Source organism: Rathayibacter sp. AY1B4 (assembly GCF_002932815.1).
GTDB lineage: Bacteria > Actinomycetota > Actinomycetes > Actinomycetales > Microbacteriaceae > Rathayibacter.
This window is the reverse complement of sequence record NZ_PSWN01000008.1, coordinates 54,387-161,860: the sequence shown is the minus strand read 5'-3', so window position 1 is coordinate 161,860 and position 107,474 is coordinate 54,387. Positions and strand designations below refer to the sequence as shown.

Sequence of the window (107,474 nt, the reverse complement as noted above, 5' to 3'; positions counted from 1 at the left end):
GGCGGGCTCCGCGGAAGCGTCAGGAGGCGGCGGGGGCCGGGCCGGTGCTCTCGCGGACGATGAGGCGGGTCGGCACGAGCGAGACGCCGGTGCGCTCGCCCGACTCGAGCTCGCGCAGGAGGATGTCGACCGAGCGGCGGCCCGTGTCCCCGAAGAACTGGCGCACCGTCGTGAGAGGCGGCCAGAAGCTCGCCGACTCCTGCATGTCGTCGAAGCCCGCGACGCTCACCTCGCCGGGCACGGCGCGTCCGGCCTCGTGCAGGGCGCGCAGCACGCCGAGCGCCATCTGGTCGTTGGCGGCGAAGATCGCGGTGACCTCCGGATCGGCGGCGAGCCGCTTGCCGAGGCGGTAGCCGGAGTCGGTGGACCAGTCGCCGACCAGCACCTCCGGCACCGGGGCGCCGCGCTCGATCAGGGTCGACTCCCACGCCTCGTGGCGGCGCTCGGCGGAGTAGGAGCGGTCGGGACCGGCGATGTGGTGCACGGTGCGGTGGCCGAGTCCGAGCAGGTGCTCGACGGCCTGGCGGGCGCCCGACATCTGGTCGGTGTCGACCACCGGGTACTTCTCGCCGCCGGCGGAGTCGACGACCACCACGGGCAGGTCCGGCGGGAGGACGATGTCGGCCTCGTCGAGCAGGTGCGCCTCGACGATGATGATGACGCCGTCGACCGCCTCCTCGCTCAGCCGGTGGAACGCGACCGACACCTCGCCCTGGGTGGGGTGGGAGACGGGGATGAGGGTGATCGAGTAGCCCGCGTCGGCGGCCGCGATCGCGATGGCGTCGAGGGTGCGCATGTTGCCGAACGAGGACAGCGTGAACATGATCACGCCGATGCTGTGGAAGCGGCCCGTCCGCAGGGCCCGCGCCGCGCTGTTGGGTCGGTAGCCGAGGGCCCGCATCGCCTCGAGGACCCGCTCGCGCGTCTCGCCGTCGACGTTCTGCTTGCCGTTCGACACCCGCGAGACCGTCTGGCCCGAGACGTTCGCGCGCCGGGCCACGTCGGCCATCGAGACGCCGCGTCGCGGCCGGGTGGACGGGGACGGGCGGTCGGTCTCGAGTGACATGGGCTTCCCTTTATAGCGCGCCGCCCGTCAGCCGTGGTGCATCGTGCGCCGAACCGTGACGCAGGAACAGTCGCGGGTGGCGACGTGGACATGCTACGGTGACGCTCTGCCATGTTGACGTGAACATGGCGGGCCCGCACTACTCCCCGAACGGAATCCCATGACGACGACGTCTCCCCCCGTCCCGCTGAGCGAGGTCGCCCCTCCGGCGTCCCCCCTCGCGGCCCCGAAGTCGCGGGCGAAGAGCGAGTGGAAGGGCCTGGCGTTCGTCGCCCCCTTCCTCGTCGTCTTCCTCCTGGTCTTCATCGCCCCGGTCGTCTACTCGATCTACCTCAGCCTCTTCCGCGAGCAGCTGGTGGGCGGCAACTCCTTCGTCGGCTTCGCGAACTACGCCGCGATCTTCACCGACCCGAACTTCTGGGAGGGCTTCGGCCGCGTCCTGCTGTTCCTGGTCGTGCAGGTCCCCGTGATGCTCGTGCTGGCCCTCGTCGCGGCCCTCGCGATCGACAGCGGGCGCCTCCACGGCACCGGCTTCTTCCGCATCGTGGTCTTCCTCCCCTACGCCGTCCCCGCGGTCGTCGCGGTGCTGATGTGGGGCTTCATCTACGGCGACAACTTCGGCCTGGCCGCGAACGTCAACGACCTGCTCGGCTCCGACGTCGTCCAGCCCTTCTCGCGCGACTGGATCCTCGCCTCGATCGGCAACATCGTCACGTGGGAGTTCGTGGGCTACAACATGCTCATCTTCTACTCCGCGCTGAAGACGATCCCCGCCGAGCTCTACGAGGCGGCCGAGATCGACGGCGCCGGCCCGATGCGCGTCATCCGCTCGATCAAGCTTCCCGCCCTGCGCGGCGCGATCGTCATCGCCACGATCTTCTCGATCATCGGCAGCTTCCAGCTGTTCAACGAGCCGAACATCCTCCGGACGCTGGCGCCGAACATCATCACCACCTACTTCACCCCGAACATGTACGCCTACAACCTGTCCTTCGCCGGTCAGCAGTACAACGCGTCGGCCACGGTCGCCATCGTCATGGGCGTGATCACCGCGGTGATCGCCTACGTCGTGCAGCTCCGCGGCGCGCGGAAGGAGAACTGATGGCCCTCGCGACCGCTCCCCGGACGCCCGCCCGCGCCCCGAAGCGCCCGGCCGCCCGCCGCGGCTCCTCGGTGCAGCCCAAGAAGTCGATCGCCTTCACCCTGCTGATGTCGGTCTTCATCCTCTACAGCCTCGTGCCGCTGGCCTGGCTGGTCATCAACGCGACGAAGACGCAGGCCGGCCTGCTCTCGAGCTTCGGCCTCTGGTTCGACGGCGACTTCGTCTTCTTCCAGAACATCGCCGACACCCTCAGCTACCGCGACGGGATCTTCCTCCGCTGGCTCGGCAACACCCTGCTCTACGTCGTCGTCGGCGCCGGAGGAGCGACGCTCCTGGCCACGCTCGCCGGCTACGGCCTCGCGAAGTTCCGCTTCACGGGCCGCAAGGCGGTCTTCGCCGTGGTGCTCGGAGCGATCGCGGTGCCCGGCACGGCCCTCGCCGTCCCGACGTTCCTCATGTTCAGCCAGCTCGGCCTGACCAACACCCCGTGGGCGATCATCATCCCGTCGCTGATCAGCCCGTTCGGCCTGTACCTGGTGTGGGTCTACGCGGTGGAGTCGGTGCCCACCGAGCTGCTCGAAGCGGCGCGGATGGACGGGGCGGGCGAGTTCCGCACCTTCTTCACCATCTCCATCCGCCTCCTCGCCCCCGGCATCGTGACCGTGCTGCTGTTCTCGGTCGTCGCGACCTGGAACAACTACTTCCTCCCGCTGATCATGCTGAGCGACCCCACCTGGTACCCGCTCACCGTCGGCCTCAACCAGTGGAACGCGCAGGCCACCGGCGTCAGCGCGCAGCCGATCTACAACCTCGTGATCACGGGCTCGCTCCTCACGATCATCCCCATCGTCGTCGCCTTCCTCGGGCTCCAGCGCTTCTGGCAGTCCGGTCTGAGCGCCGGCAGCGTCAAGGGCTGAGCCCTCCCCCTACCCATCCCCCGGCCGGAGCGTCCTGCCCCGTCCACAGCACCCGCAGCACGAAGAAGTGAAGGGAAACACCACCATGAAGATCGCCCGTTCCGCCCTCAGGCGGACCCTGACCGTCGCGGCCGTCGCGGCCCTGGCCGCCGGCTCCCTCGCGGCCTGCTCGTCCACCTCCGGTGGCGGCACGACCACGAGCGCCGGCTCCGCCGCCGACCTCGACTCCGCTCTCGAGGCCGGTGGCAAGATCACGTACTGGAGCTGGACCCCCAGCGCCGAGGCGCAGGTCGCCGCGTTCGAGAAGGCCTACCCCAAGGTCGACGTCGAGCTCGTCAACGCCGGCACCAACAAGGACGAGTACACCAAGCTCGAGAACGCGATCAAGGCCGGCTCGGGCGCCCCCGACGTCGTCCAGATCGAGTACTACGCCATGCCGCAGTTCGCGCTGTCGGACTCGCTCCTCGACCTGTCGCAGTACGGCATGGGCGACCTCGAGGACAAGTACTCCGCCTCCACCTGGGGCAGCGTCAACATCGACGGCAAGCTCGTCGGCCTCCCGCAGGACTCGGGCCCCATGGCGCTGTTCTACAACAAGACCGTCTTCGACCAGTACGGCATCGCCGTCCCCGCCACCTGGGACGAGTACGTGGCCGCGGCCGAGAAGCTGCACACCGCCGACCCGTCGAAGTACATCACCGCCGACACCGGCGACGCCGGCTTCGCGACCAGCATGATCTGGCAGGCGGGCGGCGAGCCGTTCACCACCGACGGCACGGACGTGAAGATCGACCTCGCCGACGAGGGCACCGCCAAGTGGACCGGCGTCTGGAACCAGCTCGTCGAGAAGAAGCTGCTCTCGGACACCCCCGCCTGGGGCGACGAGTGGTACAAGGGTCTCGCCGACGGCTCCATCGCCTCGCTGGTGACCGGCGCCTGGATGCCCGGCGTGCTGGAGTCCAGCGTCCCCGACGCCTCCGGCGACTGGGCCGTCGCGCCGATCCCGACCTACGACGGCACCGCCGTCAGCGCCGAGAACGGCGGTGGCGGCCAGTCCGTCACCAAGCAGAGCGAGAACCCGGCGCTGGCCGCCGCGTTCCTGCGCTGGCTGAACAGCGACCAGGCCTCGGTCGACGTCTTCCTGCAGAGCGGCGGATTCCCGTCGACCACGGCCGACCTCGACAGCTCGGACTTCACCGGTCAGGAGTCGGAGTACTTCGGCGGCCAGAAGATCAACGAGGTGCTGACCCAGGCCTCGAAGGCCGTCCGCTCCGGCTGGTCGTACCTGCCCTACCAGGTCTACGCGAACAGCGTCTTCGGCGACACCGTCGGCCAGGCGTACGCCAACGGCACCAGCCTCGACCAGGGCCTCGCCGACTGGCAGAGCAAGCTCGTCCAGTACGGCAACGCGCAGGGCTTCACCGTCTCGGAGTAGCACCACTGCTCGACGCGGGGCCGGCCGGATCGCTCCGGTCGGCCCCGCGTCGTTCTCACGCTCGGACACACCGGGCACCGATCCTGAGGGGGATCCAGATGACCACCGCTCCCGAGAGCCGCTTCGCCATCGGCACCGTCGACTTCGAGCTCGACGGCCGCCCGCACCGCATCCTGTCGGGGGCGCTGCACTACTTCCGCATCCACCCGGACCTCTGGGCCGACCGGATCCGCAAGGCCCGCCTGATGGGCCTGAACACCATCGAGACCTACGTCGCCTGGAACGCGCACGAGCCGCGCCGCGGCGAGTGGCGCGAGGACGCCGGGCTCGACCTGGGCCGCTTCCTCGACCTGATCGCCGCCGAGGGCATGCACGCGATCGTGCGCCCCGGCCCCTACATCTGCGCGGAGTGGGACAACGGCGCCCTCCCGGCCTGGCTCTTCCGCGACCCCGAGGTGGGCGTGCGCCGCTCGGAGCCGAACTACCTCGCCGCGGTCAGCGACTACCTGCGCCGCGTGTACTCGATCGTGGCTCCGCGCCAGATCGATGCCGGCGGGCCCGTGGTCCTCGTGCAGATCGAGAACGAGTACGGCGCGTACGGCTCCGACAAGGAGTACCTGGCCGAGCTCGTGCGGGTGACCCGCGACTCCGGCATCACGGTCCCGCTGACCACCATCGACCAGCCCACTCCGCAGATGCTCGCCGACGGCAGCCTGCCGGGCCTGCACCTCACCGGCTCGTTCGGCTCGCGGACCACGGAGCGCCTCGCGACGCTGCGCGAGTTCCAGCCCACCGGCCCGCTGATGTGCATGGAGTTCTGGTGCGGCTGGTTCGACGACTGGGGCACCCAGCACCACACGACGGACGCCGACGCCTCCGCCCAGGAGCTCGACACGCTGCTCGCGGCCGGCGGCTCGGTCAACATCTACATGTTCCACGGCGGCACCAACTTCGGCCTGACCAGCGGCGCGAACGACAAGGGCCGCTACGCCGCGATCACGACGAGCTACGACTACGACGCCCCGCTCGACGAGGGCGGCGACCCGACCGCGAAGTTCTGGGCGTTCCGCGACGTCATCGCGCGCTACGCGCCGGTGCCGGAGGAGGTGCCCGCGGTGCGCCCGCCGGCCCCCGCCCTGACCGCTCCGCTCGTCCCCGGCCCGGCGCTGCTCGGCCTCGGCCAGGCGTTCGGACCGGCCGCGCACCTCGACGCGATGGCCAGCTTCGACGACCTCGGCCACGACGACGGCTTCGTGCTCTTCACGACGACGCTCGACGGCTCCTCCGCTCCGGCCCGCCTCGTGGTGGGCGAGGAGGTGCGCGACCGCGCCTGGGTGCTGCTGGACGGCGTGCCGGTGGGCGTGCTGGCGCGCGACCACCACGAGCGGGCGCTGACTCTGCCGAGCGGACGCGGCGAGCTCGCGATCCTGGTCGAGAACCAGGGCCGGGTAAATTACGGCACACGCATCGGCGAGCACAAGGGCCTGATCGGAGGCGTGACGCTCGACGGCGCCCCGCTGACCGGCTGGGCGGCGCGTGCCCTCGCGCTGGAGTGCCTCCCCGACCTGGCCGTCGCGGCGCCGGCGTTCTCGGCCGGACCGCAGCTCGCCTCCGGCTCGTTCGATCTCGACGAGCAGGCCGACCTCTACGTGGACACGCTGCACTGGGGCAAGGGACTGGTCTGGGTGAACGGCTTCCTCCTCGGGCGCTACTGGCGCCGCGGACCGCAGCGGACGCTGATCGTCCCCTCGCCGGTCACCCGCGCCGGCCGCAACCGCGTCGTTGTGCTGGAGCTGGAAGGCATCGCCGAGCCGGAGATCCGCCTGCTCGCGGGAGCCGAGCTCGGGCACACGGAGATCTGAGCGGCGGAGCGGAGGCGGCGGGAACGGCCGTCGGAGGCGGAGGTTCGCGGTTTCGCGCTCCGTTGCGCGGGTGGGGCCGGGCCGACTCCGATCCGCACGCGCTGCCGGACCGCCTCCGGTCTGCGGGTGCCACCGGGCCGCCTCAGTCCTGCGGGCGGCGCCGGGCCGCCTCCGGGACGCGAGGCTCTGCTAGCCTCAGGCGCCCCGGTGCGGCGCCGGCGGGCGAAGGGGGAGACATGATGTCCAAGACACTGCTGCGCACGACTCTGATGGGAGGCGTGCTGCTGCTCGCCCTCTCGGGCTGCGCGGGGACCGCGACGAGCGGATCGACCCTCCGCCCGTTCACCCCGACGCTCCCCTCGTCGTCGGCCGCCCCGTCCGCCACCGCGACGGCCGCCGCCCCTGCCGCCGACACCGCTCAGAAGACCGGCGAGCAGGTGGCCGCCGTGCTGACCGGCGTGCAGTTCGTGCCCGGCGAGTACGCGAGCATCCAGGAGATGCTCGACTCGATCTACCCCGGCCTCACCGCGACCGACGCCAGCTGCCTCTCGCCGTTCGGCCTGGGCTGGGACACCGCGCAGCCCGCCGCCGGACTCTCGTACGGCACCAGCGCCGACCGCTCCATGACCGCCGTCGTGTCGAGCACCGGCACCGCCGACGCGGCCGCCTCGCTCCTCGCGAGCGCCACCGACGCGACCACGCGCTGCGCCTCCGGCTCGACGCTCTTCGCCATGCAGGGTGTGCCGGTCGAGACGACCGTCGAGCGCACCGAGCAGACGCTGACCGGCGCCGACGAGACGCTCGGCTGGAAGGTGTCCGGAGCCGTGGGCGGCAAGCCGTTCTCGCTCGTGGGCATCACCGCGCGCGTCGGCGGCGACGCGGTCGCGCTCGTGGGCTGGGACCCGACGACGAACACCTCGTACGTCCCGCGCGCGACGCAGCTCGTGGTCGACGGGCTGTAGGGCGCTGGGGCGCTGGACGCTGGGCGCTGGGCGCTGGACGCTGGACGCTCTGAGCTCTGGCTCTGAGCTCTGAGTCCTGCGCTCGACCGTCCTCCCCTCCGCGAGAGTCCAGGAGTTGTCGCACTCGACGCCGAGTGCGACAACTCTTGAACAGTGGGCGCGGGTCGAGCGCCGGGACTCCGAGCTCTCGGCGCTGCATTTCGACCCCCTCTCCTTCGCGACTGTCCGGGAGTTGTCGCACTCGACGCTGAGTGCGACAACTCTTGAACAGTGGGCGGACGATCGGGCCGAGCGCCTGAGCTCAGAGCTCTGCGCGTTGAGCTTCGGGCTTCGGTGCTCGCTCCTCCGCGAGAGTCCAGGAGTCGTCGCAGTCGACGCCGAGTGCGACGACTTCTGAACAGCGGGCGGAGGAGCGGGGCGGAGCGGGCACCGGTCACCGGGCGCCGGGCACCTCCCGAGCTTCGGGCAGCCCGCACACAGCGCTGGAGCGCGGCTCAGGCCAGCCAGGAGAGGGTGCCGCCGTGGGCGGCCGCGCTCGCGAGCGGGACGCCGTCGGCGGCGAGCAGGAACGGCGTCGGCTCGGGAGCCGTGCGGTCCCCGCGCGCGGCGACGAGGTGCGGGAGCAGCGCCTCCGCCTCGAGCGTCACCAGGCTCGCGCCGCGATCGGCGACCGTCACCAGGACGCTCTCGCGCGCGGCCCACGGAAGGTAGACCAGGGTCCCGAGCGAGACGACCACCGTCCGCAGACCCGGCGGCACTGCGTCGAGCAGGGCGGGCAGCTCGGCGGCCGCATCGCCCGCGACGATCGTGGGCGGGTCGTCCTGCAGAGTCTCCACGGCCGAGCGGAGCCGCGCGGTCCGCTCCGGACGGTCGGGCGGGAGCAGCGCCTCCAGCCAGGCGACGTCCTCGGGCGAGCGGACGTCGAGCGGCGCCAGGTCGAGACCCCGGCGCCACGCGACGACCGGCAGCCGTGCCGGCGCCGCGCCTCCGCTCACCGCGCACCGCAGCAGAGGCGCGCCCGACCCGAGCCTCGCCTCGCCGTCGCTCGCCGTGAAGGCGTAGGAGTACCGCTCCGGCGCCAGGCAGAGCCCCGCGGAGGCGCCGATCTCGACGAGCGCCACCGGCTCGCCCGGCTTCGTGATCCGCTCCAGCGCCGCGACCAGGGGCGCGCACCGCAGCGCCTCGTTGGTCTGCGTCCTCCGCTCCGCCGCCACCGGCGCCACCCGCGCCCACTCGCTCCGGAGCCACGCGGCGAATCCGGCGCCGTCGACGTCGGGCACGCCGAGCAGCCGCGCGACCGAGAAGAGGAGGGACGGCCGCCGGTGCTGCGCGGGCAGCTCGTCGATCAGGGCGAGGAGGCGCGCGTCGTCCGCGACGGCGAGCGCCCACTCGACCTGCCGCTCGGAGGTCTGCGCGAGCTCGACGGCGGCGCGGCGGAAGCGGTCGGCGGAGGAGGGCATGCCTCCATCCTGAGGGAGCGGCGCCACGGTTCCTGCAGGAGGCCGCAGGATCCCAGCGGCGGGCGACGACCCCGTCCCCGCGGATGTCGGTGGTCGCCGGTAGAACGGACTCATGTCCGACACCGCTCTGAGCCCCGCGTCCGCGCCGGTCCGCGAGCGGCGCCTGCTCGACATCCGGCGGATCTACGCCGAGCCGGCCGCGCTCGAGCTGCCCCGCGGGCAGGAGGTCGTGGCGCGGTGGCCGGGCGCCGAGATCGTGCCCGTCGAGTCGCACTGGCTGATCCCGGAGGTGCACGGCGACGAGGCGAACGTCGCGCGCTGGGTGCGCATCAAGACGGAGGCTCTCGTGCTCGGGGTGAAGAAGTCGCTCGTCACGCGTCCGAACGGCCGCTCGGCCGACTTCATCGCCCCCTCCACCGCCAACGGCTGCGCCATGGCGTGCGTCTACTGCTACGTGCCGCGGAGGAAGGGCTACAGCAACCCGATCACGCTCTTCACGAACATCGAGCAGATCCAGCGCCACCTGGCCCGGCACATCGCCAAGCAGGGCCCCAAGGCCGAGGCGAACCAGTGCGACCCGGAGGCCTGGGTCTACGACATCGGCGAGAACAGCGACTGCTCCGTCGACGCACTGCTGAGCGAGAACGTCCGCGACCTCTGCGAGCTGTTCCGGATGTCGCCCACCGCCAAGGCGTCCTTCGCGACCAAGTACGTCAACCGCGAGCTCCTCGAGTGGGACCCGCTCGGGCGCACGCGCATCCGCTTCTCGCTGATGCCCGCCGAGACGGCGAAGGTCACCGACATCCGCACCTCGCCGATGGCCGAGCGGATCGCGGCGATCAACGACTTCGTCGACGCCGGCTACGAGGTGCACGTCAACTTCTCGCCCGTGATCCTCACCGAGACCTGGCAGCAGGACTGGACCGAGCTCTTCGACCAGCTGGACGCCGCCCTCCACCCGCGGGCGAAGGCGCAGCTCGCGGCCGAGGTGATCCTCCTCACCCACAACGAGGGCCTGCACGAGGTGAACCTCGGCTGGCACCCCAGGGCGGAGTCGCTGCTCTGGCAGCCGGGGCGCCAGGAGCAGAAGGTCTCCGAGAACGGCGCCGTCAACATCCGCTACCGACGCGACCTCAAGCGCGCCGCCCTCGACCGCTTCCGCGCCCTCCTCGCCGAGCGCCTCCCCTACTGCCGCGTCCGCTACGCCTTCTGAGCGTCGGCACCCCCGCCGGAGCGGCGGCGCGACGACTCGCGGAGGAGCGCACCCTCCTCCTCCCGCCGACTTGCCGAGACACCGCCAACCCGGCGAGACACCACCGCGGAAGGCGGCGCCTCTCACACGAGAGCAGCGTCTCGCCGCAGGAGCTCGCGCAGCGCGTACGCAGGGGGCCTTACTCCCGTCCGAGCACCCACCGACACCTGCCCCGCCCTGCCGAGACACTGCCGGCCCGCCCGGCACCTCACTGCCGAGGCGGTGTCTCGCGCACGAGCACGGTGTCTCGACGCAGCCGCCCCGCCCACCGGAGGCACCCCGCAACTGAGCCTCGGAGTCGCCCGGCTGGGAGTCCGCCCGGCGGCCGGGGCCACTGCTTCGCATTCCGGATAGCGGCACGTGCCCTCCGAACGAGGGGCGTACTTTCGGAGAACAGCCGGAGGGACGGCCCGACCGCCCGACTCCACGGGCCTGCAGAGCAGGCGTCAACGGGGATCGACGGCTCGGCGCGACGGCATCCGGGCTCGACATCCCGGAGCCCGGCACCCCCGGATCGACACTCCGGACACTCGACTCGGCGGCACAGCACACCCCGGGTCCTGCTCCCCACGAACACCCCCACCATCTCGCACTCCCCCTCCCGGCGGCACTCGCCGGGGCACCCCACCGTCGCGGCCGGCACCCGCGACACAGCACAGAACGGCGGCACGCACCATGGGCGCTCTCCTCTACGGCACTCCCCCCACCTCGCACGAGATCGACGACCGCGCGCTCGCGCACCTCCAGATCGTCATGATCAACAAGTTCCGCCGCGACGAGGCGTTCGCCTTCCAGCTCGACGCCTCGAGCGCGCACGGCACCGGACGCCAGACACTGTGGCTGCACCCGACCATCCCCCTCCAGTTCTCGTTCCACGGAAGCCGCATGCCGGCGATCAACGCCACCTGGGTGCGCGCACTGATGGAGGAGGCCAACAGCGGACGGGGCCTGCGGATCGTCACCGAGCCGGCGCAGCAGCCCGAGTCCTCCGGGCTCACGCACGCTGCCTGAGCGCGCCGTGTCCAGGCGCGACGACGACGAGCCGATGGAGGTCACCGACTTCGTCGAGCTCGCCGGTGCAGTGCACGACGACGCGGGCTTCGAGTGCTCCTCCACTGTCGACGGCGTGACGGGCGCGCTCTGCGTGCTGCCCGACTCCCTGGTGCTGCGGAGCGCCGGCACCGGAGACTCGACCCGCGTCGGCACCCGCGACATCCGCTCCTGGCGGGCCACTCCGGCCGGCGCCACCTTCTCGCTCGCCGTGGAAGCCGGAGCGCGGCACACCGTGGTGCTGCTCACGCAGTTCCAGGCGGCGACCGTCCAGGCCATGACCCGCGCCGCCGGACCCGCGACTGGTTTATCCGCTTAACGAATTCCCCGTTCGGGGCACGCGGTGAGGAGCGCTCCTCGTGCGACCCTGATCGGGATGAACGAGAAGGACGAGGTCATGCGCTCCGACATCGGCGGGCGTGACATCGAGCAGGCGCGGGCCCTCTTCGAGCAGTCGTACAACGGGCACCGCTTCGTCGTCGAGCCCGGCGAGGACTTCTCGTACCGCTACACCTCCGTCGGCGACGGCGATGTGACGCTCCGCGGCAGCCAGTTCGCCGGCTCCGTGCAGGGCTCGATCCAGACCGAGGGCGAGTACGTCGTCTCGTGGCTGACCGCCGGCGCGGGCGTCACCGATCTCGACGGCGACGCGGTGACCCTCGGATTCGGGCAGCCGGCGATCTTCGTCAACGACCGCCCCAGCCGGTTCGAGTTCCACGACTACCGCCAGAACCTCATCCACTTCGACGGCGCGTACCTCGAGGGCATCGCGGAGGAGGTCGAGGGCACCCGCGGCCCCCTCCTCTTCGACACCACCGCACGACCCGAGGGCGCGGCGCTGCGGCGCTGGTCGGCGACCGTCGCGACGGTCGCCCGGGTGATCTACGACGCCGACAGCTCGCCGCTGCTGCGCCGCGAGGCCGACCGCGCGGTCGCCGTCGCCCTGCTCGAGACCTTCCCGCACTCGACGCTGGACACTCCCGGCGACCTCGGAGTACCCCGCTCGGGGCGCCTCCGCCAGGCGATCGAGTACATGTACGAGCACGCCCACGAGCCGCTCCGGACCGAGCAGATCGCCGACGCGGCGGGCATCGGCCTGCGGACGCTGCAGACCGAGTTCCGGCGCGAGTTCGGCTTCACCGCGGTCGACTACCTGCGGCGGATCCGGCTGGACGGCGTGCAGAAGGAGCTGCGGGCGGGCGAGTCCGGAGTCGTCAGCGTCAGCGAGGTCGCACGGCGCTGGGGCTTCGCGCACCTCGGTCGGTTCTCGGCCTCGTACGCCCACCGCTTCGGCGAGCGCCCCAGCACCACGCTCGACACCTGAGGCGTCAGAGGTAGTCGGTCCCGCCGTCGTCCTCGCTGTCGTCGCCCTCGCCGCGCGGCTGCACGGTCGGCCGCGCGGGCTGAAGCCGTCGGGTCTTCTCGCGCATCGACTCCACCGCCTCCGGGTCATCGAGGTCGACGCCGCGGTCGAGCGCCGGGCTGGTGAAGAGCTGGCTGGCCGGTCCGACCAGGAGACGGGTCTCGCCTCGCAGCCCCTCGTCCGAGAGCGACGGCACCACGACCAGGTCCGACTTCCCCACGTTCGCCAGCGCCTGCGCGTACTCGACGACCGCCGAGCACACCTCGTCGCCCAGCAGCACGAATCCGCTCGCGTAGTACAGCTTCTGCATCTCGCCCTCCCCTGGATCCCGGACCGCCCCTCCGGTCGGCCCGTCCCCCGACGCTAGGACGGCGCCGACCGGGTGCCCCACCCCTTGACGGGGGTGGGGCGGAGCGATCAGAGTCCGCACGGAGGGGTCAGAGTCCGCGCGGAACGGGCAGTCGCAGCGCGGTCGCGAGCGCCTCGACGACGCGGGTCGCGCGCACGTCGCCGACCCCCTCCATCCGGTTGGTGAGGAACGCGAAGCCGACTCCCGCGTCCGGGTCGGCGAAGGCGACCTGTCCGCCCGCGCCGTCGTGCCCGAAGCCGCTCGGCGTGAGGTACCGGCGCGCGTCCGTGCCGAGCTGGAAGCCGCAGCCCCAGGCCGGCCACGGGCCCGGCACCGGCCACACCGGCGGGCCACTGCTGAGCGGAGCGGTGGCCCGCTCGATCGTCGCGTCCTCGAGCAGCCGCACGCCGTCCGTCTCGGTGAACGCCGCCGACCAGATCGCGGCGAGCGCCCGGGCCGAGCCGATGCCGCCCGCCCCGGGGATCTCGGCGGCCTGCAGCACGGGATCGTTGAAGCCCGTGCCCGGTCCGACGAGCTCGACGGGCAGCGCACCGCCGAGAGTCATCGCCCGCTCGCCCCAGTCGACGACTCCGGGGGTGCGCGCCGCGGCCTGCGCCGCCGTGAGCTCGGCGAGGGTGGGGCCGACGAGCATCGTCGCGACGCGGCCCTGCTCGGAGGCGGGCAGCCCGATCCACGCCTCCGCGCCGACCGGTCCGGCGATCCGCTCCTGGAACGCGGCGCCGACGCTCCGCCCGGTCACCCGGCGGATCACCTCGCCGATCAGCCAGCCGTGCGTGATCGGGTGGTAGGCGTAGCCCGTTCCCGGCTCCCACAGGGGCTCCTGCTCGGCGAGGCGCCCGGCGACGAGGTCCCAGTCGGCGAGGTCGGCGGTCGTGAGCGGGAGGCGGGGGGCCGAGAGCCCGGCCCGGTGGGCGAGCAGGTCCTGCACGCGCACGTCGGCCTTGCCCGCCGCGGCGAACTCGGGCCAGTAGTCGGCCACCCGGGCGTCGTAGTCGAGCAGCCCCTCCTGCACGAGACGTGCGGCGAGGAGGGAGACGAGGCCCTTCGTGCACGAGAAGACGACGCTGAGGGTGTCCTCCCGCCACGGCTCCTCCGCCCCCGCCTCTCCCGCCCAGAGGTCGACGACCGGCCGGCCGTGCAGCCGCACCGCGACCGCCGCTCCCGAGCCGGGCCGGACGGCCTCGGCGAAGGCGTCGCGGACCCCCTCGAACCCGGGCTCCACGACTCCGTGCACCGCGGTCACCCCTTCACCGCGCCCTGCAGCAGAGCGGTGATGAACTGCCGCTGGAAGATCACGAAGACCAGGATCGTCGGCACGATGATCAGCAGCGCGCCCGCGTTGAGCAGCGGGATGCTGTTGCTGTACTGCCCCTGGAAGAAGGTGAGCGCTCCGGCGACGGTGCGGTCCAGCGGATCGGAGACGAGCACCACCGGCAGGAGGAACTGGTTCCAGGTCCAGAGGAACAGCAGGATCGCGAGCGCCGACAGGGCCGGGCGCGCGAGCGGCAGCTGGATCCGGCGGAACTCCTGCCAGGTCGTCGCGCCGTCCACGCGCGCCGCCTCCGAGAGCTCGGACGGGATCCGGACGAAGTGCGCGCGCATCCACACGACGCTGAAGGGCATGTAGAGCCCGATCAGCGGCAGGATGATCGCCCACTGGGTGTTCAGCAGGCCCAGCGACTGGATCTCGTAGTACAGCGGGATGATCAGCGACTCGAACGGGATCGTGAGCCCGAGGATGAGGAACACGAAGACGAACCCGCCGCCGCGGATGCGCAGGTTGCCGAGCGCGTAGCCGGCGAGGGTCGCGAAGAGCAGGCTGATCGGGACGACGCCGAGCACGATCAGGGCGCTCGACCCCATCAGCTGCAGGACGTGCCCGGTCTCGAAGGCCTGGGCGAAGTTGCCCCACTGCGGGTCCGTCGGCCAGGTGAGGCCGGTCGGATTCACGTCCGCCGGCTGCAGCGCCGCCGAGAGCATGTTGACCAGCGGGATGACGGTCAGCACGAGCACGACGATCAGGACGACGCGGCCGATGACGACCTCGGACTTGGTGACGATCATCGGTCGCTCACTCTCGAGAGGCGCTGGAGGGGGAGGACGCAGGCGAGCACGAGCACCATCAGCACGATCCCGAAGGCGGAGGCGAGCCCCACGTCGCTCTGGGTGAAGCCGATCCGGTAGATCGAGATGCCGGGCACCAGGGTCGAGCGGCCGGGGCCGCCGAGCGTGGTCGTGTAGATGATGTCGAAGCTGCTCAGCGCTGCGATCACGGTGATCGTGGTGAGCACCGAGATCTCCTGGCGCAGGCCCGGGACCGTGATGGTGAAGAACTCCCGCAGCCACGTGCCGCCGTCGAGACGGATGGCCTCGTAGAGCGAGACGTCGATCTTGCCGATGCCGGTGAGGAAGAGGACCGTGCAGAGCCCGGTGAGCACCCACGAGCCGATCAATCCGACGGCGGGGAGGGCGGTCTGGAAGTCGCCCAGCCACGGCCGCGCGAGCGAGCCGAGCCCGACGGCCTGCAGGATCTGGTTGACCGCTCCGGTCTGCGAGTACATCCACGACCAGGCGATGCCGGCCGCGGCGAGCGGGATGATCTGCGGCAGGAACAGGATCGTCTGCGACACGCTCGAGAAGACGCCGGGGCGCATCGAGCGCAGCAGGCTCGCGAGGACCAGGCCCGCCGAGACCGGGATCACCGTGAAGTAGAGGATCAGCACGAAGGCGTTGCCGATCGAGCCGAGCAGGTCGGGATCGGTGAACACGCGGAGGTAGTTCGAGAAGCCCACCCACTCGGAGGGGCCGACGCCGTTCCACTTGTAGAACGAGTACTGCACCCCGGTGATCAGCGGGTAGATGACGAACGCGATGTAGACGAGCAGGGCCGGCACGACGAAGAGCCAGCCGACGAGGGTCGCCCGCCGCGCCGCAGTGCTCCTGCGGCGCGGCGTCCCGCTCCGGCCCCCGCGGTCGACGGCGCTCGAGACGAGAGGGCCGGCCGCGGTCATCCGGCGAGTTCCTTCGCGTAGAACTCCTGCACGGCCGTGACGAAGTCCTGGCCGGAGATCTGGCTGGTCACCAGCAGCTGCGACTCCGGGATGATCGCGCCCGCGTAGATGCCCGCGGTCGCGTTCGACATGAAGTCGACCTGGCCGTCCTCCGCGCCGATCTGCGCCGACATGGCGAGCGCCTGCTCGAGCAGCGAGCCCGACTCGACCTCGGGGAGCGCCTGGGCCGGGTCGCCGCCGGGAGCGGCACCGGTCACGTCGACGACGATCTGGCGCGCGGCCTCGTTCGTGTGGATCCAGTTGAGGAAGAAGACGATCTCGTTGAGGTGCGACGACTTCGCGGCGACCGAGAACGAGTTGGCGGCGCCCATGGCCACGTGGCTCCCGCCCTCCTCGGCCGGGGGCACCAGGAAGAAGTCGACGCCGTCGCCCATCTTGGTCTGCGTGTCGGCGGCCGCCCAGTTGCCGTTGAAGGCGAACAGGCCCTCGCCGCCCTGGAAGCGGCTGACGAAGGAGGAGTAGTCGATCGCGTTGATGTCCGAGGGGAAGTAGCCCGCGTCGGCCCAGGTGCGGACGAGCTCCGCGCCCTTCACGTTGCCGTCGGTCTCGTAGGTGGCGCCGGGGACCGTGAAGATCCAGTCGGCCATCTCCTGCTTGTCGGCGTACTGGTTCATCGCCGCCTGCACGACGAAGTTGACCACTCCGTCCTTGTCGCCGGCCATGATCGGCAGGACGCCGCCGGCCTTCGCCTTCGCGAGGTCCTCCTCGAACTCGGCGAGCGTGGTCGGCGGGGCGTCGATCCCGAGCTGCTTCGCGAGCTCCAGGTTCATGTAGATGCCGGTGACGCTGTAGCCCAGGCCCAGCTGGTAGAGCGAGCCCTTCCCGCGGACGCCGTCGGAGTCGACGCGGAGCGGGGCGAGCTGCGAGGCCGACCAGGCGTCCCAGCCGTAGGCGTCGAACCACGGGTCGAGGTCGGCGAGCAGGCCGTCCTTGACGGTGTCGCCGATGGTGGGCAGGCGGATGAGGTCCGGCGGAGTGTCGCTCGCGAGCAGCTTCGGCGAGTTGGCGGTGAGGTTCGCGAAGGTGTCGCGGTTGATGGTGAAGGTGACGTTCGGGAACTGCTTCGTGAACTCCTCCGTCAGCTTGTCGGTGACGGGGAAGCCGGTCTCGTCGGCGATGACGAGCTCGACGGTGTCGCTGGTGAGCTCGGTGCTCACGTCGACAGAGGAGCTCGCTGCCGGAGCGCTCGAGCCTCCGGGCGCGCAGGCGGCGAGGGTGAACAGGGCCGCGACCGAGCCGGCGCCGACCAGGACGGTCCTGCGGCCGATCGGCGTGCCGGGGGTGGGGAAAGACATGCGGTGACTCCTTCGTCGTGGGTGCAGGTGCTGCTGGTGCCCGGCCGCCCGGAGGGGCTCGAGCCGCGGCTCCGGACGGCCGCCTGAAACCTTTGAGCGGGGGACTAAAAGGTTTCAGGTGTGGATATAGTCTGTGCACACGGAAGACTTGTCAAGGGCGACGGCGGGAGGCGGCGGGCATGGCGAAGAAGCGCGTGACGCTCGCCGACGTGGCCCGCGAGGCCGGGCTGTCGATCTCGGCCGCGTCGATGATCCTCAACGGGAAGCCCGAGACCGGACTGTCGAAGGACGCCCACGAGCGGGTGTTCGCCGCCGCCGAGGCGCTGCACTACCGGCCCAACGTCGCCGCCCGTGGGCTCCGCACCGACAAGACCCGCACGATCGGCTTCATCTCGGACCAGATCGCGACCACGCGCTTCGCCGGCGGCCTGATCAAGGGCGCGCTCACGGCGGCCGAGGCGGCCCGGCACGTCGTCCTGCTCCTCGAGACCGGCGGCGATCCGGCGCGCGAGGCCGAGGCCGTCGACGCGGTGCTCGACCGCCAGGTCGACGGCATCATCTTCGCCTCGATGCGCTCCCGCGAGTTCTACGTGCCGGAGCTGCCCGCCTCCACCTCCGTGGTGATGCTCAACGCGACGAACTCGCAGCACCCGGCGTCGATCCTGCCCGACGAGTACGCGGGCGGACGTGCCGCGGTGGAGCTGCTGCACGCGCACGGCTACCGCGACGGGATCGCGCTGATCGGGCAGAACGACGAGGTCGAGCGCGACCGCTTCCGCTCGGCGACGGTGGCCGAGCGCGTCGCCGGCATCCGCGACGCCATGGCCGAGAAGGGGCTCGCGTTCGTCGCCGAGGAGTCGATCCCCGACTGGGAGCCCGAGCACGGCCACCGCGCGGTCGCCGACCTGCTGGCGCGGCGCGACGACATCCGCCTCCTGCTCTGCCTCAACGACCGGATGGCGTTCGGCGCCTACCAGGCGGTCGCGGAGGCGGGACTCTCGATCCCCGGCGACGTCGCCGTGGTGTCGTTCGACGACGACGAGCTGGCCGCCTACCTCCGCCCCGGGCTGACGACCGTGGCGCTGCCGCACGAGGAGATGGGCCGCCGGGCGGTCGAGCTGCTGCTGAGCGGCGCTCCGGGAGAGCGGGTGCTGGTGCCGATGCCGCTGGTGGAGCGGGCGTCGGCGCGGCGGGTCTGACGGGGCGGGGCCCGAGGAGCTGATCGGGGACGGCGAGCGGGCCCGGTGGAGTCGGGCCAGCCGCCTCAGCCGGCCGAGCGGATCCCTCCGGTCGGACCCCAGGCGACTCCGGTGCCGCCCGCGTCGCCCTGGTAGTCGTCGGGCGAGAGGGTCATGCCGCTCGCGACGAAGTCGGCGGTCGCCGCGCAGTCCGTGACGACGACGTCGCCGTCGGAGCGCGCGAGCCCGTAGAGGCAGACGGACTCGTCGGCGAGCTCCGCGGCCGAGAAGGAGTCGAGGCTGAGGGTGGCGAAGTAGTCGACTCCGGCGATGCTGCCCAGGTAGCGCGTCGGCCCCCAGTGGAAGACGCGGAGGCTCGCGAGGGTCGACAGCGGGCGCGTGGCGACGTCGTCGGGGACGGCCCAGGGCTCGGTGAAGACCTCCAGAGACGGGCGAGGGGCCAGCGCGACGGAGGCGGCCGTGCCGAGGGCGGCGAGCCCGAGCACGGCGACGAGGGCGGCGATCACCCCGAGGCGGCGGCGCGGGCGGGGCGTGGCGGAGGTGCGGGAGTCGGCGTCGTCGCCTCCGGTGGTCTCACTGCGCTCGCCCCAGCCGGGCGCCGCGTCCCGGCCGGTCTCGTCACGGCCGACCTCGTCCCGGCCGGTCTCGTCCCAGCCGGTCCGGTCACGGCGCGTCCCGCCCCGGCCGCTCGCCGTCCCGCGACCGATCCGGCCCTGGGCCACTGCGGGTCCGACGGACGCGGCCAGTCCCGCGACCGCGGCGTCGAGCGCCTCCTCCCGCTCGCGGCGCTGCGCCCGCATCAGTGCCAGCTCCTCGAGCGCCGCGGGGTCCGCCTCCGCGCTGAACGCCCGGCGCTCGAGCGCGGCCCGCTGCCTCCGCTCCTCCGGCGACGCCCCGTCGCGGCGCCGCTGCAGGGCGGCCCGGCCCCGACCGCGACCGCCCAGGGCCGCGTCGAGCGCCTCCTCCGTCGCGGGATCGAGGTCGTCGAGCAGCCTCGCCGCGCGCGCAGGCGTGACCGCGGTGCCGACGGACGCCGGCACGTCAGGCCCGGTCGCGGACGGCGCGCGCCAGCGACTCGAGGCGCTCCCGGTACTCCGGCCACCACTCCTCCGGCACCGGCGGGAGGTTGTCGCCGGGCGTCCGGAGCCCGACCCGCCCGTCGATCAGCTCGCGGACGATGTCGGCGTGGCCCGCGTGCCGGTGCGTCTCCGCGGTGATGTGGACGAGGATCCGGTGCAGCGTCACGTCGCGGTTCGTCCACCAGAGGACCTGCCCGGGAGCGTCGAGCGGAAGGGCCGCGACCGTCGCGTCGGAGTGGGCCCACACGCGGCGGTACAGCGCGACGACGTCGGCCGGGGACTCGTCGGCCGTCGCCCACATGTCCGAGTTCGGCTCCGACTCGTCCTCCATCCACGGCATCGGCTCCGGGAACGGCCGCCCGAACACGGCGCCGAGGTAGCCCGCCTCGGTGCCCGCCACGTGCTTCACCAGGCCGAGCAGGTTCGTGCCCGTCGCGACCAGCGGCCGCCGCACGTCGTACTCGTCGAGCCCGTCGAGCTTCTGCAGCAGGGCGTCGCGCCCCTCCTGCAGGTAGCGGAGGAGGGTCTGCTTCGCGTCGTCGCTCATCCCCCCAGCCTGCCGCGCCCGCCCGAGCCGCGCCAGAGCGGTGCCGGAGCCGCGTCGTGCTCACACCGCAGGAAGGATCGCCCCGCGGGCACCGGGATCCGCGGATCCACGGCCCGCCGGAGCAATCCTTCCAGCGTTGTGCACGGGGTCAGGCCGGGACGCCCGCTCCCGCCCGCTGGACCCGGGTGCCGACGAGGCGCTGCGACGAGGCGTCGATCGCGGCGGCCGGGCCGACCAGCTCGAGCGTCGCCTCCGTCTCGCGCGTCGCGCAGTCCGGGCCCACCCACAGCTCGACGCGGCCGGGCTCGACGATCCGCACGCCCTCGCGTCCGGTGAAGGCCAGGCGCGCGGCCGGGACCTCGAAGCGGACCTCCGCCTCCTCGCCGGGCTCGAGCGCGACCCGCGCGTAGCCGAGCAGCTGCGCCACCGGCCGGGTCACGCTCGCGAACACGTCGCGGGCGTACAGCTGCACCAGGTCGGTGCCCGCCCGCTCGCCCGTGTTGCGGACGCGCACGGTCGCCGTGAAGGATCCGTCCGTCGGGGCGGACTCCTCGACCGCCAGCTCCGTCCGGGCGAAGGTCGTGTACGAGAGGCCGTGGCCGAACGGGCGCACCGGCGTGCTGTCGGCGGAGGTCACGTCCGACGGCCCGCCGAGGATCGGGTGCAGGTACGAGAACGGCTGCGCTCCGGCGGAGCGCGGCAGCGAGACCGGCAGGTGGCCGGAGGGGTCGACCCGTCCCGAGACGACGCCAGCGATCGCGCCGGCGCCCTCCTCCCCCGGGAAGAACGCCTGCAGCACGGCGGCGGGAGCCGACGGCCCGTCGAGCGCCCAGCCCACGGCGTAGGGGCGGCCGGTCAGCAGCACGAGCACGACCGGGGTCCCCGTCGCCACGACGGCCTCGACCAGCTCGCGCTGGCGGCCCGGGAGCTCGAGGCTCTCGACGTCGTTGCCCTCGCCGACCGTGCCGCGGCCGAACAGGCCCGCCCGGTCGCCGACGACCATGATCGCCACATCGGAGTCGGCGGCCGCCCGGACCGCCTCGGCGATCCCGGAGACGTCGTCCCCCTCGACCGAGCAGCCCTCGGCGAGCAGCAGCTCCGCCGAGCCGAACTCGTCGGCCAGCGCGTCCGCGACCGTCGGGATCTCGAAGCCCAGCGGCACGCCCGGGTGGTGCGCCAGCACGTGGTTGGCGAAGGAGTAGCAGCCCATGAGCGCGGGCGCGCTGTCGGCGTTGGGGCCGATCAGCGCGAGGCGGCGCGGCGCAGCGAGCGGCAGGACGCCGTCGTTGGCGAGCAGCACCACCGACTCCTCGGCCAGGCGGCGGGCGATGTCGCGGTGGGCCGGCGAGTCGAGGTCGATCGACTCGGGGGCGTCGTCGAAGCGCGCGTCGAGCAGGCCGAGCCGCTCCTTCTGCGCGAGCACCCGCAGCACGGCCCGGTCGACGAGCGCCTCGTCGGCCTCCCCGGCCCGGATGCGCGCGGCCAGCGGCGCGAGGAACGCGTCGCCCGTGGGAAGCTCCACGTCGATCCCCGCGGCGAGCGCCAGCTCGGCCGCCTCGCCCAGATCGGCGGCGACCGCGTGCATGAGGTGGAGGAACGCGACCGAGAAGTAGTCGGCGACGACCACGCCGTCGAAGCCCCAGCGCTCGCGCAGCACGCCCGTGAGGTACGCGGGCGTCGCTCCGACCGGGTCCCCGTCGATCTCGGCGTAGGAGTTCATCACCGAGCGGGCGCCCCCGTCGCGGATCGCCATCTCGAACGGCGGCAGCAGCACGTCCGCGATCTCGCGCGGTCCGGCGTGCACCGGCGCGTGGTTGCGGCCGCCGCGGGAGGCGGAGTAGCCGATGAAGTGCTTCAGCGTCGCGTCGACGCCGGTGGACTGCAGCCCCTGCACGTACGCGGTGCCGATCGTGCCGACGACGTACGGGTCCTCGGCGATGCACTCGTCGACCCGGCCCCAGCGGGGGTCGCGGATCACGTCGAGCACGGGCGCCAGGCCCTGGTGGATCCCGAGCTCGCGCATCGAGCCGCCGATCACGGCGCCGAGCTCGGCCACGAGCTCCGGGTCGAAGGAGGCGCCCCAGGCGAGCGGAGTCGGGAACGTCGCGGCCTGCCAGGCGGCGAGCCCGGTCAGGCACTCCTCGTGGACGATCGCCGGGATGCCCAGCCGCGTCTCCTCGACGATGCGGCGCTGCTCCGCCCACAGCCACCGGGCGCGCTCGAGCGGATCGACGGGGCGCGTGCCGTAGACGCGGGTCAGCTGGCCGATCCCCTCGCGGGTCGCCTCGGCGTACCCGGTCGAGGTGGCCATCTCGCCGGCGAGCGGGGCGACGACCTCGCCGCCCTGGTCGACCCAGTAGCCGACCAGCTGGGAGAGCTTCTCCTCCAGCGTCATCCGGCCCAGCAGCTCGGTGGTGCGGGCGGACGGGGCCTGGGGGTCCTCTGGTGCGTGCGGTGCGGTCACGGTGCGACCCTCTCTGCGGGTGGGGCGACGGGTGCGGACGGGACGGGGGACGCGGCGGACGGGCGGAGCGATCCGCTCATCCCTTCACCGCCCCCGTCAGCCCGCCGACGATGCGGCGCTCGAAGACGCTGAAGAAGATCAGCGCCGGGATCATCGACAGCGACACGAAGGCCAGCACCTTCGCCGTGTCGACCGAGTACTGCGACGAGAACGCCTGGACTCCGAGCGGGAGCGTGAAGGTGGACTCGTTGTTGAGGATGAACAGGGGCAGCAGGTAGCTGTTCCAGCTCGCGATGAACGCGAGGATCCCCGTGGTGATCACGCCGGGCATCGCCAGGCGCACGACCATCCGGAAGAAGAAGCCGATCCGGCTGCAGCCGTCGATGAAGGCCGCCTCCTGGATCTCGTCCGGGATCGCGCGGAGGAACGGCACCAGGATGATGATCGTGGTCGGCAGGCCGAACGCGATCTGCGGCAGCACCACTCCGGCGAGCGAGTTCATCAGGCCGAGGCTCTTGATCACCAGGTAGAGAGGAGTGATCGCCACGGTCATCGGGAACATCAGGCCGGCGGCGAAGAGCGCGTAGAACACGCCGCGTCCGGTGAAGTCGTAGCGGGCCAGGACGTAGCTCGCCATCAGGCCGAGCACGACCACGCCGAGCGTCGTCGCGAGGCCGGCGATGGTGGAGTTGCCGACCTCCTGCCAGAAGACGCCGCCGGTGATCACGTCGAGGTAGTTCTGCACGTTCCACGGCGAGGGCAGGCCCGCCGGGTCGGTGGTGATCTGCGCGTTCGTGCGGAAGCCGCCGAGGATGATGTACGCCACCGGGGCGAGCATCAGCGCGATCACGACGATCGCCACGACATAGGCGATCGTGGTGCCGCGGCCCAGGGGCTGCCGGCGCCGCTTCACCGCGAGAGGCCGAGGGGTCTCCGGAGTGATCGGCGGGGCCGTCATCGTCGTGCCGGTCATCGCTTGTCTCCCGTCAGTGCGCCCGCCGTGTCGCGCCGGAGCACGAAGCGCTGGTAGAGCAGCGCCACCACGAGCGAGATCAGGAACAGGACCACCGCGACGGCGTTCCCGTACCCGTAGTTGCCGGCGTTGCGGCCGTTGGTGACCAGGTAGATCGCCATGGTCGAGGTGCCCGCGGTCGAGGACACGTACTGGCCCCAGATGATGTAGACGAGGTCGAACAGCTGCAGTGCGCCGATGATCGACAGGAACGCCCAGATCCGCAGGGTCGGCGCGAGCAGGGGCAGGGTGATCCGCCGCTGCACCTGCCAGTAGGAGGCGCCGTCGATGGCCGCGGCCTCGGACAGCTCCTCGGGGATGCCCTGCAGACCCGCGAGGAAGAGGATCACGGCGAAGCCGATGTACTTCCACGTGATGATCAGCATCAGCGTCCAGATCGCGATCGCCGGATCCGAGAGCCAGTCCTGCTTCAGCGCGCCGAGGCCGACCTTCTCGAGCAGGCCGTTGACCGCGCCGCTGGTCTGGAGCATCAGGCTCCAGCCGGTGCCGACGACGACCTCCGAGATCACGTACGGCACGAAGATCAGGACGCGGATGATCGACTGCCCGCGCAGCTTGCGGTTCAGCAGCAGCGCCAGGAGGATCGCGACCGGCCCCTGGAGCACGAGCGAGAGCACCACGATGATGCCGTTGTGCGCGAGGGCGTCGTGGAAGGTGGGGTCCTGCAGGATCGTCAGGTAGTTGCGGAAGCCGACGAAGTCCGTCGGCACTCCGTAGCCCTGCCAGCTGAAGAAGCCGTAGTAGGCCGCCATCACGACCGGGAAGATCACGAAGGCGAGGAAGACGATCAGCGCCGGGCCGACCAGGAGCGCGATCTCGAAGCGCCCCGCCCAGCCCACGCTGCGGCGGCGCCGGCGCACCGGAGGCGTCGAGGTGACGCCTCCGGTGCGCGCGGTCCCGCGGGGCTCATCCACTCCGAGGAGCGGGCTCTCGCGGAGTGCCATGGTGGCTAGGCCTTCGCCGCGGCGGCGTTGACGGCCTCGACCAGCTGCTCGGGGTCGCTCTTGCCGGCCAGCAGGTCGACGACTCCGACGTTCAGCGCGTTGCCGACGTTGAGGCCGTAGACGGTGTCGAGCCACTGCGAGACGTACGGGGCCGAGTTGTAGGCCTCGAGGATCTGCTGCAGGTACGGCTCGGTGACCGCCTCCTGCGCCACGGTGTTCACCGGGGGCGCGTTGAAGGCCGCGTAGTACTCCTTCTGCACGTCGGAGGTGGCCAGGTAGTTGAGGAAGTCGACGCACTCGTCGGGAGCGCCCGCGGAGCAGGAGTAGCCGTCGACACCGCCCATGATCGCGCCGGCCTCGCCGTCGCCGCCGTCGATCTCGGGGAACGGGAACCAGCCCAGGTCGGGCAGCGGCTTCTCGTCGGGGGTGAGGGAGGCGATCACGCCGGGGTTCCACGCGCCCATGAGCTCCATCGACGCCTGGTGGTTGGCGAGGAGTCCGGCCGAGCTGCCCGCGCCCTGCTGGGCGGCGGTGGTGAGGAAGCCCTCGTTGAACGGCTCGGTGGCCGAGAAGTCCTGCAGGTCCTCGCCCGCGCGGACCCAGCAGTCGTCCGAGAAGTCCTTGGTGTCGGCCGCCTCGGCCATGGTGTCGGCGCTGCACTCGCGGAGCGCGAAGAAGTAGTACCAGTGCGCGGCGGGCCAGGCGTCCTTCGCGCCGAGCGCGACGGCCTGGGCTCCGCTGCCCTTGATCTTCGTGATCGCCGAGTCGAGCTCGTCGATGGTCTTCGGCGTCTCGGTGACGCCCGCCGCCGTGAAGAGGTCCTGGCTGTAGAACAGGCCGCCCGGGAGGACGGCGACCGGCATCGCCCAGACCTTGTCGTCGAGCGTGTTCGCCGAGAACGAGCCCTCGGGGATCTCGCTGCGCGCCTGGTCCGAGATGCCGTCGGTGAGGTCCTTCAGCTGTCCGCCCGCGACCATGGCGGCGAGCTTGCCGCCTCCGCGCTGGAGGAAGACGTCGGGGGCGTCGCCCGAGTTGAGCGCCGTCTGGAGCTTGCCGTCGAGGTCCTCGTTCTGGATGGCCTGCGACTCGATGGTCACTCCGGGGTTCGCGGCCTCGAAGTCCGCGATCGTCTTGTCCCAGAACTCCTGGCCGGGGCCCGTGGTCGAGTTCTGCCAGAGGGTCATCGCGACGGTGCCGTCGCTCGATCCCGAGTCCTGGGCCGAGCAGCCGGTGAGGGCCGCGACCGTGCCGAGCAGGGCTGCTGTCGCCACTGCGATCTTCCTGAACTTCATCGTCCAACCGTTCTCTTCATCGAGGGCGCCGCCTGGTGCACCGGCGCCGTGGGGGGTTCCCGCCTTCGCGGGTGGAGTCAGTGTCCGCAGTGCTTGCGAAAGTGGTCAAACGTTTTCGAAATGGTTTTCGAAGCAGGGGTTACAGTCGGCCACATGACCACCCGACCGACCATCCACGACGTCGCCGCTGCCGCCGGAGTCTCGGTGGCGACGGTGTCCAAGGCCGTGAACGGCCGCTACGGCATCGCCCCCTCCACCGCCACCCGCGTGCTCGAGGTCGTGCGCGAGCTCGGCTACGAGTCGAGCCTCGTCGCGAGCAGCATGCGCTCCCGGCGCACGGGCGTGATCGGAGTGCTCGTCGCGGGGTTCGAGCCGTTCAGCGCCGAGATCCTGAAGGGCGTGGGGTCGGTGCTGGCGGAGTCGCGGTTCGACCTGCTCGCCTACTCCGGCTCCCACGAGGGCGAGCAGGAGGGCTGGGAGCGGCGCTCGCTCAGCCGGCTCAGCGGCACCCTCATCGACGGGGCGATCATGGTCACGCCGAGCGTGGTGAGCGCGCCCTCCGACATCCCGCTCGTCGCCGTGGACCCGCACACCGGCCGCGCCGACCTGCCGACCGTCGAGTCCGACAACTTCGGCGGCGCCCTGCTCGCCACCCGCCACCTCGTCGCCCTCGGGCACCGCCGCATCGGCTTCGTCGCAGGCCGCGGCGACCTGCGCTCGGCGAGGCTGCGCGAGGCCGGCTACCGGGCGGCGCTGGCGGAGGCCGGCATCGCCTTCGACGAGCGCCTGCTGCGGGTGGGCAACTACCACCGCGACACCGCCCGGCGGCCCGCCTCCTCGCTCCTGTCGCTGCCCGACCGGCCGACCGCGGTCTTCGCCGCCAACGACGTCTCGGCGCTGGCGATCATCGAGACCGCCGCGCACCTGGGCCTCGCCGTGCCCCACGACCTGTCGGTGATCGGCTTCGACGACGTGCCCGAGGCCGCTCGCTTCGATCCGCCGCTGACCACCGTCCGCCAGCCGATGCAGACGCTCGGAGCGACCGCCGCCGAGATGCTGATCGCCCTGATGGCCGGGCGCGAGCCGCGCTCGCTGCACGTGCAGCTGCCGACGCAGCTCGTCCGTCGCGCGACGACGGGACCGCCGGCATGAGCGATGACGGGGCAGGCGGCATGAGCGACGAGCTGGAGGACGACGGCCCGACCGCCGTGCACGCCGCCCTCTTCGACGCACTGGAGCTGGTGGACCTGCCCGCGCTCGAGGCGCTGCTCGACGAGCGCTTCGTGATCGAGCACCCGACCGGCCTGGTGCAGTCGCGGGAGGAGTGGCTCGCCGACATCGACGAGGCGCGCAAGGAGTACCACGAGATCGACCACGTCGAGAGCGCCCTCTCGGGCGGCGCCGCGCACCCGGTGCTCACCTCCCGCACCATCACCGAGGCGACCATCGGCCGCCTGCACGCGACCTGGCGGCTCCAGCTGACGAGCCGCCTCGTCCGCCGCGACGAGGGGTGGGTGATCACGCGGACCGTGGTGACGAGCTGGTGAGGCGGACGGACCGGCGCGTCCGCGGCCGGCCGCGGGCGCGGCGGGCAGGATCGACACCGTGCTCCTCCAGGTCGTGACCCGCTCCGCCCGCCCGGCCGCCGAGATGTTCGACCGGGCGCGCGACATCGACCTGCACACCGCCTCGCAGGCCGGCGCTCGCGAGCGCGCGGTGTCCGGGACGACCACCGGGCTGATCGGGCTCGGCGAGCACGTGACCTGGAGCGCCCGGCACTTCGGTGTCCCGCTCCGGCTGACCAGCACCGTCACCGCGTTCGACGCCCCGCACTCCTTCGTCGACGAGCAGACCCGCGGGCCCTTCGCGACCTTCCGGCACGAGCACCGCTTCGAGCCCGACGGCTCCGGCTCCGGCTCCGGCTCCGGCTCGGTGATGATCGACCGGCTCGAGTACTCCGCCCCTCTCGGCGTCCTCGGGCGGATCGCGGAGCGGCTGGTGCTCGACCGGCACCTGCGGCGGCTGCTGGAGGAGCGCGGCGCGTTCCTCGCCGGAGGCGACCGGTGAGCGTCGCGGTCCGGACCCTGCTGACGCTCGTCGCCGTCGCCGGGGTCCTCTCGCTCGCGACGACCTCGGTCCTGTTCGCGCTGTCCTCCCTCGACACCGGCCGGGACCCCGGCGAGCTGCTCCTCCCGCTGGCCCGAGCGCTTCTGGCGACCGCCGAGACGGCGGCCGTCGGCGGGCTCCCCTACTCCGCGGGACGGGGTCGCGCGCCCTGGCCGGTCCTCTGGACCGCTTCTGCGGTCTGCATCCTCGCGATCGCCTGGCTCGTGGTCTCGATCGCGGCGTGGACCGATGCGGGCGACGGGACGGACGCCGTCGTCGCGCTGCTGACCGTGGTGCCCGCCGCCTGCTGCTCGATCGCCGCGGTGCCGGTGACCGAGCTCGTCCTCCGGGTGGGAACGCGCAGGATCGGCGCCCGTTAGCGGATCCGTTCCCGCCGCTTGACGTTGACGCTGCGTCAACCCGTACCGTCGCTTCCATCGCCGCCGGAGTCCCCGGCGACGCGGAGACGGAGGGCACTGTGGAGCAGGAGTGGACCGTGCACGAGGTGGCGCGGCTGGCCGGCACGACCAGCCGGACGCTGCGGCACTACGGGGCCGAGGGACTGCTCCCGGCGAGCCGGGTGGGCGCGAACGGCTACCGCTACTACGACGCCGCCGCGCTCGTGACGCTGCAGCGGATCCTGCTGCTGCGCGACCTCGGTCTCGGACTGCCCGAGATCGGGCAGATCCTGCGACGCGACGCGGAGCCGGTGGCCGCTCTCGAGCGGCACCTCGACGTGCTCCAGGAGGAGCGCCGACGGCTCGACCGCCGCATCCGGGCGGTCGCCGGGACGATCACCACGATGAGAGAAGGGAACGGGCCGATGGCCGAGGAGATGTTCGACGGGTTCGACCACGCGGAGCACCGCGAGGAGGTGGAGCGCCGCTGGGGTGCCCCGGCGTACGCCGACGGCGACCGCTGGTGGAGCTCGATGAGCGCGGACGACCGCGAGCAGTGGCAGCGGAGGCAGGCGGACCTCGCCGACGCCTGGACCGCCGCGGCGGCGAGCGGGGCGGATCCGACCGGGGAGGAGGCGCTCGCGCTGGCCGAGCGGCACCGCGCCTGGCTCGCCGAGGTGCCGGGCACGCCCCGCGACGCGACCGGCGGCCCGAGCGACGAGTACCTGCTCGGGCTCGGCGAGATGTACGTCGACGACGAGCGGTTCTCGGCGCACTACGGCGGAGTCACCGGCGCCCGGTTGGTGCGCGACGCGCTGCGGGCGCTGGTCGAGCGGCGGGAGTGACGGGACGCCGGGGCGGGGCTGCGGACCTCGCGGCGCCGTCGGCGCTGGAGAACCGCGCGCGCACAGGGCGCCCGGGTGCCAGGATCGGTCCATGGGGATGAGCGGAGCACGGATCACGGTCGCGGTCACGGCGCTGGCGGGCGCGCTGCTGCTCTCCGGCTGCACCGGCGGTGAGCCGACCACCGGTCCGTCGGCACCCGCGGACGCCGCGCCGGCCACGTCGTCGGCGGCGCCCTCCTCCGAGGAGTCGTCGCTCAGCGCTTTCGAGCAGCAGCTCCCCCTCTCGGGAGACTTCGTCAGCCAGCAGACCGGGACGACCGGCTCGGTGCGGATCGAGCGCCGGACGGACGGATCGACGTGGGCGGTCCTCACCGGCTTCTCGACCGGCGACGCCTCCGACCTCCGGCTGTCCCTGAAGGAGGGTGCGCTCGAGCAGGACGAATCCGGCGACTGGGTCGACACCGCCGGCTACTCCTTCGAGATCGCCGCGCTGGATCCGGACCGTCCCGACCAGGAGATCCCGATCCCGGGCGCTGCGACGATGCCGGAGATCCGCACGCTCACCGTGATGGACTGCCAGGGGCCCGACTACCCGTCGCTCGGCTCCGTCGCCCTCGCGCCGTAGGCCGCAGCGGAACGGCAGGATCGCCTCATGGGACGCATCCGATTCAGCAGTCCGGGCTGGGACGAGGACACCGACCGGGGACCTGCGCCAAACCCCGACCGCGGCCGGTACTCCCGGGACGACGGGGCGAGGTTCACCGCGATCACGCTCACCTGCCTGTCGGTCCTCCCCGCGATCGTCCTCACGGCCGCGTTCCTCCTCGTGCGGCTCCCTCCCCTGGACCGCGACGACCAGCCCGACTGGACGGCGCCGAGTGCGGGAGTCCTGGCTCCGTGGCTGCTGCTGTTCCTGCTCCCGCCGCTGGTCACGGGGCTGCTCTGCCGCCTGGTCGGCGGGCGGGACTCCTTCCACGGGTTCCTGCCCTCCGCCGCGGTCTGCCTCGTGGTGATGGCGCCGTTCCTCGGCCTCTCGGCCCTGTCGCTCCTCGGCTAGGCGCCGCCTCTCACGCCTGCAGGACCACCGCGCCGTAGTGCGTGCCCGCGCCCGTGCCCACCAGCAGCACCGACTCCCCCGGCTGCACGCGCGAGCGGTGCAGGGCCAGCGGGATCGCGCTGCCGATCGTGTTGCCGACCTCGCCGAGCGTGATCGTCATCCGGTCGCGACCCCAGAGGCGGGCCATGCCCTCGAGCCCGGCCGCGCTGGTCTGGTGCGGGACCACCCGGTCGATGCCGGGGAGCCCGGTCGAGAGGCCGGGCCGCACCTCCTCGAGGAACGCCGGGAAGTGCCGCAGCGCGTCGACGAGCAGCGCCTTGCCCTGCATGTCGAAGCGGAAGTCGGCGAGCCGGTCTGGCGCCTCCTCGATCCGGATCCGCGAGCCGAAGCCGCGCAGCTCCGCGTGGCGCACACCGCTCGGGCGGGTGCGGAAGTGCGTGGTGACCAGGCCCTGGCCCGGAGTCTCGGCGCGGCCGATCATGACGGCGGCGGCCGCGTCGCCGAAGAGCAGGGCGCTCTCGGGCTGGCTCGGGTCGATGCCGCGGCTGCCGCAGTCGGTCGAGACGATGAGCACGGTGTCGGCGCGACCCGTGGCGAGGAGGAACCCCGCCTCCTGCAGAGCGAAGAGGAACGACAGGCAGGTGGCGCCGACGCTGTACGCCGAGACGTCGTCGAGGCCGAGTCCCGCCGCGAGCAGCGCGCCTCCGTCCGGGATCGCCTGCAGCTGCGTGCCCGAGGCGTTGAGCACCACGTCGACCGTGTCGAGCCCGGCCGCCGCGAGCGCCCGGCGGGCGGCGAGCAGACCGAGCTCCAGCGGGTCCTCGTCGTCGGCCACCCAGTGGCGGGTGCGCACGCCGGAGCGGCGCTCGGCCTCGTCGGCGGGCAGGCCGCAGAGCGCGGCGACCTCGGCGGTCGTGACGATCCGCTCGGGCAGCGCTTCGCCCGTGCCGAGGATGCGGAGCGGGAGGAGATCGGGCACGCGGGCCCCTTCCTGCCCCGGGACGTGCGGAGCGAATCCCTGTATAGCGCGCCTCTGTACCTCCGCGCGCACTGTTCGGCGCGGTTTGACGGCACGGGCGCCCGCCGACACCATGGTCCCGGAGCGGGGGACGGATGGACGCGCGCGGTTTCTGGGTGGTCGTGCCCTTCCTCGACGAGGAGAAGCTGCTCGGCGGCGCCCTCGACGCGCTCGCCCGCCAGACCGATCCGGACTTCACCCTCCTGCTCGTCGACAACGGCAGCACCGACGGCTCGCGCGCCGTGATCGAGGAGTTCCGCCGCCGACGCCCGGAGCGGCAGGTCGCCGTGATCGACGAGGCGCAGAAGGGCACCGGAGCCGCCTCCGACACCGGCTTCCGCCACGCGATCGCCGAGGGCGCGACGGCCGTCGCCCGCACCGACGCCGACTGCCTGCCGAGCGCCGACTGGGTGGCGCGCCTGAAGGCCGACCTCCGCGGCGGCGCCCGCTTCGTCGGCGGCCGCCTGTCCCCGCGGCGGGACGAAGCCGTCTACCGCTGGTACGACGGCGTGCTCGGCACCGCGCTGATCCGCCTGATGGAGCACGCGCCGGGCGTCTTCTACCGCCGCCCCGGCCAGCGGTACCGGATGTTCATGGCCGCCGGCTGCAACCTCGTGATCGACGCCGCGCTGTACCTCCAGGTGGACGGCTTCCCGCGCTCGAGCATCGACGACACCGACGAGGACCTGGAGCTGCACCTCAAGGTCTGCCAGGTGATCGGGCGGAGCGAGGCGCTGCTCGACAAGGACGCGGTCGTGCTGATGTCGATCCGGAAGGGCAAGGCGCTCGGGTACCTGGGGATCCTGCTCTGGTACTGGGGCCGCAAGCGCGGGCTGGAGGTCGTCGATGTCCGCTGAGCGCCGGCGCCGCGTGCTGATCACCGGGGCGACGGGCTTCCTCGGCGGCTACGCGGTGCGCGAGTTCCTGGCCGCGGGCGACGACGTGCTCGCCACCGGTCGCGCCCCCGAGGCGCTGGCGCGGCTGGAGGAGGAGGGCGCCACGGTCCTCCGCGCCGACCTCGCCGAGCTGGGCGCGACGACCGTCGAGGCCGACGTGCTCGTGCACGCCGCCGCTCTGTCGAGCCCGTGGGGAACGTGGAGCGAGTTCGAGCACGCGAACGTCACGGGGACCGAGGCGATGATCGCGCTGGCCGAGCGCTGCGGGATCCGCCGCTTCGTCTTCGTCTCCTCGCCGAGCATCTACTCCGCCCGCCGCCATCAGTACCTGGTGCGGGAGGAGGAGGTCGACACCGCCAGCCGGATGAGCCTCTACATCCGCAGCAAGATCGAGGCGGAGCGGCTGCTGCAGGAGGCGCACCGCGCCGGCCGGATCCCCGAGCTCGTGATCCTGCGCCCCCGCGGCCTGATCGGCGTCGGCGACCCCAGCCTCCTCCCCCGCTTCGTCGCCGCCAGTCGCCGCCGCGGCATCCCCCTCTTCGACGGCGGCCGGAACCCCGTCGACATCACCTGCGTCGAGAACGCCGCGCACGCGCTGGTCCTCGCGGCCGACGCTCCCGTGGCCGACGGCGGCGTCTACAACATCACCAACGGCGAGCCCGCTCCGCTCGGCGACCTCCTCGAGCACTTCTTCGCCGCGATGGGCGAGGAGCCGCGCTTCATCCGGGTGGACCTGCGCGTGCTGACCGCGCTCGCCGAGATCCTGGAGCGGGTCTACCGGCTGCTGCCCGGCCGCGAGCCGCCGTTCACCCGCTACACCGTGGCGACCCTCGCCTACGCGCAGACCCTCGACATCTCGCGGGCGCGGACCGAGCTCGGCTACGAGCCGACCGTGCCGCTGGCCGAGGGCATCCGCCGGGTCGGCGAGCACCTGAGGAGGACGCGTGGCTGAGTCGTCGCTGCAGGTGATGGCGTGCGGGAGCACCGTCTTCCCGCTGTCCCGGGTGTTCCGCGGGAAGGGGCTCCCCCGCCGCGTCTTCCCCTCGAACGTCTTCCTCTACACGCACGCGAGCGGCCGGCGGGTGCTCGTGGACACGGGCTACCCGCCGACGTTCCGCGGGACGGGCCTCGTCGGACGGCTGTACGAGCGGATCCTGCCCGCGACGGTGCCGGACGACCAGACCGTCGACCAGCGGCTGCTCGCCCTCGGCCTGACCCCGGCCGACGTGGAGTTCGTGGTGCTCACGCACCTGCACCCGGACCACGTGGGCGGCGTGCGCTGGTTCCCGGACGCGACGTTCGTGCTGTCGTCCGGCCAGGTCGCCTCCGTGCGGCGGAACCGCGTGCGCGAGGGGATCTTCCGCGCGCTGCTGCCGCCGTGGTTCGCGGCCGGGATCGTGACGGACGAGCAGCCCGTGACGACGATCAAGGGGCTGAGCGGATTCGACCTCTTCGGCGACGGATCGCTGCTCGTGGTGCCGCTCCCGGGGCATGCGCGCGGGCACCTGGGGGCGCTCGTCGAGGGTCGCGTGCTCGTGGCCGGAGACGCAGCATGGGGGCGGGAGTTCCTCGGCTGGTCCGGGCGCCTGCGCCGGCTGCCGCGGTTCATCAGCGACGACGCGCGGGCGCACGAGCGGACGTCCGAGGTGCTCGAGCGTGTGGAGGCGGCGGGGGTGCGGCTGCGCTTCTCGCACGACGCGTATCCGGAGGGGGACGTGCGGCTGGGTGGGGCGGCACCCGTCGGCAGGAAGTCGCCGACCTGACGGCGGGACGGCTCGCGTCGTACCCTCTCGTCCATGACGGACTACGCTCGACCGGCTGTCGCGGACCGCGTCTTCATCGGCGAGGACGGCCGACCCATCCCCTACGGCACTCGCTGGCAGGGTGAGTCGCCTCCGGACGAGAGCTACTCCGTCACGAGAGATCTCGAGCGTTTCCAGCCGCTGCACACCGTCGCGGACGCCCTGCTCGAGCACCTCGAGCGCACCTACGACGTCACGGTCGAGGACGACCCGGCCCCGGCCTCACGAGACGAAGCGGAGATCTCCTGGGCCGCCCGCGCCGTCCGCGTGACGCCGCGGTCGGTCGACGCCGCACCTCTGACGATCGTCTGGACCGTCTTCCCCGGCGTCCTCCTCCACGCCGGAGCACTGCACCGCTTCAACTACCCCGTCTGCGGCTGCGACGCCTGCGACGACGAGTGGACCGCCCTCGCGGACGACCTCGAGCGCACCGTCTTCGACGTCGTCGCGGGCCGCTACGAGGAGAGCATCGCCGCCGGCAAGGACGGCATCATCGTCGGCTACCGCATCGGGAGCGGCAGTGAGCTCGGCTGGTCGAGCGGCTACAGCAACGACGTCGGGGTGCGTCACAGAATCGGCCACGACGGGCAGCAGCTGACCGCGCCCTTCAGTCGAGTGTGGGAGGCCTGGCCGAAACGCTGACGCCGCGGCCGGCCGACCCTCGAGCGGTCATCGACCCTGTCCGAGGAGTGACGCGCCTGCCGCCTCGGGCCGCGAGATCTCGAGTTCCGATGCTCGACCAGCCGGCGGTCGTCAGCGGGGCAGGTGCTCGTAGGGGACGCGGCGGCTCAGCCAGGCGAGCAGCCCGGCGGCGAGCGCCGCGATCGCCGCCGGGATGAGCAGCAGCCAGAGGGCCGAGGTCACGGCGACGAGGACGAGCGCCGCCGCAGCGACGCCGGCGCCGATCGCGAAGTTCCAGCGCACGTCCGTCGCCACTCCGCCCTCCGGTCGCGCCCACAGCACGACGAGGGCCGTCGCGATCGGCCCGAGCAGCAGCCCCAGCACGAACCAGCGCCAGCGCGAGCGGCCCTTCTGCTCGGCGAGACCGGCGGTGACGATCGCGAGTCCGAACCAGATCCAACCGGAGTCCTGGGTGAGTGTCATGCGTGGAGCCTAGGGCGCGGGCAATATCACCCCGGCGAGGTCGCCGATCGGGCACGTGGGCCCGTCGCCCGCGTCTCCCGCCCAGCGGTCCACGGCACGGCCGCCGACCTGCACCGCTACCCGGGCACCACCGCGAAGGAGGCTCCGTCACTGGCAAGTGTTCCGGTGGTTCTGACGGGACACCGAGTGCCGAGCCCTGGTGCGCAGCAACGCGGCGGATCCGTCGAGCGGGCCGGTGTAAGGCCCCTCAAAGGACGAGCTCGGTGGCGAACGTCTGCAGCGCCTCCTCGATGATCGATTACAAGCTCAGCCAGAATCGCAAGTCGTGAGAGTGGCCGGCATCACCCTGGCGTCCTCCGGCGCGGTCGACAAAATGACAGCCCGAGTGCACCCTGGACCAACTCGCACCGGTCTTCAGGGATAGCGGAAGTAGCGTCGCAATCACCTTTGGAAAGCCCTTTGGAGACAGCGAGTCAACCGAGGTTTCGAAGGGAAAGCGCCGCCTAGGCCATCCCCTCGCCTCCGAGTAGCTGGCCGAAGTATCGCGCTCCGTTAAATTCGCACGCAGGCCCTCACCGCGCGGCGACGAAGACTCGCGCTCCGGATGACGTGTTCTCGATAACCCACGCGCCACCGGCGATCTCAGTCTCGGGGACACTGACGGGGACGTTCACGTTGACCACGTCTGTGCCCTCGTAGACATCACCGATGTCGTACGGCTTGTTCTCGATGTCGACGGTGTAGTCATCCATTGTGCTGTAGGACTTTCCAGCCGCGCTCACGAACGAGGCCTGAATGTTCGGCCAGAGCGCGAGAGGTCCGCCGGCCGCCTGCCCCTGGGCCGTGGCCTGCTTGTTCGAGTTCTCCCAGTCGATCTGCACGACGAGCGGGAGAACGGAGTACCCCGGGGCCACCTGCGTTTCGGCCGAGGCCCCGACCTTGAACGCCGAACCTTCGGCGAATGGCAACACCTGGCCGACAGGTACCGGATTCTGACGCGTTCCGATTGCTGCTTCGGTAGCAGCTTGGGTCGTCGGGGCGACCGAGGCCGTGGCGGGTGCCTCGGCTGCTTGCGTGGCCATAGGCTCGGCCTGCGGCGTCGAAGTGCATCCGGTTGCGATGAACGCTACGACGGAGAGCGTCAGGGCGCTCTTGAGCAGGCTTCTCTTCATTGTTCCCCCAGTGGTTCGGACGGCCTTCGATCGTCTCACACATCCTGACACGACTGATGTGTCTCCACTCACGCGCGAAGGACGGCGGACATTGCGAGGAGACAGTGCGATTCGGTCGTTTTGACCATTGCAAAGGTGCTGTTCTCGTGTCGCCCGACTACAGGTCCTCACTCCCAGCGGGCCCGGCGGGATCCTCTTACCCGACAGCCCTTGTGTTCACCGCTACTTGCTGGAGCCGCGTGCAGCGAATCGAGCGTCAGCCCCAGGCCCGAGCTGATCGCGCAGTAAGAGCCTTGCAGCCATGCTCCCATCGGGCATGTCACACGACTGCCGTCTTCCTCCACTACCCGGGCACCACCACGAAGGCGGCTCCGACGACGACGCCCAGCACGAGAGCCACCGAGCCGAACCCGATCAGGAGGGCGGACGTCAGCGGACGGGTCTCCCGGAAGCTCATCGTTCCGGGGATCAGCTCGTTGATCTCGGCGGGGCTGAGCGTCTTCTCCGGGGCGGGCGGCGCCTCGATCTCCCGCCGACGAGCGGCTCCGGTCAGGCGCGCCCACACGCTCCGGCTACCGGTGTGCACGCCACGCGCCGCCGGCAAGAGCGGCGTCGTCACGGCGGCGACGACGGCCCGCAGCTCCTCGAGCTCCCAGTCCGCCCCGCGGAGCCGCAGCGACCGGCTCCCGTCCGACAGGAACAGGATCAGCGACGGGGGGAGATTGATCCCCTCACTGTTGGGGCCGGCGGGCACCCACGCGAGCAGCGCCTTCACCGACGGGTCGGCGCGCTCGAAGGTCACGACCCTGCCTCGAGCGTCTGTGCACTTGATCGCCCGGTCCGAGATCCGGAGGGACGCGGTGGCGAGGAAGCGCCGGTTGCGGAGCGCCAGCACTCCGACGATCACCAGAGCCACCGCGGTGGCGAAGCCGAACAGCCCGAGGTAGACGGCCAGCGCGGCACCGCGGTCGTCGGCGATCACGACTCCCCAGACGCTCCCCGCCAGCAGGACCAGCGCGGGGAGGACGGCGACGGGCCTCAGCCGTCGCGACTCGTTCTTCTGCCGGGCCCTCGAGGGCCGGAACTCGCGAACCGGCTCCGAGCGGTCCGCCCGTCGCCGCTCCATCAGGCGGACGCGACGGACGGAGAGCCGGTGCGGACGCGGTTCCGAAGAGGGTCGTCGAGGCTGCGGCGCATGGCGTCAGGGTAGCGGTGGCTTTCACCAGCGCCGCCCTCGGCTTGGGGGCCTTGGATTCTTCGCGCGGCTGTAGCGCAGCGACCGCCGAAAGCGAGGACCACCGCTCCTTCTGCGCTCCCGGCGACGCCGATAGCCTTCGCCCGTGACCTCCTCGACTCGCGCACTGGACCTCGCTCGTGCACGCCTCCGGATCGGAGTGCTCGCGTTGGTCCACCTCGTGGTCGCCGTCAACCTGGTCCCGTTCGGACTGTTGAGCTACGCCTCCGAGAACTATCCGGCCGTCGATGAGTGGTCCGACCTGTCGACGCTCGGGCGGGCCGTCCAGTGGGCGGCCTTCGCTCCGTGGGTGCTCGTCGCCATCACTCCCGTCGTGTCGTTCATCGTCGTCCGTCGCCTCTCGGCCCCCCTGAGGAGCTTCTGGATCACGCCCGCCGCCGGCATCGCCGCCACCATTGCGATCCACTTCGTGTCCTACCTCTTCTTCGATGCCCCTCGCCCAGTCACCGGAGGGTGAGCGGACGCGGCGCGCCCGTCGGTCCGCGCGGGACGTCACCGCACGACAGGTCGACCTCTCCCGAGGTGCTGCCGCCGAGCACGATCATCCGAGCGAGGGCGCGTCCGGGTCGACAGACTGGGCTGGTGTCCTCACCGACGACGATCCGAGCAGTGCCGACCTCGGCCCGCCGTGAAGAGACGCGCCTCAGGTTCCGTCGCGCGGAGATCAGGGGAGCGCGAGGCCTGGCGGCCGTCCCCGGCGATCGGCCTCCTCAGGACGTCGCGTGCAGGACCGCGCACTCGACGCACGCGGGACGCCGGGCGCGGCGGCAGCCCGCCGGGGGCCGAGCGCCCTGACGCGACTCCCGCGCCGCCGGCGACACGACGCCCCCACTCGACGCCCCACGTACCCACTCAGACAGGACCTGCCATGACCTCCTCCCTCTCCCACCCGGCGAGCCGCTGGGCTCTCGACCACATGCCCCTCACCGCGCAGGCCGTCCGGGAGCTCGCTCCGGTGCTCTCCGGGAAGAAGCTGGCGATCTGCCTCCACGTCGAGCCCAAGACCGCCGCCCTCGTGTCGCTCCTCGTCGAGGCCGGAATGGACATCGCTCTGACGGGCTCGCCCGGAACCACGAAGGACGACATCGCCGACGACCTCCGCGCCCTCGGCGTGCACGTGCACACGAAGCAGAGCGACGGCGAGGCGGAGCACCTCCGCAACATCGAGGAGGTGCTCGAGCACGACCCCGACCTCACCCTCGACAACGGCGCCGACCTCACCCTCCGCCTGATCAATTCGGGCGTCCCGGACCACTACCTCGGCGGCACCGAGGAGACCACCACCGGCGGCATCCGCCTGCGGGAGAACAGCGCGACCCTCCCGCGACCGGTCGTCGTCATCAACGACTCCCCCCTCAAGCTGATCGTCGAGAACGAGTACGGGGTCGGCCAGAGCGTCGTCCAGGGCTTCATGAACGCCACGAACCTCATGATCCCCGGTACCCGCGCCGCGGTCATCGGCTACGGCCCGTGCGGACGCGGAGTCGCCGACACCCTCGCGCAGCTCGGAGCGCGGGTCTCCGTCGCCGACGTCGACCCGATCCGCTCGCTGCAGGCGATCCTCCGCGGCCACCGCGTCGGAGCCGTCGCCGACGTCCTCTCGGACGCGCAGTTCGTCTTCACCGCCACCGGCGCACCCGGCGTCATCGGCGCGGCGGAGATCGACGCGTTCGCCGACGGCGCCGTGATCGCCGGCGTCGGCCACTTCCCGTGGGAGATCGACGAGGACGCCCTCGCGGCCGCCACGGAGTCGACCACCGAGTTCGCCGACGGACAGCGCCGGCAGGGCATCCGCCTGAAGAACGGCAAGCAGATCGTCCGCCTCGAGAACGGCCGGATGATCAACCTCACCGCGGCCGGCGGGAATCCGATCCAGGCGATGGACCTCGGCCTGACCCTCCAGGCACGGAGCCTCGCCGCTGTCGTCACCGCGGACCTCGACGCCGCCGTGCAGCCCGTCCCGGCCGACGTCGAGCACCGCATCGCGACCGACCTCGTCGCCCTCCTCAGCCGCTGAGGGGCGAGCGGCGGGTCCTCGGCGGCGATCCGCGGGGCGGCGGCGGCGCACCTCAGAAGACGGCGATCGGATTGACCGGAACGCCGGTGAGCCCGAGCAGGCGCGGTGGGGCCACGCTGAGCAGGAACGACCAGCGGGACAGCTCGGCGCAGACCACGGCGAGCTGCTCCACGTCCGCACTGTCGATGAGGGGCATGCCCAGCCGTGCGAGCGCGACCATGTGCATCGGCATCGGCATCTCGGGATCGTGAGGGGGGAAGCTGTCGCCGACGTCCCCCGCGTAGAGCGCCACGCCCCGCTCGTGCATCCAGGTCACGGCGTCGACGGTCATGCCGGGGGCCTGCTCCTCCGAGTCCCAGGAGAAGCCCCACCCGCTGCGGACGACGAGCGCGTCGCCGGACTGCAGGGGGACGCCTCCCCGGTGCTCGGCCGCGTCGAGGTCGGCGGCGACGATCGCGTGCGCCGCCGGCAGCCTCCCCTGCGGCGCGAGGTCGAGGAGGACTCCGCGCGTGACGATGCCCTCGGCGAACGAGGAGGTGGATCCGTGCATCACTCCGCCGGCGGTGACGGCTTCGGCGAGAGGCCGGCCCGGGTAGACGACTCCGTCGTCGACGGGCAGGTGCGCGAACGCGTCCAGGTGGGTCATCGCCGGGTGGTGCGGAGTCACGATCAGCACCTCGGACATGCCCATCGGAGGGGTACCGGTGTAGAGGAGCGCCTGCTGCACCGGGGGCGACGGCGGAGCGGCGGGCGCGAAGGGGCCGCCCAGCATCGACGAGGGAGCCACGGGGAGGGCGAGCGAGACCCAGCGGCCGGTCCTCACCTCCTCCGCGGCACGTCGCCGTGCGGCGTCGTCGATGAGGGTGAGCGTGCCGAGCTCGTCCTCCGCGCCCCATCGGCCTCGGTCGTCGGGGAGCTGCGTGCCGGTCATGGGATGTCCTGTCGGATCGATGTGGTCCGGGGTGTGGTGCACACTCCAGGGAGGGGACTGCAGAAGCAGGTTCCTGCAAGCTACCTCGTGAAGCAGGTTCCTGTTTCTTCGAATCACCCGGGAGGGATGTCGGCGTGGACGACGACGAGGGACTCGAGGCCGTCCTCGGCTGGAACGCGGTCAAGGTCGCGCGGATCATCGGCGCGCGCATCACCGCCGGGCTCGCGGAGCACGACGTGAGCCTGGTGCAGTTCGGCGTCCTCTCCTGCCTCACCGGCGGAGCGCAGCTGACCTCGGCCGAGATCGCCCGCGCGGTCTTCGTCCGCCCGCAGACGATGTCCGAGGTCCTCGACGGCATGGAGCGGCGAGGGCTGATCACGCGCGTCGGAGTCCGCGGGAAGGGCCGACGCACCCCCGTCCGCACGACCGCCGACGGGGAGCGCGTCCTCACCGCGGCGCGCGCGGTCGCGCTCGCGACCAACGACCTCAGCGACGTCGGCCTGAGCGCCCCCGCCGCCCAGCAGCTGAACGACCTCCTGCTCACCGTCATCCGGAACGCCGAGGAGCCGACGGGAGCCGGGTTCGGGTCCTGACGAGGTCGAAGCCGGGCTTCGGAGCATCGCCGACGCAGGACCTCGTCCAGACGGTGTTCACAACGAACAAGGACGGATCTGCTCCAGGACCCCGCGATCCGCGCGGAACGGGCGCCGGAGCCTCATCCTTCCTCCGTCGTGAACAGGATCAGCCGAGCGGGGCCGACGAAGGACGTCCGCCCGGGCGCCCTCTTCCGGACGTGGCCGGAAGAGGGCGTTGCCCACGGCGCTCGCAGCTGTCACGGTCGCAGGGCGGCCGACGACGGCCGACCCGACCGGAAGAACCCATGCGCCTCCGAAGCCCTGTCCGCCCGCTCGCGCTCCTCACCGGCGCCCTCCTCCTCGGGACCGGCCTCGCCGCCCTCGACGGGCCGCTCACCGGCACCGCGGCCGTGGCTCACGCGGCCGACGCTCCTGTCGCGGGCGGGCGCGTCGTGGGCTGGGGATACGACGAGGACGGTCGGGCGAGCGCCCCCGAGGATCTGACCGACGCCGTCTCCATCGCGGCCGGCCAGTACTACGGCGTCGCGGCGAGGAGCGACGGCACAGTGGCCGTCTGGGGTGACAATCTCGAGGGCGGCCCCATCCCGGCGGACGACCTCCGCGGCGTCGCGGCCGTCTCCCCCGATCTGGCGCTTCTCGAGGACGGCACCGTCGCGCCGCTCTTCCCCCCGGAGGACCGGTACACCGAGCCGCCGGCGGGGCTGAGCGGCGTCACCGCGATCGACTCGAGCGGCACCCACAGCGTCGCGCTCCGCGACGACGGGACAGTGGCGATCTGGGGATACGACCAGGGGCGAGTGCTGGAGGCGCCTCCCGGTCTGGACGACGTCGTGGCGATCTCCGCCGCGTCCTTCCACACCCTCGCCGCCACGAGCGACGGCAGCGTCGTGAGCTGGGGCTACGACGGCCCCGACGACATCTTCGCGGGCTACTCCGACATCGTCGCGGTCGCGGCGGGACGGACCCACGACCTCGCCGTCCGCGCCGACGGCAGCGTCGTCGCCGAGGGGAGCGACAGGGACGGAGAGAGCGACGTCCCCGCCGGGCTGACCGGTGTCGTCGCGGTCGCCGCCGGGTACGGGCACAGCGTGGCGCTCCGCGAGGACGGCACCGTCGCCGCCTGGGGCGACGACGGTGCCGGCCAGTCCACGGTTCCCGCAGGACTGAAGGGGGTCACCTCGATCGACGCCGGCTACGGCTTCACCCTCGCCACCGGGACCCGTCCCGTCTTCACGGCTGCCGCGCCTCCCACGGCGACGGTCGGCACTCCGTTCTCCTTCGCCTTCGGAGGGGATGCGCGCCTCGCGGACCACACCCTCGCCAGCGGGACGCTCCCGCCCGGACTGACCCTGACTCCCGAGGGGTTCGTGACGGGCACGCCCGCAGAACCCGGAACCTCCGACTTCACCGTCACCGCGACCAACTCCTTCGGAACGACCACCACCGCCTCCCGGCGGATCACCGTCGAGGCCGCCCCGCCTGCACCCGTCACGCCGACGATCAGCGGAACCGTCGCAGCCGGCGTCGTCGACTCGGCCTACGACTTCACCTACGCGGTCGCGGGAACTCCGGCGCCCGTCGTGACCGTGTCGTCGGGCGCCCTTCCCCCGGGTCTCACCCTCGATCCGACGGGGCGCCTCACCGGCACTCCGACCAGGACCGGCGCCTACGTCTTCACCGTGCAGGCAGCCAGCACCGCCGGAACCGCGACCGCGCAGAGCACTCTCACCGTGTCCCCTGCGTCCGCTTCCGCGAAGGCCGACCTTCGCGTCGACGTCTCCGCTCCGACCACCGCGGTGAAGGGGAGGACGTTCACGTACACGCTCATCACGAGGAACGCCGGACCCTCCGCGTCGACGTCCGTCTACTCGAAGGTGATCCTCCCGCCGGGGGTGCGGTTCGTCTCCGCGACGGGGAAGTACACCCGCATCGGCAGCGTCGTGGTCTTCCAGCGCTCCAGCCTCGGCAACGGGCGGACATCCACCGAGAAGATCACCGTCACGGCCGTGAGCGCAGGCACGGGCACAGCGCTCGCAACCACCTTCTCCGTGAGGACTCCGGATCCGTCGATCCGCAGCAACGCCGACACCGCCGCCACCACCGTCCGCTGAGGAGGGTCGGGCGGGCGACGAGACCCTCCCGCCCGTCCTCGGGCATCACGCCGGGCGCAGCCAGTCCGTGATCGCGCTGACGACGCGGTCGAGGTGGGACTCGAGCAGGAAGTGCCCGCCGTCGACGAGCTCGATGCGCGCGTGGGGCGCGTCGCGGAGGAACGCCTGGGCGCCGGCGGGGGCGAAGATCTCGTCGTTCCGGCCCCAGACGGCGAGGACGGGGACTCCGGACTCGCGGATCCACGCCTGCACCGCGGGGTAGAGCTCGCGGTTGGTGGCGTAGTCGCGGAAGAGCGCCAGCTGCACGTCGTCCTGGCCGGGGCGGGCGAGGAGCGCGAGGTCGTGCTCCCAGGCGTCCGGGTCGACGGTGGTGGAGTCGGGGACACCGTGGGTGTACTGCCATTCGACGGCCTCCCGGCCGAGAGCCGGCCGGAGGGCGTCGCGCGTCCCGGCGGTCCGCTCGGCGGCGTCGGCCCAGATCGGGTCCCAGAAGCCGGGCACGAAGCCCTCCTCGTAGGCGTTGCCGTTCTGCGAGATCACGGCGACGACCGCGGACGGATCGGCGAGGGCGAGGCGCCAGCCGACGGGGGCGCCGTAGTCCTGGACGTAGATCGTGTACCGGGTCACCCCGATGGTCTCGAGGAAGCGGCCGGTCACCGCGGTCAGGGCGGCGAACGTGTAGTCGAAGTCCTCGACGGAGGGCGCGGACGAGCGTCCGAAGCCGATGTGGTCGGGGGCGATGACGCGGTAGTGGCCGGCGAGGGCGGGGAGGAGATGGCGGAACATGTGCGAGCTACTCGGGTACCCGTGCAGCAGCAGGAGGACGGGCGCGTCGACGGGCCCGGCCTCCCGCCAGAAGACGTCGAGTCCGTCGACGGACACGGTGCGGTGATGGACGACGACCATGGCTAACCCCTTACGGTAGATTTACTGGTTAGCCGGACGCTAGCATGGATCGAACGGGCCGCACGGCGGGAGGACGGGGAGCGATGGATCGGGACGAGGAGCTGCTCCTGGCGGTGCTGAACAGCGCGCCCGTGGTGGATGGACGGCCGACGGACGACCTCGGCGACGCGTCCGGTCGCGAGCTCGCCCGGCGGTGGGGCGGAGTCGGCACCGAGGACGAGCTCGAGCGGCTGCGCCGCGCCCGCGACGCGCTCCAGGCCGTCGTGCGCTCGGACGCGCCCGCGGCCGTCACGGAGCTCGCGGACCTGGTCGCGCGCGCCGTGCGCACCCCGCGCGTCACCGGTGAGGGCGTCGTGTGGGAGCTGAGCGCTCCCGAGCCGGATCGCCTCGCGGTGGAGTCGGTCCTCGCCTGGTCCGCCGTGAACGCCCGCTTCCCCGGGCGGCTCCGCGCCTGCGCGAACGACGAGTGCAACCTCTTCCTCCTCGACCGCAGCCGCCCCGGCACCGCCAAGTGGTGCTCGATGGCGACGTGCGGCAACCGGATGAAGGCACGCGCGCACGCGAGCCGGTCGCGGGACTGAGCGCGGCCGAGAGGCGGGGCACCCGCTGCCGTCTCCCGCGCGACATCCGGCGATGACAGCAGGCGTGCCCCTCTGCCAGGGTGGGCCCATGACCGCAGCCGAGCCCGCGCCGACGGACCTCCGCCCCGCGGGGCCCGCATGGCTTCCGGACCCCGAGCGCCCCGGTTTCGAGCGGTGGTGGGACGGATCGTCGTGGTCGACCGTCTCGGCGCGCGTCCCCTGGGGCAGTGCGATCCCCCTGCAGCAGGAGTGGACGCGTCTCGTCCGCCCCGCCCAGAACCGCCGAGCCGCCGCGGCGCTCGTGCTGACGCGGGTCGTGGGCGTCGGCATCGCGCTCCTCCTGCTCCTCCTGTTCCTCGGAGCGGGTGCGACCTGGGCCCGCTGGGGCGCGCTGCTGCTCGGAGTCGCCGTCGTCGGAGCAGCGATCGCCGGCCTGATCGTCGGAGTGCTGGCCGTGAGGCAGCCCGCCACGCTCGGGGGGCGCGGCGCCGCCTGGTTCGCGGTCGTCGACTGCGGCGCAGTCCTCCTCGCGATCCTCGGGCTCACCGCGATCGTCATCGGCGCGGCGCTCCTCTTCGGCTGACGGCCGGACACGGCAGCGCGGCGCCTCCCTGGGCGGGCCCGCTCGGCCGCACGCGGATCCGCTGAGTACGCTCGGGCCATGCAGCGCACGGTGGGCGGAGTCGTCATCGAGGTCGTCCACTCGAGGACCGGTGACGCGACCCGGACTCCCGACGGCCCGATCCAGCTGTGGAGGATCACCCTCTCCGGAGCAGGCATCGATCACACCGCGACGGTCGCCGTCGCCGGCACGTCGACGGAGCCGGACGACGACGTGCTCGCCACCGTCCTCGACGTGGCCGTCGTGGAGTACGTCTCCGCGTCCGAGGTTTCGAGCACGACTCCGGCGTTCCGCGAGTGGAAGCGGGACCACGCGTCCGAACTGCATCAGCTCGTGGCGGCGCTTCGAGCTGGCAGCTGACTCCTGCCGGGCGAGCAGCGGATGCTAGGCGCCGCGCAGCCGGGCCGTCGATGCGGACGCCCGCGCTCGAGCCCGTTGCAGGGCGTCCTCGCGTCCGGCCGCGTCGAGGCGGGCGGGACCGTAGGTGACCACCGGGGGCAGGACGTCGTACCCGACGAACTCGAGCATCCCGCGATGGATGTGGAAGAGGAACGACTGCAGGTCGCCGTAGCCGTCGGCGGCGCCGGGCGCGAAGGCCGCCTCGCCGCCGCCCGTCGTCAGCAGGAGCATCGCGCTCCTGCCGCGCAGGCCGCCCTCGGCGAAGACGCCGTGCTCGCCTCCGAACGTCGCGCCCATCACGAAGACGCGGTCGATCCAGCCCTTCATGATCGCCGGCATCGAGAACCACCACAGGGGGAACGAGAGCACCAGGAGATCCGCCTGCAGCAGCTCGTCGAGGTCGCTCGTGACGGGCTCCCCGAGCGTCTTCTCGAGGACCGCGGTCATCTGCTGCGCCTGCGGCTTGAAGTAGCCGGAGCCGGGCGCGAACTGGTCGCGGTGCAGCACCGGGTCCCGGCCCTCGGCGTACAGGTCGAGCCGGCGCACCTCCATGCCGTCGGCCCTCAGCTCCTCGAGGACCGCGTCCGCCTGCGCCGAGGAGAAGGACCGCTCCTCGGGATGGGCGTGGACGAGCAGAGCGCGGCGAGCAGGAGCGGCCTCGGAAGCATCGGTCATGCGGCCGATCATATCGACGATTCGCGATACGTCGCTAGATCGAGGCTCCGAGCCGCTTCAGGAGCCCGTCGACGTCGGCGTCGCTCCTCCGGTAGTGGGTGTACTTCCCCACGCGCGTCGAGCGGACGAGGCCCGCGCGCTCCAGGGATCCCATGTACGACGAGATGGTCGACTGCGCGAGACCGCTCTTCGCGGCGAGATGGGTGACGCAGACCCCGAACTCGGCGCGGTCAGCGATCGGCTCGAACTCGCTGAACGACGCCTCGGGAGAGCGGAGCCACTCCATGATCTGCAGTCGCGTGGGATTGCCCAGCGCCTTCAGCACCTCGACCAGTCCCGTGTCCACCGCGCCATTCTCCCCTGCTCGCCGCCCGGGCGCCTCCGCGCCGGAATCACCCTCCGCCCGGACGCACCCCGCTCATGGCAGCAGGATCACCTTGCCGTCGAGCGTCCGGGACTCGGCGAGCTCCATCGCCTCGACGATCCCGGTGAGCGGGAAGCGGGCGGCGATGTTGGCCGTCAGCGAGCCGTCGGCGAGGAGTCCGAGCACGCGGCCGAGGTCCTCCTCGAGCCGCGCACGGAAGCGCGCGGGGCGCAGCGAGTGGCCCGCCCAGAGGTCGTAGAAGGCCGCGCGCCGGCCGTTGGGGGCCAGCTGGTAGGCCTGGATCCGCGCGAGCTGGCGGAGGAACGGGGGCCAGATGCTCCCGGTGCTCGCGCTGACGATCGCGTAGGCGACGAGGGTGCCGCCGGGCGCGAGCAGCGACCACGCCAGCCGGGTCGTCGCTCCGCCGACGTTGTCGAACACGGCCTGCACTCCGCCGGGAGCGAGCTCGCGCACGCGAGCGGCGAGGTCGGGATCGGCGTAGTCGACGGGCTCCACTCCGGCCGCTCGGAGGGCCTCGTGGTGGCGGGGCGAGGCGGCGCCGATCACGCGGATCCCCTCGAGGCGGGCGAGGCGGTGCACGAGGCCGCCGACTCCGCCGTTCGCGCCGAACAGGAGGATCGTGTCGCCGCGGGAGACCCGGGCCGAGCGGTGCAGCATCTGCCACGCCGTCACTCCGTTGACCACGACGGCCTCGGCGTCCTCGGACGCGACTCCGTCGGGGACGAGAACGCAGTCGCGGGCGGCGACGCGGGCGTGACCCGTCCAACCGCCGGTCTTGGTGAGGGCGGCGACCCGGCGGCCCTCGAGCGACGCGACGCCGCCGGGGCCGACCGCGAGGACCCGGCCGACGAGGTCGTAGCCGGGCGTGAAGGGGAACGGCGGCTGGGCGAAGTAGCGGCCGCGGCGCATCGACTGCTCGGCGAACGAGATGCCGGTGGCCTCGACGGCGACGAGCAGCTCGCCGGCCGCGGGCGGCTCGACCGGTGCCTGCTCGAGGAGCAGCCCGGACGGCTCGACGATCCCGGGGAGGACGACGCGGGTGGTGGTGCAGGGAAGGGTGGTGGACATGAGGGGCTCCTGGAATTTGTGGTGAGTGACTGGACAGTCACAACGGCGGGCATGAGGAAGAGGGTGGCGAAGAAGAGGAGGGGAGGAAGAAGAGGAGCAGACGGGAGGACCGCGGACTCAGTCGCGGTGCCGGATGCCGTCGGACACGATGCGGGCCCACTCGGAGTCGACGCCGCCGAGGTCGGTCTGCACGATCAGGTGGCAGAGCTGCCCGTAGGCGACGAAGCGCTGCACGGCCGGGCCGTCGGCTCCGGAGACGACGGTGACCGTCCGGACGACCGCGGAGATCCCGCGGCGCACCGCCTCGCGGATCTCGGGGACGTCGCACGCGCTCTGCGCCTGCGACTGCAGCATGATCAGGTCGCGGTCGGCGATCAGGTCGATGTAGGCGACGGTCATCGCCTCGAGCCGGTCGGCCGGGTCCGAGGAGGGCGAGGCCTCCCCCGCCGCCGCGAGCGTGGACGCCACCTGCTCGTAGCAGCGGTCGACCGCGGCGACGAAGACGCCGAGCTTGCCCGGGAACAGGCGGAAGACGTAGGCGGGCGAGACGCCGGCCTCGGCCGCGACCTCGGTGATCGGAGTCGCGGCGTAGCCGGTGCGCGCGAAGACGTGGAGCGCCGCCGCGGTGATCCGCTCACGCTGCGCCTCGGCGGTGGAGCGGGAGGAGGGGGAAGGCATGTGACTGATCGAACACTTACTTCGCTCGTGTGTCAAGAGCGGCGGCCGGACGGGTAGAGACAGCGGCCCCGCTCAGGGGCACCCCACGATCCGGTCCGGCACGCGGCAAGGGCAGGCCTACCGATCGTGGAGCCCGCCACACACCCCCCTACCCCGCACCCCCATCCCGCCCCTAGGTTGGGGGGACCCGCATCGCCGACCGCGCACCACTGAGTTCCGATGGAGGAACGCCATGGCCACGACACCCGTGCTCCGCAGGATCGCGATCGCGCTGGTCGCGGTCGTCGCAGTGGGAGTGGCGGGTGCCGCACCGGCGTCCGCTCTCGACAGGCCCGTCTCCGGATACCTGAAGGACAGCGGGCTCACGCCCGAGAAGATCCGCGACTTCCTCGGCGGACCCCTCATCTCGCCCTCGACGCAGGTGGGCTACGGCGGAGCGGTCTCGAGCGTCGACGCGAACGCGAGCCGCGTGGGCATGGAGGTGCTGAAGCGCGGCGGCAACGCAGCTGACGCCGCGGTCGCCACGGCCGCCGCCCTCGGCGTGAGCGAGCCGTACAGCGCCGGCATCGGCGGAGGCGGGTACTTCGTCTACTTCGACAAGGCCTCCGGCGAGGTCAGCACCATCGACGGACGCGAGACAGCGCCGGCCGGCATCACCTCGGACGCGTTCCTCGACCCCGCGACCGGAGCCCCGTACCCGTTCACCCCGGACCTCGTCTCCTCCGGCGTCGCGGTCGGCGTGCCCGGCACGGTGGCGACCTGGGACACCGCGGTCGACCGCTTCGGCACCCTGCCGCTCCCCGTCGTGCTGGCGCCCTCGATCGCGCTCGCGGCGAAGGGCTTCCGGGTGGACGAGACCTTCCGCAACCAGACGCTCGACAACCTCGAGCGGTTCCAGGCGTTCCCCGACACGGCCGAGCTCTTCCTCCCCGGTGGGGACGCGCCGAAGGTGGGCAGCACCTTCCGCAACCTCGACCTCGCGAAGACGCTGACCTCCATCGCCGTCCACGGGCCGGACGCGTTCTACGAGGGCGCGCTGGCCGCCGAGATCGCCGACACGGTCCAGAACCCGCGGATCGCCGAGGGGTCGGACCTCCCCGCCGCGGCCGGCACGATGACCGCCGCCGACCTCGCGGCGTACTCGGTCGCCGAGCAGGCGCCGACCCGCGTCTCCTACCGCGGACTCGACGTCTACGGGATGGCGCCCTCCTCCTCCGGCGGGATCGCGGTCGGCGAGGCCCTCAACATCCTCGAGAACCACGACCTCGCGGCCGAGGACACGGGCAGCGCCCTGCACCTCTACCTCGAGGCGTCCGCCCGCGCCTTCGCCGACCGCGGCGCCTACGTCGGCGACCCGGCCTTCGTCGACGTGCCCACCGAGACGCTCCTCAGCCAGGAGTTCGCGGACTCGCGGGACTGCACGATCGACCCGGCGACCGCCTCCGTCCGCCCGGTCGCGCCCGGCGCTCTCGACGGCTCGGGATGCGCGACCGCCCCCGCCGCGGAGGAGTCGGACACCGAGAACATCTCCACCACCCACCTCTCGGTCGTCGACAAGTGGGGCAACGCCGCCTCCTACACGCTCACGATCGAGCAGACCGGCGGCTCGGCGATGACCGTCCCCGGCCGCGGCTTCCTCCTCAACAACGAGATGACCGACTTCTCCCCCACCTTCGTCGACGGCGACCCGAACCGGATCGAGCCGGGCAAGCGCCCGCGCTCGTCGATGTCGCCGACGATCGTGCTCGACGGCGGGGACGTGCGGTTCGTCGTCGGCTCGCCGGGCGGATCCACGATCATCACGACTGTCCTGCAGACCCTGGTCAACCGCATCGACCTCGGCATGACGCTCCCCGAGGCGGTGGCAGCGCCCCGCGCCTCCCAGCGCAACGGCGCGACGACCTCGGCCGAGCCCGAGTTCATCGAGGCGTACGCCGACGACCTCGCTCCCTTCGGCCAGCAGCTGGTCCCCTCGGGCGACACCTTCACCTCGGCCGCGCAGATCGGCGCGGTGGCCGCCATCGAGGTCGACCCCTCCGGCCGGATGACCGCGGTCGCCGAACCGGTGCGGCGCGGCGGCGGCGTCGGGCTGGTGGTCCGGCCCGAGAAGTGACGCCCCGGAGCCTCCGCGGCGCGCTGAGAGGAACCGTCGGCCGGCCGCTCCTCTCGCCCCGGAGCGGTCCTCCGCGGGAAGGAGGCGTCTGCGACACTGGGGAGATGTCGTCGTCGCGCCCGCTGCGCACCCTCCGGGGTGTCGTCGCGGCGACGGTGGCGACGCTCGTCGCGCTGTTCTCGCACGTGGCCGGCGGCGGCCAGATCCCGGGTCCGCTCGGCGTCGCGATGCCGCTCGTCCTGTCGGTCCTGGTGTGCGTGGCGCTCGCCGGGCGCAGGCTCTCCCTGGTCCGCCTGGCGGTCTCGGTGGGAGTCAGCCAGTTCCTGTTCCACACGCTCTTCACGATCGGGACCTTCGCGGGGCCGGTCGATGCGCCGATGGTGCACGCGCACCACGGTGCCGTGATCGACGTCAGCGCGGCGATGACGCACAGCGGGATGACCGGCTCCTCGATGTGGGCGGCGCACCTCGTCGCCGCCGTCGCGACGACCGCGGCGCTCCACCGAGGCGAGTCCCTCCTCGTCCGAGTCGCCGCGACGACGAGCCACCTCGTCACCCGCCTGGTGCGGGTCCTGCCGACTCCGGTAGCCGCTCCTCGACCCGCGCGACGCTCCTCCTTCGAGCTGCGCGACGTGCTCCCCCTCGCCTCGGGCGTCTTCCCCCAGGCGGCGCTGCGGCGCGGCCCCCCTCTGCAGCCCGCCTCCTGATCATCGACGCGAGCCGCGGCGAGGACCTCCCCGGAGGTCCCCGCGGCGTCTGACCGACCCGTCTCCTCCCCCGCAGGGGTCTCCGAGGGACGCCGGCCGGTCGGCGTCTCGGCGACTCCTCCCGGACGGATCGTCCTGGCCCGGCGCTCCTGCGCGCCGGCGGAGGGGTCAGTGGAGCGTCCCCTCGGGGACGCCCCTGAAGGGAGCCACGCCTGTGGCACAAGCATCGACACCGGTCGACGACGACCTCCTCCCGCCCCAGCGGCCGCTCGCCGCTCCTCTCCGCGGGGCGGAGGCGTCCCTCCTGCTCGCGATACCGGCGGCGGTCGCCGTCGCCCTGCTGGGCCTGTCGCACACCGGGGCGTTCTCGGTGGCGACGCGGCTGATCGACCCCGGCGACCTGGTGACGCGGGGCCTGCCGATCGCGCGGGTCCTGCACGACTCCGCCGCGTCTCTGACCATCGGCCTGCTCACCGCGGCCACCTTCCTGCTGCCCGGGCAGCGCATCGCGCCGGGCGTCGTCTCGTACTCGCAGAACCGCGCCCTGCGCTGGGCGACCTGGTCGGCCGCGTTCTGGGTGGCGTCCGCGATCGCGGTCCTCGTGTTCACGGCGGCGAACACGATCGGGCAGCCGCTGGACGCGCCGGGCTTCCGGACGCAGCTCGTCTTCTACGCCACGCGGATCGAGCTGGGGCAGACGCTCGTGGCCTCGACGGCGTGCGCGACGGCCGTCCTCCTCCTCACCCTGTTCTCGCGGCGGCTGGCCTGGGTGGCGGCGGCGACCGCGATCGCGGTGCTGGCGCTGCTCCCCCTCTCGCTCTCCGGGCACGCCGCCGGCGCCGACGAGCACGCGAACGCGGTGAACAGCCTGGCCGTGCACCTGATCGGAGTGACGGCCTGGGCCGGCGGGCTCGCCGCGGTGATCCTGCTGCGGCGGACCGTCGGCGCCCAGCTCGGCGTGGTCGTCGCGCGCTACTCGGTGCTGGCCGGCTGGGCGTTCGGGGCGGTCGCCTTCTCGGGTCTGGTGAACGCGTCGCTCCGGATCGAGGACCTCGACGACCTGAGCACGCCCTACGGGCAGCTGCTGATCGTCAAGGCCGTCGCGCTGCTCGCCCTCGGCGGCGCGGGCCTCGGGCACCGGCTGCGGCTGATCCCGCGGCTGCGCGCCGACCCGGCCGACCGCCGCGCGTTCGTCGCGGTCGCGGTCGGCGAGGTGGTGGTGATGGCGCTGACCATCGGCGTCTCGGTGGCGCTCTCGAACAGCGCGCCGCCGGTCTCGCAGGACCCGATCAGCGGAGACGTGCGGCGCAGTCTGCTCGGCTTCCGCTACCCGCCCGAGGTCACACCCGAGCGGATGCTCGACCAGTGGCACCTCGACGCCGTCTGGCTCGGGATCGCGGTCGTCGGCGCCGCCCTCTACGTGTCGGCGGTCCTGAGGCTGCGGCGCCGCGGCGACGCCTGGCCGCTCGGGCGCACCGTCGCCTGGGTGGCCGGCTGCGCGGCCCTCGCCTACACGACCAGCGGCGGCCCGGCCGTGTACGGGCAGGTGCACTTCAGCACCCACATGATCCAGCACATGCTGCTGATGATGGTCGTGCCGCCGCTGCTCGTGCTCGGCGGACCGGTGCTGCTCGCTCTGCGGGTGCTGCCGGTGCGCCGCGACGGCGGGCGCGGGCTGCGCGAGTGGATCCTCGCCGTCGTGCACTCCCGCTACCTCGCCGTGCTGTCGCGGGCGCCCGTCGCCGCCGTGCTCTTCGCCGGCAGCCTGGTCGTCTTCTACTACACCGGCTGGTTCGAGTGGGCGATGTTCAGCCACCAGGGCCACGTCCTGATGACCCTGCACTTCCTCGCCACGGGCTACCTCTTCTTCTGGGTCCTGATCGGCGTCGACCCCGGCCCGAACCGGCCCGGCCACGTGCTGAGGCTGCTGGTGATGCTCGCGACGCTGGCGTTCCACGCCTTCTTCGGCCTGGCGATCATGTCGCAGACCACCGTGCTGGCCGCGTCCTGGTGGACCGCGCTCGGGTACACCGACACGGAGGCGCTGCTCGCCGACCAGGGCGTCGGCGGAGGGATCGCCTGGTCGGCGGGCGAGATCCCGATGGTGCTGATCGCCCTGGTCGTGGTCGCGCAGTGGGTGCGCTCCGAGGAGCGGACCGCGAAGCGCTACGACCGGCGCGCCGACCGCGACGGCGAGGCCGAGCTCACCGCCTACAACGACCGTCTGAACCGGCTCGACAGCCGGAGCACTCCCCGTCCGACCACCACGAAGGAGACCGACCGATGACCTCTCGACCCCTGCGACGGCTTCCCGCCGCGCTGGCAGCCCTCGCCCTGGCGGGCGTCCTGATCGGGACGGCCGGGCCCGTCCAGGCGCACGACCAGCTGATCAGCAGCACTCCCGGCTCCGGTGAGCACTTCACGAACTCGCCTGCGGAGGTGACGCTGACGTACTCCGAGGACGTCCTCACGATCGGCGCGCTGGTCCTCGTCACCGACATGGACGGCATCGACCACGTCTCCGGCCCGGTCGAGCTGACCGACTCGACGGTCACCGCTCCGCTCGAGGCGGCGCTTCCCGGCGGCTCCTACGACCTCAAGTGGCGGGTGGTCTCCGCCGACGGCCACCCGATCGCGGGAGTCGTCCCCTTCACCGTCGGCGACGGCGCCTCGGCGCAGGCCGCGGCCGTGGCGGAATCCACCCCGACCGTCGAGCCGACCGTCGTCGCAGCCGCCTCCTCGCAGGCCCCGCCGGACGTCCTCCGACCGGTCCTCATCGGTCTGACCGGCGCGGTCCTCGCCGTCGCTGCCTTCCTCCTCATCACCCGCCGCCGCGGGCGGCCCTCGACCACCACCGAAGACCGGACGTCGTCGTGACCGCCGACGTCCTCCACCCACCGCACCACCTCACAGGAAGGCGCCACACCATGCGCACTCGACACGTCACCACCCTCTCCGCCCTCTCGGCCGCAGCCCTGCTCGCCCTGACCGGCTGCAGTGCCGGAGCCTCCGGCAGCCCCTCCGCCGAGGTCGCGCCCGCCGCGACCGAGGTGACCATCACCGACGGCTGGGTGAAGGCCGCCGACTCCGGCATGTCCGCCGCGTTCGGTGAGCTGGAGAACTCCGGCACCGAGGACGTCACCGTCGTGTCCGCCACCTCCGCCGCGTCCTCCGAGCTCGAGCTGCACGAGACCGTGGCGAACGAGTCGGGCGCGATGGTGATGCGTGCCAAGGAGAGCGGCTTCACGATCCCCGCCGGCGGCAGCCTCGAGCTCGCCCCCGGCGGGAACCACATCATGCTGATGGACCTCGCCGCGCCGATCGTCGCCGGGGACGAGGTCACCGTCACCCTCACCTTCTCGGACGACTCCACGACGGAGTTCACCGTCCCGGCGCGCGACTACGCCGGCGCGAACGAGAACTACGAGGGCGGCGACATGGACATGGACATGGGCGGAGAGGGCTGATGAGCGAGGACCGCGAGACCGGCCACGGCGCCGACGAACGCCGGCGCAGCGCCGTCAGCCGGCGACGGCTCCTCCTCGGCGGAGCAGTCGCCGGCATCGGCGCGGCGGGTGCGATCGGAGCGGACCAGCTGCTCGGCCGCGGCGGCGCTGCGCCGGCAGCGGCCGCGGCGCTGAACGGCGACGAGACGATCCCCTTCCACGGTGCGCACCAGGCGGGGATCGCCGCGACACCGCAGGCGCACGCGACCTTCGTCGCCCTCGATCTGCGCGAGAGCACCGACCGGGACGGGCTGCGGCGGATGCTGCGCATCCTGTCCGACGACGCCGCGCGCCTCACCCAGGGGCAGCCGGCCCTGGCCGACTCCGAGCCCGAGCTCGGCGTGGTCCCCGCCCGCCTCACCGTGACCTTCGGGTTCGGGCCGAGGCTCGTGTCCCTCGCGGCCGGCGATGCGGCGAAGCCGGCCTGGCTGGCACCGCTGCCCGCGTTCGGGATCGACCGGCTCGAGGAGCAGTGGAACGACGGGGACCTGCTGCTGCAGTTCCACGCCGACGACGCGTTCACGATCGCGCACGCGCTGCGGATGCTGCTGAAGAACACCCGCACCTTCGCGACCGTCCGCTGGACCCAGACCGGGTTCCGCCGGGCGCACGGCTCCGAGAAGGCCGGCACCACGATGCGGAACCTGTTCGGCCAGGTCGACGGGACCGTCAATCCGCGCCCCGAGGACGTCGACTTCGACGAGCTGGTCTGGGTCCGCGACGGCTGGCTCGCCGGCGGCACCGGGCTGGTGCTGCGCCGGATCCGGATGGACCTCGACAAGTGGGACCGCCTGGACCGCAGCGGCCGCGAGCAGTCCGTCGGGCGGACCCTCGCGAACGGCGCGCCCCTCACCGGGACGGCGGAGGCCGACGAGCCCGACTTCGAGGCGACGACGGCAATCGGCTTCCCGGTGATCCCGGAGTTCTCGCACATGAGGCGCGCCCGCTCGGAGAACACCGCCGAGCGCTTCCACCGCCGCGCCTACAACTACGACGACACCCCGACGGGCGAGGACATCTCGAACTCCGGGCTGATCTTCGCGGCGTACCAGGCCGACGTCACCGCGCAGTTCGTCCCGATCCAGAAGCGCCTGGACGAGCTGGACCTGCTCAACGAGTGGACGACGCCGATCGGCTCCGCCGTCTTCGCGATCCCGCCGGGCTGCGTCGAGGGCGGCTACATCGGCGACACCCTCCTCTGACCCTCACCGGCACCCGCCACAGCACCGAAGGACCAGAAGCATGACCACCACCGCCACGAGACCCCGCGACTCCGCCGACACCCCGCCCTCGCCGCGCAGAAGCAGCGCAGGCTGGCTCGGACAGCTGCTGCTCCGCCTGCACTTCTCCGCCGCCCTGTTCGTCGGGCCGTTCATCCTCGTCGCCGCGACCAGCGGAGCGCTCTACGCACTCACCCCGCAGCTCGAGCAGGTCGTCTACGCGCAGGAGCTGCACGCCCCGGAAGCGGACACCTACCTGCCCCTGGCCGACCAGATCGACGCCGCCGACGCGTACACCGGAGGCGGGCAGAGCATCGTCGCCGTCCGCCCCGCCCCGAACCCCGGCGACACCACCCGGGTGATGTACGCGGACCCGGCGCTCGGCGCCAGCGAGACCCGCGCGGTCTTCATCGACCCGGCCACCGCCGACGTCCGCGGCGACCTCACCGCCTACGGCACCAGCGGCGCCCTGCCGTTGCGGACCTGGGTCAGCGACCTGCACCGGACGCTGCACCTCGGGGACGTGGGCCGCTCCTACAGCGAGCTCGCCGCCTCCTGGCTGGGGGTCGTCGCCCTCGCCGGCCTGGGCCTCTGGATCATCCGCCTCCGCCGAGCCCGCGTGAAGAGGGACCTGCTGCGCCCCGCGCCGAGGACCACCGGCTACAAGCGCCTGTTCTCCTGGCACGCCTCCACCGGCGTCTGGCTGCTCGTCGGCGCCCTGTTCCTCTCGACCACAGGCATCACCTGGTCGCTCTACGGAGGCGGGAACTTCGAGACCCTCCGCTCCGCAGTCGGCTGGACCACGCCCTCGCTGGAGACGACACTCGGCGACCGGACCGGTGAGGTGGCCGACGAGCACGCCGGGCACGCCGGACACGGCGCGGCCACCGGCGACGCCGTCGAGTCGACGACGGGCTACTCGCCGGCCGCCTACGACTCGGTGCTCTCGGTCGCCCGCGAGGTCAACGTGAACACGGGACTGGTCGAGATCCGGCCGCCCGCGGCGGAGGGCTCGGCCTGGGTCGTGCAGGAGATCCAGCGCAGCTTCCCGACCGAGGTCGACGGCGTCGCGATCGACGGGAGCACGATGCAGGTCGTCGACCGGGTCGACTTCGCCGACTTCGGCCTCGTCGCCAAGCTCTCCCGCTGGGGCATCGACACGCACATGGGCTCGATGTTCGGGCTGCCTAACCAGCTGCTGCTGTTCGTCACCGCGGCCGGCATCGCCACGATGGTCGTGCTCGGGTACCTGATGTGGTGGAAGCGCCGCCCCACCCGCGGCCCCCGACGGCTCGTCGGCACCCCGCCGGCCCGGGGAGCGCTCCGGCGCGCGCCGTGGTGGGGAGTCGCGTCCGTCCTGGTGGTCGCCGCCGCGGTCGGGCTGTTCCTCCCGCTCCTGGGTGCGAGCCTCGCGGCCTTCGTGATCGTCGACACGCTGCTGGGGCTCCGACCCGCGCACCGCTGAGCGGAGGGGGCGCCGGCCCGGTGGGGTCCACCGGGTCGGCGTCACAGCCCCTTCGGGAAGGCGAGGGAGCGCAGCGCGGGGTCGAGGCCCTCCCACTGGTGGCGCCGCTCCGCGTCCCGGTCGGCGTCGCTCCCCCGGAGCCCGACCGCCTTCGCGGCGTACACGGCGGCGTGCGAGCAGTGGTCCGCCATGTGCGCGACGGCCGCGGCCTGTCCGGCCGCCCGCGCGGCGGCGGTGGCGGCGCGCTCGCCCGCCTGCGTCGCGGCGCGGGCTGCGGCGTGCGCCGCGAAGGCGGCCGTGCGGCACTCCGTCATCGGAGCCCCGCCCCGCTCCCAGGCGCGGAGGACGTCGAGCGCGCGCCGGGGCCGGGGATCGTCCGGATCCCACTCCTCGAACGCGGGGAGGGCGCGCTCCGCGCACTCCGCCGCCCATCGCGCGAGCGCCCGGTGGACCTCCGGCTCCGGATTCGCCCAGGCCGGCTTCTCCGCTCCGCTCACGGGTCTTCCTCCGATTCCGGAGCTCAGCTGGCTCTTCCCAGATGAGGGTGCAGGTCGGCCGGGAGCGTCGGTCCGCAGATAGACGTCGAGGTCTCCCGACGACGGAGGTTCCTCCGCCATCCGTCCGAAAGACCTCGACGTGACCGACGCTACCCCGCCGGCCGGCTTCGGCCTCCCTGACCTGACCGCCTTCGCGTCTCATCCCAGTCGACCCTGATCGAGTCTGCTGACCCCCTCGACGAGAACGCAGCGACATCACAGCCACCCAACCCCGACCGTCCGGGAAGCCGGGACACGTCACATGACCTGTGCTGCGGGCGTGTCGAGTGGGTCGTCCAGGGGCGACGCAGGAGCGTCGACGCGACGTGCTGAGAGGTGGTTCCAGTCGAGCGCTAGGACACCGGCTACAGGCATGGCGATAGGTCAGGAACGGCGTCGCTCCCTGCGCAGGAGGGAGCGCAGAGTCTCGGCATTCGCGTAGCCGACCCGTAGCGCGATCTCGGCGGAGGTGAAGTCCGTGGTTGCTGAGAGGTGCCGAGCTCGTTCGATGCGAAGCCGTTGGACGAAGCCGAGCGGAGTGAGGTTGAGCGCCGCACGGACTCGTCGTTCGAGGGTGCGCCGGCTGGTGCCGAGCGACTGCGCGACGAAGGCGACGTTGAACGGTTCGTCCAGGCGGGCGCGCACGAAGCGTTCGAACTCGACGACGATCGGGTCCTCGTGCCGGAGATGTTCGTAGGCGACGAAGGCCGCCTGAGACGGACGCTCGTCGATGATGAGGAGCTTGGCGACATGTTGGGCCAGGTCGGGGCTGATCGATCGCACGAGTGAGAGCGCGAGGTCGATGTGGGCGAACGCGGCGCCGGCGGTGACGAGGTTCCCGTCGACCACGACCATGGTGTCGAGATCGAGGGCGACGGTCGGATAGCGCTTCAGGAACTCCGGCCCCAGGAACCAGCTGGTCGTCGCCCTCCGATGATGCATCCGTCCGGTCTCGGCGACAGCGAACACGCCGGTGCACGCCGCGGCGATCCGGGTGGTCGCCTCGTCGAGGCGCCCGAGCGAGGCGATGACCGAACGAGCATCTCGGCTCTGGAGGACGTCGTTGGTAGCGGCGGCCGTAAGGGTTCCAAGCGCAGGGACGACGACCACGTCGAACTCTCCGGACTCCGACAGCGGGTGGTCCACCGACAGGGTCATCGATGCCGTCGTGGTCACTCGCCGTTTCGGTCCGAGGATGGCGAGTTCGATCGGGTCGATCCGCGGGTCGACATCGCCGCGGGCTCCGTCGGCCACCCGCACGATGTCGATGATCGACGCGATAGCCGAACCGAAGCAGCCGTCGATCGCGATCAGTCCGATACGCATGACGTAAACAATAGCAATACTGCCGTATACGCCACTCCCCACCTGCCCTCGCTCGTCATACGCTGAACTCGTCCCACGAAGAACCCCGACGTCAAGGAGAGTCCCTCATGTCCACACCCGCATCACTTCCGTATGCCTTCGTCGCCAAGATCATCGCGGCCGATGGACAGCACGACGCGGTCGCCGATCTGCTCGCCGGCGCTGTCGCACTCGCCAACGAAGAAGGAGGAACGATTGTCTGGTTCGCGGTCAGGACCCACGCCGACACCTTCTGGATCTTCGATGCATTCCCCGACGAAGCCGCTCGCGACGCCCACGCCAACGGCGCCATCGTCGCAGCCCTGATGGCCAACCAGCACCTCCTCGGCGCAGCACCCGAGATCCTGGCGGCCGACGTCCTCGCGTCCAAGCTCCCGTAGTCCGCCAACGCACGAGACGATCGCGCCCCGCCGAGCCGTCGCCAGTTCGCGACGCAATGCCACGCTGCGTTGCCGAGCGGTGCGAGGCCTATCGGCACACGGACAGGATGCCGGCCGCGAGCGCTCAGCCGGCGAGGGGTCCGTCGCAGAGGAGAGCGACGTCGGTGTCGGGCAGAGCCGTGAGGCCAGCGCATCGCGCGACCACCAGAACGGTTCGCCGGAGCCGCCTGTCGGAATCGAACGGACGACCTAATCACGTCGGCTTTGCGTCTATCGCTTGATGCGCCCACTGGGCGAACGAGCCGCTGACCTGCGCAAACGCCGAGCGTGGAGGACGCCGCCATCCGGTGGTGACCGACGACGACCGACCAGTACCGACCGTTTCACCGGAGCTTGCGGCGGCGTCGAAGCCGAGCAAGCTCCATTCTTTCAACTCACCGCGCCCTCCTCCTCGCCGGCCCCGTCGTCGGCGAAGACGTTTCAGGGGTCTTCTCAGATGACGGTGTAGGTCGGCCGGGAGCGTCGGTCCGCAGATAGACGTCGAGGTCTCCCGACGACGGAGGTTCCTACGCCATCCGTCCGAAAGACCTCGACGTGACCGACGCTACCCCGCCGGCCGGCTTCGGCCTCCCTGACCTGACCGCCTTCGCTCGACTCGACGGCCTCGGTCTGCACACCGGCGCGGACCTGCTCACCGACAAGCAGAGCGACAGGCTACGCGCGCTGTTCGTTGATGACGCTCATGTCGAGGTCGAGGCGACCTGGGGTGTCTACCAGCGCATGATCGCCGCCTATCGCCACGAGGACCGGCAACGTGGCCGCGAGCTCATGGAGAAGCTGATCACCGACCTCAGCGCCGGCGTCCCCAAGGTGCTCACCGAGCTCACCACCCTGGGCCGGACCCTGAAGAAGCGAGCCGCTGACGTGCTCGCCTACTTCGAACGACCCGGCACCAGCAACGGGCCGACCGAGGCGCTCAACGGACGGCTCGAACACCTGCGCGGCTCCGCACTCGGGTTCCGCAACCTGACCAACTACATCGCCCGAAGCCTGCTCGAGACCGGCGGCTTCAGACCCCAACTCCTACACCCCCGATTGGGATGAGCCGCTCAGCTCCGGCGCGGCCGCCCCGTGAAGTGCTTCACCCCGTAGACCAGGAGGAGCAGGATGCCGCTCAGCTGCAGGGCGAGCGAGAAGCCGGAGGCGAACTCACCGGCCGGCCACACCAGCCTCAGCACCAGCGCGACGAACATCGCTGTGACCCCGACGACGAACAGGACTCGATTCCGCATCCATCGAGTCGACCATCCGCACGCGCATCGGGGCCGGCCGGAGGCCTCAGCTCCGCGGCCGCCGCAGTTCGGCGTCGTCGTCTCGCGGCGCTCACCTCCCGGATGCAGGAGCCGGCGTCGAGCTGTCCTCGGAAGTGGACCAGACCGCCTGCGCTCCGGTGTCGCCGATCTGGACGACGTTCGCAGTCGCTCCCACTGCGACGACGATCGCGACGGCGGCGAGGATCAGCGAGGGGACCGAGCGGGCGCTCCGTCCCCTCGTGTCGGCGGAGTTCCTCCCGCGCGTCCGGAACCAGAGCCAGTGCGCCACGCAGAGGACGAACAGTCCGGCAGCCCAGGGCAGCAGGTGATCGCCGAGCTCGGCGTGGCGTTCGAGTGCTGCGGAGGGGACGACCTGCCGTTCGAGCGCTTCGCCGGCCTGAGTGGCGAGCGGGACTCCGAGAAGGGCGACGAGGGCGGTGATCGGAGTGATCACGCCCAGGCGTCGGCGGGCGGCCGGCCAGACGCTGCCGAGGATGAGCATCAGGGCGGCGAGGGGGAGCAGGACGACGACGACGTGGACGAGGAGGGGGTGGAGGGGGAGGCCGTTGATCTGCCAGTCGGTCATCGTGAGTCACGCTTTCGGTTGAGGAGGCGTTCCGGTGCGCAGCGCATCGTTCAGCCTCCGGCGAGGGTGGTCAGCAGGTCCTGGATGCTCGTCTTCTCTGCGACCGGGTCGGGGCTTCCGGCGCGGACGGAGGAGAGGACGGGGTCGATCTGCTGGTCGACGTAGGTCCACGTCTGGCAGTTCGCGGCGCTCAGCGCAGGCTCCGCGTCGTCCCAGGCGGTCTCGAGGTCGGTGGCGCGGGCTTTCGCGCCGGCCTGGTCGCCGCTGGTGACGAGGGCGAGGGTGTCGGCGGTGATCGTCTGGAAGTTCTGCACGTCGGCGGAGGGGAAGTCGGTCTGAACGGATGCCTTCGCGTCAGCTGCGGACAGCGTTCCCGACGCATCGCAGGCCGGGGCTGCGCCTTCGGGTGCTGGGGTGGTGTGCGGCTGGCTGTTGGTGAAGGCGAGCAGCCCGACGACGGCGACGGCGAGGACCGCGAAGGCGACGAGTGAACGGCGTTCGCGGGCGACGGGCGGGGCGTGGTGCTCGGATGCGCCTTTGTCGACATCGGCCTTGCTGAGGGAGAGGTAGACGACGGTGGCGAGGATCGCGACCAGGAAGATGATGCTGGTGACGAAGGTGCCGAGCCCGAGGCCCTGCTCGTCGGGGGACAGGCCGAGCCAGTCGCCGATATTGGCGCCGAGGGGGCGGGTGAGGATGTAGGCGATCCAGAACGCGAGGACCGGGTTCGCGCCGTAGCGCCAGAGGCCGGTGACGATCGCGATCAGGGCGAGGGGCAGGAGGATCGAGACGCCGGGGCCCCAGCCGGTGAGCTCGAGAGTCCAGTCGCCGAGGGCGGTGCCGAGCGCGAAGGTGACCAGGACGGTGAGCCAGTAGAACGCCTCCCGCGGGGTGGTGTCGATGCTGTGGATCGAGAGGGTGCGCTCCTTCGAGTACCAGACGCCGAACACGATCACGAGCAGCACGGAGAAGACGAGGGAGCTGGCCCAGAGAGGCACGCCGAGCTGGTCGGTGAGGATGTCGGTGAGCAGGGTGCCGGTGACGCTCATCACGACGACGGTCAGCCAGTACGCGGAGGGGACGTAGCGTCGCAGCCGCATCTGGATGGCGAGCACCACCGCGGTGACCACGATGAAGATCACGGCGGTCGCGATGAGGCCGACGCCGAGGACCATGTTGATCCAGTCGGCGAAGCTCTCACCGACCGTGGTGCAGAGGATCTTGATGATCCAGAACCAGATGGTGACCTCGGGGACCTTGCTGAGCAGCCGCCGGCCCGAGGCGCGGGATGTCGTCGTTGAGATGTCCATGCCCGCAGAGTCTCAGTCGGGACGTGGGCGGCGGCTCGGGATGCGCCGTACTGCGTTGTGTGTGCTCACAACGACCCGAAGCACCGCGGTTCGACCAGGTCAGTACCGAGCCGATGGGCTGAGGTTCTGTGCTTTCACAACAGTTGCAGGAGAATCCTCTGCCGCAGGTGGACGCACGTTCGTAGCGTGGACTCCTCCGGCGCGCTCCGCGTCGAGAGACGAGGACGACACTGATGCCGAACCGGGATCCCCTATCGGACGGTGAGATCGCCTACCGGGCAGCGCGACGCTGGCCGCTGATCTCGGCCGGCCTCGCGGTGCTGCTCACCGTCCTCCTGGCCGCGCTGATCTTCTACCGCGAGCACGACAAGCCGTTCGGGTTCGACACCGCCTGGATGAACGAGATCATCGAGCACCGGTCCACGTTCTGGCTCGTGCCGTCGCTGGTGATGAACAGCCTCGGAGGCGGGATCCTCGGCACGATCGTGATCCCTCTCATCGTCTTCGTGGCGCTGCTGATCCGGCGCGGACGCTGGGCGGCGACGTACTTCGCGATCGCCGCGCCGCTCGGCGGGCTGCTGGTGCAGATCCTCAAGAACGCGATCGGTCGTCCCAGGCCGCTGGAGATACTCGTGAACGCCGACTTCGGCTCGTTCCCCTCCGGCCACAGCGCGAACGCCGCCACGACCGCGGTGGTCCTCGCTGTCGTCTTCCCGCTCTGGTGGGTCCGCATCGCCGGCGCCGTGTACACGGTGGCGATGATGCTCAGCCGCACCTACCTCGGGGCGCACTGGATCTCCGACACCGTCGGCGGACTGCTCCTGGGCGCCGGCGTTGCCCTGATCGTCTGGGCGCCGCTCGCGGTCCGGCTGCACACCGAGCGCGTGGCGTCACCGCCGCCCCTCTGGCGCCGGATCGCCCGACGGCGGGCCCTCAGCTGACGCCTCGTCAGGGTCGAGGCTTCGCGACGGCGCCGCGGAGGATCGTCAGGAGGACGACGGCGACGATCGACCCGGACGCGATCAGGCCCGCGAGCACGACGATCTGGAAGACGCCCGCCGCCACAGGCGAGAGTCCGCCGAAGACGGCGCCGATGAACGCGCCGGGCAGGACGACGAGACCTGTCGTCCTGGTCTGGTCGGTCAGCGGCACCAGGCCGGTCCAGGCCGCCTCCCGCGCCAGGCCGATCGTCGCCTGCCGGGGCCGGGCGCCGAGAGCCAGCCAGCCCTCGACCTGCTCCCAGCGGTCGGCGAGCGTGATCGCCAGGGCTCGGCCGGTGACGGTCGCGACGGTCATCGCGCCGCCGAGGAGGATCCCGCCGACCGCGAGGACGTAGCGGCCGGTGAACGGGACGGCTCCGAGCCCGAAGACGATCCCGGCGCTGAGGGCGACTCCGGCCGTCATCGCCGCGGTGACCGCGAGGACCGTGCGCCGGGTGCGGCCGAGGCGGGCGGACGCCGTGAGCACCGCGGTACCGAACATGACGGCCAGGAAGAGCAGGACCCAGCGGAGGTCCGCGATGACTCCCGAGAGGATCACCGCGAGCACTCCGAGCTGAACAGCCCCACGGAGGATCGCCAGCGCCGGTCGCGCGAACGAGACGACTCCGAACGCGCGGAGTGCGGCCACGGAGACTGCCGCGCAGATCGCGACCGCCGCGGCCACGGCCGCCGGGGTCAGCTGGTCGATGGGCGTTCCTGGATGACCCAGGTGTTGCCGTCGAGGTCGGTGAAGAAGACGAACGCGTTCCACTCCCCGCCGCGGCCCTCGAGGCGGACTCCGTCCTCGAAGTGCGTCACCGGGCTGACGTCCACCCCGCGCTCGGCGAGCTCGGCGCGGGCTGAGTCGATGTCGTCGACGACGAGCTGCAGCCCTTCGAGCCGGGTGGTGCCGGTCTTGAGCTGGATGCTGCTGTGCGAGCCGGGCGGGGTGAGCTGCACGATGCGCATTTCGTCGCTGATCCGCACGTCGAGGTCGAGGTGGAACCCGACCTGGTCGGCGTAGAACGCTTTCGCCCGGTCGACGTCCTCGACGCTGACGGGGACGACTTCGAGATTCCACTGCACAGGGTGCCCCTTCGAGGAAGTGATGGACGAGCGTCGGTCGCCGTCCAGTGTGTCCGGCGGGAGGGCGCCGGGCGATCGGGTCAGCTCGCCGCGATCGTTCCGGTGAGCAGGAGCCCGGACACGACGAAGGCCAGGGCGACGCGGTAGCCGACGAAGACGCCGAAGCCGTGGCCGGCGACGTAGCGCAGCAGCCACGCGATCGATGCGTACGCGACAACGAAGGAGACGAGGGTCGCGACGAGGGTCGGAATCCAGCCGACGCTCACGCTGACATCGGACGCGGCGGTCGCCGCTTCGTAGGCACCGGCGGCGGTGAGCGCGGGGATGGAGAGGTAGAACGCGAACTTCGTCGCCGTCACCCGGTCCAGCCCCCGGAACAGCCCACCGCTGATGGTCGCTCCGGACCGGGAGACGCCGGGGATCAGTGCGATGCACTGCACGAGGCCGATGATGACCGCGTCCTTCCGGGTGATCGCGCGACGGTCCTTGGTCTGGGTGCCGACGCGTTCGGCGACGAGCATCACGATGCTCCAGCCGAGCAGCGCGGCGACGACGACCCACAGATTTCGCAGGCCTCCGCTGATGAGGTCCTTGCCGAGGAACCCGATGACCCCGATGGGGATCGATCCGAGGATGACGTACCAGGCGATCCGGTAGTTCGTCCGCGTGCGCTGCGACGGGTGGCGCAGCCCGACGAACCACGCGACGGCGAGCTCGGCGATGTCCTTCCGGAAGTAGAGGAGCACGGCGGCGATCGCGCCGATCTGGATGATCGCGGTGAACGCGGTCACCCCGGCGTCGTCGACGCGGAGGCCCATCAGCTTCTCGGCGATGGTGAGGTGCCCGGTGCTGGAGACCGGGAGGAACTCGGTCAGTCCCTCGATGATGCCGAGGATGATCGCCTGGAGGATGTCCATCGGGTCCGTTCCGGTCGGAGGGGAGCCGCGGCGGATCCCGCGAGCGCTTCCGAGAGTAAGGATCGCGACGGCCCTGCTCGGCCGGAAACCGGGACGCTGTGTGCATCTTCAACGGCCCCGGCGAAGAGCACAGGATGCGGGTCCACCCGCTGCTCGAGCATGACGGGATGACGCACCTTCTCGCCCCGCGCCGATCCTCGCTCCGCGGCGGTGTCCTCGCCGGCCACTACGCCTCCTCCACGGTCCCGGAGGCGACGGCGCTGTTCTGGATCCTCAAGGTGCTGACGACCGGGATGGGCGAGACGGCGTCGGACTTCCTCGCGACCGCGTTCGACCCCGTGATCGTGGTCGGCGCGACCGGATTCGCGTTCCTCGCCGCGCTGGCGCTGCAGTTCGCGGTGCGCCGGTACATCCCGTGGGTGTACTGGTTGGCGGTGCTGATGGTGAGCGTCTTCGGCACGATGGCCGCCGACGTGCTGCACGTGGTCGCCGGGGTCCCGTACCTCGTCTCCACGCTCGGTTTCGCGCTCGCCCTCGCCGTGGTCTTCGCCCTCTGGTGGCGGGTGGAGCGGACGCTGTCGATCCACTCGATCACGACGCCTCGCCGGGCCCTGTTCTACTGGCTGGCCGTCTCGGGGACGTTCGCGCTCGGCACGGCGGCCGGTGATCTGACCGCGTCGACTCTCGGGTTCGGCTACCTGCCCTCCGCCGTCCTGTTCGCGGTGATCATCGCGGTGCCGGCCCTCGCGCACCGGTTCACGGGGAGGAACGCGGTCCTCGCGTTCTGGTCCGCCTACGTCGTCACCCGACCGCTCGGAGCGTCCGTGTGCGACTGGCTCGCGGACCCCGTGAGCACCAGCGGCCTCGGCCTGGGCACCGGCCCGGTCACTCTCGGAGCCCTGGTGGTCTTCCTGCTGCTGGTCGCCGTGATCGCGGTCGGCCGCAGGCCGCGCGGAGCCGTCGCGGCGCCGACTCTCTGATGTCCGCGGTCAGGCGTCGCGTCGGGCGCGGTTCCTCTGCCGCCAGTAGGTCAGAGCGATGCCGGCGAGGCTGATGACGACGATGCCGACGAGGACGATGTCGATGTACTTCCCGACGAAGTCCGCGACGCCGGGGATCTGTCCCAGGAAGAAGCCGAGGAGGATGACGCCGGTGGACCAGACGGCCGCGCCGAGGGCGTTGAAGCCGACGAAGTGGGCGTAGTGCATCTTCCCGACGCCCGCGGCGACCGGGGCGAAGGTTCGCACGACCGGGACGAAGCGGGCGATCGTGACCGCCCAGCCGCCGAACCGGTCGAAGAACGACTGGGTGCGGGCGACGCTCGAGCGGCTGAACAGGCCGCTGTCCTTGCGCTCGAAGATGCGCGGGCCGGTCTCGCGGCCGATGACGAACCCGAGCTGATCGCCCAGGAACGCGGACACGGCGACCATCAGGATCACCAGCGGCACCGGGAGGCCGATCACGCCGGTGGCGACGAAGACGCCGGTGAAGAAGAGCAGGGTGTCGCCGGGGAGGAAGAACCCGATCAGCAGGCCCGTCTCGACGAACGCGATCAGGCAGACCAGGGCGATCGCCCACGGGCCGGCGCCGTCGAGCAGGGATTGAGGGTCGATCATCGGTTCTCCTTGCGAGGGGTGAGGCCGGGGCGCGTCACGGGGAGGCGGACCTCCACGCCGAGCCCGCGCGGTACGAGGTTGCGGATCGTGAGCTGTCCGCCTGCGGCCCGGCTGAGGCCGGCGACGATCGCGAGCCCCAGGCCGGCACCGCCCTCACGGGAGCGGGCGGCGTCGGGGCGGGTGAAGCGGTCGGTCGCGACGGCGAGGAACGCGTCGGGGACGCCCGGGCCGTCGTCGTCGACGGAGAGGACGATCTCGTCGGCGCGCTCGACGAGGGTCGCGGTGACGCTGCCGCCGTCGGGCGTCGCGGTGACGGCGTTGGCGAGCAGGTTGTCCAGGATGCGGCCGAAGTCGGTCGGGGAGACCGGGTAGCGGGCGGCGACGGTCGAGGCGGGGGCGACGAAGTCGATGGCGAGGTCCCGGTCGCGGGCGAGCATCCGGGCGCGGTCGACGCTGTCGGCGACCTCCGCGCGCAGAGCCGTCGACGTGCCGTCGCCGACCACCGCGCCGGCGTCGATCCTCGACAGGATCAGCAGCCCGTCGGTCAGGGACTGGAGGCGATCGACCGAGCGGCGCGCGTCGACGACGTCGGCGTACAGCGCTGCCGGGTCGTCGCGGACCCGCTCGGCGAGCTCGAGGCGGGTGCGCAGTGCGGCGAGCGGGGTGCGCAGCTCGTGGCTCGCGTCGGCGACGAGCCGCCGCTCCCGGTCCGCCGACTCCCGCAGGTCCTCGATCAGCGCGTTGAGCGTCGCGGCGAGGTCGGAGAGCTCGTCACGGGCCGGCCCGACGGGGAGCAGCTCCGTGGAGCGGCCGTGTCGCAGCCGGTCGGCGATGGCGCGCATCCGCCCCACGGGGCGCAGCGCGAGGCCGACCAGGGCCCAGGACGTGGCGGCGAACGCGACGAACAGGATCGCCAGGGCGATCAGCAGTGTCGTGCTCACCCCGCCGACGACCGCCTCAGCGGTGTCGCGGCTCTCCTCGATCAGCGCCTGCGAGGCTCCGGAGCGGACGAGCTCGATGGTGGACTCGTCGAGGATGTGATCGAGCTGCTCACGGACGATGATCGCGACGATCCCGAAGAACAGCATCGCGACCAGCAGGCTCGACACCGTGATCCGCACCCGGATCGACAGCGACCGCCACCTCACGGCTTCACCCCGAGCCGGTAGCCCGCGCCCCGCCGGGTGACGATCTCGACCGACGCGCCGCCGGCGCTGAGCTTGCGGCGGAGGTAGCTGATGTACTGCTCCGCGATGTTGTGGTCGACGAACTCCGCCGACCCCCACACCTCCAGCAGGATCTCCTCCCGCGGCATGAACTCCCCCGCACGCACCGCGAGCGCGCGCAGCACCCCGAACTCCTTCGGGCTCAGCGGCAGCATGGAGTCGTCGACGAACGCGGCGTGCGCGTACGGATCCACGCGCAGGTTCCCGAGCACGACCGGTACCCGGTTCGTGAGGTGCTCCCTGCGGATCATCGCCCGGAGGCGAGCGGACAGCTCCTCGAAGTGGAACGGCTTCGCGAGGTAGTCGTCGGCGCCTGCATCGAGCCCGAAGACGCGGTCCTGCAGCGCGTCGCGGGCCGTCAGCATGATCACCGGGAGCGTGGCGCCGGTCGCGCGCAGGTGCCGGCAGATCTCGAAGCCGCTCATTCCGGGGAGCATCACGTCGAGGACGGCGGCGGCGTAGTCCGCCTCTCGCGCCGCGTTCAGCGCGTCGACCCCGTTCGAGAACAGGGCGACGTCATAGCCGTCGCCGGTGAGACCGCGCCTGATGAGCTCGCCCATCTCGACGTCGTCCTCGACGACGATCACTGATTCACGCATCAAGGCCTCCTACGGTCATGCTCGCACCGGTGGCGCGGCGGCCCCGGCCCGATCCGCCGAGATATGCGGCTTCTCAGCGGTACGCACGGCATCCGGAGGCAGCGCACGCCGGCCACCTCGACGCACGACCACAGGTCGCGCTCGACAGTGACGCCGATCGGAGCGGTGAAGGCGGGGTCCGGAGGCCGGCGCTCGTCCGCTCTCCTCCGCGGACGCCGCGCTCCCGCCGGAGGCGACCCGCTCGCTGCACCGGTCGAGGATCTCGTCCTGCATCGCACTGTCGCGCGGACGATCGACCCTGCGACGACAGGGGATCGACGAGAGCGGGCCGATCCGCCGGAGAGCTCCGACGCGCAAGGTGGGCCTGGAAGGGCCACGCTTCGGGAGGGCTCCCTCCGCGAGGATCACGGCATGGCCCCCCACACGGATCCCCGCCGATGACTCTGCAGGACCTCGCCGACGAGCTCGCCCAGGCTCTCGACCGCCCGGTGACGATCGAGGACGCCTCGAGCCGGGTGCTGGCCGCGACGCGCGCGCGCGAGGAGGCGCCTCACGACGGCGTGTTCCCCGTCCAGGATCCGCGGGGCCGGCTCGCGACCCTCCTCCTCCCCCGGGAGCGGCCCGCGCCGCTCACTCCGGCCGAGTACTCGCTCATCGACGCGGCCGTCGGAGCGATCCGCCGCCTCCTCGGCCCCTCGACGCGGGCGGGCGGCAGCTCCCGGCGCGCGGACGTCCTCGCGGCGCTCCTGGCGGCCGACGGCGGTACCCGGCGCGCCTCCTTCGCCGAGGCGGTGGAGCGCCGCTGGCTGCGCCGTGACGCCCAGACCGTGGTCCGCGCGGTGCGGCTGACCGGCCCTACCGGCTCCCTCCAGCGGACGGCGCTGGCGCGGCGGATCGACGCGAGCGCCGCCTCCGGGCTGACGTTCCTCGGCGACCAGGAGGGCGTGCTGTTCTTCGTGAGCGTGGAGGCGCCCGAGGCCGCCGCGGAGGCGGACGACGTCCTGCGGGCGGAGGCGCGCGGCCGCGGCACGGCCGTCGACGCGATCGGCTCGGCGCGCTTCGACGTCCGCGACGACGACCTCCTCCCGACCGCCGAGCGGGCCGCCCTCGCGGCGACCATCGTCGGCTCCCTGCCCGACGGCCGCGGCCGGGCCGACATCGCCGAGCTCGGGGCCTGGGTGCTCCTCGCCTCGATCGGGGCGGACAGCTCGCAGCTCGCCATGCTCTCGCCGGCCGCGGCGACGCTGCTCGAGCGGGGCGACGAGGTGCAGCGGCGGACGGTCGAGGCCTACCTCGACGTGCGCGGCAGTGTGCGGGAGGCGTGCGGGCTCCTCCACATCCACCGCACCACGCTCTACTACCGCCTCGACAACCTGCCCGAGGCGGTCCGGGAGGCGCTCGACGACGGCCTCGCCCGCAGCACGCTGCACCTCTGCCTCAAGCTGATGGAGTTCCGCGACGGGCTCGAGCGGCGGCGGGCCTCGTGACCGTGCCCGGGGACCTCCCGCAGGTCCGCCTCTACGGGCGGCGCGAGAGCCGCGACGCGTGGGAGATCCGCGACCTGCTCTCGCGCAGCGTCGTCTCGTTCTCGTGGACGCCGATCGACACGGACGAGCAGTGCCTCGCCGTCGCGGGGCATCCGCTCGCCACCGCGTCGCTCCCCCTCGTGGTGTTCCCGGACGGCAGCCGCGCCTCCGATCCGACGCTCGCCGAGGTCGCGGCCCGGCTCGGCTGGGTGGGCTCGCCGCGGCTCGCGGAGTACGACCTCTCCATCTACGGAGCCGGCCCGGCCGGGCTCTCGGCCGCCGTGTACGCCGCCTCGGAGGGGCTGAAGGTCGTGGTCCTCGAGCGCTCGGCCATCGGCGGCCAGGCCGGCTCGAGCAGCCTGATCGAGAACTACCTCGGCTTCCCGCACGGGATCGCGGGAGCCGATCTGGCCGAGCGGGCGCGGCAGCAGGCCGTCTCGTTCGGCGCCGAGCTGCTGCGGATGCGCGAGGGGATCCGCGGGCGCTTCGCCGACGACCGGATCCACGCGCTGCTCGCCGACGGGACGACCGTCGTCGCCCGCACCAACATCTGCGCCACGGGCATCCAGTGGCGCCGGCTCGGCCTCGAGCGCGAGGACGAGCTGCTCGGCGTCGGCCTCTACTACGGCGCCGGCACGAGCGAGGCGCCGCTCTGCGAGGGCGAGGACGTCGTGGTCGTCGGAGGCGGCAACTCGGCCGGGCAGGCCGTGATGAACCTCTCGGCGCACGCGCGGCACGTGACCATGCTGGTCCGCGGCCCGGATCTGGCCGACAGCCTCTCCTCCTACCTCGCGGAGCGCGTCGTCCGGCAGCCGAACGTGACGATCCTGCTCGACTCCCGCGTCACCCGCCTGCACGGCGCCGACGCCCTCGAGTCGATCGAGGTCGAGAACTCGACGACCGGTGTGCACGGGGCGCTGGCCACCTCCCACCTCTTCGTCTGCATCGGGGGCGAGCCGGATACGACGTGGGCGGCGGAGACCGCGATCGTCCGCGACTCCGGCGGCTACCTCGTGACGGGACCGGATCTCGCCGGTGAGCACGCGGCTCGCGACTGGCCGCTCGAGCGGGCGCCGTTCTACCTCGAGACCAGCGTCCCCGGCTCCTTCGCCGCGGGGGACGTGCGCCGCAGCTCGGTCAAGCGCGTCGCCTCCGCCGTCGGCGAGGGCGCGATGGCCGTCACCTTCGCCCACCGCCACCTGCAGGAGACCTCGTGAGCCGCCGCCTGCCGACGGTGCGCCACGGCGTCGGCTTCTGGATCGTCGCCGCGACCTTCCTGCTCGTGATGGCGTACTCGACGGTGCCGACTCCGCTCTACCCGCTCTACCAGCAGCTCGACGGCTTCCCGCCGTTCGTGATCACCGTCGTCTTCGCCGCCTACGCGGTCGGAGTGATCGTGAGCCTGTACCTCGCCGGTCACGTCAGCGACTGGCTCGGCCGCCGCCGAATGCTGCTGATCGCGGTGCTCGTCTCGGCGATCTCGGCCGTGCTCTTCTCGCTGACGACGGAGGTGCCGGGGCTGATCGTCGCCCGCTTCGTCAACGGCGTCAGCATCGGGATGCTCACCGCCACCGCGACCGCCCATCTGGGCGAGCTGCGCGCCCGTGCCCGGCCGGACGAGAACACGATCGTCGCCGCGTCGATCTCGGGCGCGGTGAACCTCGGCGGACTCTCGCTGGGCCCGCTGCTCGGAGGGGTCTTCGCCGAGTTCCTGCCCGATCCGCTCCTCCTGCCGCACCAGGTGTTCCTGGTCGCGCTGCTCGTGGCGGGCCTGGCGCTGCTCCTCGTGCCCGAGACGGTCGACGTGCCGGAGACGGCGCCCCCCTACCGGCCGCAGCGGCTCTCGGTGCCGGCGGACGCGCGCCGGGCGTTCCTGCTCGCGGCGTTCGGAGCGTTCTCGGCCTTCTCCGTCCTCGGCCTCTTCACCTCGCTCGCACCGACGTTCCTGGTGCAGACCTTCCAGGTGCGCGACCACCTGCTGGCCGGAGCGACGTCCTTCGCCGTGTTCGCCTCCGCGGCCCTCGGCCAGCTGCTGCTCGTGAAGGTGGGGACGCGCCTGCAGCTCTCGATCGCGGTGGCGGGCTGCGCGGTCGGGCTGGCGGCGGTCGCGGCCGGAGCGATCGCTCCGCAGCTGGGGGTGTTCCTCGCCGGAGCCGTCGTCTCGGGCTTCGGAGTGGGGCTGCTCTTCAAGGGCTCGATCGGCACGGCGGTCGCCCTCGCGGATCCCGCCCGCCGGGGCGAGACCCTGGCGGTGGTGTTCCTAGTCGCGTACACAGGGCTCGCCGTGCCCGCACTGGCAGCGGGAGCGGCGCTCGATCTCGTCGCCGCGACGACGGTGCTGACGGTGTTCGCGGCGCTGGTCCTGGCGGCGACCGCGACGGCCGGTGTGCTGCTGCGCGCCCGCAGCGCGGCGGCCGGGCGATGAGCGGCGGAGCGGGGCGGCGCTGCGGGGTGCGAGCCGGCGGCCGTCCGAGTGCCGACCGCGTGCACCCCGGACGGCCGCCCGCCACGTCAGAAGTCCTCGCGCCGCTCCTGCTCGGCCTCGGCGGCCGGCTCGAGCGCGGCGAGATCCCCGAGCGCGAGGCGCAGCTGGCGCAGCAGCCACTCCTCGGTCAGCGCACCCGCGTCGAGCGCGTCCAGCCGGCGGAGGCGCTCGGCGGCCGACCCGGTGAGGTCGGCGGGCGTCCCGGCGCTCATGCGCCGTACCCCGCTCCGCGGAGCAGGCGGCGCAGGTCGACGAGCTGCTGCTCGTCCACGTCCTTGTGGTGCCGCCGGTGGAGGGTCTCGGTCGTCGAGCCGACCGTCACCGAGAAGGCGCCGTCGTGCTTCTCGTGGACGGTGCCGACGGCCTCGAGCAGCGTCAGCACGTCCGCCCAGAGGACGTTGTGGCTCGGCGAGTCCTCGAGCAGCCGCTCGAGGGTGTCTCGCTGGTTCGAGTGGAGGTGGCGGGTGTCGGTCATGAACGGCCCTTCGGTGTCTGCGCACGCGCCCCGGTGGCGGTGCTCGGCGTCGCGTCCGACGGTAGGCGCGCGGGTGGAGCCGGTGCGCGAGTCGGATGACTCGAAGAGCGGACGCCGCGGGGCGGCCCCGCGAGAGGTGCGGCCGTGAATCCGGAGCCGGGCGACCGCCTCGACGAGGAGGAGCATCCCCGCACGCCCGCGCTGCCCGAGGCCGCCGTCTCCGCTGCGTCGCTCCCGGACCGGCCGGCCGCGTTCCTCAACGCCCTGCTGACCGAGCACTTCGTGCTGGAATCGGCGCGCGGCATCACCGTGACGGAGTCGAGCAGCCGCGCCTCGCTCTATCTGACGATGCTCTCCAGCTCGCTCGTGGCCTTCGGCTTCCTCGCCCCGACCCGGTACGCGATGGGGTTCCTCGCGGTGATCATCCCGGTCGTCGTGCTGCTGGGGGTGTTCACCTACGAGCGGCTGGTGCAGACCTCGATGGAGGACATCGCCGCGCTGACCGCCATCCAGCGCATCCGCCGCTACTATGGGACGCTGCTGCCGGGCGCGGGCGCCTACTTCGCGGTGCCGCGCGGCCGCCACGCGCCGAATGAGCTGCTCGAGATCGGCCGGCGGCAGAGCTGGCGGGGCATCTTCTTCACGATGTCCTCGGCGATCGCGGTGGTCAACTCGATCGTGGCGGGCGCCGGAGTCGCGCTCGCGCTGACGCAGAGCGGCGTGGACGAGGTCCCCGCGATCGCGTGCGGGATGGCGGCCGCGGTCGTCCTCGCGGTGCTGCACGGGGTGTACCAGTTCCACCGCTACCGGCAGATGCGGCTGCGGATCGCCGAGGCGGAGGCGCTGGACGGGGTCGAGAGGGGGTGACGGGGCGGGGCCCGGCCGGCGGGGTCCGGAGGTGACGGGCGCCGTTCAGACGCGGCGTCGGCCGCCCGCTGGGCAGCTGGCTCCGACCTGCTCCCGCGACTGCTCCCGCGACTGCTCAAGAGTTGTCGCACTCGACGCCCAGTGCGACAACTCCTGGACTCTCGTGGCGATCGCTCCTCGGCGGGCCGCCGCGAACATTCAGCAGTCGCCGTGGTCGGTCGCGAGCACGGCGACTCCTGGCTACTCGCCGCCTGTGGACAAGCGTTGGGTGTCGGCGGCTCCGACGGCCGCGACTGCTCGAGAGTTGTCGCACTCGACGCCCAGTGCGACAACTTCTGGACTCTCGTGGCGATCGCTCCTGGGCGGGCCGCCGCGATCATCCAGAAGTAGCCGTCGTCGGTCGCGAGCACGGCGACTTCTGTCTGCACGCCGCCTGCGGACGTGCGCAGGGAGCCGGCGGCCGGCGACTGTCCAGGAGTTGTCGCAGTCGATGCCGAGTGCGACAACTCCTGGACTCTCGCGAAAGTCCTGCGCTGTCGCGAGGCGCGCGGCTCAGCCGCGCTCGGCGCGCTCGGCGAGGAGGTACTGCCAGTCGCGCGGCACGCGGTCCTTCGGCCCCGGGGTGGTCTGGCTCGCCGGGTGGCTCTGCGGGTCGGCCAGTGCGGGGCCGTCGGCGTAGTCGTCGGTCCGGTAGTCCCAGAACCAGTCCTCGCCGGGCTCGAAGCTGCGGATGACCGCGTGGCCCGTCGAGTGGTAGTGGGCCGTCGCGTGGCGGTTCAGCGAGTCGTCGCAGCAGCCGATGTGCCCGCAGAGCGCGCAGCGGCGCAGGTGCAGCCACCACGAGCCGGACTGCTCGCACTCGACGCAGCCGGGGCCGCTCGGCGGGACGGAGGGGTCGATCATCTGCTGCGACGTCATGCCGCTCAGCATGCGCCTCCCGCGGCGGCAGGCACCAGGTCGGATGACTCGATCCTGCGGCTCCGTCACGCGCTCCGGGCGTCCTCGAGGCTGAGGAGCGCGTCGCGGAGCCCGGCCCGCGAGGTCACCCCGAGCTTGGGGAAGATCCGGTACAGGTGCCCGCTGACGGTGCGGGGCGAGACGAAGAGCTGCTGGGCGATCTGCTTGTTCGACAGGCCGGCAGCGGCCAGAGAGACCACGCGCCGCTCCTGCTCGCTGAGGTCGGCGGCGACCGGCGCCTCCCCCGCTCCGCCCGCCGCCCGCAGCTCGTGCTGGGCGCGGGCGAGCCAGAGCTCGGCCCCCACCGCGGCGAATCCCGCGGCGGCCTGGCGGAACCGGGTGCGCGCCTCCAGCGGGCGCATCCGGCGGCGCAGCCACTCGCCGTGGCAGAGCTGGACGCGCGCCCGCTCGAACGGCCACTCCTCGGAGGCCGGGTCGAGGGAGCGCTCGAAGAGGGCGCCAGCGCCGCCGGTCTGATCGAGGACCGCGGTCGCCGCGAGGGCGAGCATCCGCCCGCGGGGAGCGAGGGGCCGCGCGGCGAGGTCCGCCGCGGCCGTCGCCAGCTCGGCGCAGTGCTCGGGCAGGCGGAGGCGCGAGGCGGCCTCGGCTGCGTCGAGGAGCTCCAGCGGATCGCCGCCGGCGCGGGAGGAGGAGCGGGCGTGCGCCTCCTCGAAACGGCCGCCGCCGAGGTCGAGCGAGCACAGGGCGTGATCGGCGGCGCGCGCGACCGACGCCGCTCCGTGCCGCAGCGCCCAGGCCGTCGCGCGCTCGGCGCACTCGAGGGTGCGTGCGCGGTCGCCATGCACGGCGTGGCCCCGGGCTCGAGTCGCGTCGATCAGCGCGCGCACGGCGGGCAGGTCGTCGGCGCGGGCGGCGGCGCGGTCGAGGTCGGCCGAGGCGTCGTCGAGGCGACCGCCGTCGAGGGCGGTGGTGCCGCGGCGGAGGAGGGCGAGGGCGCCGGGCAGGCCGTCCGCCTCCTCCCCGCCGTCGAGGAGCCCGGCGAGGCGGTCGCGGCGATCGTCCGAGACCTCGAGCAGCGACCAGGCGAGATGCAGCGCGACCGTCTTCCACGGGTCGCCCGTGACCACGGAGTCCTCGGCGAGCCGCAGGCGACCCTCCCACTCCTCGTCCGGGACCGACCGCACGCAGGCCTCCACCAGGCGCAGGACGGGATCGAGGGGGTGCTCCTCGCCGACGGCGAGCGCCTCCTGCCACCACGCGGGATCGCCGCGGAGCGTGCAGGCGAGGTGGAGGACGGTCGCCAGCAGGTCGGCGGCGTCGTCGTGAGGGGCGGCGCGGTCGGCGGAGAGGCTGCCGGCGTCGTCGCGGGAGGCGCCGGTCTCGGCGGGAGCGACACCGCCGACTGGAGAGGCACCACCGACAGGAGAGGCACCACCGACAGGAGAGGCACCACCGACAGGAGAGGCACCACCGACAGACGAGTCACCGCCGGCGAGCGAGGCACCACCGACTCCCGAGCCCCCACGCCCCACCCGAGCGCCGAGCCCCCGGAGGGCCGCGCGGCGGACCCCGCCCACGTCCCCCGTGCGGAGCAGCGCATCGGCCAGCCGCGCCGCCTCGACGCCGGCCCCGGGAACCCCGCCGTCCTCCCGCGAGCGCTCGACCACCCGCTCGAGGGCCGCCGCGTCGCCGGTGAAGGCCGCGACGGCGGCCGCGCGCGCCTCGAGCTCCTCCCGCAGAGCAGCACCGCGCGCACTCGAGCGCGCCTCGGCGAGGAGGAGCAGCGCCTCCTGCGGCCGACCCGCGCGGAGTCGCTCCTCCGCCGCGTCCCTCAGCAGCCGCGCCCGCTCCTCCGGCCCGGCCGCGTCGTCCGCCGCGAGCAGCAGGCGGAGGTGCGGGGCCGACTCCGGGCGCTCGGCGAGCCGCCTCCGTGCCGCCCGCAGCGCTCGGGGCGACGCCGTCGAGAGCACCACCGCGCGGACCACCGGGTCGCGGAACGCACGGCCGCCCGCCGTCAGGATCCCCGCCTGCACCAGGGCGCGGTCCCCGTCTCCGGGGGCCGACCCGATGCTCTCCGGGAACTCGGCGCACGCCACCGCGGCGACCAGGAGCGCCTCCCGGCACTCCTCCGACAGCGGAGCCAGCAGGTCGAGCACCCTGGTCTCGGCCTGCTCGAGCCGCGGGTAGACCGGGAAGGGCGAGGGAGCGTCCTCGTCGGCCCAGGCCCGCCCGAGGACGTCGAGGAGCAGCGGATTCCCCTCCGCGACCCGCAGCAGGCGCGCCTCGACGGCGAGCGACCGCCGGCCGCCGTGGGCGCGCAGGAAGCCGCAGGCCGCCTCCGCGTCGAGGGGCTCGGTGCGACGGCGCCGGAGGCCCTCCCAGCCGGCGAGGACGCGCCGGTCGCCGGTGGCGAGGAGGCAGGCTGCGCCGACCTCGTCGACCAGCCGGGTCACCAGGGCCTGGAGGGTCTCGCGGGCGGCGACGTCGAACCGCTCCCAGTCGTCGACGACGATCAGGAAGCCGGGGTCGCAGGGCGAGGCGGAGGAGTCGCGCACCCGCTGCAGACGGCCGATCAGCGTGGCGAACAGCGCGAGCGAGGACGCGCCGATCACGGCGTCGCCCCGGTCCGGCCGCACCTCCACGACCTCGCAGCCGGCGGCGCGAGCGGTGGCCGCGGCGGAGCGCAGCATGTGCGTCCGGCCCGAGCCGATCCCGCCCTCGACCACCAGGAGCCGCTCCCGCGCGGGCGACGCCGAGCTCAGCATCCGGACCACCACGTCCTCGGGGGCGCTCGGGTGCGCGGGCGGCGAGGAGAGTGCACTGATCGTCATCGCGACTCCTGAGGGACGGGTTCCGAGGACCCCATGCTGACCGCCGGGCGCGGCCGCGCTCTCCTCCCTCTGTCGGAACCCTCCGGACCGCACCCTCTGTCGAACCGTCCCGAGCGCCCGTCTCCCGGTCGGCGCCGGGCAGGAGGCACAGGAGGGCAGTGGGCCCCGCGAGCGCCCGACGGTACTCTGTGTCCCACCGGACGACCGGTACGGCCCCACCCCCGCATGACCGCCGCTCGACCCGGCGGGTGATCCGATGGAGTCGCACGATGAGCTCTCGCAGCCCCCTCGCGGAGTTCCTCCGCGCTCGCCGGGCGGCGCTGCGGCCGGAGCAGGTCGGCGTGCCGACCGCGGGCACCCGGCGGCGGGTGCCGGGCCTGCGCCGCGAGGAGGTCGCCGACCGCGCCCGGATCAGCCGCGACTACTACCTCCGCGTCGAGCAGGGGCACGCGGTCGCCCCGTCCGACCAGGTGCTGAACGCCCTCGCCGAGGCGCTCGCCTTCGACGAGTTCGAGCGCGCCTACCTCTTCCGGCTGGCCCGGCTGCGCCCCGGCCCGCGCGATCCCGACTCCCCTCCGCCGGGCCAGGGCGTGGAGTCGCTGCTCGCCCACTGGCCGAGGACCCCGGCGTACGCGTTCGACCGCAACCTCGACGTCCTCGGCGCGAACGACCTGATGAGCCGTCTCGCCCCCGACAAGGGCGTGCCCGGCGCCAACATGCTGCTCTCCACGTCCCGCGGCTACGTGCGCGCCGTGGCGGACGGCGACCCGCCGGACCAGCTGCAGGCGTGGGGCCAGGTCTTCCGCGAGCTGATCGCCGCGCTGCGGTTCTACAGCGACCCCGACGATCCGCGGCTGCACGAGATCGTCGGCGAGTGCTCGGTCGAGAATCCGCTGTTCCGGTCGATCTGGGCCGAGTACCAGGTCCGCCCCTTCACCCACCGGTGGATCCGCGTCCACGTCGAGCCGTTCGGCTGGCTCGACCTCGAGATGCAGACCCTGGAGCTCGCCGGCGCTCCGGGCCGGTACGTCGTGACCTACCTCGCGGCAGCGGGGACTCCGGCGGCCGCGGCCGTCGACGTCCTCGCCTCGCTGCGGCCCGCTCCGGAGGCGGGCACCGCGCTGGCCGCCCCGGCCGGCGCCTGACGCGTGGCCGCGAGCCGGGCGAGAGCCTCGCGACCCGCCGCGTCACCCGCCTCGAACAGGAGCAGGAGGCGCGCGCCGTCCCGGACCAGCCGGTAGTCCATCGGAACGGAGCCGACCGCGGTGTCGAGGAACACGACCGACCCGCGTGCGTCGGCCTCCGCCCCGGCCGCCCACGAGTCCGCGAACCGCGGGCTCCTCGCCGAGAGCTCCCCGACGACCGTCAGGAACTCCCGGTCCCCCCGATGCCGCTCGAGCGAGTCGCGGAGCATCGCCGCGACCTGATCGGCGGCGGACCCCCAGCAGGGCAGGTCCTCGACCTCGGACGAGTCCAGGAAGGTGAAGCGGGCGATGCTCACTCCCGGGGCGAAGGCGGGCGAGAGCGCCCGCGCGCGCGGAGTCGCGGCCAGCACCCGCAGGTGCCGGTCCAGCAGCACCGCCGCCCTCCCCGCCCACGGCAGGAGCGCCGCCTCGTGATCCTCCGCCATGTCCCCGTCCCCTCCGCGCGTCCCTCCCTCAGCGCAGCGGAGTGATCCCCTGCGTCCCGGGCGGGAAGGTCGCCAGCACCTCCTCCGGGATGTTCAGGTGCTGCGCGACCAGCGACGGCGGCAGGTGGCTCAGCCACTGGGCGAGCGACACCTCCTCGTAGCGGGAGCTCTTGAAGGTCTCGATGTAGACGAGCGTGTCGTCGCCGGTGTTCTCCACGTAGTGGCCGAAGTTGCGGCGCACGACGCCCACGTCTCCGGCGTGGAAGTCGGTCGTGTTGGCGTGCGGGCCGGTGTTGAAGACGGTCATCCGAGCGGATCCGCGGAGGTAGTACTGCCACTCGTCGGCGTTGGGGTGCCAGTGCAGCTCGCGCATCGAGCCGGGCTCGACGGTCGTCAGCGCGGCCGAGACCGTGCGCGATGCCGGGAAGTTCGTGCTGTCGGCGATCTGGATCCGGCCTCCGCTGTTCTGGTAGACGGGTTCCGAGCGGGAGAGCCGGAAGATCACCGCCTCGTCGCCGTCCTGCACCCCGGCCGCGGCCCGGTCGGCCTGGAGGTCGCCGGGCACGTCGCCCGGGAAGATCCAGAGGTCGTGCAGCGGGATGTCGCGGAAGACCTCCTGCGCGACGCCGAAGTTCTTCGCCAGCACGTCCGGCGGCGTGTGCGCGAACCAGTCGGTGAGCAGGAGCGTGTTGCTCTCGGACTGCTCGCCGTCGTCGAACGCGAGCACGAACTCCGCCCCGTCCGGGCCGAGGCCCTGCAGGGAGTGCGGCAGGCCGGGCGGGAAGTACCAGAGGTCCCCCTCCTGCACGTCGTCGACACTGGGCCGGCCGGTGCGGCTGAGCGTGGTGATGCGGCAGTTCCCCTTGGTCATCAGCGCCCACTCGGCGCTCTGGTGCCAGTGCAGCTCGCGGATCCCGCCGGCCTCGAGGTACATGTTCACGCCGGCGATCTCGTTCGAGATCGCGAAGTCGGCCTGCGTGAGCTCGCGCGCCCAGCCTCCCCGCTGCACCCGCCGCGGCGAGATGTTGAAGGAGGACCAGAAGAACGGCTGCGTGCTGATGTCCGTCGCGGGCGCGGCGATCTGGTTCGGGAACAGTCCCTCCAGGACGCGGTTCTGCGGGCCGGTCATCGTGTTCGCCGAGGGATCGCCCTCGGTGTTCACGATCCCCTCCTGGGGGAGGTCCGGGTCTCCGAAACCGGGGGTCTCGTGGTGCGGAGCGGTGCTGTCGTCGGGTTCCACGGCGTTCTCCCTGCTGATCGTCCTGCGCGCCTGCGCTGCTCCGATCCCACCGCTCCGGCCCGGGCGGCACCACGGTCATCCGACTCGATCCGCCCCCCGACGACCGGCCGCGCTCAGCCGCCCAGGCCCTCGAGCACGTCCCGCGAGGGCACGAAGTAGACCCCGCCGGTCGTCGCGGTCGAGAAGTCGAGGAGGCGGTCGTGCCTGCCCGCGGGCACGCCGACGAACATCCGCGTCAGCATCGTCTCGATCACCGACAGGTCGGCGGCCAGGCCGAGGAAGTACGTGCCGAACTCGCCCTTGCCGGGCCGGCCGAAGGGCATGTTGTCGCGGAGGATGTCGTGCTCGGTCCCGCCGGCGTCGACCACGGTCGCGAGCCCCTTGTGCGAGAGCTGCGCCGGATCGTCCTCGCGCTCGACGTTGTCGGCCTTGCTCCGGCCGATGACCCGCTCCTGCTGCTCGGTGGTGAGCGCGTGCCAGGCCGTCAGGTCGTGCAGGTACTTCTGCACGACCAGGTAGCTGCCGCCCGCGAACGCCGTGTCCTCCGCGCCGATCAGCGCGACGCGGGGCAGCGCCTCCCCGGTCGGGTTCTCGGTGCCGTCGACGAAGCCCAGCAGGTCGCGGTTGTCGAAGTAGCGGAAGCCGACCACCTCGTCGCGGACGACGACGTCCTCGCCGAGCGCGTCGAGCAGGAGGCGCTCGAACTCGAAGCAGGCGTCGTCGCGCTCCGCCCGGATGTGGAACAGGAGGTCGGTCTGCGTCGAGACGGCCGTGTGCGCCGCGCCGACCACCTCCCGGAACGGGTGCAGCTGCGCGGGGCGCCCCTCCCCGCCGAAGCGGTCCCACGCATCGCTCCCGATCCCGACCAGGCAGGAGAGGCGCAGGCCCAGGTCGCGGAAGCCGACCGCGCGGAGGATCCCGCCCACGTCGGCGACGACGTCCCGCACGCGGTCCGCGGCGTCCTGCCCGCCGACGATGTCGAGCGAGAGGAAGACGGCGGACCGGCTGAGCGGAGCGACGACCGCCTGCGGCTCGATCGGGACGCGGTCCTCGACGGTCACCGGAGCACCGCCGGCCGGGGCGTCGTCGTCCTGCGCGTCGGCAGGGCCGTCGTCGTGGGCGTCGTCGTGGGCATCGCGACCTCCGATCCGCGCGCCGCGGGAGGGCGCGTCCGCCGCGATCCTGTCAGCGTCCGCGGTGCCGGTCACGAGTCATCCGACCCCACTCGGCGAGCGCGGCCGGCGGCCCCGGCACCGCCCGGGCGACCAGGTCTGGACGATCGTCGGAACATCTCCCCGCACTCTTCAGGGAGCGCTCCCACGCCCCTATCGTGGAGCCGCTCCCCACCCTCATCCGGGGAGGCACCACCTTGGACACGACCCGGGCCGGGCTCGGGATCGACACGAGCACGGAGGTTCGAAGATGCCGTTTGTGACCACGGACGACGACGTCGAGATCTACTACAAGGACTGGGGCAGCACCGACGCGCAGCCCATCGTCTTCCACCACGGCTGGCCGCTGTCGTCCGACGACTGGGACGCGCAGATGCTGTTCTTCCACGCGCACGGCTACCGCGTCATCGCGACCGACCGCCGCGGGCACGGACGCTCGACCCAGGTCGGCACCGGACACGACATGGACCACTACGCCAGCGACGTGAACGCGGTCGTCGAGCACCTAGACCTCCGGAACGCGATCCACATCGGCCACTCCACCGGAGGCGGCCAGGTCGCGCGCTACGTCGCGAAGTACGGCGAGCCCCAGGGCCGAGTGGCCAAGGCCGTCCTCGTCTCGTCGGTCCCGCCGCTGATGGTGCAGACCGAGGCGAACCCCGAGGGCACGCCGATCTCGGTGTTCGACGGCTTCCGCGACGCTCTCGCGGCGAACCGCGCCGAGTTCTACCAGGCCGTGGCCTCCGGGCCCTTCTACGGCTTCAACCGCGAGGGCGTCGAGCTCTCGCAGCCCGTGGTCGACAACTGGTGGCGCCAGGGCATGACCGGATCCGCGCTGGCGCACTACGAGGGCATCAAGGCCTTCTCGGAGACGGACCAGACCGAGGACCTGAAGGCGATCACCGTCCCCGTCCTCGTCACCCAGGGCGACGACGACCAGGTCGTCCCCTACAAGGACGCCTCGCTCAAGCAGCACGAGCTGCTGCAGAACTCGACGCTCAAGATCTACGAGGGCTACCCGCACGGCATGCTGACCGTCCACGCCGACGTCATCAACCCCGACCTGCTGGCCTTCATCCAGGAGTAGCGCGGTCCGCTCGCAGGCGCGTCCCGGCCGTTCCGGGGCGCGCCTGCGCGTCTGCGCTCGAACGGGGGCCGGGTGCCCCTGCGAGCGGAGTCCGGCCTCAGGCGTCGGCGCCCGCGGCCCTCCCGAGCACCGCGGCGAGCTCGCCCCGCCCGCCGATCCCGAGCTTGCGGTACGCCGCGTACAGGTGCGCGCCGACCGTGCGCGGCGAGAGGAACAGGTTCTGCGCGATCGCGCGGTTCGACAGCCCCGTGCTCGCGAGAGCGCAGATGCGCAGCTCCTGCGGGGTCAGCGTCGCAGCGGCCGGCGACGGCGCGTCGGCGATCCTCCCTCCGGCGGCCCGGAGCGCGTCACGGGCCCGATCGGCCCAGGCGTGGATCGGCAGCTCCTCGAGCATCGCCAGCGACTCGCGGAGGAGGGGCCTCGCCTCCGCCGCCCGACCGGCCCGGTGCAGCGCGTCGCCCACGAGCAGCAGCGCCCGCGCCCGCACGTACGGGAGCGGCGGCGGAGTCCGGCGGAGCAGCCCGGCCGCGGCGTCCGGCGCTCCGTCGGCGCGCGCCACGGCGATCTGCGCGTACCGGAGGGCCGCCTCGATCATCGGCTGGTGCCAGCGCTCGAAGAGCGCTTCCAGCCTCGCGGCGTGCAGGCGCACGACTCCGACGTCCCCGATCGCGAGAGCCGCGTCGACGAGGTCGGGCGTGGTCAGGATCGCGAAGCCGGGGTTCAGGGAGTCGTCGTCCGTGTCGAGGAGGGGCAGGAGCTCCGGCACGGCGTCGCCCGGTCGCGACTCGAGGACCGCCACCGCCGCTCGCGATCCGCGGAGCGTCGCCCGCATCACGCTCGAGCAGAGGACGGCCGCGCCGATCGCGCTGCCCGCGCTGATCGCCTCGGGATCGGGCGCGACTCCCTCCATCGCGTCGAACCAGGCCAGGCAGGCCCGGGAGGCGGTCTCGAAGCCGACGTCCCCCAGGTCGCTCCCGAGGACGAGCGCCTCCTCGGCGAAGGAGCGGGCGCGCGAGATGCGGCCGGCGAGCGACGTGGTCATCGAGGCGGCGAGGAGCGCCTGCGGGAGGATCCGGATGTCGCCGCGCGCGCGCAGCCCGGTGATCGCCGCCTCCAGGAGCTCCCGGGCGACCTCGACCTCGCCCGCCGTGTTCAGCGCGTAGCCGAGCCACCACGCCTCCTCCGGACCGCTCGCCCCGCCGGCCGCCGCGAGCGCCCGGCGGACGACCTCGTCGCCGCGGGCGATCGGCTCGGTGACCGCCGCGAGCAGGACGGCGCGCGGGTCGGAGTCGTCGAGGGCGAGCGCGCGCACCGCCTGGATCATCGGCTCCCCCGGCGACGCCTCGCGGTTGTGGTCCCAGGCGATGGCGGCGAGGTGCAGGAGCGCGGCGGTCGCGGCGTCGACGGCTCCGTGGCTCTGCAGCGCCGTCACTGCGGCGAGCGCGGGCGAGAGGTCTCCCCGCGAGAGGGCCGTGCGCCCGGTCGGCAGCGTCTCGCGCGTCCAGGCGGCGCGGGCGGTGAGCACCGGATCGACGGTCTCGCCCGCCGCGCGGTGCACGAGCAGCGCCGCCTCCGCGGTCCGGCCGGCGAGCCCGGAGTACTCGGCCGCGTCGATCAGGCGCGAGACGCGCAGCGGCCCCGCGGGGGTCAGCTCCGCCGCCCGCTCCATCGCCTGAGCCGCCAGGACGACGTCGCCCGTCGCGAGGCCGGACGCCGCGAGACCGGCGAGCTCCTCGCCCACCGGCCCGTCCGAGCCGGTCGCGAGCTCCGACCGCCACCAGAGCGTCCGGCTCGGGTCGTCGCGGTGCTCCTGGACGAGCGTGCGGAGCACGGCCGCGCGCTCGGAGGGGCGGCTCACGCTCGTCACCGCGGACTGCACGAGAGGGTGCCGGAAGCGGAGTCCGCTCCCCAGCGTCCAGCTGAGCAGCGACGCGGCGACGGCCCGGTCGATCCAGGAGGGGTCGGGGTGGCGGCCGATCGCCAGGTTCGCCAGCCGGCTCGCCTCCTCCGCCGTCGCGACGTCGCCCAGCGCCACGGCCAGCACGGCGAGCCGCGAGGGCTGGTCGAGCTCCGCGAAGCGCTCGGCGAAGGCCGACTCGAGGCGTCCGGTCACCGCGCGGTCCTCCGCCTCGTCGGCCGACGGGTCGCGCCCGGTCAGCTCCACCAGGGCGAGCGGATTCCCGCGGGCGAGGTCGAGCAGAGCGCGCCGGGCGGCGCCGCGAGGAGGATGCGGGAGTGTGTCGAGGAGAGCGGCCGAGTCGGCGGCCGACAGCGGCCCGAGGTGGAGGTGCTCGAGGCCGGAGTCCTCCTCGGGCCGGTCCCTCGTGGTCATCACGACGACGACGCGGTCCTCGCCGATGCGCCGGGCGAGCATCCGCAGCGCCCACGCCGACTCCGGGTCGATCCGGTGCAGGTCCTCCACGACGACCAGCAGGGGCCGATCGGCGGCCGCGTCGCTCAGGAGGGTCAGGGCCGAGAGGCCGGCCAGGAGCGGCGTCGGCTGCACTCCGTCCGCCAGGTGGAAGGCCACGCGGAGCGCGTCCCGCTGCGGCAGGGGCAGGCCGTCGAGGCCCGGGCGGAGCGGGTGCAGGAGGAGCTGCAGCGCCGCGTACTGGTCGCCCGACTCCGCTGCGGAGCCCGCGGTCCGCAGCACCCGCACGTCGAGTGCGCGGGCGTAGGCGACGACCTCCTCGACCAGGGTGGTCTTGCCGACCCCGGCGTCCCCGTCGATGACGAGCGCCGATCCGTGGGCGGCGATGCCGTCGACCATCAGCCGGAGTCGCGCGAGCTCCGATCCCCGACCGACGACGAGCGCGTCCCGCTTCACGCGTCGAGTATCGCACCCTCGCGCAGACACTCCTCGACCCGGTGACGGGCCCGGATGAAATCGATCGCGGCGGCCGCGGCGCTGCCGGGGGCGCCGAAGAAGGAGGTCAGGAAGTGGTCGCCTCCGTGCACCTCCAGGGTCTGCCAGCGGAAGGCGATGAAGCCGAAGGGGTCGACGCGCACCGGCGACGAGCCCTCGCGGAGCGGGTACGCCTCCTGGCTCGCCCAGACGCGGCGGAACACCCGCGAGCGGCCGCCGAGCGAGGCGACCAGGACCCGCAGACGCGGGTCCACCGGGTCGGAGTGGAAGCGGAGGGCGGCGGTCATCACGGCGATCGTGCGGTCCCAGTCCTCGTGCCGCTCGGCGTCGGTCTCGAGCGCCGCGGCGTCGACGACGGCCTCGATCATGTTGGTCCCCTGCTCGCAGGCCAGGGGGAGGAACAGGCGGCCGAGCTCGTTCACGGCGACGAGGTCCTGGTAGCGGTCGACCACGTAGGCGGGCGTCGTGGTCCAGGACGAGACCATGCTCGTCAGGCTGCCGACCTGCGCCGGGGTCGGCCCGGCCTGCGCCCAGCCCGGTGAGCGGCGCGGCGCGGCGTGTCCGCCGAGCCGGAAGAGGTAGTCGCGCCCGTCCGCGTCGAGACGGAACGCGCGGGCCAGAGCGTCCAGGACCTGCGCCGAGGGGCGGCGGTCCTTGCCCTGCTCGAGCCGCAGGTAGTAGTCCGGGCTGATCCCCGCGAGCACGGCGACCTCCTGGCGGCGCAGCCCGCTGACGCGGCGCCTGCCGTCGGCGCCCAGGCCGACCTCGTCGGGGCGCAGCCGGTCGCGGTGCCCCCGGAGGTAGGCGCCGAGCCGCGCGGTGTCCGTGTCCACGATCCCGCCCTTCTCTCCCTTCGAGGCTAGGGAGGAGGCGGGCCCGACTCCACGCGACGCCGACCTAGATCCGCGGCGGGAGTACCTAGATCGGCGGGGCGTGCTTCCGGGTGGGGGTGGTGCGCGGCGGGGTGCGGAGCGCGCACCGGAACGCAGCGCACCCCTCCGCGATCGGTAAGACTCCGCGGTCAGCTCAGCTCCGCCGCGGCGTCGGCGATGACCCGCGCGACCTCCTCCGGGTGCGAGCGCATCACCAGGTGCGGCGCGTCGAGCTCGACGACCGAGCGCACGCCCGCCCGCCGGTAGCCGAACCGCTCGACGTCCGGGTTGATCGTCCGGTCCGCGGCCGCGACGACGCCCCAGCTCGGCCGGGTCCGCCAGGCGGCGACGGGAGCGGTCTCACCGAAGGCGAGCGCGGCGAGCGGGCGCTGGCCGACCGCGAGCACGGCCGCCTCGGCCGGGTCGATCCCGGCCGCGAACACCTCCGGGAACGCCGGCACCGCGACCGACACGTCCGTGCCCGGCTCCGCTCCGTCGATCGGGAACGGGGTGTAGACGAGGTTCGCCGGGAGGTCGGAGTCGGGGAAGGCGCCCTGCAGCTGCCCGAGGCTCTCCCCCTCCTCGAGCGCGTAGGCCGCGAGGTAGACGAGGCCGACCACGTTCTCGGCGACCCCCGCCACCGTGATCACGGCGCCGCCGTAGGAGTGGCCCGCCAGCAGGACCGGCCCGTCGAGCTGCTCCACGAAGGAGCGGAGGTACTCCGCGTCGCCCAGCAGGCTGCGGTTCGGCACGGCCGGGACGCGCACGGCGTGGCCGGCGTCGAGCAGGATCCGCGTGACCGGGGCGAAGCTCGCGGCGTCGGCGAACGCTCCGTGGACGAGGACGATGGTGGGTGCGGGCATGGGGTGTCCTTCCGGTCGGGCTGCGGTCCGGCAGCCGGCTGCGCAGCCGATCCGGACCCGGGCCGAACCTAGGACGGCGGACGGCGCGCGTCGTGACCCCGCGACTCCCCTGCCGACCGGGCGGCCGCCTGTCGCCCGCCCGAGGACACGCTCCAGCGCTCGTCCCGCCCGCTCACGGCGGGCCCCGTCCGCTGCAGCGTCCGCGTCCTGGTCCCGGCGGGGTCACCCTCCGCCGGCCGGACCGCCCGGGATCGCGCGAGGCGGGTCCGCTCGCGGGCTCTCCGGCCGGATCGCCGGCGACAGCGGCGGATCGGCACGCGGACTCCTGCGGCCCGAGACCCGGGCCGCGGCGCGTCAGCTCGCGAACTCCTCCGGCCATCCCAGCGCGGCCAGCGACCGGCGCACGCGCTCGATGTCCTCCTCCGAGGGCAGCTCCGAGGTCACTCCGGCGATCGCGGTGCCGACGTCCGCGCGGGAGGCGGGCGCGTCGGCGGCGAGACCGGCGGCCACCTCGGCCACCTCCTCGTCGCTCAGACGGCGGCGGAGGAGCGCCAGCAGCGGCACGAAGTCCTGCTCGGGCAGCCCGGCCGGATAGCCGGCGCGCAGCCAGCGGACGATGCGCGCGACCAGGCCCTCGCGAGTGTCCGGCTCGGCCAGCGACTCCGGGCCCGCCAGCGGCCAGCCCGCGCTCGCGAGCCGCGAGGAGACGCGGGCGACGTCCTCGGGCAGCGCCGGTCCGAGCAGCAGCTGCTCGATCCGCTCGCGCACGACGGCCCGTGAGACGACCGTCTCGGCCCGCTCCGACTCCGACAGGAGCCGCGCGACGACCTGCTCGACCTCGTCCGTCGTGAGGCTGCGGCGCAGCAGGCCCAGCAGCGGCAGGTAGTCCTGCTCCGGCACGCCCGACGGGTAGCCCGCGCGCAGCCAGCCGACCACGCGGGCGACGATCCCCTCCCGCGCCGCGATCGGATCGGTCGAGGCCATGCTCAGCCCTTGGGCACGAAGGTCGGGATGACGTGCTCGAAGCTCACCGACTGGCCGAGGCCCGTCGCGATGATGACGCTCAGGCCGATCACGACGGAGCCGACGACGAGGGCGAAGCAGAGCACGCCGATCCCGCGCAGCACCGGAGCGGGCAGACCGCTCCGGACCGCGGGGGCGTCGGACCCGCCCGAGGCGGGAGCACCGGCGGCGACGGCGAAGGAGCGGACGCCGACGGCGAAGAGCACGGGCAGGCCTGCTCCGAGGAGCACGGCGACGAGGGCCACCTGGCCGGCGGCGGAGAGGAAGAGGGAGAGGGAGAGCACGGTGCGGATCCTTTCGCTCAGACGCCGGCGGTCTCGGGCGCGGGGCGTGCCGCCGCGTCCTGCCACTCGTCGTTGACGTTGTGCGCGCCGATGCTGTCGCGGCGCGAGCGGATGTAGATGAGGGAAGCGACGGCGACGAGGATCGCGGCCATCAGGAGGCCGCCTGCCGCGCCTCCGACGAGGTGGCCGATCCACCACATCACGGCGCCGACGAGAGCGGCGGCCGGGAGCGTGATGACCCAGGCGATCACCATGCGCAGCGCCACGCGCCAGCGCACCTGCGCGCCGGGGCGGCCGACTCCGGAGCCGAGGATCGAACCGGTCGCGACGTGGGTGGTCGAGAGGGCGAAGCCGAGGTGGCTGGAGGCGAGGATGACCGCGGCGGAGGCGCTCTCGGCGGCCATGCCCTGCGGGGTGTCGATCTCGACGAGGCCCTTGCCGACGGTGCGGATGATCCGCCAGCCGCCGATGTAGGTGCCGAGCGAGATGGCCAGCGCGCAGCTGAGCTTGACCCAGAAGGGGACCGACTCGGTGTCGCTCCAGCCGCCGGCCGCGATCAGCGCGAGCGTGATCACTCCCATGGTCTTCTGCGCGTCGTTGGTGCCGTGCGCGAGCGAGACGAGGGAGGCGCTGCCGATCTGACCGAAGCGGAAGCCGCGGTGGAGGCTCTTCTCGGCGAGGTTGCCGATCACCCGGAAGACGAGCCAGGTGCCGATCGCCGCGACCGCTCCGGCGAGCACGGGCGACATCAGCGCCGGGAGGATCACCTTGCCGACGACGCCGTCGAGCTTCGTGCCGTCGCCGGCCCAATTCACGCCGTTGAGGCCGAGGCCCGCGAGAGCGGAGCCGATCAGGCCGCCGAAGAGGGCGTGCGACGAGCTCGAGGGCAGGCCGAGCAGCCAGGTCAGCAGGTTCCAGACGATGCCGCCGATGAGGCCGGCCAGCACGATCAGCAGCAGAGCGGAACCGCCGTCCTCGAGCAGCGCCGGATCGGGTGCGCCCGAGGAATCCTGGATCTTCACGACCGCGTTGGTGACGGTCAGCGCCACCTCGATGCTGAGGAACGCACCGACGAGGTTCAGCGACGCCGAGAGGGCGACGGCGGTGCGGGGCTTCAGGGCACCGGTCGCGATGGACGTGGCCATCGCGTTCGCCGTGTCATGGAAGCCGTTGGTGAAGTCGAAGGCGAGGGCCGTGACGACGACGAGCGCGAGCAGGATGAAGGGATCCACGCAGACATGATGCTCCCGCGGCGGGAGGCGTTCCGGCGTGGTCGCGAGGCTTCACCTGCTGTTCACCTCGCGGGGCACGCCCGCCCGAGTACCCTGTGCGGATTCTCAGGCGGGCGGCGCATGCGGCGGCTGCGATTCTCCTGAGCCCGCACCGGCATGCGGCGCTCAGACGGGTGCGCTCAGGAGGCCGAGCGCGGCATCGGCGGGGTGAGGTCCGGGGTGTGCGCGGGGTCGGAGTCGGGGGCCGGCTCCGGCTGTGCGGCGGACCCGGCCGCGGCACCGGCGTCCTCGGCGGACTCCTGATCCTCGGCGGGCTCCTTCGAGCCGGGAAGCGGCGGGGTGAGGTCGAGGGCGCCGACCGCCGGCTCGGCGGCGCGCTTCGGCGTGGTCGGGCGGTTCTCGGCCGCGGCCGCCTTCTTCGCCGCCTTCTCCTGGGTCCGCTTGAGCTTCTCGGTCTGCTCGGCCAGCTTGCGGGCCTTCTTGCGCAGCTTCTTGCTGGAGTCGCGGACCGCCTCGTGCGCCGCGCGCACCGACTTCTCGGCCTTCTTCAGCGCCTTCTTCGCGCGCTTCTGCGCCGCCTTGTCGCGTGCGTCCTTGTCCTTGCCGGTCCCGGCCATGTCCGCTCCTCCGCTCGTCGACCGCTCCGGCCGACTCCCCCACGCTACCGAGCGGCACCCGCCCCGCGAACCCGCTGGCGAGCGCGCCCGGGCCGCGCTAGGCGCGCGGGCGGCGGCCGTTCTGCGCCCGTGCCGTCCCGCCTCCCCTTCCCCCTGGTCGCCGCCTCTCCTCCTTTCTCCTCGGCTCTCGCTTCAGCCCGCGGTGCCGTTCGCGGCTGGGAGTCGCGGGCGAGTCGACCCCGCGACGGGCGCGGGTTCGGCAGGCTGGGGGCATGGTCTTCCAGCACGATCCCGGCGGCTACCAGGGCCGCGCCGGCCTCCGGCGTCCCGTGCGCGGGCCCAGGCGCGACAAGTGGATGTGGTGGCGCCTGGGCTCCGGAGTCGCGGCGACGGTCGCCGGTGTGATCGCCCTGCTCGTCTTCACCGCCGACCGCTGAGCACGCCCACCGGCGACCCGGCTCACCCCCGCCACTCCGGATCGAGAGCCGATCGATGCGCTCAACCGCTTGACTCCGGAGGTTTCTCTCAGGTCGGATCCGGCGGAACGCGGGTAGTTTGGAGGGTCGCATCGGCTCAGCCGTGCGATCAGCCCCACTGCCCCGCCCGGCGCTCGCCTCCCCCCTCGAGCGTCGGCAGACCTGGAACCTCCTCTGCATGCACCGTTCGTCACGCGCCTCGACTCCCACCCCCGCAGGAGCCGAGACCGGCAGTCCGTCCGCCCTCCCGACCCGTCGCTCGCTCCGTGAGCAGGAGTCCCGCAGCCGCCGCCCCTCGCGCGGCCCGTCGCGCCCCCGCGTCTCCGCCGTCGCCGCGATGACCCTCGTGGCCGGCATCGCGATCACCTCGACGATGCCCGCGTTCGCCGTGGGCGGCACCGCCGACTCCGAGCTGACCCGCGACACGGCCACCGCCGTCGCCGCGGCCCGCCCGCAGAGCTTCGTGGCGGCCGGAGTCGTGCAGCAGAGCGTCACCCGCGACGCCTTCGCCGCCGAGGCCAAGCCCGAGGTCCTCGTCCCCACCGCGTCCCTCGACGCGATCACGGCCACCTCCGGCGAGTCGACCGCGGCCGCCGCCGGAGCGTCCGGAGCGTGGGTCGTCCCGATCTCCGGTCACATCAGCAGCAGCTACGGCCCCCGCCCCGACGCGCCGGTCGCCGGCGTGAACCTGTTCCACAAGGGCACCGATCTCGCCGGCGCCTGCGGCACGCCCGTCCTCGCGGCCTCCAGCGGCACCGTCGAGGAGGCGTCGTACCAGGGCAGCTACGGCAACTGGATCCTGCTCGACAACGGCGGCGGCATCGAGACCGGCTACGCCCACAACAGCGAGCTGATGGTGTCGGTCGGCGAGAGCGTCACCGTCGGCCAGGTCATCGCACTGCGCGGCTCGACCGGCGCCTCCACCGGCTGCCACCTGCACTTCGAGACGCGGGTCGACGGCGAGGCGGTCGACGCCGTGCCGTTCATGGCCGAGCTCGGCGTCCCGATCGGCTGACGCCCCGGGCGACTCGAGAACCCGGACGTCGCGGTGGCCGCTCTCGACCACCGCGACTTCTGCGTTCTCGGAGGGCGCGGACCGGCGTCAGGGCCCGGGGACCGTTCGCGCCCCGGTCGAGACGGCGGCCGACCAGTGCGCGTCGTCCGGCACCGTCGTCACCCTGATCTCGGCGTCCTGCTCGACGGCGATCTGCATGGTGCCCGTGTTGCCGCCTCCGGTGCCGGTGCGGGTCGTGCTCGGGCTGTAGACGCACGACGATCCGCTCGTCATCAGGCCGACGACCTCGATCGTCACCTCGGCGTCCGCGGTGTCGCAGGCGACCGAGACGGTGATGTGCAGCGGATCGCCGCTGAGGTACACGGTCTGCGGATCGACGGGGCCGACCTGGTCGGTCCACCGCACGGCGGCGGTCGCGCCCTCGGGCAGCGTCACGGGCCCGAGCGGAGCCTCGGTGGGCGTCGCGGTCGGAGCGGCGGTCGTCGGAGCAGCGGTGCCGGGAACGGCGGGTGTCGCCTCCTCCGCCTGGTCGGCGCCGCTCGTGCAGCCGCTCAGCGCGAGCGCCGCGAGCAGTGCCGAGGCGCCCAGCACGGTCGTGCGCCGTCCGGCCCGGAGCCCCGTCGCCCGGCGCGGAGCGGTCGTTCTCGTGGTGTCCATGGTGGTTCCCCCTGTCCACTGGCGTCCCTCCGGTCTACCCGAGCCCGCGCGGCCGCGGACCGCACTCTGCGACGGTTGCCAGGGTCGGGAGCCGTGCTGCGGATCGATGGGGAGCTCCTCCGTACCGGCGCGGCGGCCCGTCGATCCGCTCGGGTGCCGCGGATGATCGGCACCGGGCGGATCCGACGCCCGCCGCACCCGGCGCACCCCGCCGAGCCGCCCCTCTGCACCCGGAAGGCACCGCCATGATCGCCTCGAACACCTACCCCTTCGCCGGACGCACCGTCCTGGTCACCGGAGCCGGCTCCGGCATCGGCCGCTCCATCGCACGCGCCTTCCTCGAGCAGGGCGCGAGCGTCGCGGTCGCCGGGCGCACCCCCGCCACGCTCGAGGAGACCGTCGCCGGCTTCCCGGCCGAGCGCGTCCTGGTCGTGCCCACCGACGTCTCGGTCCGAGCCGAGGTCGACGCGCTCGTCGAGGGCACCGTCGCGAGGTTCGGCGGGATCGACGTCCTCGTGAACAACGCGGCCGGCCACCTCGGCGGCCCGATCGAGGAGGTGGAGGACGACGCCTGGCGCTCGCTCTTCGCGACGAACGTCGACGCTCTCTTCTACGCGGTGAAGGCGGCGCTCCCGCACCTCAAGGCGAGCCGCGGCAACATCGTCGTCGTCTCCTCCGTGTCGGGCATCCGCGGCGACTGGGGCCAGGCCGCCTACAACGCGACCAAGGGCGCGATCACGACGTTCGTGCAGTCGCTGGCCCTCGACTTCGGCGCGCACGGGGTGCGGGTCAACGCCGTCGCTCCCGCCTTCACGCAGACACCGCTGACCGAGTCGATGGCCTCGACCCCCGAGGAGCTCGCGCCCTTCATCGACCGCATCGCCCTCGGACGCCCCGGGCAGCCGGACGACATCGCCCCGCCGGTGCTGTTCCTCGCCAGCGCGGACGCGGCGTACATCACCGGCGCGATCCTGGCCGTGGACGGCGGAACGAGCGCCTCGACGGGGCAGCCGCACCTGTAGGCGGGCGTGCGGCGGATCGGGGTCGGGGGGGCGGGGGCTCTGCCCAGAACCCGAGTGCTCGCGTCGGATCCTGCGGCCCCGCTCGCGAGGGTCCACCGGGCTCGACTGCGGGCGCCCGCAGCCCGGATCACTCCATCCCTGACCGCGCACTCAGACTCAACCGACACCTGTGGCGTATCGTGGAGTCAATTGCATGCAGACGCATGGATACGGACTCGCCGACCGCACGGCCTCCGAGCCCATCCCTCTTCGAGCAGGAGTCGTCATGACCACCACCAGCACCCGATTCACCGACCGCGTCGTCCTCATCACCGGAGGTGGATCCGGCCTGGGCCGCGCTGCCGCCGTCCGCCTCGCCCAGGAGGGCGCGAAGCTCGCCCTCGTCGACATCTCGGAGCAGGGCCTCGCCGCCACGGTCGACGTCCTGCCGGAGGGCACCGAGTCGATCACCGTCCTCGCCGACGTGTCGAAGGAGGCGGACGTCGACGCCTACGTCGCGCGCACCCTCGAGGCGTTCGGCCGCATCGACGGCTTCTTCAACAACGCCGGCATCGAGGGCCGCCAGAACCTCACCGAGGACTTCACGGCCGACGAGTTCGACAAGGTCGTCGCGATCAACCTCCGCGGCGTGTTCCTCGGCCTGGAGAAGGTGCTGAAGGTGATGCGCGAGCAGGGCTCGGGCATGGTCGTCAACACCGCGAGCGTCGGCGGCATCACCGCGATCGGCAATCAGTCCGGCTACGCGGCCGCCAAGCACGGCGTCGTCGGCCTCACCCGCAACTCCGCGATCGAGTACGGCGAGTTCGGCATCCGCATCAACGCGATCGCGCCCGGGGCCATCTGGACCCCGATGGTCGAGAACTCGATGAAGCAGCTCGACCCGCAGAACCCGCGCAAGGCGGCCGAGGAGTTCATCCAGGTCAACCCGACCAAGCGCTACGGCGAGGCCGACGAGATCGCCTCGGTCGTCGCCTTCCTCCTCTCGGACGACGCCTCCTACGTGAACGCGACCGTCCTCCCGATCGACGGCGGTCAGTCCATCAAGTACTGAGGTCCCGCGGAGGGAGCGGAGGGAGCGCCTGCTGCGGCGGGCGAGCCCTCCGCTCTCCCGCTGACGCCGTGTCGTTCGTGGGACTGACTCGGCCGCTCCTCCACAGGTGCTCCCTCCGACGTGCGTCCCCACCGGGCCTCCGTCGCGCAGCACCCGGCACCGCGGCGGGAGCAGAATGGGGGTCGGTCCCGCCAGCGGCCGGACCTCGACCGCTACGGAGACATGCATGAACCCCACCGGGAGCTTCCGCGCCGCCCGCGACACCCTCCTGCAGCACCGCACCGATGCGGTCGCCGCGAACGAGGCCTTCCAGTGGCCGGACGTCGGGCCCCGCTTCAACTGGGCGGTGGACTGGTTCGACGCGATCGCCATCGGCAACGAGCGCCCCGCCCTCTGGATCGTGGAGGAGGACGGCTCCGAGGAGAAGTACTCCTTCGACCGGATGCGCTGGCGCTCCGACGAGGTCGCCGCCTGGCTCCACTCGGTCGGCGTCGAGCAGGGCGATCACGTGATGCTCATGCTCGGCAACCGCCTCGAGCTCTGGGAGTCGATGCTCGCGATCATGAAGCTCGGCGCGGTCATCCTCCCCACGACGACCCTGCTCTCACCCGCCGACCTGGCCGACCGCCTCGAGCGCGGCGAGGTCGCGCACGTCATCGCGGACGCCTCCGAGACAGCCAAGTTCGACGAGATGGAGGGCGGCTTCGGCCGCATCGCGGTCGGCGGCGCCGTCGAGGGCTGGCTCGACTACGCCGACTCGCTCGAGCCCTTCGGCATCAGCCCGACCGTGGTCGTCCAGAGCTCCGATCCGTGCCTGATCTACTTCACCTCCGGCACCACCTCGAAGCCCAAGATGGTCGTGCACACGCACGAGTCGTACCCCGTGGGGCACCTCAGCACGATGTACTGGCTCGGCGTCCAGCCGGGCGACGTGCACATGGCGATCAGCTCGCCGGGCTGGGGCAAGCACGCGTGGAGCTGCTTCTTCGCGCCGTGGAACGCCGAGGCGACGGTGTTCGTCTACAACTACAGCCGCTTCTCCCCCACCGCACTGCACGAGCAGCTCGACCGGGCCGAGGTCACCACCTTCTGCGCGCCGCCGACCGTGTGGCGGATGCTGATCCAGTCGGCGCTGGGAGCGAAGCCGCGCGCGCTGACCGAGATCCTCTCGGCGGGCGAGCCGCTCAACCCCGAGGTCATCGCGACCGTCGAGCGAGAGTGGGGACTCACCATCCGCGACGGCTACGGCCAGACCGAGACCACCGCGATCATCGCGAACCCGCCCGGCGCCCCCGTGGTCCCCGGAGCGATGGGCCGCGCGCTGCCCGGCGTCACCATCGCCCTCGTCGATCCGCTGACCGGCGAGCCCGCCTCCACCGGTGAGATCTGCCTCGACCTGTCCGTCGAACCCGTCAACCTGATGTCCGGCTACCTCGGCGACGAGGACCGGACCGAGCGCGCCCGCGCCGACGGCTACTTCCACACCGGCGACGTGGCGGTCCGCGCGGTCGACGGCACGATCACCTTCTTGGCCCGCACCGACGACATCTTCAAGTCCTCCGACTTCAAGATCTCGCCGTTCGAGGTCGAGAGCGTCTTGCTGCAGCACCCCGCCGTCGCCGAGTCCGCGGTGGTGCCGGCTCCGGACGAGGTGCGCCACAGCGTGGTGAAGGCGTACGTCACCCTCGCCGAGGGCTGGGAGCCGACCGCCGAGACGGCGAGCGCGATCTTCGCCCACACCCGCGAGCTGCTCTCCTCCTTCGAGCGGGTGCGGCGCCTCGAATTCCACCCCCTGCCCAAGACGATCTCGGGCAAGATCCGCCGCGTCGAGCTGCGCGAGCGCGAGGAGGAGGCGTTCCGCCGCGGCGAGGAGATCCCCACGGAGTGGCGCGCCGACCGCCTCTAGGCGCGGCGGCCCTCGTCCGCCGGGACACCGCCGAAGCACCGCCGAGACGGCGGCGTCTCGGCGAGGCGGTGGTGTCTCGGCGGGATGCGGTGGGCCGGGACGTCAACCGCCGGTGACCAGCGGGAGCGAGTGCCGTCAGCGCGGAACCAGCGCGGCGTCGGCGGCGTCCGGATCAGAGGCCGGCGATCAGCTCGGCGTCAGCGTGGGCGGACGGCGATCAGCTCGCCGTGGTCGCGGACGCCGGGGGCGCTGCGGCGGAGCGAGTGGGTCACCTCGAGGCAGGCCTGCTCGGCGAGGGCGCGCATCTCGGCGAGCGGATGGAACCACGCCGGTGCGACGGCGTGCGCGAACGCCTCCGTGCGCGGCCCTTCGAAGAAGCCGATCAGCAGGCTTCCGCCCGGTCGGAGGTGAGCGGCGAGCGCCGCGACCGCGCCGGGCAGCTCCGCCGGCGGCAGGTGGATGAGCGAGTACCACGCGAGAACGCCCCCGAGGCCGTCGACGTCGAGCTCGAGCGCCGAGCCGAGCCGGAACGGGACGTCCGGGAACCGCGCTCGAGCCAGCGCGACGAACTCCGGCACCGGGTCGACGCCGACCGCGGCGGCTCCGCGGCGCTGGAGGAACTCCGTCCAGTGCCCGGGCCCGCAGCCCACGTCGGCGACCGTGCCCTCCAGCCCGTCGGCCCACGACCCGATCAGCTCGCGATCGGCCGCGGGCCCCGCGTCGACCGATCCGAGCAGCGCCGCGTACTCCTCCGCCCGTGCGCCGTACGCGTCCCGCACCTCGTCCATCCGGTGAGCGTAGGCCGTCTCGAAACGGCGCGCAGCGGGCACGCGGAGGCGCGTGGCACGTTCCGCGGTGCCGTTGGCACGGCTCGACGGCACGGTCCTCTGGCGCGTTCTGACGTTCTGGCGCGCCTGCCTCGTGAGCGTTCGCGCCCGGCCTCCCGAGGCGCTCCGCGAGGACGGATCATCGAGGTGCCGCGCGCCCCGTCCCCACCCCGAAGGAGACCCGATGACCCCTGCCGACGCCGCCCCCGTCCTGCCCGCCGCCGCCCTCGTCTTCCCCCTGCTCGTCGGCCTCGCACTGCTCGCCTCGGGCGCGACCGCCCTGCTCCGCACCATCGGTCCTCATGGCGTCCGGAGGCGCCTCGAGCAGTCCCGCGCCCTCGCCGCGGCCCTCGGCGGAGGCCCGCGCGCGCGCGGATGCAGCGCTCCCGGCGTCCTCCCGGCCTGCCTGCGGATCGTCGTCGGCGCCCTCCTCCTGCTGGCCGCCGGCCCGGCCTACACCGCGGCCGCCCTCGTCGCCGCAGCCCTCTGCGCACTCGCCCTCACGCACGCCGTCCGCCGCTTCGCCCAGGTCTCGGAGGGCGACCCGCCCGCCCCGGCCGCGGTCGCCGCCACGGCCGCGCTGCTCGCCTTCGCCACCGTCGCCGCGGCCCAGGGGATCCTCGGATTCACGGGCGTCCCGGCGCACGTCCGGGAGTTCGACCAGCAGGACCTGAGCTGGACGGCCGCCCTCGTCGGAGTGGTCGCCGCGTGCGGCCTCCTGCAGTTGGCGGGACGCGCAGCGGAACCGGCGGCCGCACCGGCGGCGGGCGTCAGGCGGCGCGGCTGATGCTCGGAGCTCCGACGCTCGATGCGCCCCCGCACCTCGTCCTCGACGGCAGCGCGGTGCGGCTCGCGCCCGCCCGCGGCTCCGTCGCCGTGATCACCTTCTGGATGCAGTTCCACAACTCCGGCGCCGCCGCCCTGCACGACCTCGCCCTGTTCTGCGGCTCCTTCACCGACGGCTCGGGCGTCGAGCTCGACTACGACGAGGCCCCGGTCACCGTCGTCGGCCGGCCCGAGCGGGTCGCCCCGGGAGCGGGGTTCGTGGCCGTCGCGCACTACACGATCGCGCCCCTGCGGGCACCGCGGACGCTCCGCCACTCCATCGTGCTGCGGGGCCGCACGAGCGACGACCGGCCCTTCACCGACGTCGCCGCGCTCGAGGTCCACGTCGATCCGAGGCGCACTCCGGAGGTGCGGTTCCGTCCCCCGATGGCGGGATCCGACACCTTGCGGTGGAGGTGAGCGACGATGCGGTCGCATGAAGACTTCTCACCACCGGGCCGGATCGGCCAGGGTAGAGGGATCGCGTCGTACGGAGGACGCGCCAGAGGAAAGGACTCCGCCGTGAGGGGAATCGCAGAAGGCAGCCGACCGATCGTCGATCGCGGAGTGTCCCGCCGGGACACCGCGGCCGCCGCGTGGCTGGCCCAGAGCGGCGTCGACGTCCGCGCGAACGGCGCGTTCCGCATCGTGGCCGACACCCTCTGCAGCGACGGCGTCGACGTGCTCCGGATCTGGCACTCGCCGGCCCGCCTGCACCGCACCTCCGCCATCGGCCCGGGCGTCCGCCTGATCATCCCGCTCGAGGGCGCGCTCGTGATCCAGCCGGATGATCCGGCGGCGCTCGAGGTCCGCGTCGCGCCGGGCGACATCGCCTTCCTCCACTGCGACTCCCCGTTCACGATCGTGACCGACACCCCGAGCGCCCGCACCGAGATCGCCCTCGACCGCCCGCTGCTGGGCCTGGTCGACTCGGCCGACCGTGGCGCCGTCGTCACCGAGGCCGACGCGGCCAGCCGCGGCATCCTGCTCTCGACCGTCAACGCGACCTTCGGCTCCACCCTCGACGCCGACTCCCCCGCCTTCCCCCTGGTGCGGGCCGCCGTCGAGCAGCTGGCGGGCGCTGTGCTGGCGACCTCGCTGCCGCGCGAGAGCAGCGAGGACGTCTACACGCGCGCCCTCGCCTTGATCGCCGCGATGTCCACCGACCCCCGCCTCTCGGTCCAGGAGATCTGCGAGCGCCTCGGCGTCCCGAAGCGGACGCTGCAGCGCACCTTCGCGCGGAACGGCACCACCGTGTTCGACGAGATCCGCCGCGCACGCCTCACGACCGCGCGCGCCCTGCTCGGCGGGAGCGACTCCCCGCCCTCGCCCGAGCACGTGCTGAGCAGCTACGTCCGCTCGCAGCGCCTGCGCCGCGACCTGCTCCACCTCGAGACGGTGCCCGCCTCGAAGCTGGGCTGACGCCGGGGCCGCAGCTCTCTCCGCGTCGACAGCCCCGTGGGCGAGGGAGGTCACCGCGCGGGAGCACGCCTCCGGTCCGGACGCTCCAGCTCGGTCGCACCGTCTCCGCAGCCGCCCCGCGCTCAGCCCGGGTACGGCACCGCCGCCGCCGGCCACCCCGAGGCCGCGAGCTCCGCGCGCAGACGATGGTGGTGCTGCACCGCGCCGAGGGAGTCGGTGCGGAAGGCGATGGCGAGGGCCGCGTCGGCCCAGTAGGCGTCCCAGCCGGAGTAGCGCTCGAAGACGCGGTCGCCGACCGCGGCCAGCAGCTCCCAGGCCCGCGCCGCCGGGAGGTAGCCGGCGACGTAGGCGTAGCGGATCGCTCCGATCGTGCGCTCGGTGTCGCCCGCGAGCAGGAGCAGCGGCGGACGCCCGTCGACCGCCTGGGCGAGCTCGAGGAGGTGGAACTCGCTGCCGCCCGTGAGCGCGGCGACCCGGGAGCGCATCCGCTCGGCGTCGGCGGAGGCCGAGACCTCGGCGAAGCGGGTCGAGAGCGGCCCGCGGGTGAGCACGTCGGCGACCAGCAGTTCGATGTCGTCGGCCGAGGCGATGCGGAAGTCGCGGTCGAGCGCGACCCGGTGCTCGACGAGCGGATGCAGCGGCAGCTGCTGCCACGGCGCTCCCTTCGCTCCGTCGGCGTAGCGGCGCCGCAGCTCCTCCGGGAGCTCGGCCCAGGAGGGCTGGAACGCGAGGGAGGAGTTCCAGCCGGCGAACGAGAAGTCGCTGACCGCGTCGAGCGCGAGCAGCTGCTGCTGGCGGAGGGACGGGCTCGGCGAGCCGGCCGCGCCGAGGTACGCGAGCTGCTCGCGGCGCGGCGCGCGCGCATCCCACTGCTGGAAGCCGACCGTGGCGGCGAGCAGCCCGAAGGCCAGAGCGAACGCGAACGCCGTGAACGCGACGACGCTCTCGCCGCCGCCGAGCGCGAGCCCCCACGCGAAGCCGACCAGGCCCACCGGAGCCGCGAAGGCGATCACCAGGAGGGCGCGGCGTCCGGCGCCCTGACCGCGACGATGCGCATCGGCCGCCCGCGCGTAGCGCAGCCGGGGTCGGACGGGGAACTCGACGTCTCCGGGATGGTTCTGCAGCGGCACGGTCGCAGCCTAGGGGCGCAGGTCGCGCCGATGTGTGCTTGCCTGGTCGCATGACTCTCGCCGAAGCACTCCTCGAGCGGGCCGACCTGCAGAAGCGGATCGAGGCCCTCCAGTCGCGGATCGTCGCGAACGCCTCCTACCAGGAGGGGGAGGAGCCGACCGAGGACCCGGCCGAGCTGCTCGCCGACTGCACGCGCGCACTGGGCGAGCTCGAGCGGCTGGTCACGGCGATCAACCTCACCAACGCGACGGCGACCACTCCCACCGGAGAGGTGCTGACCGCGGCGCTCGCCCGGCGCGAAGCCCTGCGCGCGCGGCACAGCCTCCTGACCCGCGCGGCCGACGCGGCCGCCGGCGAGCGCGGCTACCGCCAGCTCCGGAGCGAGCTGCGCCGCCTGCCCGCGCTGCCGGTGCGGGAGCTGCGCGAGCAGGCGGACGCCGTGGCGCGCGAGCTGCGCGGGCTCGACGCCGACGTCCAGAGGACGAACTGGGGGGTCGAGCTGCAGAGCTGACACGAGACGCGGTGAGTCGGTAGGCGCACCGGAGCGAGCACGCACCGTCGGGCCGGCGGTTCATCCGGCCCTCTGTCACGCGGTGGGCAGCGTCCCGGCTCCGGCCGTCACTCACAGCCCAGCACCGAGGACCGGTGACCGCGCAGACAGGACACCTCATCACCATGTGCTGGCCGGTGCGCCGAGGGCGGGTTCGGGGACCTCACCGCGTCTCGGGCGCACGCGGACGCCTACCGGGTCGGGGCGGGATCTTCTCGAACGGGCACGTGGACGCACGCCGCGCTCGGGGCAGCGGCTCCTCGAACGGGCACGTGGACGCCTGCCGGGTCCGGGCCGGTGTCCGGCCGGCCGCGCCCGCCTTCCCGCCGCTCAGTACTCGATGCGCCCGCGCCGGTCGTGGAACTCGCCCGTCGGCCCGTCGGAGCCGAGCAGGGCGAGCGCGACGGTCGCGTCCGTGCCCTCGGTGACGGTCTGGTGCCCGCCGTGTCCGTTGAAGTCGGTCGCGGTGTATCCGGGGTCGCTCGCGTTGATCCGCATCGCCGGCAGGTTCTTCGCGTACTGCACGGTGAGCGCGACGACCGCCGCCTTCGACGCCGCGTAGGGGATCGCGGTGACGGGGAACTCGTCGTGGCCCTCGGTGCTCAGCCAGCGCGGCCAGCCGACTCCGGACGCCACGTTCACGACGACCGGGGCCGCGGAGGCCCGCAGCAGCGGGAGCGCGGCCTGCGTGACGCGCACGATGCCGACGACGTTCGTCTCGAGGACGCCCGCCATCGCCTCCGGGGTGAGGTCGTCGACGCCGAACGAGGTGCCGAGCACGCCGGCGTTGTTGACGAGCACGTCGAGCCCGGGCAGGGAGGCGATCGCGGAGTCGACGCTCGCCTGATCGGTGACGTCGAGGCGGACGGGGTGGGCGCCGAGCGCGCGGGCGGCGTCGCCGTCGGCGGTGTCGCGCATGCCGGCGTAGACGGTGTGGCCCGCCTCGAGGAGTCGGCGGGCGGTCTCGAGGCCGAGGGAGCGGTTCGCTCCGGTGATGAGTGTCGTGGTCATGCGCCCATCTTGCGCGGGTCGTCGGGCCTCGACCAGGCCGCGCTCGACGGGGGGACCGGCAGTACCTGGCTCGGCGACGGCGGGCGGAGGAGGATGGGCGGCATGGAGGAGTTCGCCACGGTGCTGCGCTCGTGGCGCGACCGCATCCGTCCCGCCGACGTCGGCCTGCCCGCGGGCTCGGGCCGCCGCGCCACGGGCCTGCGCCGCGAGGAGCTGGCGGCACTCTCGGGCGTGAGCGTCGACTACCTCGTGCGGCTCGAGCAGGGACGCGCACGGAACCCGTCGCCGTCGATGCTCCGCTCTCTCGCGGTGGCGCTCCGGCTCACGGACAGCGAGCGCGACCACCTCTACCGGGTCGCCGGTGCCGCCGTCCCCTCGCCGGGCGTCGTGCCGCAGCACGTGAGCCCGGGCGTGCAGCGGATCGTCGACCGCCTGGGCGACGTGCCGCTCGCGGTGTTCACGGCGGCCCACGACATCCTGCTGTGGAACCCGCTCTGGGCCGCCCTGAACGGCGACCCCTCGGTGTACACCGGGCTGGAGCGGAACCTCGTCTGGCGGCACTTCACCTCCGGCCACGCCGGCACCGAGTTCGACGCGCAGCACGAGGAGGACTTCGCGAGCGACCTCGCGGCCGACCTGCGCGCGGCGACCGGGCGCTACCCGCGCGATCCGGCGCTCACCGCCCTCGTCGCCCGGCTGCGCGAGGAGTCGCCCGAGTTCGAGCGGCGCTGGGCGGAGGCGCGCATCGCCGAGCACCGCGCGAGCCGGAAGACGGTGACGCGGACGCCCGTCGGACCGATCACGATCGACTGCGACGTGCTCACGGCTCCGGGCACCGACCTGCGGATCGTCGTCTACACGGTGGCGCCGGGCAGCGAGGACGAGGCGCGGCTCGACCTGCTGCGGGTGACGGGGCTGCAGGCGCTGAGCACGGCGCCGGCGTGAAGCGGGCAGGCGCGGCTGGGGCGCGCACAGCGGAGCGGGGCGCTGGCTGAACCGGGCTGAGCTGAGTCGAGCGGGCCGGGCTGAGCCGAGCCGCCGGGCGGGGTAGGCCGGGCTCGTCCCACGACGGGCGGGGCTCGGCGCGGCCGACGGCGCAACCTGCCGATGCGGGCGAGCGGCGGCGAGTGACGGCCGAGGTGGACGGCGAGACGCGTCCGCGGCGCCGACGTCCGCGTCCCCGGACCGCCCGCCTCCCCGCTCAGGACGCGCAGTACGCGGTGATGAACGCGTAGAGCTCGCCCTTCTGCTCGGGGGTCGCGGCGACGACGACGGTGCCCTGCCGGCCCGCGGTTTCGACGGTGACAGGCAGGCGCGTGCCGACCTTGTCCTCGGCGAGCGCGTGGGTGTCGCAGCGGGTGGGGACGGCGTCCAGGACCACGGAGTCGAGGGTCCCGGCGGGCACGGAGCGGTCGAGGGTCCAGGCGTCGGCGGCGTCGGGCGGCTGCAGCAGGATCGTGGCGTCGACGCTGCGGAGCACGAGGGGGGTGCCCCGGACGTCGGCGGTGATGGTGAGGCGCGCCGGCTCGTGCGCGGCGCCTCCGGACGTGTCGATCCGCAGGGCGAGGTCGGCGTCGACGGTGCGGGCGAAGCATCCGGACCGGGCGAGAGCGTCGACGAACGAGAACGGGTCGTCGGCGGGGTACGCGTGCTCGCCGTGGCCGTCGATGGCGAGGACGACCTCGAGCGCGGCGGGCGCTTCCGCGACCGGGCAGGCGGGCTCGGGCACGTCGACGCGGAGGTCTCGCGAGGCCCCGTCGGGGACGCCCGTGCCGCCGGTCCAGGTGAGCGGGGCGGCGAGGCGCGGGTCCGTGAGGCGGGCCGCGGTGACCTCGATCGGGACGCCGCTGCCGTTGTGGACCTCGAAGGCCATGGTGCCGCCGGCGATGTCGGAGCGGTTCTGCTGGACGGAGACGGTGACCCCGGGAGCCGGGGCGGACGAGGCGGAGGAGCGGGCCGGGTCGGGGGTGGCCTGAGTCGGAGTGGCCTGAGCCGGGGTGGCGGTGGTCGGAGCCACGGCGGCCGCCTCGGTGCCGCTCGGGACGCCTGTCGCGCCTCCCGGCGCGCAGGCCGCGAGGGCGGGCAGGAGGAGCAGCGCGGCGGCGAGGGCGCGGAGGCGTCGCATCGTGCCTCCCTCCGCTCGCCGTCAGTCTGGCGCCCCGGCCCCCTCTCCGCGAGCGGGCGCTCCGGCACCCCCAGCTCGATCGATGCGTCACGAACGGTCGCCACGGCGGGCGGATGACGACCGTTCGTGACGCATCGCCGGAGCGACAGGGGGTGAGGACGCGGGGACGCGCACCCATCCGGGTGTGCGTCCGCTCCGAAGAAGGGCGGGGACTTCAGGAGGAGACAGATGGCACGCGGCAGATGGCACGTCGGCACGATCGTCGCGCGAGTGCGCGCATCCGCAGCGATCGGGGCCTCCGGGCTCGAGGCGGTGGAGCGGGCGGAGCGCCGGGCAGAGGTCCTGCGCATCGCCGGGGGAGTCGACTCCGGTCGTCTCGGCGACGACCAGGCGATCGCGGCGTTCGGCCGGATCGTCGACGGCCTACAGCGCGACCTGCCCGGCTCGGCGCTCGGCGCCTAGCCCGCGAGGCCGGCGTCCCGGCACCCGCCCGAAGCGGACACCCGCCGGGCCGGCATCCCGAGCCTCCGCGCGGCGCTGAAATCCGCCGGGCGAGCGTGCCGACGGCCCACTGGGCGCGGAGACCCGCCAGCCCGGCACCCCGAGCGCCAGCCCGGCACCCCGAGCACCCGCGCGCCGCAGAGCCCCGCTACCCCAGCGTCCCGAGCGCGATCCGCGGCAGCAGCCGCTGGATCGCGACGGCCGCCGCGCCGCGCGCCCACTCCACGAGCCCGCCGTCGTCGACGAGCAGCGCCAGGGGCGGAGCGTCCGGGTCGCGCGTGGCCGCGATCGCGGCGTCCACCACCGCGGCCTGCTCCGTGTAGAGGGCGACGCCCTCCCCGGCCAGGATCACCGTGCCGGACATCGAGAGGTTGCCGATCGCGGCGATCATCGTCCCGAGCGCCGTGCCGGAGTCGGCGAGGATGCGCTCGGCACCGGGGTCGCCCGCGCGAGCGGCGGCGAAGCCCTCGGCCAGGGTCAGCTCGCGGCCGGTGGCGACGAAGAGCTGGCGGAGGAGCGAGGGCAGGCTGAGCATCGCGGTCGAGCAGCCGCGGTGGCCGGCCTCGCAGACGGGGCCGGTGGGATCCAGCGGGTAGTGGCCGCCCAGGCCGAGCCCCGCCTCCGGGGGCGCGACCACCCGGTCGTGCACCACCAGTCCGTAGCCGACGCCCGCGCCGACCGTGAGCACCGCGAAGTGCGGGATGCCGCGGCCGCGCCCGAACCAGTGCTCGGCGCCCGTGAGCGCGACCACGTCGTTCTCGAGGGCGACCGGCAGCCCGAGGGCGGCGGAGAGCGGAGCGGCGAGGTCGACGTCGCGCCAGCCGAGGAACGGCGCGCGGCTCACCCGGCCGTCGGCGGCGATGCTCCCGCCGAGCGTCACGCCCAGGCCCGCGAAGGCGGAGGGGCCGCCGAGCTCGTCGACGACCGAGACGATCGCGGCGATGACGTCGGCGGGCTCCGTCCCCGGCAGCGGGCGGACCAGCTCCCGCTCGGTGCGCGCGCGCAGGTCGGTGCGGACGGCGAGGACCTCGGTGCCGGTGATCTTCACGCCCGCGAAGCTCAGCGCGTCGGCGCGGATGTCGAGCGGGCGGGCGGGGCGGCCGACTCCGGTGCTCTGCTCGAGGCCCTCGACGACCAGGCCGCCGTCGAGGAACGGGCGCGCGAGCCGGGTCAGGCTGGCGGGCGAGAGGCCGAGGCGGCGGCCGAGCTCGGCCCGCGAGACGGGACCGTGGATCAGGACCTCGCGCGCCAGGAGCTCGGAGGAGCTCCCGGAGGCGTCCTCGGCGACGATGGTGTCGGTCACGGGGCTCCTTCTTTCCGGCCTGGTAGAAAGCTACCGGCAGTGCGCCGCTCCAGGAACGGATCCGGACACTCGCGCCGCTCTTGACACCCCTATTACTTCTGCTCTAGAAATAAGCCATGCACCGCAGCATCGCCCCCACGAACGACTCCGTGACCCTCTCCGGCCAGGAATCGCGCCTCTTCCACCTGCAGGACGGGGGCACCAGCGTCGTCATCGACGCCCGCCTCGTCACCTTCCCCACGATCGTGCACTGGGGCGCCGCGCTCGGAGATCTTTCCGCCGCCGAACTATCCGCCCTCGCCGACGCCGCCCTCCCCCAGCGCGTCTCGGGCGGACTCGACGCCTTCGCGCCGT

General features: G+C 72.9%; 110 protein-coding genes and 1 pseudogene (1 of these 111 only partly in view). 57 read left to right on the top strand and 54 right to left on the bottom strand.

Going from position 1 to position 107,474, the window contains the following annotated elements; genetic code table 11:
• Positions 1-19: 19 nt before the first annotated feature.
• Positions 20-1,066, bottom strand: a complete 1,047-nt coding sequence (locus tag C5D66_RS07925; RefSeq protein WP_146076621.1) for a LacI family DNA-binding transcriptional regulator — start codon at positions 1,064-1,066, stop codon at positions 20-22.
• Between the two features lie 160 nt (positions 1,067-1,226).
• Between C5D66_RS07925 and C5D66_RS07920 the strand changes: the two genes are divergently transcribed.
• From C5D66_RS07920 to C5D66_RS17135, 5 genes are all read left to right on the top strand, one after another.
• Entirely contained in the window at positions 1,227-2,168 is a 942-nt protein-coding gene (locus tag C5D66_RS07920; protein ID WP_104255804.1) for a carbohydrate ABC transporter permease, read from the top strand.
• A gap of 107 nt (positions 2,169-2,275) precedes the next feature.
• The gene (locus tag C5D66_RS07915) at positions 2,276-3,085 is read left to right on the top strand and encodes a carbohydrate ABC transporter permease (RefSeq protein ID WP_258062773.1); all 810 of its coding nucleotides are present in this window, start codon (positions 2,276-2,278) and stop codon (positions 3,083-3,085) included.
• Positions 3,086-3,170: 85 nt separating this feature from the next.
• A complete protein-coding gene (locus tag C5D66_RS07910; protein ID WP_104255803.1) occupies positions 3,171-4,520 on the top strand; it encodes a sugar ABC transporter substrate-binding protein in 1,350 nt (449 codons plus the stop codon).
• A 98-nt stretch (positions 4,521-4,618) separates the two neighbouring features.
• A complete protein-coding gene (locus C5D66_RS07905; protein WP_104282952.1) occupies positions 4,619-6,382 on the top strand; it encodes a beta-galactosidase family protein in 1,764 nt (587 codons plus the stop codon).
• Positions 6,383-6,618: 236 nt separating this feature from the next.
• The gene (locus C5D66_RS17135; RefSeq protein WP_104234091.1) at positions 6,619-7,344 is read left to right on the top strand and encodes a hypothetical protein; all 726 of its coding nucleotides are present in this window, start codon (positions 6,619-6,621) and stop codon (positions 7,342-7,344) included.
• A 494-nt stretch (positions 7,345-7,838) separates the two neighbouring features.
• On the opposite strand, the gene C5D66_RS07890 is transcribed toward C5D66_RS17135, so the two are convergent.
• Positions 7,839-8,804, bottom strand: a complete 966-nt coding sequence (locus tag C5D66_RS07890) for a DUF2332 family protein (RefSeq protein ID WP_181067906.1) — start codon at positions 8,802-8,804, stop codon at positions 7,839-7,841.
• A gap of 112 nt (positions 8,805-8,916) precedes the next feature.
• Between C5D66_RS07890 and C5D66_RS07885 the strand changes: the two genes are divergently transcribed.
• The 4 genes from C5D66_RS07885 (at position 8,917) to C5D66_RS07870 (ending at position 12,430) form a co-directional block, all read left to right on the top strand.
• A complete protein-coding gene (locus C5D66_RS07885; RefSeq protein ID WP_104255799.1) occupies positions 8,917-10,017 on the top strand; it encodes a spore photoproduct lyase family protein in 1,101 nt (366 codons plus the stop codon).
• A 714-nt stretch (positions 10,018-10,731) separates the two neighbouring features.
• Positions 10,732-11,067 (top strand): ATP-dependent DNA ligase, encoded by a 336-nt coding sequence (locus tag C5D66_RS07880; RefSeq protein WP_104223411.1) that lies wholly within the window; start codon positions 10,732-10,734, stop codon positions 11,065-11,067.
• A gap of 7 nt (positions 11,068-11,074) precedes the next feature.
• Positions 11,075-11,425, top strand: a complete 351-nt coding sequence (locus C5D66_RS07875; RefSeq protein ID WP_104223412.1) for a hypothetical protein — start codon at positions 11,075-11,077, stop codon at positions 11,423-11,425.
• A gap of 57 nt (positions 11,426-11,482) precedes the next feature.
• Positions 11,483-12,430, top strand: a complete 948-nt coding sequence (locus C5D66_RS07870; RefSeq protein ID WP_104223413.1) for an AraC family transcriptional regulator — start codon at positions 11,483-11,485, stop codon at positions 12,428-12,430.
• 4 nt (positions 12,431-12,434) lie between these two features.
• Here C5D66_RS07870 and C5D66_RS07865 read toward each other — a convergent pair whose 3' ends face one another.
• From C5D66_RS07865 to C5D66_RS07845, 5 genes are all read right to left on the bottom strand, one after another.
• The gene (locus C5D66_RS07865) at positions 12,435-12,779 is read right to left on the bottom strand and encodes a hypothetical protein (protein WP_104223414.1); all 345 of its coding nucleotides are present in this window, start codon (positions 12,777-12,779) and stop codon (positions 12,435-12,437) included.
• A 127-nt stretch (positions 12,780-12,906) separates the two neighbouring features.
• Positions 12,907-14,082: a serine hydrolase domain-containing protein gene (locus C5D66_RS07860; RefSeq protein WP_104255798.1), complete on the bottom strand. Its 1,176-nt coding sequence runs from the start codon at positions 14,080-14,082 to the stop codon at positions 12,907-12,909.
• Complete coding sequence (locus C5D66_RS07855) at positions 14,079-14,903, bottom strand: carbohydrate ABC transporter permease (protein WP_104239126.1); 825 nt, start codon at positions 14,901-14,903, stop codon at positions 14,079-14,081. Before C5D66_RS07855 ends, C5D66_RS07860 begins: the two co-directional genes overlap by 4 nt.
• Positions 14,900-15,850 (bottom strand): carbohydrate ABC transporter permease, encoded by a 951-nt coding sequence (locus C5D66_RS07850; protein ID WP_104250415.1) that lies wholly within the window; start codon positions 15,848-15,850, stop codon positions 14,900-14,902. Before C5D66_RS07850 ends, C5D66_RS07855 begins: the two co-directional genes overlap by 4 nt.
• Positions 15,847-17,205 (bottom strand): ABC transporter substrate-binding protein, encoded by a 1,359-nt coding sequence (locus tag C5D66_RS07845; protein WP_104255797.1) that lies wholly within the window; start codon positions 17,203-17,205, stop codon positions 15,847-15,849. The genes C5D66_RS07850 and C5D66_RS07845 overlap by 4 nt, the downstream gene beginning before the upstream one ends.
• 179 nt (positions 17,206-17,384) lie before the next feature.
• On the opposite strand from C5D66_RS07845, the gene C5D66_RS07840 reads away from it, so the two are divergent.
• Positions 17,385-18,404 carry a LacI family DNA-binding transcriptional regulator gene (locus C5D66_RS07840; protein WP_104255796.1) on the top strand — a complete coding sequence of 340 codons (1,020 nt, stop codon included), beginning with the start codon at positions 17,385-17,387 and terminating at the stop codon, positions 18,402-18,404.
• A gap of 65 nt (positions 18,405-18,469) precedes the next feature.
• Here C5D66_RS07840 and C5D66_RS07835 read toward each other — a convergent pair whose 3' ends face one another.
• From C5D66_RS07835 to C5D66_RS07810, 6 genes are all read right to left on the bottom strand, one after another.
• Positions 18,470-19,444, bottom strand: a complete 975-nt coding sequence (locus C5D66_RS07835) for a hypothetical protein (RefSeq protein ID WP_104255795.1) — start codon at positions 19,442-19,444, stop codon at positions 18,470-18,472.
• Between the two features lies 1 nt (position 19,445).
• Positions 19,446-20,030 (bottom strand): DinB family protein, encoded by a 585-nt coding sequence (locus C5D66_RS07830; protein WP_104255794.1) that lies wholly within the window; start codon positions 20,028-20,030, stop codon positions 19,446-19,448.
• 148 nt (positions 20,031-20,178) lie between these two features.
• The gene (locus C5D66_RS07825; RefSeq protein WP_104255793.1) at positions 20,179-22,425 is read right to left on the bottom strand and encodes a glycoside hydrolase family 3 N-terminal domain-containing protein; all 2,247 of its coding nucleotides are present in this window, start codon (positions 22,423-22,425) and stop codon (positions 20,179-20,181) included.
• Positions 22,426-22,570: 145 nt separating this feature from the next.
• Positions 22,571-23,467, bottom strand: a complete 897-nt coding sequence (locus tag C5D66_RS07820; protein ID WP_104224899.1) for a carbohydrate ABC transporter permease — start codon at positions 23,465-23,467, stop codon at positions 22,571-22,573.
• Positions 23,464-24,471 (bottom strand): carbohydrate ABC transporter permease, encoded by a 1,008-nt coding sequence (locus tag C5D66_RS07815; protein ID WP_104226347.1) that lies wholly within the window; start codon positions 24,469-24,471, stop codon positions 23,464-23,466. Before C5D66_RS07815 ends, C5D66_RS07820 begins: the two co-directional genes overlap by 4 nt.
• A gap of 5 nt (positions 24,472-24,476) precedes the next feature.
• Positions 24,477-25,763: an ABC transporter substrate-binding protein gene (locus C5D66_RS07810; RefSeq protein WP_104224901.1), complete on the bottom strand. Its 1,287-nt coding sequence runs from the start codon at positions 25,761-25,763 to the stop codon at positions 24,477-24,479.
• Between the two features lie 153 nt (positions 25,764-25,916).
• On the opposite strand from C5D66_RS07810, the gene C5D66_RS07805 reads away from it, so the two are divergent.
• From C5D66_RS07805 to C5D66_RS07775, 7 genes are all read left to right on the top strand, one after another.
• Positions 25,917-26,915 carry a LacI family DNA-binding transcriptional regulator gene (locus tag C5D66_RS07805; RefSeq protein WP_104224902.1) on the top strand — a complete coding sequence of 333 codons (999 nt, stop codon included), beginning with the start codon at positions 25,917-25,919 and terminating at the stop codon, positions 26,913-26,915.
• Positions 26,912-27,310 (top strand): nuclear transport factor 2 family protein, encoded by a 399-nt coding sequence (locus C5D66_RS07800; RefSeq protein ID WP_104255792.1) that lies wholly within the window; start codon positions 26,912-26,914, stop codon positions 27,308-27,310. The genes C5D66_RS07805 and C5D66_RS07800 overlap by 4 nt, the downstream gene beginning before the upstream one ends.
• Before the next feature lie 58 nt (positions 27,311-27,368).
• Positions 27,369-27,830 (top strand): SRPBCC family protein, encoded by a 462-nt coding sequence (locus tag C5D66_RS07795; protein ID WP_308471157.1) that lies wholly within the window; start codon positions 27,369-27,371, stop codon positions 27,828-27,830.
• The gene (locus C5D66_RS07790) at positions 27,827-28,249 is read left to right on the top strand and encodes a hypothetical protein (RefSeq protein ID WP_104255791.1); all 423 of its coding nucleotides are present in this window, start codon (positions 27,827-27,829) and stop codon (positions 28,247-28,249) included. The genes C5D66_RS07795 and C5D66_RS07790 overlap by 4 nt, the downstream gene beginning before the upstream one ends.
• A gap of 98 nt (positions 28,250-28,347) precedes the next feature.
• Positions 28,348-29,112, top strand: coding sequence for a TipAS antibiotic-recognition domain-containing protein (locus C5D66_RS07785; RefSeq protein WP_104255790.1), 765 nt, complete (start codon positions 28,348-28,350; stop codon positions 29,110-29,112).
• Positions 29,113-29,209: 97 nt separating this feature from the next.
• Entirely contained in the window at positions 29,210-29,737 is a 528-nt protein-coding gene (locus C5D66_RS07780; RefSeq protein WP_146086958.1) for a hypothetical protein, read from the top strand.
• A gap of 27 nt (positions 29,738-29,764) precedes the next feature.
• A complete protein-coding gene (locus tag C5D66_RS07775) occupies positions 29,765-30,169 on the top strand; it encodes a hypothetical protein (RefSeq protein ID WP_104255788.1) in 405 nt (134 codons plus the stop codon).
• Between the two features lie 10 nt (positions 30,170-30,179).
• On the opposite strand, the gene C5D66_RS07770 is transcribed toward C5D66_RS07775, so the two are convergent.
• A complete protein-coding gene (locus tag C5D66_RS07770) occupies positions 30,180-31,148 on the bottom strand; it encodes a 3-oxoacyl-ACP synthase III family protein (protein ID WP_219814214.1) in 969 nt (322 codons plus the stop codon).
• Between the two features lie 134 nt (positions 31,149-31,282).
• On the opposite strand from C5D66_RS07770, the gene C5D66_RS07765 reads away from it, so the two are divergent.
• The 4 genes from C5D66_RS07765 to C5D66_RS16760 are packed head-to-tail and all read left to right on the top strand — an operon-like array spanning position 31,283 to position 34,527.
• A complete protein-coding gene (locus tag C5D66_RS07765; RefSeq protein ID WP_104326876.1) occupies positions 31,283-32,044 on the top strand; it encodes a glycosyltransferase family A protein in 762 nt (253 codons plus the stop codon).
• On the top strand, positions 32,034-33,035 hold the full coding sequence (locus tag C5D66_RS07760) for an NAD(P)-dependent oxidoreductase (protein ID WP_104255785.1): 1,002 nt from the start codon (positions 32,034-32,036) through the stop codon (positions 33,033-33,035). Before C5D66_RS07765 ends, C5D66_RS07760 begins: the two co-directional genes overlap by 11 nt.
• A complete protein-coding gene (locus C5D66_RS07755) occupies positions 33,028-33,846 on the top strand; it encodes an MBL fold metallo-hydrolase (RefSeq protein WP_104255784.1) in 819 nt (272 codons plus the stop codon). Before C5D66_RS07760 ends, C5D66_RS07755 begins: the two co-directional genes overlap by 8 nt.
• Before the next feature lie 33 nt (positions 33,847-33,879).
• The gene (locus C5D66_RS16760; RefSeq protein ID WP_146083166.1) at positions 33,880-34,527 is read left to right on the top strand and encodes a DUF6226 family protein; all 648 of its coding nucleotides are present in this window, start codon (positions 33,880-33,882) and stop codon (positions 34,525-34,527) included.
• Positions 34,528-34,638: 111 nt separating this feature from the next.
• Here C5D66_RS16760 and C5D66_RS07745 read toward each other — a convergent pair whose 3' ends face one another.
• The 3 genes from C5D66_RS07745 to C5D66_RS07735 form a co-directional block, all read right to left on the bottom strand.
• Positions 34,639-34,989 (bottom strand): hypothetical protein, encoded by a 351-nt coding sequence (locus C5D66_RS07745; protein WP_104226336.1) that lies wholly within the window; start codon positions 34,987-34,989, stop codon positions 34,639-34,641.
• A gap of 572 nt (positions 34,990-35,561) precedes the next feature.
• Complete coding sequence (locus C5D66_RS07740) at positions 35,562-36,161, bottom strand: hypothetical protein (protein WP_146079348.1); 600 nt, start codon at positions 36,159-36,161, stop codon at positions 35,562-35,564.
• 343 nt (positions 36,162-36,504) lie between these two features.
• A complete protein-coding gene (locus C5D66_RS07735; RefSeq protein ID WP_104255782.1) occupies positions 36,505-37,287 on the bottom strand; it encodes a hypothetical protein in 783 nt (260 codons plus the stop codon).
• Positions 37,288-37,501: 214 nt separating this feature from the next.
• On the opposite strand from C5D66_RS07735, the gene C5D66_RS07730 reads away from it, so the two are divergent.
• On the top strand, positions 37,502-37,873 hold the full coding sequence (locus C5D66_RS07730) for a hypothetical protein (protein ID WP_104255781.1): 372 nt from the start codon (positions 37,502-37,504) through the stop codon (positions 37,871-37,873).
• A 411-nt stretch (positions 37,874-38,284) separates the two neighbouring features.
• The gene (locus tag C5D66_RS07725) at positions 38,285-39,433 is read left to right on the top strand and encodes an adenosylhomocysteinase (protein WP_104255780.1); all 1,149 of its coding nucleotides are present in this window, start codon (positions 38,285-38,287) and stop codon (positions 39,431-39,433) included.
• Positions 39,434-39,485: 52 nt separating this feature from the next.
• Here the strand turns inward: C5D66_RS07725 and C5D66_RS07720 are convergent, their stop codons facing one another.
• Positions 39,486-40,364: a cyclase family protein gene (locus C5D66_RS07720; protein ID WP_104255779.1), complete on the bottom strand. Its 879-nt coding sequence runs from the start codon at positions 40,362-40,364 to the stop codon at positions 39,486-39,488.
• A 134-nt stretch (positions 40,365-40,498) separates the two neighbouring features.
• Between C5D66_RS07720 and C5D66_RS07715 the strand changes: the two genes are divergently transcribed.
• Both C5D66_RS07715 and C5D66_RS07705 read left to right on the top strand, forming a co-directional pair.
• Positions 40,499-40,957: a MarR family winged helix-turn-helix transcriptional regulator gene (locus C5D66_RS07715; RefSeq protein ID WP_181067907.1), complete on the top strand. Its 459-nt coding sequence runs from the start codon at positions 40,499-40,501 to the stop codon at positions 40,955-40,957.
• 287 nt (positions 40,958-41,244) lie between these two features.
• Positions 41,245-43,071, top strand: a complete 1,827-nt coding sequence (locus C5D66_RS07705) for a putative Ig domain-containing protein (RefSeq protein WP_104255776.1) — start codon at positions 41,245-41,247, stop codon at positions 43,069-43,071.
• Between the two features lie 45 nt (positions 43,072-43,116).
• Here C5D66_RS07705 and C5D66_RS07700 read toward each other — a convergent pair whose 3' ends face one another.
• Positions 43,117-43,977 carry an alpha/beta fold hydrolase gene (locus tag C5D66_RS07700; RefSeq protein ID WP_104255775.1) on the bottom strand — a complete coding sequence of 287 codons (861 nt, stop codon included), beginning with the start codon at positions 43,975-43,977 and terminating at the stop codon, positions 43,117-43,119.
• Positions 43,978-44,060: 83 nt separating this feature from the next.
• Between C5D66_RS07700 and C5D66_RS07695 the strand changes: the two genes are divergently transcribed.
• From C5D66_RS07695 to C5D66_RS07685, 3 genes are all read left to right on the top strand, one after another.
• Positions 44,061-44,558 (top strand): CGNR zinc finger domain-containing protein, encoded by a 498-nt coding sequence (locus C5D66_RS07695; RefSeq protein WP_104255774.1) that lies wholly within the window; start codon positions 44,061-44,063, stop codon positions 44,556-44,558.
• Between the two features lie 88 nt (positions 44,559-44,646).
• Entirely contained in the window at positions 44,647-45,141 is a 495-nt protein-coding gene (locus C5D66_RS07690; protein ID WP_181067908.1) for a DUF2510 domain-containing protein, read from the top strand.
• Between the two features lie 78 nt (positions 45,142-45,219).
• The gene (locus C5D66_RS07685; protein ID WP_104255772.1) at positions 45,220-45,540 is read left to right on the top strand and encodes a hypothetical protein; all 321 of its coding nucleotides are present in this window, start codon (positions 45,220-45,222) and stop codon (positions 45,538-45,540) included.
• A 24-nt stretch (positions 45,541-45,564) separates the two neighbouring features.
• Here C5D66_RS07685 and C5D66_RS07680 read toward each other — a convergent pair whose 3' ends face one another.
• The 4 genes from C5D66_RS07680 to C5D66_RS07665 form a co-directional block, all read right to left on the bottom strand.
• Complete coding sequence (locus C5D66_RS07680; RefSeq protein ID WP_104255809.1) at positions 45,565-46,254, bottom strand: NAD(P)H-dependent oxidoreductase; 690 nt, start codon at positions 46,252-46,254, stop codon at positions 45,565-45,567.
• A 34-nt stretch (positions 46,255-46,288) separates the two neighbouring features.
• On the bottom strand, positions 46,289-46,600 hold the full coding sequence (locus C5D66_RS07675) for a helix-turn-helix transcriptional regulator (protein WP_244230566.1): 312 nt from the start codon (positions 46,598-46,600) through the stop codon (positions 46,289-46,291).
• 72 nt (positions 46,601-46,672) lie between these two features.
• The gene (locus tag C5D66_RS07670; RefSeq protein WP_104255771.1) at positions 46,673-47,707 is read right to left on the bottom strand and encodes a medium chain dehydrogenase/reductase family protein; all 1,035 of its coding nucleotides are present in this window, start codon (positions 47,705-47,707) and stop codon (positions 46,673-46,675) included.
• Between the two features lie 117 nt (positions 47,708-47,824).
• Positions 47,825-48,385: a TetR/AcrR family transcriptional regulator gene (locus C5D66_RS07665; protein WP_104255770.1), complete on the bottom strand. Its 561-nt coding sequence runs from the start codon at positions 48,383-48,385 to the stop codon at positions 47,825-47,827.
• 232 nt (positions 48,386-48,617) lie between these two features.
• Between C5D66_RS07665 and ggt the strand changes: the two genes are divergently transcribed.
• From ggt to C5D66_RS07630, 7 genes are all read left to right on the top strand, one after another.
• Positions 48,618-50,498 (top strand): gamma-glutamyltransferase, encoded by a 1,881-nt coding sequence (gene ggt, locus C5D66_RS07660; RefSeq protein WP_104255769.1) that lies wholly within the window; start codon positions 48,618-48,620, stop codon positions 50,496-50,498.
• 104 nt (positions 50,499-50,602) lie between these two features.
• Complete coding sequence (locus tag C5D66_RS07655; protein WP_104255768.1) at positions 50,603-51,205, top strand: hypothetical protein; 603 nt, start codon at positions 50,603-50,605, stop codon at positions 51,203-51,205.
• A gap of 214 nt (positions 51,206-51,419) precedes the next feature.
• Positions 51,420-53,492, top strand: a complete 2,073-nt coding sequence (locus tag C5D66_RS07650; protein ID WP_258063894.1) for a cytochrome c oxidase assembly protein — start codon at positions 51,420-51,422, stop codon at positions 53,490-53,492.
• Positions 53,489-54,082: a copper resistance protein CopC gene (locus tag C5D66_RS07645; RefSeq protein WP_104250440.1), complete on the top strand. Its 594-nt coding sequence runs from the start codon at positions 53,489-53,491 to the stop codon at positions 54,080-54,082. The genes C5D66_RS07650 and C5D66_RS07645 overlap by 4 nt, the downstream gene beginning before the upstream one ends.
• Before the next feature lie 50 nt (positions 54,083-54,132).
• Positions 54,133-54,672, top strand: coding sequence for a copper chaperone PCu(A)C (locus C5D66_RS07640; protein ID WP_104255766.1), 540 nt, complete (start codon positions 54,133-54,135; stop codon positions 54,670-54,672).
• Positions 54,672-55,913, top strand: coding sequence for a Dyp-type peroxidase (locus C5D66_RS07635; RefSeq protein WP_104255765.1), 1,242 nt, complete (start codon positions 54,672-54,674; stop codon positions 55,911-55,913). Before C5D66_RS07640 ends, C5D66_RS07635 begins: the two co-directional genes overlap by 1 nt.
• Before the next feature lie 40 nt (positions 55,914-55,953).
• The gene (locus tag C5D66_RS07630) at positions 55,954-57,396 is read left to right on the top strand and encodes a PepSY domain-containing protein (RefSeq protein WP_104255764.1); all 1,443 of its coding nucleotides are present in this window, start codon (positions 55,954-55,956) and stop codon (positions 57,394-57,396) included.
• A gap of 41 nt (positions 57,397-57,437) precedes the next feature.
• Here the strand turns inward: C5D66_RS07630 and C5D66_RS07625 are convergent, their stop codons facing one another.
• Complete coding sequence (locus tag C5D66_RS07625; protein WP_104255763.1) at positions 57,438-57,893, bottom strand: putative immunity protein; 456 nt, start codon at positions 57,891-57,893, stop codon at positions 57,438-57,440.
• A gap of 423 nt (positions 57,894-58,316) precedes the next feature.
• Entirely contained in the window at positions 58,317-59,258 is a 942-nt protein-coding gene (locus C5D66_RS07620) for a GlxA family transcriptional regulator (RefSeq protein WP_053548963.1), read from the bottom strand.
• A 107-nt stretch (positions 59,259-59,365) separates the two neighbouring features.
• Between C5D66_RS07620 and C5D66_RS07615 the strand changes: the two genes are divergently transcribed.
• Positions 59,366-59,677, top strand: coding sequence for a putative quinol monooxygenase (locus C5D66_RS07615; protein WP_104255762.1), 312 nt, complete (start codon positions 59,366-59,368; stop codon positions 59,675-59,677).
• Positions 59,678-60,346: 669 nt separating this feature from the next.
• Positions 60,347-60,781: pseudogene (locus C5D66_RS07605) on the top strand (transposase); the annotation flags it as partial.
• A gap of 5 nt (positions 60,782-60,786) precedes the next feature.
• On the opposite strand, the gene C5D66_RS07600 reads toward C5D66_RS07605, so the two are convergent.
• The 3 genes from C5D66_RS07600 to C5D66_RS07590 all read right to left on the bottom strand — a co-directional run bounded on the left by C5D66_RS07600 (position 60,787) and on the right by C5D66_RS07590 (position 62,886).
• Positions 60,787-60,969 (bottom strand): hypothetical protein, encoded by a 183-nt coding sequence (locus C5D66_RS07600; RefSeq protein ID WP_104224784.1) that lies wholly within the window; start codon positions 60,967-60,969, stop codon positions 60,787-60,789.
• A 91-nt stretch (positions 60,970-61,060) separates the two neighbouring features.
• Positions 61,061-61,576: a DUF2231 domain-containing protein gene (locus C5D66_RS07595; RefSeq protein ID WP_104255761.1), complete on the bottom strand. Its 516-nt coding sequence runs from the start codon at positions 61,574-61,576 to the stop codon at positions 61,061-61,063.
• Positions 61,577-61,626: 50 nt separating this feature from the next.
• Entirely contained in the window at positions 61,627-62,886 is a 1,260-nt protein-coding gene (locus C5D66_RS07590; protein ID WP_104255760.1) for a hypothetical protein, read from the bottom strand.
• A gap of 233 nt (positions 62,887-63,119) precedes the next feature.
• Here C5D66_RS07590 and C5D66_RS07585 point away from each other — a divergent pair, with 233 nt between their 5' ends.
• A complete protein-coding gene (locus tag C5D66_RS07585; protein ID WP_181067909.1) occupies positions 63,120-63,827 on the top strand; it encodes a phosphatase PAP2 family protein in 708 nt (235 codons plus the stop codon).
• Positions 63,828-63,834: 7 nt separating this feature from the next.
• Here C5D66_RS07585 and C5D66_RS07580 read toward each other — a convergent pair whose 3' ends face one another.
• From C5D66_RS07580 to C5D66_RS07570, 3 genes are all read right to left on the bottom strand, one after another.
• Complete coding sequence (locus C5D66_RS07580) at positions 63,835-64,551, bottom strand: ABC transporter permease (RefSeq protein WP_258060598.1); 717 nt, start codon at positions 64,549-64,551, stop codon at positions 63,835-63,837.
• Between the two features lie 11 nt (positions 64,552-64,562).
• Positions 64,563-64,952, bottom strand: a complete 390-nt coding sequence (locus tag C5D66_RS07575) for a VOC family protein (RefSeq protein WP_104255759.1) — start codon at positions 64,950-64,952, stop codon at positions 64,563-64,565.
• Between the two features lie 80 nt (positions 64,953-65,032).
• A complete protein-coding gene (locus C5D66_RS07570) occupies positions 65,033-65,869 on the bottom strand; it encodes an undecaprenyl-diphosphate phosphatase (RefSeq protein ID WP_104255758.1) in 837 nt (278 codons plus the stop codon).
• 167 nt (positions 65,870-66,036) lie between these two features.
• On the opposite strand from C5D66_RS07570, the gene C5D66_RS07565 reads away from it, so the two are divergent.
• Complete coding sequence (locus tag C5D66_RS07565) at positions 66,037-66,849, top strand: hypothetical protein (protein ID WP_104255757.1); 813 nt, start codon at positions 66,037-66,039, stop codon at positions 66,847-66,849.
• A 9-nt stretch (positions 66,850-66,858) separates the two neighbouring features.
• Here the strand turns inward: C5D66_RS07565 and C5D66_RS07560 are convergent, their stop codons facing one another.
• Genes C5D66_RS07560 through C5D66_RS07550 form a run of 3 tightly spaced genes read right to left on the bottom strand, consistent with a single transcriptional unit; the run spans position 66,859 to position 69,310 of the window.
• A complete protein-coding gene (locus tag C5D66_RS07560; RefSeq protein WP_104239342.1) occupies positions 66,859-67,485 on the bottom strand; it encodes a DedA family protein in 627 nt (208 codons plus the stop codon).
• Complete coding sequence (locus C5D66_RS07555; protein ID WP_146083165.1) at positions 67,482-68,633, bottom strand: cell wall metabolism sensor histidine kinase WalK; 1,152 nt, start codon at positions 68,631-68,633, stop codon at positions 67,482-67,484. The genes C5D66_RS07560 and C5D66_RS07555 overlap by 4 nt, the downstream gene beginning before the upstream one ends.
• A complete protein-coding gene (locus tag C5D66_RS07550; RefSeq protein WP_104255755.1) occupies positions 68,630-69,310 on the bottom strand; it encodes a response regulator transcription factor in 681 nt (226 codons plus the stop codon). The genes C5D66_RS07555 and C5D66_RS07550 overlap by 4 nt, the downstream gene beginning before the upstream one ends.
• A gap of 437 nt (positions 69,311-69,747) precedes the next feature.
• Here C5D66_RS07550 and C5D66_RS07545 point away from each other — a divergent pair, with 437 nt between their 5' ends.
• From C5D66_RS07545 to C5D66_RS07535, 3 genes are read left to right on the top strand one after another with little or no spacing between them, the layout of a single operon-like run.
• Positions 69,748-70,797: a helix-turn-helix domain-containing protein gene (locus tag C5D66_RS07545; protein WP_104255754.1), complete on the top strand. Its 1,050-nt coding sequence runs from the start codon at positions 69,748-69,750 to the stop codon at positions 70,795-70,797.
• Positions 70,794-72,053, top strand: a complete 1,260-nt coding sequence (locus C5D66_RS07540; RefSeq protein ID WP_219814510.1) for an NAD(P)/FAD-dependent oxidoreductase — start codon at positions 70,794-70,796, stop codon at positions 72,051-72,053. The genes C5D66_RS07545 and C5D66_RS07540 overlap by 4 nt, the downstream gene beginning before the upstream one ends.
• The gene (locus C5D66_RS07535) at positions 72,050-73,261 is read left to right on the top strand and encodes an MFS transporter (protein ID WP_258061277.1); all 1,212 of its coding nucleotides are present in this window, start codon (positions 72,050-72,052) and stop codon (positions 73,259-73,261) included. The genes C5D66_RS07540 and C5D66_RS07535 overlap by 4 nt, the downstream gene beginning before the upstream one ends.
• A gap of 86 nt (positions 73,262-73,347) precedes the next feature.
• Here C5D66_RS07535 and C5D66_RS07530 read toward each other — a convergent pair whose 3' ends face one another.
• Both C5D66_RS07530 and C5D66_RS07525 read right to left on the bottom strand, forming a co-directional pair.
• Positions 73,348-73,533, bottom strand: coding sequence for a hypothetical protein (locus C5D66_RS07530; protein WP_104224778.1), 186 nt, complete (start codon positions 73,531-73,533; stop codon positions 73,348-73,350).
• Entirely contained in the window at positions 73,530-73,796 is a 267-nt protein-coding gene (locus tag C5D66_RS07525) for a hypothetical protein (protein WP_104255753.1), read from the bottom strand. Before C5D66_RS07525 ends, C5D66_RS07530 begins: the two co-directional genes overlap by 4 nt.
• Before the next feature lie 144 nt (positions 73,797-73,940).
• On the opposite strand from C5D66_RS07525, the gene C5D66_RS07520 reads away from it, so the two are divergent.
• On the top strand, positions 73,941-74,663 hold the full coding sequence (locus C5D66_RS07520; protein ID WP_104255752.1) for a hypothetical protein: 723 nt from the start codon (positions 73,941-73,943) through the stop codon (positions 74,661-74,663).
• Between the two features lie 552 nt (positions 74,664-75,215).
• Here C5D66_RS07520 and C5D66_RS07515 read toward each other — a convergent pair.
• Together C5D66_RS07515 and C5D66_RS07510 are read right to left on the bottom strand one after the other, a co-directional pair.
• Positions 75,216-75,581 (bottom strand): UBP-type zinc finger domain-containing protein, encoded by a 366-nt coding sequence (locus tag C5D66_RS07515; protein WP_104227372.1) that lies wholly within the window; start codon positions 75,579-75,581, stop codon positions 75,216-75,218.
• 65 nt (positions 75,582-75,646) lie between these two features.
• Positions 75,647-78,412 carry a LuxR C-terminal-related transcriptional regulator gene (locus tag C5D66_RS07510; RefSeq protein ID WP_104326875.1) on the bottom strand — a complete coding sequence of 922 codons (2,766 nt, stop codon included), beginning with the start codon at positions 78,410-78,412 and terminating at the stop codon, positions 75,647-75,649.
• A 269-nt stretch (positions 78,413-78,681) separates the two neighbouring features.
• Here C5D66_RS07510 and C5D66_RS07505 point away from each other — a divergent pair, with 269 nt between their 5' ends.
• Positions 78,682-79,557, top strand: coding sequence for a helix-turn-helix transcriptional regulator (locus C5D66_RS07505; RefSeq protein ID WP_104256536.1), 876 nt, complete (start codon positions 78,682-78,684; stop codon positions 79,555-79,557).
• Here the strand turns inward: C5D66_RS07505 and C5D66_RS07500 are convergent.
• From C5D66_RS07500 to C5D66_RS07490, 3 genes are all read right to left on the bottom strand, one after another.
• On the bottom strand, positions 79,449-80,042 hold the full coding sequence (locus C5D66_RS07500; RefSeq protein WP_104274589.1) for a hypothetical protein: 594 nt from the start codon (positions 80,040-80,042) through the stop codon (positions 79,449-79,451). The two genes, C5D66_RS07505 and C5D66_RS07500, sit on opposite strands and share 109 nt — an antisense overlap.
• A 28-nt stretch (positions 80,043-80,070) precedes the next feature.
• A complete protein-coding gene (locus C5D66_RS07495) occupies positions 80,071-81,282 on the bottom strand; it encodes a cupin domain-containing protein (protein ID WP_244229514.1) in 1,212 nt (403 codons plus the stop codon).
• A gap of 113 nt (positions 81,283-81,395) precedes the next feature.
• The gene (locus tag C5D66_RS07490) at positions 81,396-82,490 is read right to left on the bottom strand and encodes a Dyp-type peroxidase (protein ID WP_308471759.1); all 1,095 of its coding nucleotides are present in this window, start codon (positions 82,488-82,490) and stop codon (positions 81,396-81,398) included.
• Positions 82,491-82,704: 214 nt separating this feature from the next.
• Here C5D66_RS07490 and C5D66_RS07485 point away from each other — a divergent pair, with 214 nt between their 5' ends.
• A complete protein-coding gene (locus C5D66_RS07485; RefSeq protein ID WP_104227375.1) occupies positions 82,705-83,541 on the top strand; it encodes an alpha/beta fold hydrolase in 837 nt (278 codons plus the stop codon).
• A 97-nt stretch (positions 83,542-83,638) separates the two neighbouring features.
• Here the strand turns inward: C5D66_RS07485 and C5D66_RS07480 are convergent, their stop codons facing one another.
• From C5D66_RS07480 to C5D66_RS07450, 7 genes are all read right to left on the bottom strand, one after another.
• Positions 83,639-86,368: an AAA family ATPase gene (locus tag C5D66_RS07480; RefSeq protein WP_104326874.1), complete on the bottom strand. Its 2,730-nt coding sequence runs from the start codon at positions 86,366-86,368 to the stop codon at positions 83,639-83,641.
• Positions 86,365-87,240 carry a helix-turn-helix domain-containing protein gene (locus tag C5D66_RS07475; RefSeq protein WP_146079268.1) on the bottom strand — a complete coding sequence of 292 codons (876 nt, stop codon included), beginning with the start codon at positions 87,238-87,240 and terminating at the stop codon, positions 86,365-86,367. Before C5D66_RS07475 ends, C5D66_RS07480 begins: the two co-directional genes overlap by 4 nt.
• A gap of 188 nt (positions 87,241-87,428) precedes the next feature.
• Positions 87,429-88,142 (bottom strand): alpha/beta fold hydrolase, encoded by a 714-nt coding sequence (locus tag C5D66_RS07470; RefSeq protein ID WP_104326872.1) that lies wholly within the window; start codon positions 88,140-88,142, stop codon positions 87,429-87,431.
• Positions 88,143-88,496: 354 nt separating this feature from the next.
• Positions 88,497-89,126, bottom strand: coding sequence for a DUF3349 domain-containing protein (locus tag C5D66_RS07465; protein WP_104227379.1), 630 nt, complete (start codon positions 89,124-89,126; stop codon positions 88,497-88,499).
• Between the two features lie 2 nt (positions 89,127-89,128).
• A complete protein-coding gene (locus tag C5D66_RS07460) occupies positions 89,129-89,449 on the bottom strand; it encodes a hypothetical protein (protein ID WP_104326871.1) in 321 nt (106 codons plus the stop codon).
• Positions 89,450-89,466: 17 nt separating this feature from the next.
• Complete coding sequence (locus tag C5D66_RS07455; RefSeq protein WP_104224012.1) at positions 89,467-90,681, bottom strand: inorganic phosphate transporter; 1,215 nt, start codon at positions 90,679-90,681, stop codon at positions 89,467-89,469.
• A gap of 179 nt (positions 90,682-90,860) precedes the next feature.
• Complete coding sequence (locus C5D66_RS07450) at positions 90,861-91,298, bottom strand: hypothetical protein (protein ID WP_104326870.1); 438 nt, start codon at positions 91,296-91,298, stop codon at positions 90,861-90,863.
• A gap of 272 nt (positions 91,299-91,570) precedes the next feature.
• Between C5D66_RS07450 and C5D66_RS17130 the strand changes: the two genes are divergently transcribed.
• Complete coding sequence (locus C5D66_RS17130) at positions 91,571-91,735, top strand: hypothetical protein (RefSeq protein WP_159940529.1); 165 nt, start codon at positions 91,571-91,573, stop codon at positions 91,733-91,735.
• A 217-nt stretch (positions 91,736-91,952) separates the two neighbouring features.
• A complete protein-coding gene (locus C5D66_RS07445; protein ID WP_104326869.1) occupies positions 91,953-92,789 on the top strand; it encodes a M23 family metallopeptidase in 837 nt (278 codons plus the stop codon).
• 87 nt (positions 92,790-92,876) lie between these two features.
• Here the strand turns inward: C5D66_RS07445 and C5D66_RS07440 are convergent, their stop codons facing one another.
• Positions 92,877-93,446, bottom strand: a complete 570-nt coding sequence (locus C5D66_RS07440) for a hypothetical protein (protein ID WP_104256543.1) — start codon at positions 93,444-93,446, stop codon at positions 92,877-92,879.
• A gap of 245 nt (positions 93,447-93,691) precedes the next feature.
• On the opposite strand from C5D66_RS07440, the gene C5D66_RS07435 reads away from it, so the two are divergent.
• From C5D66_RS07435 to C5D66_RS07425, 3 genes are all read left to right on the top strand, one after another.
• Positions 93,692-94,468, top strand: coding sequence for an SDR family NAD(P)-dependent oxidoreductase (locus C5D66_RS07435; RefSeq protein ID WP_258063897.1), 777 nt, complete (start codon positions 93,692-93,694; stop codon positions 94,466-94,468).
• Between the two features lie 265 nt (positions 94,469-94,733).
• A complete protein-coding gene (locus C5D66_RS07430) occupies positions 94,734-95,519 on the top strand; it encodes a glucose 1-dehydrogenase (RefSeq protein WP_167299040.1) in 786 nt (261 codons plus the stop codon).
• A gap of 226 nt (positions 95,520-95,745) precedes the next feature.
• Positions 95,746-97,425, top strand: coding sequence for an AMP-binding protein (locus C5D66_RS07425; RefSeq protein ID WP_104326868.1), 1,680 nt, complete (start codon positions 95,746-95,748; stop codon positions 97,423-97,425).
• 197 nt (positions 97,426-97,622) lie between these two features.
• Here the strand turns inward: C5D66_RS07425 and C5D66_RS07420 are convergent, their stop codons facing one another.
• The gene (locus C5D66_RS07420) at positions 97,623-98,213 is read right to left on the bottom strand and encodes a trans-aconitate 2-methyltransferase (RefSeq protein WP_104326867.1); all 591 of its coding nucleotides are present in this window, start codon (positions 98,211-98,213) and stop codon (positions 97,623-97,625) included.
• 223 nt (positions 98,214-98,436) lie between these two features.
• Between C5D66_RS07420 and C5D66_RS17125 the strand changes: the two genes are divergently transcribed.
• The 3 genes from C5D66_RS17125 to C5D66_RS07405 all read left to right on the top strand — a co-directional run bounded on the left by C5D66_RS17125 (position 98,437) and on the right by C5D66_RS07405 (position 100,499).
• Complete coding sequence (locus C5D66_RS17125) at positions 98,437-99,039, top strand: hypothetical protein (protein ID WP_104326866.1); 603 nt, start codon at positions 98,437-98,439, stop codon at positions 99,037-99,039.
• A complete protein-coding gene (locus tag C5D66_RS07410; RefSeq protein ID WP_104326865.1) occupies positions 99,039-99,497 on the top strand; it encodes a hypothetical protein in 459 nt (152 codons plus the stop codon). Before C5D66_RS17125 ends, C5D66_RS07410 begins: the two co-directional genes overlap by 1 nt.
• A 147-nt stretch (positions 99,498-99,644) precedes the next feature.
• Positions 99,645-100,499, top strand: a complete 855-nt coding sequence (locus C5D66_RS07405; RefSeq protein ID WP_181125763.1) for a helix-turn-helix domain-containing protein — start codon at positions 99,645-99,647, stop codon at positions 100,497-100,499.
• Positions 100,500-100,621: 122 nt separating this feature from the next.
• Here C5D66_RS07405 and C5D66_RS07400 read toward each other — a convergent pair whose 3' ends face one another.
• Entirely contained in the window at positions 100,622-101,629 is a 1,008-nt protein-coding gene (locus C5D66_RS07400) for a DUF1266 domain-containing protein (protein WP_104326864.1), read from the bottom strand.
• Positions 101,630-101,679: 50 nt separating this feature from the next.
• Here C5D66_RS07400 and C5D66_RS07395 point away from each other — a divergent pair, with 50 nt between their 5' ends.
• A complete protein-coding gene (locus C5D66_RS07395) occupies positions 101,680-102,141 on the top strand; it encodes a DIP1984 family protein (RefSeq protein WP_104224023.1) in 462 nt (153 codons plus the stop codon).
• Positions 102,142-102,510: 369 nt separating this feature from the next.
• Here the strand turns inward: C5D66_RS07395 and C5D66_RS07390 are convergent, their stop codons facing one another.
• Entirely contained in the window at positions 102,511-103,191 is a 681-nt protein-coding gene (locus tag C5D66_RS07390) for an SDR family NAD(P)-dependent oxidoreductase (protein WP_104227483.1), read from the bottom strand.
• 102 nt (positions 103,192-103,293) lie between these two features.
• Between C5D66_RS07390 and C5D66_RS07385 the strand changes: the two genes are divergently transcribed.
• Entirely contained in the window at positions 103,294-104,136 is an 843-nt protein-coding gene (locus C5D66_RS07385; RefSeq protein ID WP_104255236.1) for a helix-turn-helix transcriptional regulator, read from the top strand.
• Positions 104,137-104,392: 256 nt separating this feature from the next.
• Here C5D66_RS07385 and C5D66_RS07380 read toward each other — a convergent pair whose 3' ends face one another.
• Complete coding sequence (locus tag C5D66_RS07380) at positions 104,393-105,316, bottom strand: hypothetical protein (protein ID WP_104326863.1); 924 nt, start codon at positions 105,314-105,316, stop codon at positions 104,393-104,395.
• Positions 105,317-105,544: 228 nt separating this feature from the next.
• Here C5D66_RS07380 and C5D66_RS07375 point away from each other — a divergent pair, with 228 nt between their 5' ends.
• The gene (locus C5D66_RS07375; protein WP_104255235.1) at positions 105,545-105,778 is read left to right on the top strand and encodes a hypothetical protein; all 234 of its coding nucleotides are present in this window, start codon (positions 105,545-105,547) and stop codon (positions 105,776-105,778) included.
• A gap of 187 nt (positions 105,779-105,965) precedes the next feature.
• On the opposite strand, the gene C5D66_RS07370 is transcribed toward C5D66_RS07375, so the two are convergent.
• On the bottom strand, positions 105,966-107,120 hold the full coding sequence (locus C5D66_RS07370; protein ID WP_104255234.1) for an ROK family transcriptional regulator: 1,155 nt from the start codon (positions 107,118-107,120) through the stop codon (positions 105,966-105,968).
• Between the two features lie 116 nt (positions 107,121-107,236).
• Here C5D66_RS07370 and C5D66_RS07365 point away from each other — a divergent pair, with 116 nt between their 5' ends.
• A protein-coding gene (locus tag C5D66_RS07365) for an alpha-galactosidase (RefSeq protein ID WP_104326862.1) crosses the window boundary here: on the top strand, positions 107,237-107,474 show its 5' portion. 1,928 nt of this gene lie beyond the right edge of the window; 238 of the gene's 2,166 nt are visible here — the first part of the coding sequence; it begins with the start codon at positions 107,237-107,239; its stop codon lies off the right edge, out of view.

Bases quoted from the DNA above. Each gene is read 5' to 3' on its own strand.
- ggt (WP_104255769.1), top strand. From the start codon at position 48,618: ATGGCCACGACACCCGTGCTCCGCAGGATCGCGATCGCGCTGGTCGCG.
- C5D66_RS07845 (WP_104255797.1), bottom strand. From the start codon at position 17,205: ATGTCTTTCCCCACCCCCGGCACGCCGATCGGCCGCAGGACCGTCCTG.
- C5D66_RS07515 (WP_104227372.1), bottom strand. From the start codon at position 75,581: ATGACGTCGCAGCAGATGATCGACCCCTCCGTCCCGCCGAGCGGCCCC.
- C5D66_RS07890 (WP_181067906.1), bottom strand. From the start codon at position 8,804: ATGCCCTCCTCCGCCGACCGCTTCCGCCGCGCCGCCGTCGAGCTCGCG.
- C5D66_RS07435 (WP_258063897.1), top strand. From the start codon at position 93,692: ATGATCGCCTCGAACACCTACCCCTTCGCCGGACGCACCGTCCTGGTC.
- C5D66_RS07565 (WP_104255757.1), top strand. From the start codon at position 66,037: ATGACGCACCTTCTCGCCCCGCGCCGATCCTCGCTCCGCGGCGGTGTC.
- C5D66_RS07635 (WP_104255765.1), top strand. From the start codon at position 54,672: ATGAGCGAGGACCGCGAGACCGGCCACGGCGCCGACGAACGCCGGCGC.
- C5D66_RS07375 (WP_104255235.1), top strand. From the start codon at position 105,545: ATGGCACGCGGCAGATGGCACGTCGGCACGATCGTCGCGCGAGTGCGC.
- C5D66_RS17130 (WP_159940529.1), top strand. From the start codon at position 91,571: ATGGTCTTCCAGCACGATCCCGGCGGCTACCAGGGCCGCGCCGGCCTC.
- C5D66_RS07815 (WP_104226347.1), bottom strand. From the start codon at position 24,471: ATGGCACTCCGCGAGAGCCCGCTCCTCGGAGTGGATGAGCCCCGCGGG.
- C5D66_RS07395 (WP_104224023.1), top strand. From the start codon at position 101,680: ATGACTCTCGCCGAAGCACTCCTCGAGCGGGCCGACCTGCAGAAGCGG.
- C5D66_RS07855 (WP_104239126.1), bottom strand. From the start codon at position 14,903: ATGATCGTCACCAAGTCCGAGGTCGTCATCGGCCGCGTCGTCCTGATC.
- C5D66_RS07545 (WP_104255754.1), top strand. From the start codon at position 69,748: ATGACTCTGCAGGACCTCGCCGACGAGCTCGCCCAGGCTCTCGACCGC.
- C5D66_RS07725 (WP_104255780.1), top strand. From the start codon at position 38,285: ATGACCTCCTCCCTCTCCCACCCGGCGAGCCGCTGGGCTCTCGACCAC.
- C5D66_RS07595 (WP_104255761.1), bottom strand. From the start codon at position 61,576: ATGACCGACTGGCAGATCAACGGCCTCCCCCTCCACCCCCTCCTCGTC.
- C5D66_RS07630 (WP_104255764.1), top strand. From the start codon at position 55,954: ATGACCACCACCGCCACGAGACCCCGCGACTCCGCCGACACCCCGCCC.
- C5D66_RS07380 (WP_104326863.1), bottom strand. From the start codon at position 105,316: ATGCGACGCCTCCGCGCCCTCGCCGCCGCGCTGCTCCTCCTGCCCGCC.
- C5D66_RS07780 (WP_146086958.1), top strand. From the start codon at position 29,210: ATGAGCGGAGCACGGATCACGGTCGCGGTCACGGCGCTGGCGGGCGCG.
- C5D66_RS07810 (WP_104224901.1), bottom strand. From the start codon at position 25,763: ATGAAGTTCAGGAAGATCGCAGTGGCGACAGCAGCCCTGCTCGGCACG.
- C5D66_RS07670 (WP_104255771.1), bottom strand. From the start codon at position 47,707: ATGTCCACCACCCTTCCCTGCACCACCACCCGCGTCGTCCTCCCCGGG.
- C5D66_RS07925 (WP_146076621.1), bottom strand. From the start codon at position 1,066: ATGTCACTCGAGACCGACCGCCCGTCCCCGTCCACCCGGCCGCGACGC.
- C5D66_RS07825 (WP_104255793.1), bottom strand. From the start codon at position 22,425: ATGACGCTGGAGGAGAAGCTCTCCCAGCTGGTCGGCTACTGGGTCGAC.
- C5D66_RS07640 (WP_104255766.1), top strand. From the start codon at position 54,133: ATGCGCACTCGACACGTCACCACCCTCTCCGCCCTCTCGGCCGCAGCC.
- C5D66_RS07525 (WP_104255753.1), bottom strand. From the start codon at position 73,796: ATGACCGACACCCGCCACCTCCACTCGAACCAGCGAGACACCCTCGAG.
- C5D66_RS07385 (WP_104255236.1), top strand. From the start codon at position 103,294: ATGGAGGAGTTCGCCACGGTGCTGCGCTCGTGGCGCGACCGCATCCGT.
- C5D66_RS07425 (WP_104326868.1), top strand. From the start codon at position 95,746: ATGAACCCCACCGGGAGCTTCCGCGCCGCCCGCGACACCCTCCTGCAG.
- C5D66_RS07805 (WP_104224902.1), top strand. From the start codon at position 25,917: ATGACCACCCGACCGACCATCCACGACGTCGCCGCTGCCGCCGGAGTC.
- C5D66_RS16760 (WP_146083166.1), top strand. From the start codon at position 33,880: ATGACGGACTACGCTCGACCGGCTGTCGCGGACCGCGTCTTCATCGGC.
- C5D66_RS07655 (WP_104255768.1), top strand. From the start codon at position 50,603: ATGTCGTCGTCGCGCCCGCTGCGCACCCTCCGGGGTGTCGTCGCGGCG.
- C5D66_RS07530 (WP_104224778.1), bottom strand. From the start codon at position 73,533: ATGAGCGCCGGGACGCCCGCCGACCTCACCGGGTCGGCCGCCGAGCGC.
- C5D66_RS07850 (WP_104250415.1), bottom strand. From the start codon at position 15,850: ATGACCGCGGCCGGCCCTCTCGTCTCGAGCGCCGTCGACCGCGGGGGC.
- C5D66_RS07450 (WP_104326870.1), bottom strand. From the start codon at position 91,298: ATGGCCGGGACCGGCAAGGACAAGGACGCACGCGACAAGGCGGCGCAG.
- C5D66_RS07500 (WP_104274589.1), bottom strand. From the start codon at position 80,042: ATGGCGGAGGATCACGAGGCGGCGCTCCTGCCGTGGGCGGGGAGGGCG.
- C5D66_RS07420 (WP_104326867.1), bottom strand. From the start codon at position 98,213: ATGGACGAGGTGCGGGACGCGTACGGCGCACGGGCGGAGGAGTACGCG.
- C5D66_RS07760 (WP_104255785.1), top strand. From the start codon at position 32,034: ATGTCCGCTGAGCGCCGGCGCCGCGTGCTGATCACCGGGGCGACGGGC.
- C5D66_RS07830 (WP_104255794.1), bottom strand. From the start codon at position 20,030: ATGAGCGACGACGCGAAGCAGACCCTCCTCCGCTACCTGCAGGAGGGG.
- C5D66_RS07470 (WP_104326872.1), bottom strand. From the start codon at position 88,142: ATGCCCGCACCCACCATCGTCCTCGTCCACGGAGCGTTCGCCGACGCC.
- C5D66_RS07880 (WP_104223411.1), top strand. From the start codon at position 10,732: ATGGGCGCTCTCCTCTACGGCACTCCCCCCACCTCGCACGAGATCGAC.
- C5D66_RS07915 (WP_258062773.1), top strand. From the start codon at position 2,276: ATGTCGGTCTTCATCCTCTACAGCCTCGTGCCGCTGGCCTGGCTGGTC.
- C5D66_RS07440 (WP_104256543.1), bottom strand. From the start codon at position 93,446: ATGGACACCACGAGAACGACCGCTCCGCGCCGGGCGACGGGGCTCCGG.
- C5D66_RS07765 (WP_104326876.1), top strand. From the start codon at position 31,283: ATGGACGCGCGCGGTTTCTGGGTGGTCGTGCCCTTCCTCGACGAGGAG.
- C5D66_RS07905 (WP_104282952.1), top strand. From the start codon at position 4,619: ATGACCACCGCTCCCGAGAGCCGCTTCGCCATCGGCACCGTCGACTTC.
- C5D66_RS07745 (WP_104226336.1), bottom strand. From the start codon at position 34,989: ATGACACTCACCCAGGACTCCGGTTGGATCTGGTTCGGACTCGCGATC.
- C5D66_RS07590 (WP_104255760.1), bottom strand. From the start codon at position 62,886: ATGGACATCTCAACGACGACATCCCGCGCCTCGGGCCGGCGGCTGCTC.
- C5D66_RS07585 (WP_181067909.1), top strand. From the start codon at position 63,120: ATGCCGAACCGGGATCCCCTATCGGACGGTGAGATCGCCTACCGGGCA.
- C5D66_RS07775 (WP_104255788.1), top strand. From the start codon at position 29,765: ATGGGACGCATCCGATTCAGCAGTCCGGGCTGGGACGAGGACACCGAC.
- C5D66_RS07510 (WP_104326875.1), bottom strand. From the start codon at position 78,412: ATGACGATCAGTGCACTCTCCTCGCCGCCCGCGCACCCGAGCGCCCCC.
- C5D66_RS07680 (WP_104255809.1), bottom strand. From the start codon at position 46,254: ATGACCGATGCTTCCGAGGCCGCTCCTGCTCGCCGCGCTCTGCTCGTC.
- C5D66_RS07800 (WP_104255792.1), top strand. From the start codon at position 26,912: ATGAGCGATGACGGGGCAGGCGGCATGAGCGACGAGCTGGAGGACGAC.
- C5D66_RS07665 (WP_104255770.1), bottom strand. From the start codon at position 48,385: ATGCCTTCCCCCTCCTCCCGCTCCACCGCCGAGGCGCAGCGTGAGCGG.
- C5D66_RS07445 (WP_104326869.1), top strand. From the start codon at position 91,953: ATGCACCGTTCGTCACGCGCCTCGACTCCCACCCCCGCAGGAGCCGAG.
- C5D66_RS07870 (WP_104223413.1), top strand. From the start codon at position 11,483: ATGAACGAGAAGGACGAGGTCATGCGCTCCGACATCGGCGGGCGTGAC.
- C5D66_RS07840 (WP_104255796.1), top strand. From the start codon at position 17,385: ATGGCGAAGAAGCGCGTGACGCTCGCCGACGTGGCCCGCGAGGCCGGG.
- C5D66_RS07865 (WP_104223414.1), bottom strand. From the start codon at position 12,779: ATGCAGAAGCTGTACTACGCGAGCGGATTCGTGCTGCTGGGCGACGAG.
- C5D66_RS07690 (WP_181067908.1), top strand. From the start codon at position 44,647: ATGACCGCAGCCGAGCCCGCGCCGACGGACCTCCGCCCCGCGGGGCCC.
- C5D66_RS07705 (WP_104255776.1), top strand. From the start codon at position 41,245: ATGCGCCTCCGAAGCCCTGTCCGCCCGCTCGCGCTCCTCACCGGCGCC.
- C5D66_RS07410 (WP_104326865.1), top strand. From the start codon at position 99,039: ATGCTCGGAGCTCCGACGCTCGATGCGCCCCCGCACCTCGTCCTCGAC.
- C5D66_RS07685 (WP_104255772.1), top strand. From the start codon at position 45,220: ATGCAGCGCACGGTGGGCGGAGTCGTCATCGAGGTCGTCCACTCGAGG.
- C5D66_RS07600 (WP_104224784.1), bottom strand. From the start codon at position 60,969: ATGCGGAATCGAGTCCTGTTCGTCGTCGGGGTCACAGCGATGTTCGTC.
- C5D66_RS07740 (WP_146079348.1), bottom strand. From the start codon at position 36,161: ATGAAGAGAAGCCTGCTCAAGAGCGCCCTGACGCTCTCCGTCGTAGCG.
- C5D66_RS07700 (WP_104255775.1), bottom strand. From the start codon at position 43,977: ATGGTCGTCGTCCATCACCGCACCGTGTCCGTCGACGGACTCGACGTC.
- C5D66_RS07695 (WP_104255774.1), top strand. From the start codon at position 44,061: ATGGATCGGGACGAGGAGCTGCTCCTGGCGGTGCTGAACAGCGCGCCC.
- C5D66_RS07570 (WP_104255758.1), bottom strand. From the start codon at position 65,869: ATGGACATCCTCCAGGCGATCATCCTCGGCATCATCGAGGGACTGACC.
- C5D66_RS07615 (WP_104255762.1), top strand. From the start codon at position 59,366: ATGTCCACACCCGCATCACTTCCGTATGCCTTCGTCGCCAAGATCATC.
- C5D66_RS07505 (WP_104256536.1), top strand. From the start codon at position 78,682: ATGAGCTCTCGCAGCCCCCTCGCGGAGTTCCTCCGCGCTCGCCGGGCG.
- C5D66_RS07620 (WP_053548963.1), bottom strand. From the start codon at position 59,258: ATGCGTATCGGACTGATCGCGATCGACGGCTGCTTCGGTTCGGCTATC.
- C5D66_RS07645 (WP_104250440.1), top strand. From the start codon at position 53,489: ATGACCTCTCGACCCCTGCGACGGCTTCCCGCCGCGCTGGCAGCCCTC.
- C5D66_RS07735 (WP_104255782.1), bottom strand. From the start codon at position 37,287: ATGGAGCGGCGACGGGCGGACCGCTCGGAGCCGGTTCGCGAGTTCCGG.
- C5D66_RS17125 (WP_104326866.1), top strand. From the start codon at position 98,437: ATGACCCCTGCCGACGCCGCCCCCGTCCTGCCCGCCGCCGCCCTCGTC.
- C5D66_RS07550 (WP_104255755.1), bottom strand. From the start codon at position 69,310: ATGCGTGAATCAGTGATCGTCGTCGAGGACGACGTCGAGATGGGCGAG.
- C5D66_RS07885 (WP_104255799.1), top strand. From the start codon at position 8,917: ATGTCCGACACCGCTCTGAGCCCCGCGTCCGCGCCGGTCCGCGAGCGG.
- C5D66_RS07485 (WP_104227375.1), top strand. From the start codon at position 82,705: ATGCCGTTTGTGACCACGGACGACGACGTCGAGATCTACTACAAGGAC.
- C5D66_RS07720 (WP_104255779.1), bottom strand. From the start codon at position 40,364: ATGACCGGCACGCAGCTCCCCGACGACCGAGGCCGATGGGGCGCGGAG.
- C5D66_RS07390 (WP_104227483.1), bottom strand. From the start codon at position 103,191: ATGACCACGACACTCATCACCGGAGCGAACCGCTCCCTCGGCCTCGAG.
- C5D66_RS07465 (WP_104227379.1), bottom strand. From the start codon at position 89,126: ATGGCCTCGACCGATCCGATCGCGGCGCGGGAGGGGATCGTCGCCCGC.
- C5D66_RS07820 (WP_104224899.1), bottom strand. From the start codon at position 23,467: ATGACCGGCACGACGATGACGGCCCCGCCGATCACTCCGGAGACCCCT.
- C5D66_RS07920 (WP_104255804.1), top strand. From the start codon at position 1,227: ATGACGACGACGTCTCCCCCCGTCCCGCTGAGCGAGGTCGCCCCTCCG.
- C5D66_RS07910 (WP_104255803.1), top strand. From the start codon at position 3,171: ATGAAGATCGCCCGTTCCGCCCTCAGGCGGACCCTGACCGTCGCGGCC.
- C5D66_RS17135 (WP_104234091.1), top strand. From the start codon at position 6,619: ATGATGTCCAAGACACTGCTGCGCACGACTCTGATGGGAGGCGTGCTG.
- C5D66_RS07430 (WP_167299040.1), top strand. From the start codon at position 94,734: ATGACCACCACCAGCACCCGATTCACCGACCGCGTCGTCCTCATCACC.
- C5D66_RS07560 (WP_104239342.1), bottom strand. From the start codon at position 67,485: ATGATCGACCCTCAATCCCTGCTCGACGGCGCCGGCCCGTGGGCGATC.